We start from the raw sequence: 115,343 nt of genomic DNA on the forward strand, positions 1-115,343 counted from the left end.
GTACGCACATCTTCCTCAGCCGTCGGTTAACTTTACGGTGCCAGTTGAGCCAGCGTTAATCGCCCTTGACGGCGGCCAGCGCCACGTTCAAAAAACCGGTGTGTTGTTCCGGCGTGCGCGTCTACTCTTCGTCTCGCTGATCTCGCGGCCCAATCTTGCCAGCCGTCCGGCAAAGACTCCACCTATCGCACTGTTCAGATTTGCGGAGCCGGCTCTCAGATGAAAGTTTCAACAGCGCCTCGACCGCGTCGCGCGTGTAGTCGATCGGCTCGGCGTTGTGCGCTATTCACCATGTGGCCAGCCGGGATCAGATCGAGGTAGGGGTTGCTGCCATGCACTCTTCCGTACGTCAGCTCGTCGTCAGCTCCCTGGCTTAGGCTGCTAACAGGTCTTGAGTAGAACGATATTACAACGGTGCAACCATTTCAATTGGGGAGCGAACCGCATGTATAGCAGTATCACTGGATCAGCCAGCCAATCTACAAGCGCGAGCCAAGCCGATGAATCGGGGCAGGCAGCAGATGACCAGACGTTTACGGAAACGCTCGCAGAGGCGGCGTCTGGTTCGTCGTCGGCGTCGCGGCTGTATTCCCTCACCTCCGAACCTCCTATCTACGAGTTGGACAGAAAGACGTTCGAAAAAGAACTGAAGAATTTCTATAGTGATGATGTCAAGCACATTGCCGATAATCCATTAGAATACTCGGATTTCGTGTCCAAGAAAGCCGAGCGCACCGCAATGGTCGCTAGAGTTGGTGCGAGCGTAGCTGACAAGCCTGGTGCGCAGTACTTCAGTTACCAGTTGGGCGACAAGAGCGTCGGGCTGCTAAGAGTGGATCCAGGATTCCGCATCAAAGGGAAAGACTGGCAGAAAGAGCACTTTCCGGAGCGAAAAAACATCTCATCGGTTGTGGCTATGCGAGTGACCCATCCGCTCGTTGAGAACGCGGGCGATGTTCTGCTCGAACATCAACTTCGGCTCGACGGCAAGAAGCCCTTAATCATGTCGCGTCCTGCTAACGATGACCCGAGGCCCCGTCTGGAGCAGATGGGCTTTGTTGACGTGGGTGGAAACGAGTTCGTGCTTGATCCTAAACGGCATGGCGATAAGTGGACGCTGAACGGCGACCGTGAATGGCAGCGGGCAGACAAGCCTCGACAGTATCTCCAAGCCGAGAGCGAGGATCCCGTTGAAGGAAGGAGCGACGAAAACGAAGGGTATGTCGAGACAGATTCGTCCAGCGATGACCCTTCTTGGTATTTGGAGCGGGCGTTGAATTTCCGCGGAGGACCGGCCGACTAAGAGGTTCAATAGGGAGCGGCATGAAGACTATCATGTCTCGTGTCCCGCGTGCCGGGAGGGAAGAGATAGCGAAACGGGAGCGCGCTCCTCGGTGCGCCTTTCCGCATATTGCGAAAGCAATCGCTTCGATGACTGTTTCGATGTTCGAGATAAGTGAACGTTGGTGCATAAATCCGTCCGGGGCGTCGCGCCCGGCTGGCGGTGACCTATAGGGGCGGTCGTCTGGCGCCGAGAGCCGTATGGCTTCGATTTCACCGCGTTCGTGGAAGAACACGGCGCGCTTGAGCTTATGTGCAGCTTCGCCCTTGTTGAGACCGGCCTGACAACGCCGGCGCAGCGCCGGACTGGAATACCATTCGATCATGAACAGCGTTCGCTCGATGCGGCCGAGTCCGCGCAGTGCTCTGGCCAGTTCGCTGTATTTCGATGAGGCGGACAACCGCTTGAGGATCGCCGAAGGCGCGACGGTAAGCGTCGTGATTTACGCTGCAAGGCGCAGGAGTTCGTCCCAATGGTCCATAATGAGCGCGGTGTTGATCGGTGCGCCGATATGATTTGCCAGTGTCGGATAGGCATCAGCCTTTTCGAAGGAACGGATTTTTCGCTCCTTGATGTTGCGAAGGCGCGGCGCGAAGCGCTTGCCGACCAGGCAGAACAGCGCAAAAACATGATCGCTCGCGCGCCCGGTATCCGTGAACAGCTCCTCGATCTCCAGAATCGTATCGTGATCAAACAGGCCATCGAGCACATAGACAGCCTCGCTCTCAGTAGGGCTGATCGGCAGGATGCTGTAATAGCTGCGCGGCGACAATCACGGTGAGGTGCGCCAGGCCAAGCTGGCGCGTTCCAGCCGGTGCGAGTCCGGTCCGGGTAAGGGGTAGCGACCGCCCGGTAGCAAGTGTTGCGGCGTGGGAGGTGACGACCACGGCGAAGCGTACGCAGCAATCATGCGGGGTGTGGGAGTGAGCCACGATAGTGATAAGATTGCAGGGGCCGAGACGTTCTCATCCGTCGAAGGCAACATGTGCGGAGCCGATAAGCGAGGCACCGTCGCCCTGCCGGGGTCTAGGGCCGCATCACGCATGAAAGGAACGCGTCGGAACCTGGGAGATCTCTTGTCTGGCCGGGTGGCGTTCGCCATGCCGGTCCGCATCGGGAAGGCGAGGAGCCGTAGCCGATGATGAACGGACAGGAGAAGTCTGACTCCGGCATAGTAGCTGTGAAGCCGACGAACAAAACCGGGCAACCGGTGGCGGAGCCGGTGGAGCCAAGGCCGGCGACCAAGGGGAACGTGGGCCAGCAAAGCACGCACCGGACACAGGACCGGGCTCGCGTGACCCAGGCGCTGGACCGCGTACGGAAAGCCGCAAGGCAAAGGAAGAAGGAACGGTTCACTGCGCTCTTCCACCATATCAATGTCGACACGCTTCGGACGGCGTTCTACGCGCTCAAGCGCAAGGCCGCTCCCGGGGTGGATGGCATGACGTGGCAGGACTACGAGGCAGACCTTGAGCCTCGGCTCAGGGACTTGCACAAACGGGTCCACAGTGGGGCGTACCGACCGCAACCGTCTCGCCGGACGTACATACCGAAGGCGGATGGAAAGCAGCGGCCGCTGGCGATTGCCGCCCTGGAAGACAAGTCGTCCAGGGTGCAACGGTCATGGTGCTCAACGCCATCTATGAAGGTGACTTCTGCGGTTTCTCCTACGGGTTTCGGCCCGGACGAGGACCGCATGATGCGTTGGATGCCCTGTGCGTGGCGATCGATAAGCGGAAGGTGAACTGGATTTTGGACGCCGACATCCAGAACTTTTTCGGGAGCGTCAGCCAGGATTGGCTCGCACGCTTCCTGGAACACAGGATCGGCGACAAGCGCATCATCCGCCTGATCCGGAAATGGCTGAAGGCGGGCATCCTCGAAGACGGGATTGTGACGGTGGATGACAGGGGAACGGGTCAAGGGTCGGTGATTTCGCCGCTTCTGGCCAATATCTACCTGCACTACGTCTTCGACCTGTGGGCGGAGCGCTGGCGACAGCGTGGGGCCACCGGCGATATGATCATCGTGCGTTATGCCGATGATGTGATCATTGGTTTCGAGCACGAGGACGACGTCCGTCGCTTCCTCGATGCGATGCGCGCGAGGCTTGAGGAGTTTGCGCTGTCGCTTCATCCGGACAAGACCCGCCTGATTGAGTTCGGCCGCTTTGCGGCGGTCGACCGCAAGCGACGCGGGCTCGGCAAACCGGAAACCTTTGCATTCCTGGGCTTTACCTTTATCTGCGGGAAATCGCGCAAAGGGCGCTTCCAGCTTAGACGGAAGACCCGAGGCGACCGCATGCGGGTGAAGCTCAAGGACATCAAGGTGGAGCTACGGCGGCGCATGCATTGGCCAATCCCAAACAGGGGAAATGGCTGGAGCAACTCGTAAAAGGACACTTCGGCTACTTTGCGGTTCCAACGAATATCCGGGCGCTCACGGCGTTCAGGTACCGCGTGATCGACCTCTGGCGACGATCGCTACGGCGGCGTAGCCAGAAGGACGATGCAACGTGGGAACGGGTCGCAGAGCTAGCCGACGACTACCTTCCCAAGCCTTGCAACCTTCATCCATGGCCGAGCGTCCGCTTCGCCGTCAGTCACCCAAGGTAGGAGCCACGTGCGGGAAAGCCGCCCGCGTGGATCTGTGCGGGGTTGCGCCTTGCAAGCGCGTTGAAGTCAGCCGTCTGAGATGACGGCCGCGGCAAAGCCTAGCGAGCAGCCGCGTACCAAGTCTTGCGTGGCGTCCGGTAACGGCCGTTGCGAAGCGTAGACAGGGAGGTTGTAGGCCGGAACAGCAGTGAACGGGAAGATAGCCCCGAAATCGATCGTGATCGGAGTAGCCGACCCCATCCCCGTTGGGGGAAGGCGGAATCGAAGGCCGCGTCTTCGCGAGTGGCCTGAGGTACTCCCGGGGTTCGTACCGCCAGCATACAACCGAAGGCATTGACGTGAACAAGGGAGATCCATCCGGCTCAAGCGTAAACTTGTAGGACCTGACAAGCCGATGAGGTGAGAAGGGACTGATGGTCGGGTGGAAGTCAGACTGACTGATAGTACTCCGAGGTCGGGAGAGCCGGCCACATGGGGAAGCGGTCAGCGGTAGTTGAAGTGTTCTTGGGCAACATGGGCTCCATCCAACGGGAGACGAGGCCTTTCATGTAATGGAAAGATAAAGCTGACCATGGAAACAGAACTTGACCGCATAGAAGCGAAAGCTCGGTGTGAGCCGAAGCTCCGCTTTACGTCGCTTGCCCATCACATCACGCGTGACCGAGTGCAGAGGAATCTTACAAGGGTTCCGAACCGTTCGGCGGTCGGGGTGGATAGGCAGACGGTGGAGGCGGCGAAGGAAAGCTTTGGAGAATGGATCGAGCCGATGCTTCAATCCATTCACCGTCAGGGGTATCGCGCGCCGGCAGTCCGGCGGGTTTATATCCCCAAGCCCGGAAAGACGGAGAAACGCCCGCTCGGGGTGCCAACCGTATCGGACCGGGCGCTTCAGCGTAGCACCGCTGAGGTGCTGTCCGCGATCTACGAGCAGGACTTTCTGCCTTGCTCGTTCGGGGGCAGGCCAGAGCGCAGCGCCCACCATGCTCTGTCGACCCTCAACGAGGTGATCTCCGGTGGTATGACGGGCTGGGTGCTGGAGGCGGACCTGAAGAATTTCTTCGGGAGTTTGTCCCATGAGTGGATGCTCCGGTTTATCGAACATCGAGTCGGGGATCCGCGCCTGATCAGCTTGATCAGACGCTGGTTGAAAGCGGGCGTCCTTGAGGACGGAGCTGTCCACCCGAGTGACGAAGGAACTACACAAGGCGGTTCGATCAGCGTCCTGCTGAGCAACGTTTACCTGCACTATGTCCTGGACCTTTGGTTCGAGCGCGTCGTGAAGACCCGGTTACGGGGCGAGGCTCGGCTGGTGCGCTACATCGACGACTTTGTGATCTGCTTCCAATATCGCTCGGACGCACTTCGCGTCGAGGAGGCCCTGCGCCACAGGCTGGGGAAATTTGGCCTCACGCTTGAGCCGACCAAGACCAAACTGGTCGAGTTTGGCCGGTTCGCACAGCGGCACGCGGGCAAGCACGGCAGAAACCGCCCGGAGACATTCTATTTTCTGGGCATGACGCTGTACTGCACGCGGAACCTGAAGGGTAACTTCAAGGTTGGCATGCGCACGGAGAAGTCGAGACTTCGACGGAGCGTCTCGTCGCTGCAGGCGCTGATGCGGGAAATGCGGCATCATACGATCAGGAAACAGGTCGGCGCGATTAACGCTGTCCTACGCGGCCACTATGCCTATTACGGTGTCGCCGGAAATTACCGGTCGCTCACCAAGGTCTATAGGGCTGGGGAGCGGTACTGGTTGAAGGTGCTGCGCAGCCGCAGCCGTGATGGTGGCCACCTCACCTGGGACGCCTTCCAGCAGATCAAGGAACGGACCCCGCTGCAGCAACCAAAGCTGCGGCTCCCATACCGGGCGCTGCGAGCACTTGCGGTGCTGTGAAACAACTGCCGAAGAGCGTGGTGCGGGAAATCTGCACGCCACGTTCTGTGGGAACCGGAGGTGGGTGACCGCCTCCGGTGACCCGGTGGCGTCCAGTAATGGGCGTCCCTACCGCGAAACGCGTATTGCCTCATCCAAGAGTGTTCCCAGAAAATAATGCCGTTGCCTCACTCGGATGTTCTCGAATGCCTCACGGGGACTCAGCGTCAATCAGGATCGCCGCGCTATAAATAGCCATATTGATCGGAAAGCCCGCTGTAGAATTTGGTACCGGGCTCGCTGCCATAATGGAGGTTGATGTCGCTGCGCCTTGCCGCCCGAGGCGGCGAATCTTCTTGTGGTTCACGACAATACCCTGCTGCCGCAGGGCCGCACCGACGCGGCGATAGCCGTAGAACTCGAACTCGTCGCAGATCGCGAACATCGCTTCGACGATCGCAGTGTCGTCGGCCGGCCTTTCTGGGTGGTCATAATAAGTGGAGCGCGCGATTCCCATCAGCCGGCATCCTTCCGCGACGGAGATGCCGCGGGGCCGGTGATGACGGACGTAGTCCCGCTTTTCGGCGGCGGTGCGTTTTTCAGAGGCCCCTTTAGAAACTCCAGTTCCAGAGCCTGCTTGCCGACTAGCCGCTCCAGCGCCGCGATCCGCGCCTCGTATTCCTGGAGGAGGTCAACGGCCTGCGCATCCTCGTCAAATGCACCTTCCTCGTACTTCTGAACCCAGATGCGGATAAGATTGCGCGACACGTCGTGGCGTTTTGCCAGACCATGCAGCGTTTCGCCGGCGAGAAATTCCTGCGCGACCTGACGTTTGAATTCGACGCTGTGACTGCGGTGCTTTGCCATGGGTCTTCTTTCCGAAAACCCGGTAGGCCGGTCAATTCCTCATCCCAATCTGTCCACCCCAAGGGGCGCACTCCAAGTGCCGAAGTAAAATTCCCCAATTGTGCCGCTCCGGATGACGAGGAGAGATGGCCATTTTTCGGTGGCCGGCCTCTTGGTTTCGGCGCCGGGGTGAAGTTTGGCGGATCCAGGAGGCGAACCGAGATCCCAGCTGGCTGAATGCCATTCAAAGACGGGTCTCGCCTTTTGGGCCCATGCCGCCGCAAGCGGGATATTGGTGCAGCCGCTCCAAGCGGCGACCGTATGTGATGAGGTGGAACGGCCCGCTCCGACAGCATCTAGTGCTAAAACGTGGTCGTTGTTCGAACGCCACAAAGGGGGGACCGTTCCATGAAGCATGTTAGCACCATCGGGCTCGATTTAGCCAAACTCGTTTTCCAGGTTCACGGCGCCGATATCGAAGGCTCGCCCCTGTTCAATCGGAAACTGCGTCGAGGCGAGGTGCTGCGCTTCTTCGAAAAGCTGCCTCGATGTCTGGTTGGCATGGAGGCATGCGGTGGCGCTCACAATTGGGCGCGTGAGATCGCGAACCTCGGCCATGATGTGCGCCTCATTCCTCCGGCCTACGTCAAACCTTTCGTCAAATAATGCTCACCTCCTCATTCCTTGACTAATCGTCAGATGGCCATAATGCGAAGGAACGCGGGACTGGCGCAGAAAATCCATACACTTCCGCTGTTCGGCGCCGTCGTTGCTCTGCATTATTTTCCAGCGAACCTCTGCGGTCATTCGACCAGCAGAGGAGTTGTGGATGTCGAAATCTGGACGAGAACTGATCCCTGAACTCAAAGCCGTACTGAGCAGTCGCCGCTACAGTCCGGTGGTGATCGGAAATTACTGCGCCTATGCACAGGAGTTTCTCGATTACTTAGGGCATCGAGGAATTATGGTCGCAGATGTGACCGAAGCCGAGGTCGCGCGATATCTGTGCGATGCAGTCGCGCTATTCCGGAAGCGCCGCGGTCGAAATCCCGGCAAGCGCTGGCACGAAATTCCGCAGTCGGGTATTCACGCTCTGCTGCGGCTTGTGCAGCATCAGTGGCCACCTGCTCCAAAAGCAACCTGCGCCGCCGACCGACTGCGGCTTGCGATCTGCAACGAATACGAAACCTGGCTTCGCGAGGAGCGTGGCCTTGCTTGGGCGAGCATCGACGCGTTCTTGTGGGGGGCCAGACATTTCCTGGCCTGGCAACTCGAACGAAGCGGAGCCGAAGACCTCATGGAGGTGAGCGTCGGCGGGCACTGTAAAGTTATCAGCGGATTGATGCAGCGATAGCTGGCGGGGACGGCTGTCAGGCTGCGGCGACACACGCGATTTTGCTCCAGATTTGCATGGCGGCGTTACGCAGGTCTTGATGTTGAGCCGATGACAGCGTATTGCGGGGAAAGTGGAACAGGTTGGCAATCGGATCATGGATGGAAACGAACCGCTGAAGCTGGCGTGCCGACTTGAAGCGTTTCATGGTCCTTTCGCGTCGTCGGGTCGGCTGGTGCGAATTTTCCGCTCGATTATTTAGGCCTTTGTGCGACCGGTGTTCGACACCGGGCATGAGGTCGCGCCTGGCGGCATCATAGGACCGGAGCTTGTCGGTGATCATGACCCGTGGTGTCCGCCCTTGAGCCTTCAGCAACTTGCGCATCAGGCGCTTTGCCGCCTTGGCATTTCGGCGGCTTTGCACCAGCACTTCGAGGACGAAGCCGTCCTGATCGACGGCACGCCAGAGCCACTGCTTCTTGCCATTGATGGCCACCACACATTCGTCGAGATGCCATTTGTCGCCCAGGCAGCCGGCTGACCGTCGCTTGATCTCCCGGGCGAAATGCCGTCCGAATTTCTCCGCCCAGCTTCGAATGGTCTGATGCGTGACGATGATGCCGCGGGACGCCAGCATGTCCTCAACCATGCGCAGGCTGAGCGGAAAGCGAAAGTAGAGCCATACCGCGTGCGCAATGATCTCAGCGGGATAGCGGTGGCGACGATAAAGCGGATCACGAGCAACTTCTGACATGGCCCATGTACGCACATCTTCCTCAGCCGTCGGTTAACTTTACGGTGCCAAGTAGGGGGTTCATCGGGCCCACGAATCTGAGAAGTTGCTTTTACGACAAAGAATTAGCAGAGGGCGCGATGCAAACACACTTATCTCCGCGCAGCTCGAATTTGAAGCCTTCGGCGCTGCTGCTTCGCCACGTCGACGGGGCCATCGGGCTGTTCGACCGGATGGCCGCCTGCTTCGTCGATGGCCGCGATCGCAAGTGCACGGTTCACAGCGTGCGCACGCTGATCGGCCAGCGCGTCGCGGCGATCGCGCTGGCCTAGCAGGATGTCGACGACCACGACACGATGCGCCATGACCCGGTGCTCGCGCCTTTGTCGGAGCGGCTGACGCCGAAGCGGCAGGACTCCGCGGTGCGTGCCGGCAAATCCACTGTGAACCGGCTGGAGCACGGCCGAACCGACCGCGATCACAAGATCGCCCACGCAGGGAACGCGCTGGAAGCGCTGTTCGTGGAACTGATCGAGGCGGGCAAGGAGGCGGGTTCGACCGATTGGGAAATTTTTCAATCGTTCTGCCGATCTCCATTCCGGGTATCATCACTGGTGCGACCATTACCTTCTCTCTCGGCTTCGGTGATTTTATTGCTGCTACATTGGTCGGCGGTGCCGAGGGCGTCATGATCGCCGGCGTGGTCATCAACTTGATGGGCGTCTCATTCGATTGGCCGCTCGGCGCTGCGATCGGCGTCGTTGTTGTGGGCATGGCCCTTGCCCTGATGTCTGTCCTCAATCATCTCGAACACAAGGCAACGGTGCGGCTATGAATCTCACCTTCGGCTCCAAATGGCTGATTCATCCACTTGCCACATTGACCTTGGTCGGCTCGCACACCGTCAAAGGCAACGAAGCCGCCGCTCCAGTGCTGTCGTAAACGATCTTGATCGACCAGGCGTGGATGAGCCCGCTCCAAGGCACGTGCCGTCCGCGTTCCTGGAAGCGGAAGCTCAGTCACTTAGCCAACCGGCCAACTGAGCTCAATGACATCTCCGGTTCGGCAAGGAGGCCCTTCTTTTTTCGCCGTGCGGAAAAACGTCTCGCGCGCCGCATTCACATGCATCTCTCCAACAAGGCATTTGCTTAACGCCTGCCAAGTGATGCGGGCGACGAGATCCTCCGCGTCGAGTCGCTTTCGCTCCACGAAGACGATCGCTTGCTCACGGAACAGATTTCCTTCACGAGAGTGCGGCCATTTTGCGCATAGACCAGGTTGTTAAAGGATCCCCGCATCATGACCTCCGCCGTCGGGTCCAAAGAACTGTAACCGGACGCCCCGGTTTTCGGAGCGACTTTCATCTGGGAGGCACATCTTGGGCCTTCAAGATGTCAGCGTCATGTCGAAGGAAAGAGGCTGGCTACTCGACCTGGACTTCGTCGGCCGGAGTTTTTGGACTTATGCGGCCGATGTGCCATTTCCGCCTTGTGGGTCTTGATGGGATTCGAACTAACGGCCATCCTTTGGATGGGCTAACGACTTGAATATACAGCAAGGCTCGATAATTTGAATGCCGAGCCGCAAGGCACTACTTCGCGAACTCACGGTACAGCTCGACCGTCGGTGCGTGCGTATCGATCGTGTCGGCGACCTTGGCGGCCATCGGCAGATTTTTCTTTTCCGCCTCCCATACCGCCCTAAAACGTTCAACCGTCTCGCGCGCCGTGTCGATCACCAGCTTTTCGGAAAGCTCCGCTTTCGCAGCCAGATGCGCCAGCTCGTCCTTCGACAGCGCCGCCATCTTTTTTGTGCGGGAGAAATTGAGCGCCGCCGTATCTTCCCCCTCGATGTAAGGGATAGTCGACAACAAGTCATACGCTGGCGAGAGCGCAGGGGTGCGGCGATCAGGATAGATGAGCGACCAGTTCTTCAGGTGCATGTCGCCATTGCCGATTAGCGTGCTGAAGACTAGACGCCGGATGAATTCCGCCACGTCGGCCGTGCTGGTTTCGATCCCCAGCACGCGGCCGATCATCCGGTAATTGCCCTTATCGTATTTGTGGTCGGGAAAGACGCCGAAGACTTGCGCAAAGTCCTCGATATGCACCGCTCCCTCCGGCGTGCGGTCAAAACGCTTGATCGCCAGCGCCTGCCCGTGCAGTTCACCCACCCCCTGCGGCAGGCCGCTTACGGCGTCGAGATCAACCAGCTGGAGCTCAGGCACGTCCATACCCATCATGCGGGCGATGGTCATCATCGCGAACTCATTCTCGGGCACGCCGCTATATTGCTGAGACGGCAGCTTCACGATCCACGAGCCACCCGTGCCCTCGGCCGGAATGGTCAAGCCGCCGCCCTTTTTGTCGTTCTTAAAGGCCGAGAACTTCAGCTGCACACCTGCCAGCGAAAAGCGCAGCGCGTTCGGCCGCGCTTCGACGATAGCCTGCTCGTCATCCGGAGGCGCGTCATCCCCTTCGGAGGGATGCACCGTCACAGCCCCAGGCAGGTCGCGGCCGAGCATCCAGAGCAGGAAGAATTCACGCGACGGCTTCACACCCGCACGATCAGCGAGGTATTTGCGCAGCGGTCCTTCCGGCAGTAGGTTCGAGAAGAAGGGAGGGACCACCATGTTGTACGGCCTGAACTTCGTGATGAGCGCCCCGAACGGGTCTTTCAGGGACAGGCTAAGCGTCCGCCGCTTTTCGTCTTCGATATAAGCCTCGTTGAACGCGAAGATGGTGCGCCCGTCCTGCAGATTCGTCAGGGTCGAAACCGGTTCCCCATACAGCCTGACATCGAGTACCGTGACCTTAGGCATTATCGTCTTCCTCATCCAGCGCATAGGCCGAGCGAGGGACCGCGTCGTCACGGTCGCGGTGCACCGCGGCGTTGCGTAGGTGTCTTACGGCATGTGCGATCCTGCTCAGTTCCTGACGGGATGGAGGATCAGCCTGCCACCGTTCGAGGCGTGCAGTCGCCTCGTTGAATGTGTCCATCTCCTCGGCCGACAGAGGAAGATGCCGTAAGAGCGCGAGGCTATCTTTGAATGTATCTGCCTCGGAAGCACTACCGAACCCGCCCCTGTGCTGCGCAAACCACCGCTCAAGGCGCCCCACCAGTTTGCGCTGGTCGGATGTCAGGACATCACTCGATGCCGATGCACTATCGAGGATATTGCGGATTGCCGGCATCAGTTTTTTCGGGGCAAGGACTATCTCGAGGTCGAGCGCGCGCGCCACATCCACTAGGCTGCCAAGTCCGGGCTCCATGGTGCCCCGTTCTATCTGAGAAATATGGCTTTGCGTCAGGCCCGATCGTGCGCTCAGCTCGCGCTGGCTCATTTTCTGCGCTTCGCGCGCAGCGCGCAGCTGCTGCGTTATATGCTCCGTTTTATATGCCATATCATTATCCTGTATCGCAGGATGCGAAACATACAGGATAATATATAGAGGATTCTCAGAGCAATGCAATGCCGATATACAAAACCGTATCAAAACGCTGACTTATATGGAATTATATATCAACTTGCAGCTTAGGACTCACAGTTACCCATCAGCTCGGCACCGTAAAGTTAACCGACGGCTGAGGAAGATGTGCGTACATGGGCCATGTCAGAAGTTGCTCGTGATCCGCTTTATCGTCGCCACCGCTATCCCGCTGAGATCATTGCGCACGCGGTATGGCTCTACTTTCGCTTTCCGCTCAGCCTGCGCATGGTTGAGGACATGCTGGCGTCCCGCGGCATCATCGTCACGCATCAGACCATTCGAAGCTGGGCGGAGAAATTCGGACGGCATTTCGCCCGGGAGATCAAGCGACGGTCAGCCGGCTGCCTGGGCGACAAATGGCATCTCGACGAATGTGTGGTGGCCATCAATGGCAAGAAGCAGTGGCTCTGGCGTGCCGTCGATCAGGACGGCTTCGTCCTCGAAGTGCTGGTGCAAAGCCGCCGAAATGCCAAGGCGGCAAAGCGCCTGATGCGCAAGTTGCTGAAGGCTCAAGGGCGGACACCACGGGTCATGATCACCGACAAGCTCCGGTCCTATGATGCCGCCAGGCGCGACCTCATGCCCGGTGTCGAACACCGGTCGCACAAAGGCCTAAATAATCGAGCGGAAAATTCGCACCAGCCGACCCGACGACGCGAAAGGACCATGAAACGCTTCAAGTCGGCACGCCAGCTTCAGCGGTTCGTTTCCATGATCCGATTGCCAACCTGTTCCACTTTCCCCGCAATACGCTGTCATCGGCTCAACATCAAGACCTGCGTAACGCCGCCATGCAAATCTGGAGCAAAATCGCGTGTGTCGCCGCAGCCTGACAGCCGTCCCCGCCAGCTATCGCTGCATCAATCCGCTGATAACTTTACAGTGCCGGAAGGGGGCACCTCCCCATTGCGCATTCAGGGATCACATCGGCCCCAAGGTTGCTGCTCCGGTCTCTTGTGCGCACCGCAGCGTAGGTCCTTGCGCACAAGTAGTCACGTTGATCTTCATCCAGCTCCCTCAAGTCTCGAAGACCCAACCGCGCAACATACACCGGATCACGAATGGACGTCGCGTAGGCCGCGGCTCACGAAAGGCAGGGGTGATGAACTGGGGACGATGAACTGGGGACGATTTCTGGCCTCGCCTGACGCGTCCTAATGGGGACCACACCGTCAGCGCCGGCCGAATGACACGTGGCACCGCGACCTGCACGGCGCCTGATCTGCAAACGAAGCGACTATCAAGTTCGCAACATCTATCCTGGCCGCCCAGCGCGGCTGTCATGAATCGTAGGACAGTCTGCAAGCCGGCTTCAGCACAGCCTGGTTCGCCGAGCACCACTTCGACGACTACAGCGGTCCGTCGCCTTTGTCGATCGTGACCCACTGCGCCGGTTTGACTACGACCATTGGCGCGTCGGACGCTTTCGACAATTGTTTGTGAAATTGTCGGCTCCGCGACACAGGCTTGCGTCTGGGTCGGCTACTTCTCCTAATCTAAGTAGCTGTAAAAGAAAGTAAACCAGCTTCTGCTGGGCTCACCCTCCTCGACTTGGCACGGGTCTTGTAGCCACTCTTGTGCAGGCGGCTTGAAGCTGCCGCTGTATTCGTGTTGCGGGCAACCGCGATGGTTTCGAACAACGAAGGAAAGCAACATGGCAGGTCTGCGTCAAATCGCGTTTTACGGCAAGGGCGGTATCGGCAAGTCCACCACCTCGCAGAACACGCTCGCCGCCCTTGTCGACCTCGGGCAGAAGATCCTCATCGTCGGCTGCGATCCCAAGGCCGACTCCACCCGGCTCATCCTCAACGCGAAGGCGCAGGACACGGTCCTGCATCTGGCGGCCAAGGAGGGATCGGTGGAAGATCTCGAGGTCGAGGACGTGCTCAAGGTCGGCTACAAGGGCATCAAATGCGTCGAGTCCGGCGGCCCCGAACCGGGCGTCGGCTGCGCCGGCCGCGGCGTCATCACCTCGATCAACTTCCTGGAGGAAAATGGCGCCTATGACGATGTCGACTACGTCTCCTACGACGTGCTGGGCGACGTGGTGTGCGGCGGCTTCGCGATGCCGATCCGCGAGAACAAGGCGCAGGAAATCTACATCGTCATGTCCGGCGAGATGATGGCGCTCTATGCCGCCAACAACATCGCCAAGGGGATCCTCAAATACGCCCATTCGGGCGGCGTGCGGCTCGGCGGGCTGATTTGCAACGAGCGCCAGACGGACCGCGAGCTCGATCTCGCCGAGGCGCTGGCGGCCAAGCTCAATTCCAGGCTCATCCACTTCGTGCCGCGCGACAACATCGTCCAGCACGCCGAGCTCAGGAAGATGACGGTGATCCAGTATGCCCCGGAGTCGCAACAGGCTGCGGAGTATCGCGCGCTGGCCGACAAGATCCATGCCAATTCCGGCCAGGGCACCGTCCCGACCCCGATCACCATGGAGGAGCTGGAGGACATGCTGCTCGATTTCGGCGTCATGAAGACCGACGAGCAGATGCTTGCCGAACTTCAGGCCAAGGAAGCGGCGGCAGCGGCCCAGTGACCGCCGCCGCAGACGCTGCCCGGGACGGTGATCCGGTGCGACATTCCACCAATGGTGCCTCTTCTTGGAGGACACGCAAAAAAGGGGGCAGGCCCAATGAGCCTCGATTACGAGAATGACAGTGCGCTCCATCAGGAGCTGATCACGCAAGTGCTGTCGCAGTACCCACACAAGGCGGCCAAGCGTCGCCAAAAGCACCTCAGTGTCGCATCGGACCGCGAGGCGGTCGGGGAGGAGGGCGAGACCCTCTCCGAATGCGACGTGAAGTCGAACATCAAGTCGATCCCCGGGGTGATGACGATCCGCGGCTGCGCCTATGCGGGCTCGAAGGGCGTGGTCTGGGGCCCGGTCAAGGATATGGTCCACATCTCGCACGGCCCGGTTGGCTGCGGTCAGTATTCCTGGTCGCAGCGCCGCAACTATTATGTCGGCACCACCGGCGTCGACACCTTCGTGACGATGCAGTTCACCTCCGACTTTCAGGAGAAGGACATCGTCTTTGGTGGCGACAAGAAGCTGGAACAGGTCATCGACGAGATCGAGGAGCTGTTTCCCCTCAACAACGGCATCACCATCCAGTCCGAATGTCCGATCGGCCTGATTGGCGACGACATCGAAGCGGTGTCGCGCAAGAAGGCCGTCGAACACGAAACGACGATCGTGCCGGTGCGCTGCGAAGGCTTCCGCGGCGTCTCGCAGTCGCTCGGCCATCACATCGCCAACGACGCCATCCGCGACTGGGTGTTCGACAAGGCGGACGACAAGACGGACGTCGAGTTCGAAACCGGTCCCTACGATGTCAACGTCATCGGCGATTACAACATCGGCGGCGACGCCTGGGCGTCGCGCATCCTGCTCGAGGAGATCGGGCTGCGCGTCGTCGGCAACTGGTCGGGCGACGCCACGCTCGCGGAAGTGGAGCGGGCCCCCAGGGCCAAGCTCAACCTCATCCACTGCTACCGGTCGATGAACTACATCTGCCGGCACATGGAGGAAAGATACGCCATCCCCTGGATGGAATACAACTTCTTCGGCCCCTCCCAGATCGAAGCCTCTCTGCGCAAGATAGCCAGGCATTTCGGCCCGACGATCGAAGAACGGGCCGAGAGGGTCATCGCCAAGTACCGGCCGCTGGTCGACGCCGTGATCGACAAGTACTGGCCGCGCCTCCAGGGCAAGCGAGTGATGCTCTATGTCGGTGGTTTGCGCCCCCGCCACGTCATCACCGCCTATGAGGACCTCGGCATGCAGATCGTCGGCACCGGCTACGAATTCGCCCACAACGACGACTATCAGCGCACCGGCCACTACGTGAAGACGGGCACGCTGATCTATGACGACGCGACCAGTTACGAACTGGACACGTTCATCGAGCGGATCCGCCCCGATCTGGTCGGCTCCGGCATCAAGGAGAAGTATCCGGTGCAGAAGATGGGCATCCCGTTTCGCCAGATGCACTCCTGGGATTATTCCGGCCCCTATCACGGCTATGACGGCTTCGCCATCTTCGCCCGCGACATGGATCTCGCCATCAACAATCCGGTCTGGGATCTTTACGACGCGCCCTGGAAGAAAATGACCGTGCCGACGGCCGCAGTTGCAGCCGAATGATCGTCCGGTCTTGCGCGGCACGAGGACCGCGGCAAGACCGGAAACCTCTCGAACATCCCTGGCCTAAGAGGCCAGATCAAGAAGGGTCAAACACCATGCCGCAATCGGCTGAGAAGATACTCGACCATGCGCCGCTGTTTCGCGAGCCGGAATACCGGCAGATGCTCGCGGAGAAGAAGCTGAACTTCGAATGTCCGCACCCCGAACGGCTCGTCACGGACCAGCGCGAATACAGCAAGGGCTGGGAATATCGCGAGAAAAACCTCGCCCGCGAGGCGCTCGTCGTCAACCCCGCCAAGGCCTGTCAACCGTTGGGGGCGGTGTTCGCAGCCGCCGGCTTCGAGCGGACGATGTCGTTCGTCCATGGCAGTCAGGGCTGCGTGGCCTATTATCGCTCGCACTTGTCGCGCCACTTCAAGGAGCCGGCTTCGGCCGTTTCGTCCTCGATGACCGAGGATGCGGCGGTGTTCGGCGGCCTGAAGAACCTGGTCGACGGGCTCGCCAATACCTACGCGCTCTACGATCCGAAGATGATTGCCGTCTCCACCACCTGTATGGCCGAGGTCATCGGCGACGACCTGCATGGCTTCATTGAGAACGCCAAGAGCGAAGGCGCAGTCCCGCCCGAATTCGACGTGCCGTTCGCTCACACGCCCGCCTTCGTCGGCAGCCATGTCGACGGCTATGACAGCATGGTCAAGGGCATCCTGGAGCACTTCTGGAAGGGCCAGGCGCGCACGCAAGCGGCCGGCACGATCAACATCATCCCGGGCTTCGACGGCTTTTGCGTCGGCAACAACCGCGAGCTCCAGCGCCTGCTCACCCTGATGGGCGTGTCCTACACCTTCATCCAGGATGCCTCCGACCAGTTCGATACGCCGTCCGACGGCGAATACCGCATGTATGACGGGGGCACGACGATCAAGGCGCTGAGGGCGGCACTCAATGCCGAGGCGACGCTGTCGCTGCAGCACTACAACAGCCGCAAGACGCTCGAATATTGCCGGGAGGTCGGTCAGGCCACCGCCGCCTTCCATTACCCGCTCGGGATCAACGCCACCGACGCGTTCCTGATGAAGGTGTCGGCGATTTCCGGCCGGGAAATCCCCGAGACGATACGCCTGGAACGCGGCCGGCTGGTCGACGCCATGGCCGACAGCCAATCCTGGCTGCATGGCAAGACATACGCGATCTACGGCGATCCGGACTTCGTCTACGCCATGGCCCGCTTCGTCATGGAGACCGGCGGCGAGCCGCGGCATTGCCTCGCCACCAACGGCACGGCGGCCTGGCAGGCCGAGATGACCGAGCTGCTCGCCTCTTCTCCCTTCGGCAAGCAGGCAAAGGTCTGGCCGGGAAAGGATCTCTGGGCCTTGCGCTCGCTGCTCTTCACCGAGCCGGTCGACCTGCTGATCGGCAATTCCTACGGCAAGTATCTCGAGCGCGATACCGGCACGCCGCTGATCCGGCTGATGTTCCCGATCTTCGACCGCCACCACCACCACCGCTTTCCGCTCATGGGCTACCAGGGCGGCCTGCGCCTGCTGACGACGATCCTCGACACGATCTTCGACCGCCTCGATCGCGAAACGATGCAGACGGCGGTGACCGATTATTCCTATGACCTGACCCGCTAGAGCGGCGGTCGGCAAAACGCCGGCCCGGGAGCCGCACCATGGGATCGCGAGCGTTGAAATGGGCTGATCGTTTAGCTCATGCGCTATCGGAACTGCGCTCGGAAGTGCATTCGGACAGCCACCTGATCATTCTAAAGGGGCATAGCGGCATATGAATTTTGCATGGAGAGAGACAGACGGTTGTGTAGTATTGTCGGCCACTCACGGGATCGCCTCGACTAAAGAGGGCCCGTGCTTCAGGACGAGGACTAAATGATGACAGCGTTATCTGATCCCCGGTTTACTCGAGCTGTCAGTGACGATGGATCGTTGGCCACTCCTTTCATGAAATGCCTCGCGCGGTTGGTCCGCGCTCAGGATTCCTACGGATTATGGAGGGATAAATGTGACGCCGAGTTGCTGGCCAACTTCACAGTTACGGAGGAGCAGCGGCGAGCCATCCCCGTCATCGGCGACCCCGAGCCGGACGTGCTGTTGAGGCTCGACCTTTTTTACGCCGCCGTCGGCGTCGCTATCGAGGAGCGCTCGGGGCTTTTGATCTCGCGAACGCTGGAGATCAGCGATGAGGGCATCGGCCGAGTGCTCTTCACAACCAGGCGGCTGGTGGTGCTGTCGAAGACCCTACGTGACGCTCACCGTTTCGGCTTCAATACACTTGGCAAATGCGCCAAGACTGGCACGAAGTTGGTCAAGGATGCGATCAAAAGCATCGAAGCTTATCCGGACGTGGCGCGGGCATAATGTGCCTGCAAGGAATAAGACCATGACAGATCTTGAAAAACTCAAGCAGAGGGTTCAAAAACTGCAGTCACGCGCTGCGACTGCGAAGACGCAATTGCATGACCTTGCCGAGTGCCTTCCGAACTATTGGACCGAAATAGTGGGCGTCGCCGAAAAAACATTCGACGCTTTTGCTCAGTTGGACGCTGCCAAAAGAGAACTCGCCGCGTCGGAGAATTCACGATGAAAAGCTCGTTCGTGACCCGCCGCTTCAGCTGGTGCCGGAATATCTATTATGCATCGGCTGCGGCTGCTGACTCGGGGCGCGAGGTATGCACCTTCACGGGATCAATGACGCAGGTGAAATTCTCGGTCTTTTGCGATGCCGAGGACGATCATTCCAGCAACCAGATCATGTGATCATGTCCGGCGACAGCGCCGGCCGCTGTATCGGCTGCGGAGCCGGAGTGCGTGTTTGGCCAAACCGCCAGAATCATGTTGCGGCCGACGACATTGCCGCATGATCCCACAAACAAAACCAGGAAAACGGCGTTGTCTTTTGGTATCTTTCATCGAATTCTATGGCTGTTCCTATGCGCCAACACTCTTATAGTCTACCTCGTAACGGGGTCCATCAGTGACGCAGTCGTCACGACTGTGGTTGGTTCGCTGCTTCTGCAGCTAGCATATTTCGGACACGTACTCTTTCTGCTCTGGCGGGCTCACTGCGCCCGGAGAGCTCGTCAAACGACCGGGCAATTCCATGGAGAGGGACAGCCCGGGGACCCTCGTATAGCGGGCACTCACGGGCGCACTGATGGGGATCCGTGCTTCGAGGACGAGGACTCTCGATCGGCCCCTTGCTAACCGCTTCATGAAATCTCTCTCGTGCGGCTAAATCCCCGCTGAGGTTTGCTTTCGGTGTGCAAGGACAAGTGCCCACGCTGGATTTCTGGCCGACTTCACTGTCACCGAGGACCAGCGCCGTGCGACCGCGTCAGCCCTTGAAGCGCGGAACAAGAGAGTGCGTAAGCTGCAGCCTTTCTGGAAAGCGAACATGGAATCTGCGTAATGTCGCCAAGGACCTTCCAATCAATGGAGCTGATCATGGTAGTCGCCGAGAATACGTTGGCGCCTTTGCTCAGGTTAGCGCTGCCGGATTGCTGCCCGACGGCACAATCTGGGGAATGCTACCGCTTCAGATGATCCTACATTGAGTCTTACTGTTGGTTCTCTCTGCAGATGCGCCGCCTCTTAACATAATCTTGACGATAGTGAAAAGTGATGCTGGATCTGACGAATGCGAAGCGCATAGGAATTATCGGCGGCGGCATTGTCGGTTGGCTTGCAGCGATAGCGCTTCGCCGTGTTTTCGACGTTGATGTCGATGTAACGGTCATAGAGGCTCCGACGGTGTTTCCGCTTGGCCCAGGGGAGGGGGGCTCGCTCAACCTGATTGACACGTTGTGTCGCAATGAGCTCGACCTGGACGTTTTCATTGGTGAAGCCGGCGCCACCCACAAGCTTGGTGTGCTCTATGAGAATTGGAGGGGTGGAGGAATCCCGGATCGCTACTACCGCATGTTCGGCGGATCGGGCATACCGGAAATCGAATGCCGCGTCGGCGGTTTCTTCCCTCTGCTGTCGGCGAGAATTGCCGCAGGTGAGAACCTTCACACGTGCATCCCTGGCTTTGAGTTAATCATAAAGAAGGCATCGCAAGTGGAAATCGACGAGTTGCTGGCAACGGGTGAGTCTGGACTCTACCCTTCGTTTCACTTCAATCACGCCGGCTTCGAGCGATACCTAAGAGCCTGACCGAAAAAGAGTTGAGTGAAATCAGCCAGTTGTGATTCTGTTTGTTTGCTTAGGACGAACGGAGACCACAATGGGCTGGACTGATTTCACCCGTCGGCAATATGCCCGACGCGCAAGGCGGTATGCAAGCGATCTGACGGACCGGGAATGGGGATTGATCTCGCCTTGCCTGCCTGGACCGCGGCGGTTGGGCAGGCCGCGCAGCACCGATCTTCGCGAGGTCGTGAATGCGTTGCTTTACATCGCCACGACGGGGTGCCAGTGGCGGATGATGCCCAAGGATTTTCCGCCTTTTACAACTGTCCAGTCCTATTTCTACGAATGGCGAGCGACAGGGTTATGGGGTCGGATCAACCATCATCTTGTGATGGAGGCGCGCGAATTGGAAGGCCGGGAAGCCTCGCCATCTGCTGGCGTGATTGACAGTCAAAGCGTGAAAACCACGGAAAGCGGCGGAATTTCGGGCTATGACGCGGGCAAGAAGATCAAGGGACGGAAGCGTCATATCGTCGTCGACACGCTCGGGTTGATGGTCGGCCTCAGGGTTCACAGCGCCGATATCCAAGATCGCGACGGCGCACCTGCCGTCCTCAAAACCATTCTCAAGCGCTGGCCGTGGCTGAGACATATCTTCGCCGACGGTGGTTATGCCGGACCGAAGCTGAAGGGCGCACTCCAAAAGATCGCTGCCTTCACTCTCCAGATCGTCAAGCGGACCGACAAGGCCAAGGGCTTCGAAGTTCTGCCGCGGCGCTGGGTCGTGGAGCGCACCTTCGCATGGCTTGGCAGATGCCGACGATTGGCTAAGGATTGGGAGAAGTCCATCGCATCAGCCGAGGCTTGGATCACTATCGCCCACATCCGGGTCCTGACACGACGCTTGGCAAGGTACGGATATTGTTGAGACCTTTTCGAGTCAGGCTCTAAGGCGTGTCGGACTGGCACGTGGGATCACTTCTCGTAGGGCTGTGGTACACGGGATGAGACTCGACGACCGAGGGCATGTAAACGCTTTCCAGCTCGGAGGCGAAGAACTTGAAGTCGACTTCGCCGTCGATGCGTCCGGATTTGCCAGATTGGGTCTCGGCAAAGTCTTTAATACGCGCTGGTGTTCGTTCGCAAATGTGCTGCCTACTGATCGTGCGATCATCGTTGAGCTTGAGCCGCGGGCATCATCCCCCGTTACCCGTGCTACCGCCATGAAAGCCGGATGGATGTGGGAAGCCCCATTGAATCGCTCGATCAGTGCCGGTTATGCATTCAGCAGCAGATATGCGGACGCTGCGATGGCAATCGCCGAGGTTGAGAATCACTATGGATTCCGTGTGGAGGCGAAACACGAGCTTTCGCTGGATCAAGGTTACTTTTCGACCGCATGGGTTAACAATTTCGTGGCTTTGGGAACGGCGTCGGGTTTTGTTGAGCCCCTGGAGGCTGCACTTGCCGCCCACACCTTCGAAGCGTTAAGGAATTTGGAGCGCATTCTCGCCAACGGAAGCGGCATTTTGCCCGCTCGGGCCATCGAAGGCTATAACAGCGCGAACGCACGGTGCTAAACGGGTGTTCGGGACTTCCTGAGGCTGCACTACGATTCCAAGCGAATTGACACACCGTTTTGGCGAGATCTTGCCGCAGCCGAGTTGCCGGAAGGATATGCCAACCTGAGGGCTTGCTTCCAAAAACGGACACCGCGCTTTATCGATATCCAACCGTATGTCGGAAGCGGATGGCAGAGCCTCTTCCACGAAATTGATTGGATTTCAGTGGCGGTCCCTCTAGGAGTAGTGCCGCAGGCGGCCGCATGCGCCGAACTACGCAGGCTCTCGACGGAAAGTCGAAGTGAGGTCCAGGCCTATGTTGATCGGCTGAAGGGAACAATAGCCAAGATCAGCAGCACGAGGGGATGATGCACTAATCGTTGCGTATTCCGGTGAAGTCGGCCGCTGATTCCGAAACGAAGCCGGCCACCTATTCCGATTTCATTCCGGCCACCATTCCGATCTGAAGCCGGCCAGTTGATGCTCCCCTGGGCCGTTGTTTTGCATGGCGCGTGATTGTCGCGCGGTCAAGCGGCGGATGGTGTTTGACGCTGCTTTCGCAAGCTCTCGCCGTGCAGTTCGATGCGGTAGGCGTTGTGGACAAGGCGGTCGAGGATTGCATCGGCGATCGTAGGATTGCCGATCATGTCATACCAGTGATCGACGGGCACCTGGCTGGTGACGATGGTGGATCGCTTCTCGTAGCGGTCCTCGACGATCTCCAGGAGATCGCGCCGCTGCTCGTCGTTGAGCTTCTCCGGACCCCAGTCGTCGAGGATGAGCAGGTCGGTTCTGGCGAGCGCCTTGAGGACCTTGGGATATCGGCCGTCGCCGCGCGCCAGCGCAAGGGTGGCGAACAGCCTGGGCAGGCGATGATAGGCGACGGAGAAGTCCTCGCGGCATGCCTTGTGTCCGAGCGCGCAGGCCAGCCAGCTCTTGCCGACGCCGGCGGGTCCGATCAGCAAGAGGCTATGGTGTTGCCTGATCCAGTCGCAGTTGGCGAGCTTCAGGACGAGATTGCGATCGAGGCCGCGGGCGGCGCGGAAGTCGATGTTCTCGATCTGGGCATCATGGCGCAGCCTCGCGGCGCGAGCCCTTGCCTCGAAGCGCTTCTGGCGGCGCGTGGTCGCCTCGCGTTCGAGCAGCAGAGCGAGCCATTCGCCATGCTCGAGGTGTCTGGCTTCCGGCTGCGCCTCGAGCTCCTGATAGGCGCTGGCCATGCCTGTCAGGCCGAGTTCGCGCAGCATGTCGATGGTGGGATTGGTCAGCATTATCAGGTGTCTCCTCAATGGAAGTAGCCGGGGCCACGCAGATTGGCGTGTTCCATGACGGCGGCGGGTTCGGTGGAATGTCTGAGGGCCTTGTGGGTTGCGATGAGCGAGGCAATCGTCTTGCAGGTCAGGCCGCCGATCTCGACGGCCCGTGCCGAAACGACCTCGGCGCGCTCGCGGCTGAGGTCGCGATAGAGGCGCAGGATGCCGAGGCATGTTCTGAAGCCTTGCTCGGGATGTGGCCGGCTGGCGAGAATGGCGACGATCAGCCCTTCGGTCTGCGGACCGATGGACGCGCCCCAGCGCCGGAAGCGCTCCGGCGTCCATTCGGCGTATCGGCGGTGGGAGCTCGGCATGTGCGCGGGGTCTGTTCCATAGCGCGGCCCGCCATAGCGGCGCTGATGGACCGCGACGCGTTTGCCGCGATGGAAGATCTCGATCATTCGCGCGGTCGCCCGGATATCGACCTGCTGACGAATGAGCGCGTGCGGGACGGAATAGAAGAAGCTCCTGAACTCGGCATGGTAATCCGTCGAGACCCGCGCAAAGCGCCATTCGGCGAACTCGTACTCCTCGGCGGGCAAGCTTGCGAGCGCCGCGCGTTCGACCGTCTCGAAGAGATGGCGGCGGCTGACACCCAACCGGCGCATGACATGATTGTTGATGCGCTCCAGCACGTCGGCGATTGCGGCATTGGCCTCGGCGAGCGAGAAGAACGTCTGTTTGCGCAAGCGGCCGAGAAGGCAACTCTGGGCGAAGCGCATGCCGTTCTCGACCTTCGCTTTGTCCTTCGGGCGTCGCGGTCGGGCCGGCAGAACGCCGACACCATAGTGGGACGCCATCATGCCGTAACTGCGGTTGATCTCGGGATCGTAGAAGCTGGCGCGGCTGACGCCGGACTTCAGATTGTCGGGCACGACCAGGCGTGACCTTGCCCCGTTGAAATAATCCATTTTGAAGTAAGCTCTGGCCCATTGAGAGGACCAGAGAATGAAGCGCAACCGTTTCACAGACGAACAGATCATCGGGATTCTGAAGGAGCACGAGGCGGGCACGCCGGTCTCGGAGCTTTGCCGCAAGCACGGCGTCAGCGATGCGAGCATCTATAAATGGAAGGCCAAATTCGGCGGCATGGACGTGTCCGAAGCCAAGCGGCTGAAGACGCTGGAGGACGAGAACGCGAAGCTGAAGCGGCTTCTGGCGGATGCGATGCTCGACAATGCTGCTCTGAAAGACCTTTTGGGAAAGAAGTGGTGACGCCCGCAGCCAAGCGGAGTGCTGTCGCGCATCTGATGAGCCAACATGGGATGAGCGAACGGCGGGCGTGTAAAGCCATCGGCTTTTGCCGAATGACGATCCGTTATGAAACCAGGCGCAGCGACGATCATGGCCTTCGCGAGCGAATGAAGGCGCTGGCACATGAACGCCGCCGCTTCGGCTATCGACGCATTCATGTGCTGCTCAGACGTGAGGGACACCTAGTGAACCACAAAAAGCTCTTCCGGCTCTATCGGGAGGAGAAGCTGACGGTGCGCAAGCGCGGCGGCCGTAAGCGAGCGATTGGCACCCGAGCGCCGATGCTGATCCCGATGACTGCCAATGATCGTTGGTCGCTGGACTTCGTGTCGGATCAACTCACCGATGGACGCAGGTTCCGGATTCTGACGGTCGTCGACGATTGCACCAGAGAATGCTTGGGCCTCATCGCCGATACTTCGCTGTCCGGCCTGCGGGTTGCCCGTGAGCTGGACCGGATCATCCAGGCACGCGGCAAGCCCAGGATGATCGTCAGCGACAACGGCAGCGAATTCACCAGCAACGCGATCCTGCAATGGACGGACCGGGGCAAGGTGGATTGGCACTACATCGCGCCTGGCAAGCCGATCCAGAACGCCTTCATCGAAAGCTTCAATGGGCGGCTGCGAGACGAGTTCTTGAATGAAACCCTGTTCTCGTCACTTTCTCATGCTCGCTCAGCGCTTTTAAACTGGCGCAGCGATTACAACGATTGCCGACCACACTCCGGCCTCGGCTGGCTGACCCCTGCCGAGTTCGCTCAGACCATCAACCCGCGACGTGATGCGGTGCTGCGCAGCCGAAATGGCTCCGCACCGCAACCCGCCGCTACCGCCCCAAATACAGCAACCAAAAACCGCTGGAGCGAACTCAAAATCGGATAAAAGTTGGGGGCAAGGTCAGGCGGGGCACACCGCCGAAGAAGGCGAACATGCGCACATGTGAGCCGACCCAGTCCGGTAAGGTCTGGGTCCAGGTCACCTCGGCGAAGGTGTAGCTCGATGCGCCGAGCACGCCAAGGAACAGCTCCGCCTCGCGGACTTCGCCAGTCTTGCGATCGACGATCGGCACCCTCTTACCGGAATAGTCGACGAAGACCTTGTCGCCGGCCGCATGCTCCTGGCGCATCGTCGGCGAAAGGCGCTGCTCGAACCCGCGGAACAGCTCGCAGAAACGGCTATAGCCATAACCATCGGGATGGACGCTGCGATATTCCTCCCACAGGATCAGCAGTGTCACGCCGGGCTTCTTCAATTCGATAGAGAGCTGTGCCCAGTTCGGCTCGTGACGTCGCCGTTGGCCCTGCTTGACGCCGGCGCGGGCGAAAAGCCGAGACTCAAGAGCATCGTCTGTCAGCTCTCCCGGCAATGGCCAGCTCAGCCCCGCCATCGCAGCCCGCTTCAGGTTATCCTGGACGGTGCTGCGGGCAACGCCGAGGATCACCGCAATCTCTCGGCTGCTTGTCCCGCTTCCGGCAAGCCGGAGCATCTGTCGTAATTGTCGCATGGTCAGCCTTCTCTTCGCTGGCATCAAACTCTCCTCGTGTAACGGGAGGCTTGATGCCAAAGTTGCTGACCCAAGGGGTATCTTCAGAGCCGGAAACCGGCCGGTCTTTGATTGGAATCGTGGCCGGCTTCAAATCGGAACGGTGGCCGGATTTTGATCGGAATGGTGGCCGGCTTCAGGTCGGAATCCGCAAATCGTCACACAAAAGCCCACTCCGCGGCCGAAGCCGTGTACCAGGGTCTTGCTTCATGATCATGGCGGGGCGGCACATTGATCGTGAGCAGGGTGTCTCAAAGCCGGTCAAATCCGCGGCTGCGAACGACTAGGGTCGATATTCCACTGAATCACGCGGAGTTGTCATGTGCAACGCTTCCTGTAGTAGTACCTGCCGCATCCAGATGCTCGCCTGATCCCTGTTGTGTAGGCTAGGCCACTGGACAGCTTGGGCGAATGGTGGAAGTGCCAGTGGAAGTTCGGCGACCCGCAGCGGCGTTGTTTTTGCGAAATGTTCCACCAGCCGTAACGGCATGGTCGCTATGCGATCGGTTCCCGACAGCAAAGGCGGGATTAGACTAAATCCCGGCACGACGACTTCGATGCGCCTCTTGAGACCGTGCTCAAGCAACAACCAATTCTCGATGGAGGGCTTTAGCGTACGTCCGAACTTAGCCGCAATATGACCCATCGATCCGTAGTTTTCGAAAGAAAGCTGCCGTTTTAACTGCTTGTTAGTGGGGCAACCTACGCAAACCAGCGTGTCGTCGAGCAGTTTCGCCTTTGGATGATCGCTCGACGCGAACAATTCCGGAAGGATCACGAAATCGACGTCACCGTACCGGAGAAGTTCATCGGGATCCTCAGTGAGAGGCAGCAACTCGAAGCCGATGCCAGGCGCCTCTCGCGCCAGCCGCTTCACGACTCTTTCAAAAAACACCAGCATTATGACGTCGGAAAGCCTGATCCTGAAGCGTCGCTGCGACTGAACTGGGTTAAACATATCCCAAGAAATGATGGAGAACTGGATGTGCAGCAGAGCATCGCGGACTGCGGGGGCGAGCGCTATCGCACGCGGAGTTGGGATAAGTTCGCGACCTCGCATCGTGAACAAGTCGTCGCCGAAATAGGTGCGTAGGCGGGCGATGGCGGCGCTCATGGCCGGCTGACTGAGGTTGATACTGCGAGCAGCTGCGGTAACGCTTCGCTTTGTCATCAGAGCATCGAGCGCTACGAGCAGATTAAGATCAAGTCCCTTAAAACGCATTATTTAATTCAACCAAAGCGTTTCTACCCTCATAGAACAGGTAGTTTTCAGTGATGTTACAGAGTGAGCGCCGTTGCCTTGTTCCCGCTGCTCAGAAGAACATGAGGGAGTGGAGCGCACTCCGTCCCGAGTACCGTAAAGAGCGTGGGACTATCCCACCACATTCGACACACCAAATGAGTGGTGCGTTGGACAAAACTTCGGCTTGCAGAGGCCTCTCCAGCGTGCTGATGAGAAAGGTGTGCAACCCGGACCCCGGCACTTTCGAGAGCTGACGTCGGTGACCAGCTGATCCCCGATAAGGGAGTGATCCTCCGGCTTGGTTAGCCTGTTCTTCAATGCGATATTGGTTTTGCGGGCGGTCTCAATTTCGGACGTGGTTTCCAATCTGCTGGGGTGCATCAGTGGCTCCGGGCAGTCCGCCGTTTTCGAGCCGATCTGGCACGCGGCTGTGGAACTCTTCGCCCATCGCCTCAATGAACCACTCCTGCGTGCCAGCAAAGACCTTGAGTTCGACCCTCTTTAGCGACGCCGACCTCCTCAACCCGATCGACGCGTCGGGTTAATGTCTCGGCAGCAGGATCAGGAGAGGACGACCCGCCCAGGATCACATTGTCTTGTGCGGGCGTGCCGCCTGGCTGGAACTTTCCTGAGTGCATCAATGGCATCTTTCTGATAATCAGACGAAGCGATGGCGGATACTAGTGCCGCATCGACCCGGTCGCGCTATGCAAAGTTCATATCCCGCCATGCGCTTGAGATATGGTTCTAAACTCTTTCCAGGATCAGTGCTGCCAGCCGACGAGTCCTGACCCACACATGGAGTAAAACGCCCGACCTCTCACTTTCGCAGAGGACGAATAGCTCCTGATTGAACCTTCAGGAGCTTGACATCGCGGACTGCAGACGGCAGGCGACACACCCGCGAAGCCTTTTTGTATGCCAGCTTGCTCCTAGTTTCTTAGTTCGCCGCGAATCGCCTCACTTCAACCGCGTCGGAACCAAACGTTGATCCGATGTGATGAGCCATTGATGCCAGACGTGCCCCACTCCACATTGGTTTCCGAAGAGCACCATTAAATCTGCGCCCAATATCTACTGCTGCTGTTAATCAGCCTGGCTGACAGAAAGCTGACGCGGAGGGGTTAGGGCGTTGTTCATGTACAGCCACAAAACTTCTTCCAGCGAATTTAGGATTGGGTAATAGTCATTCGCGCTAGTGTGTTCTGGATGTCCATCAGTGTTCGTCTCGCGATCCTTGATCGAACCGGAGCTCGCCGTTCAGCCTGAGTGGTTCATGTAACGGCAGAGCAGTGTGCGACGACAGCTCGACCCCCGAAGTAAATGTAGCGAAATGCATTCATGATGCAGATGCCTTCGATCCGAAGAATCGATTTGCTCAATCAGTTTCTCTTAAGGCAAAGGCTGATCTAATGAAGGTGTAAGGGCATATCAATGCGCAGAGAAATCGCAGGTGTATTTTTGGCATCATGGGCTCGCCGACCGGTGTATTTCTGCTCGTCAACAGACCTTCGCCCCCGCTATCACAGGTGTTTGGGTTACATGCTCCTTCGATTAGCCCTCGCAAGGAGCGGGTACGAATACTGCGATCAGTCGCGCGGTACTGCTGTCACCCCGGTCATAGTCCGCGGTGACGTGCTCAATTGGCTGTCCTGCCTTGATAGGAGAATGAAATGCGAACGTTGCTCGTGGATACGGATCTTACCCGCGCGGTCCGAGGCGCGCTCGGTGACGGCGGCTTTGCCGTTGATGTAGTTGGCACGCTGGAACAGGCGTCGAGCGCATTTTTTTCAGCGAGCTATGAAATTCTTCTGCTGGAGTTGGTACTGCCAGATGGCGATGGACTGGATTGGCTGAGGCAGCTAAGGAGCGACGGGTATTCAGTTCCTGCCGTCATTATGAGCAGGCTCGACGATCTCGAGAAACGAATTTCGGTATTCAATAGTGGCGCGGACGATTTTCTCCGTAAACCCGTCTCTACGGATGAGCTCATCGCCAGAATGCGGGCCCTTCTGCGCCGATCGACACAGATCACTTGCCCCATCATTGAATTTGGCAACCTCCACTTCGATCCGATCGGCCGACAGGTGTCGGTTGACGGTCATCCGTTAATGATCGCACGTCGCGAACTATGCATTCTAGAGCATCTGCTTAACCGCGCGGGTCGCATCGTGCCGCGTGCGCGGTTGGAAGATCAACTCTATTCGTTCAACGACGAAGTTTCAGGCAACGCGCTTGAAGCCGGAATCTACCGCTTACGCGGGTATCTCAGTAGGTCAGGTGCCACGTTGCGGATCAGGACCGTGCGCGGCATTGGCTACGTTCTTGAATTGACTGACGCGTCATCAGCATAGTCGAATTTGAAGGAAGGACTGCCTTGAAAGCCACTCCAACTGGTCATGCTAGCGCCGATCGATGGCCGACCCCCATCGTCGGTTCAAGGCCAACTGTTCCATACTGGAGCAATCTTCTCTACGCGCTCGTTCTGTTGTCGCCTATGTCCGCCGCTGCCGAAAACAACGGGGATGAAGCGGTGCCTCGTGCCGCTCCCAACAGCATCAACGCCACGCTGAACCTTTCCTCTTCGCTGGGCAAGACAGTTCATTTGCCCGCGCCAGCCGCGACCATCTTTGTGGCCGACCCAACAATTGCTGATTATCAGGCACCCTCCAATAGAACGATCTTCGTCTTTGGCAAGAAGTTCGGTCGGACCAGCCTATTCGCTCTGGACGAAAATGGCGAGGCTCTCGCCGAGTTGCATGTTGTAGTAACGCAGCCGATCGGGGATTTGCGTGCCATGTTGCGAGACCAGGTCGGCGACTACCCGATCCACGTCAGCTATACGCCACGCGGCGCAATCCTCAGCGGTACAGCGCCCAATGCCGAAGTCGTTGACATTGCAAAAAGAGTTACTGAGCAATTTCTCGGTGACGGTGCGCCGATCGTCAACAATATCAAGGTCGCCGGCTCTTTGCAGGTTAATCTCAGTGTGCGCGTAGCGGAAGTCTCCCGCAGCAGTCTGAAGGCACTCGGCATCAACTTGTCCGCCTTCGGTCAATTCGGCAATTTCAAGGTGGGTGTGTTAAACAGAGGTGCTGGACTTGGTTCGGCAACTGGTAGCGGCGGTACAGCAGAAATCGGATTCGACAATGATGCTGTCAGCGTCGGCGCGGTTCTCGACGCGCTTGCTAAGGAGCACATAGCTTCCGTCTTGGCTGAGCCGAACCTCACTGCTATGTCGGGTGAAACTGCCAGCTTCCTCGCCGGCGGCGAATTTCCCATTCCTGTCCTGCAGGAAAATGGGCAAACCTCGGTGGAATTTCGCCGCTTCGGCGTCAGTCTTGAATTCGTACCAACTGTTCTCGACAACAACCTAATCAACATTCACGTAAAGCCGGAAGTCAGTGAACTATCGTTACAAGGTGCCGTTCAAGTCAACGGGATCGCCGTGCCGGCAGTTTCCACGCGGCGTGCCGATACAGTCGTCGAGCTCGCGAGCGGGCAGAGCTTCGTGATTGGCGGTCTCATCAGGCGTAACGTCAACAATGATATCAGTGCATTTCCCTGGCTTGGCCGAATACCCATCCTTGGCGCTCTGTTTCGTTCGTCCTCGTTTCAAAAGGAGGAGTCGGAATTGGTTATTTTGGTTACGCCTTACATCGTCAGGCCAGGCTCCAACCCCAACCAAATGAGCGCACCCACGGACCGGATGGCTCCGGCTTTGGGCACTCCGCCGCGAGCCCGCGCTGCTATCAGCACCGACGCGCCAAGCGTCAAGGGCGATCTCGGCTTCATCATCGAATAGTGTTGCCGAATGACGTTGCGGATCATAGCTCACCTGCTCGCTTTGACAGCAAGCCTAGCAGGCTGCACAAGCACTGCACCGATCTATGTCGAGCAATCGACACCGATTTTTGTCCGACAGGAGTCCACCGTCTTGAAGTTGGAGAGCCTTCACGCTTCCGAACAGCAGCGTCTTCTTGCCTTCCTATGGAAGGCCAGTCGCGGCCGGAGGGATGCCCTTCACCTCGTTATCAGCGGGTCGTCCCGGCTCAGCGCAGAGGCAGTCCATCAAGCCAGACAGATGGGCATCGGCGCTTCCAACATCCATTTGCTTGACCAAAATGACCGCGGGCAGCTGCGGGTAGAGGCCGTTGTCTATCATGCCCTCCCTCCAATCTGCCGGTCGCTTTCCAGCCAGTTACTTAATGACGAATTCTTCGACCAGCCGATCGGCTGTTCGACGAGCCATAATCTGGCAGTAATGATCAACGATCCGCGCGATTTGCTCGGCAATAGATTTGTCAAGCCCAGCGATGGTGATCGGGCGGCCATACCAGTTACCACCTACAGGACCTCGACGGGTAAAGGTGGCTTATGAGCCAGGAACGCGACTGTTCCCGATGATCGCTTCATCCGGGTTGGGTGTCCCCTCAACGCACTCGATTCGCATGAGCGGCGCGGCGCTCCCGACTTACCGCGGTTGCAGTCACTTAGAGTGTGGCGAGATCGGATGGGATGATGATGTGGACGCCCCCGCGCCGGCGGTTGCCGCTATGATGCCGGCCAGTTACCCGCAGCAAAAGAGGAGCGTTGACAATGCAGATCACGACCGTTGGATTGGATTTGGCCAAGAGCGTGTTTCAGGCGCATGGTGTCGATGAGACAGGCGCAACCGTGCTGGTGAAACGGCTGCATCGCAAGCAGATGCTGCCGTTCTTCTCGAAGCTGCCACCCTGCCTAATCGGAATGGAAGCGTGTGGCACAGCGCACCATTGGGCTCGGACGCTCGCCGCCATGGGGCACGAGGTCCGGCTCATTCCCCCATCCTACGTGAAGCCCTATGTCAAACGCGGCAAGAGCGACGCGCTGGATGCCGAGGCAATCTGCGAAGCCGTGCAGCGCCCGACGATGCGGTTCGTGCCTGTGAAGACGGTGGCGCAGCAGAGCATTCTCATGACGCATCGCGCCAGGTCGCTGCTCGTTCGCCAACGCACCATGGTCGCAAATGCGTTGCGGGCGCATCTGGCTGAACTCGGCTTAGTCGCCAATCCAGGCATTGCCAATCTGGCAAAGTTGGCGCAGCAAGCGCTGTCTGGCGAGAGCAGCTTGCCCTCCTATGCCCGGACCACGCTGGACATTCTGATCCGGCAGATCCTGGTGTTTGCCGATGAGATCGCTGCGCTGGATCAGCAACTTCTCGCTTGGCATGCCGACAGCGAGGCCAGTCGCCGGCTCTCCGCTATCCCCGGCCTCGGCATAGTCACAGCCACGGCGGTCGCCGCCACCGTCACCGATCCCGAGCAATTCCGCTCCGGCAGGCAATTTGCCGCCTGGCTCGGCCTGACGCCGCAGCAGTGTTCGACCGGAGGAAAAACCCAGCTCGGCGGCATCTCCAAGCAGGGAGACCGATACTTGCGGAGGTTGCTCGTCGTCGGCGCCACCGCCGTTATCCGTCATACGAAGGACAAGGCAACGCCCCTGGCGAACTGGATCAGAAAGCTCCTGGAGAAAAAGCCGTTCAGGCTGGTCTCCGTTGCCCTCGCCAATAAACTCGCGCGGATCGCATGGGTCGTGCTGACCCGCAAGGAAGCCTATCGGGCCCATGAAATGATCGCCTGAGTTCAATCCCAGAGAACCGGAATTGGTAACGGCAGTCGATGATGTGTAACGATCGAGCCAATGGTGAGGCCAACCCGTCTGATTCAATGCGCTTCAAACGCGCGCCAGCTTGATCAGGGTCCTCATCGGCGGATTTCCATCAGGGCCAGCGGTCAAACTTCATACCGCACAAACAGGCCGGACATATGAAAGCAACCGATCAAACCACCCGACAAAAAGCCCTTGCCATAGGGGGCGTCCACATATGATCACTTGCCGGGGTGTCAGTCGGCACGGAAATTGTTGAGCCCCTATCGGCGCTTGTGCATAAGCAAGATCGATCGACGCCCAGACAGCCAGTTAGAGGGTCGGTACGTCAGTCTCGCCGATACGAAGCTGAGTCGACGTGTATATAGGTCTGGCTGGCGTCAATATCTTGACGCTTGTAACGTATGGCGCCTGTCAGACGGGGGTGCTAAGAATTCCTGCCCCTGTCAGCTGCGGGCATACGCTGTGCGCTTCGATCGTGAACGCCTACTCTGCAGGAAAGCCCGCACCCGAGTCCGCAGATCAAATGTCAAAATCCAGCGATGGCCTGATGCGAATAACTCCCTCGCCTCGGAATTCGGCAACGTGCGGCATGCCCATCATCAAAAACGTTGTTGTCGGGACCTCTGCGGTTGGCATTAGCCCCGTGGCTCTTAGCATGCTCATCTGGTCTTCTGAGGCCATGTGAGGAGCTAAGAACCAGTGGTCCCACGCACGAACGCCGCTATCCATAACGAAATCAGAAAGTTCAGTCGGCTCGGCCCCTGCGGACGAGGACGGCCAAGCGTGCGATGGCCGGGCTTGCGACGGTCCAGAGTGTGATGGCCCCACCTGCCACGGTCCAGCTTGCGGCCCCGCGGCATCCACGCGCTGCCATATCAAATCCTGATCGTATTCGGGCACCTGCAGCGCGCGAGCATGCGGTTGCTGCTCGCTAGGCTGGGGAGACTTTCCCCTCTCAGCGGTCAGTGGCGCGGGAGAAGCTGTAGCCCGCGTATGCAGGTCATGCTGCCAATCAAGCAATGACGGATTCGCCCAATCCAAATACTGCGAGTAGGGATGCTCGGTTTCTAAGTCGGTGGCATGTGGCGGTGGGCTTGCGTTCAGTGGGGTGGCGGACGAGGATGGCCCGGCTTGCGACGGTCCAGATCGTGATGGCCCCACTTGCCATGATCCAGCTCGCGGTCCCGCGGCTTCCACGTGCTGATCCTGGTCGTGTTCGGGCGCGTCCTGTAGCACCCGAGCATGCGGTCGCTGCTCGCTAGGATGGGGAGACCTTTCCCTAGTCCTGGTATACAGGTCATGCTGCCATTCACAAGGTGATGGATAAGGATATGCCGAATCCAAATACTGCGAGTAGGGATGCCCGGTGTCCAAATATGGGGAATCGGCTTCAACCTGCGGCAATAGTGAGTCAGCGGCATGTGGAGGGCTATATTGAAATCCGCTCAGCTGATGCGCAAATGCACTCTCGTTGGCGGGTGGTGGAGAGTCGGGCTGTGGGCTTGCGTTTAGTGGGCGGGTTGAATTGATATCCATCCTGTTTCTCCTTTGAAATATGGAGGCCCCAAGCCTTTCCGATGCGGAGGCGGCATCACCGTCTAATTCGCCCTGCAATTGTAAGAGAGATACCTTTCGAGAAGCTGACAATCAGATGGACCGAATGAAGACCGGACTTATGTTCGCTCGAACGTCGCGTCGCTGGCGAAGCCCGTCGACAGATCCAGGATGATAGAGACAACAGCTGTCAACATGGCACGCGCCAAGAGACAATGTTTCAACACGATATTTCTTCTTTACCGACGTGATTGGCGCGCCTTCAGCCACAGGCCGAGCGCCACGAGAAAAGACAGGCCGTAGAGGCCCGTGACGAGCGGGAAAGCTGCCTTGAGCCCAAACCGTTGCGTGGCGGCGACTCCTGCAATGATCCCGACGACCGAAGCGCCCTGCTGGCAGGTCTGCGCAAGCCCCAGGACCGATCCCTGCCTTTCGCTTCGCGTCGCGGCCGAGACGAGCGACAGGAGAACCGGTGTCGTTCCTCCAAGCAGCGCGCCCCAGGCAAAATAGAGCGCTGCGTACAGCCCTATCGCACGGGTCGAGCCAGCGAGCCCGGTGGCGACGAAGCATCCGCCAGCGATCAGCACGTTACATCCGAGCACAAAAGACGGCTCTCGCCCTTCGAAGGTCCGGGCCCACACCGGCGCTGCGACCACAAAGCCGAGCGCAAGAAGGCCATAGCTCAATCCCGTGATCCAATGCTGAGAGCCGTAGACCTCCGACATATAGAGGGAAAAGGGCACCTGCAGCACCATCCTGCTCGCAAGCAGCAATCCCATCAGAGCAAGTAGTCCGAACACGGACACCCCCGTGGAAGGCGCGCAAGAGACTGTTGTTGCTTTCGCGGTTTTCGTGAGTCCCGCTCCTCCTGGTGGAACCGGCAGGCTTGTCCAGGCGACTGCGGCACAGAATGCGCAGATCACCCCGGCGGTGAGGTTGACGGCCGCAAAAGGCAAGGCGTCGAGGATGAGCCCGCCGAGGAAAGCGCCGCCCAGCGAGCCGACATTCGTCGCCACCTGCAGCCAGGCGAAGAGGCGGGCGCGATCGCGCCCGCCGGTGACCTCAACGCCGTAGGCCTGGGCCGGAGCGATATAGCCAGCGCAGGCCCCCTGCAGAAAGCGCAACGCCAGAATGGTCCAGACATCCTGGGCGAAGGCGACGAGCAGTTGCGTGATCGCCAGGCCCAGCAAGGCCCGGACCATCATCAGGCGATTGCCGTACCGGTCGCCCATACGTCCCCAAAAGGCACTCGTCAGCGATACGCCGAGCATCGGGCAGACGTAGACGCCGATACCCGCGAGGCCAAAGACGCTGTCCGAGGGGCTCAATGCCTTGATCTGAATCGGCCAGAAGGGACCGTTCATCTCCATGGCGCCCATGGAGATGAATTGAAGTCCGAACAGCAGCGCGAAGTCGGGTCCGAAACCGCGCAGGACCGCGACTGTCCTGGTCATTCCGCACTCGCCAACGGATTGGGCAATTGGTGCTCGATGCGGTAGTCGCGATAGCGCTCGAGATGCATCCGCAGGACCGAGCGTGCCGGCCAGGGCCGTTCGAGGAAGGCCTGGCGTTCCTCGAGCCAGAACGCATCCGAGAGCATGCGCGGCCGCAACGTCTCGAACGCCTCTTCCGTTTCTTCCCTGAGGACGCGCCAAAGGCTGTCACCCGCAACCGAATATTGCTCGGTCAGGCAAAGGGCGATCTCGTGAAGATGGCAGACAAAGCACGCATTGATGAGGAACGAGCGCACGAGGCTGATATCGTCGTCGAAGGTGGTTGGCAGGATGCCCCCTCGACTGAACGGCTGCAGCTCATAACCGCGTTCGGTGAAGAGCGGTGCAAAACTGCGGCCGTCACCGAAATCGCGGATCAAGAGCTTCCGTGGCAGGCCGCGATCATCGAAAAGGACCGTGCTGTTTTGTTGATGCGCCTCGAATGCAATGCCGTAGAGGAGATACATGGCCAGAGTCGGTCGGACAACGGTGCGAGCATAGAGCCGGAAGAACACAGCGATCGCCGCTTCGCTCTCGTCGCCGCTTTTTCCGATGAGTTCGCAGATCAGTGGCCGGCCGTCGACAGGGCCAGCGGTCAGAAGCGCGGCGACGGTTACCGGCAGCAGGCCATCTCGACGGGCAAGAGCATCGGCCTTGCGATAGACCACCCAAAGAAAGCGGCCGAGATGCTCGTCGCCGGTTTCGGGATGACGCAGAATCGCCCCAAGCTCTTCAGTAAGGATCTCCAGCCTGCACCTGAGGTCATCCTCCTCCGACACAATGTCGGAAATCAGCGTGCTGAGGCGCGGTCCCATATGGATCGACTTCGCCTGCAGCGTGCGCTGCTCACTCGTCATCCAGATCGCAACCGGCAGTTTGATGAAGGGTCTTGGCGCCTCGGTCTTCGGCAGCATCGTGCGAAACGACATGGACGGCAACGTCACGATCTCCGGGCCGTCAGGATCGAAAATGCCGGCTTCGATCTCTGCCGCGAATTCGCGGCGCACGAAGTGCTCCAGATGCCAGGCGTGGACCGGCAGAGGCAGCCAGTCCTCGGGTGACTGGCCCCGCGCTTTCAGGCCCTCCGCCCAATCGCGCGAGAGATCCGGGAAGTTCTCAGCGAACCATTCCGAATAGCTTCCGACATGCGGCATCTTCTCGACGTAGGCCCAGCTGCTGCGGAGCGCCGCAATGCGCAGGGGCACGCGCGCGCCGAACTCGGGGGACAGTGCGGCGACCTCCTCCGCCGCCAGGCCGGGCTTGGCCTTCCAGGTCGGATAGAACGGGTGGCCTTCGAGCGCGCCCCATTGGTCGAGGGTCATCGCGGCCAAATGCGTCGGCAAGCTTCTTTCGAGATAGGCAAGGAAGCCGGGCGCACCGGCTTCGGCGATTTCCTGGCGCAGCCTGGCGCTCCAGCGCCCGCGCTCGCGGCGCGCCAGCATGTCGTTGCGCATGCTGTTGTCCACGTCGCGCAGCAAATGCTCCAGTCCGTCAGAAGCGGGCGTGATCGCGAGAGAGGGGGCAACCTCCCGCATCAGGGCGGCCGGATCATCGATCCGCTGCCGTGCCCCGGTGCCGTCCAGCACTTCGATCTGTCCACGGTTCCGCAAGGTTCCGGCGGGCGCGAGGCTGAGATCGGTGAAGTGCAGCATGCGCTGCGAGGGCCAGAGGGGGAACCAGGCCTGGCGGCCTTCGCGTGCCCACAGCAAGGCGTTCGGCGCGAGCAGGCGCTCGGCGAACAGGCAGCGCACCAGCCGGTTGATCGCGTTGCGCGATGCCTGCGTCAAAAGCGCAAGATCCTCGTTCTCGACGGGATTCGTCACGGAAGGCGTCTTCTCGTCCATCAGGCGGCCTCCGGCCAGTCGGCTGGGACATAGTCTGGTGTACCCGCAGCCAATTTGCCGTGGTAGTCGCACGCCCAGCGATAGGTCTTGGCGATCGCCGGTACCGTCGCCTCGAGCCGTTCTGCCATCGTGACGAGCAGCGCCTGTCCGAAAGCGATATCCTCATGGAAGGCGCGGCTTCCGCGATCGATGACGAGCCCCGGGCCATGTGGATTGGGAACGAGGGGGGCAGGAATGCCCGCATAGGCGCGATTTGTGCGTAGAAGCGTGTACATGGTTCGGTCATCCCCAATCTGGTCGCCATAGGCCTCGATCAGTTCCTGCTGAAGCGGCTTCACTGAGCTGAGATCAATGCCGAGACGTGCCTCGCTCGCCCGGCGGATCGCTTGGTTTTCCGCATCGCAAGCTTCCAGGAGCTCGGCGCCTGCTTGTGGGCAGTCGCTCCACCAGCACAGGGCTTCGTCGAACGGTCTTTTTTCCCACGGTGCGCCGGGGCCGATGAGCGCGTAGAGCACGGCCGGGTGCATCAGCGCGTTGCCCGGCGTCAGCGTGATTTCGAGATAGTCCTTGAGCAGGTTGACGGGCGCCTCGTAGATGCGATTCAACATCGCCATCAGTGCGGCGGCGCTCGCAGCGCTTTCCCGGCGATCCAGGGCAACGAAGAGTTCTGCCTTGGCGCCGCCCATCCGCACGCGCTGGCCTGCAATCAGATCATAGGCGATATGGGGCACGTCCTTCATGCCCCAGATCACCACATTGTCACGCCCCGAAAGCACCTTTGCCGCGAGCCAGTCGAAGCCGCAAAAGCCAGGAATCGCGCCGATATAGACGCTCTTATCCGTCGGCAAATACGGCGCTATACGATGCAAGAGCGCGGATCTTGCCTGGGCGGGTTGCGTTATGAGGACCATGTCAGCGTTGTCGAGCGCCGCGCTCGGGTCGGTTCCGCTGTAGTCGGGCCTAGCACTCAGGGTGCGACCGTCTCGCGTCACCGCTTGCCAGAGATCGCCCCCGCTCGCCCATCGCGCGGCCACGGTGGCGGACGTGGTCAGGACCGAAACATCGATGCCCGGGTTCTGCTTGAACAGCACCGCGTTCAAATGTCCGGTGCGGCCAGCGCCGCAAATGGTCACCTTCATGCTGCCCGCGCCTTTCCGAATAGCCAGCCATCCAACTGGGCAGCGATTGCCGGGTCGAGCAGGCGGCGCTTCGCCATCCATTCCTCATCGAAAATCGTGCCAAGATATTTCTCGCCGCCATCGGCAACCGTCGTGACGACCGTGCCGGTGAGCTTGCCGGCGCCAATGAACTCCAGCGCCTTGTAGATGGCGCCGCCGGTCGAGCCGCCAACGAGCAGTCCCTTGCGCCGGGCGATGTACCGCGCCGTCTCGAAGGCTTGCGTATCGGTCACCTGCACGCCTTCGTCGATGCAGCCATAGTCCAGCACCTTGCCGACCTCATCGCCGGCGGGCGTGCCCGTTCCTGACTGGTAATAGGGGTGCCCCGGCTTGCCGAAAACGATCGAGCCGGCCGGCTCCACGGCAATAGTGCGTACGGCCGGATTGTTACGCTTCACACGCTGGGAGATTCCGGTCATCGAGCCGCCGGTCCCCACGCAGCCGACAAAGGCGTCGATGCCGTCGGGAAGCTGGGCAACCAGTTCGTCCACGAGGCCGGTATAGCCTGCCGGATTTGCCGGGTTGTCGGACTGGTTCATGAACAGCGCGCCCGGAAGCTGCGCGCCGAGTTGCGCTGCGAGGCGTTGGCGCTCGACGACTGCGACCTCGTCTTCGCGAAAGTCGCCTTCGACATAGCGGATCTCAGCCCCTAGCGCCCGCATCATGCGGATCTTGTCGGGCGCTGCATGGTGGTCCACCACGGCAATGAAGCGCAGCCCGAATTCCAGCGCTGCGAGCGCCAGCCCCGTGCCAGTATTTCCCGACGATGATTCAACGATCGTGCCGCCCGGAGCGAGGCGCCCATCCTCAAGGGCCGCAATCACCATGCTGCGAGCCATACGATCCTTCATCGAGCCGCCGGGATTGTTCTTCTCGATCTTCAGAACCAAGGTGGCGTTGCGGCCCGGCACGTCGATCGACATGACCGGCGTCTGGCCGATCAATTGTGTTACGGTCGTGTGCAGCATCTAAACCTCTCCAATTGTGTCGGGAACGAGATTGGGCCGCCCTTCGGCGTCTTCGATGACGCAGAAGCGAGCGGGCATGGGATGGCGATGGAACTCGTTTTCGAGGAGGTCCATCTGGTAGCCGCCGGTGTTGGCGTATACGAGCAGGTCGCCAGCGCGCGGCGCGGTCGGGAACGTCAGCCACCGGTTGCTGATGACGTCCTCGTCGAGGCAGCTATGGCCGGCCAGATAGGCGCGGACCGGCGGCGATTGAACGGTCGCCTTGGTGGCAGGCACGAGAATAGGGTCGATCAGGAATTCGGAGGCGAACCAAGTTTCGCAGGCGCTGAAGCTGCAAAGATGACGTGCGAATCCGGACCGAGCGCCTTCACCCGCGAGATTCGAAAGACAGTGATCGCCGCCTGGTCGGCCAGAGCGCGGCCGGGCTCCATCGCCAGCGTGAGACCCTCACGCGCCAGGTAACCGGCTACGCTTCGGCCCTGGTTCATCTCCGCCTCCAAGAGCCGGTGCAGCCAGTCGGCTGCTGAAAGAGTGCTGCCATAGGGATAGAAAGAGTCCGGTATTTTCCCGGTGCGGTAGTCCTCGGGCGCCTGCGCCGCGAGATGCGCGTCGTACCTGGCTCGGTCGACATATTGGATAGGCAGGCCACCGCCAATATCGATCATGCCCGGAAAAAATCCCATCCGTCTGGCTTCGGCAATGAGGTCGGCGGCCTCACTGAGCGCTGCCACACGGGTCTCCCGGCGATAGCCGCTAAGGTGGAAATGCAGCCCGTCGAAACGGAGCCTGCCTTCGCCGGCAAGCCGAACGAGGCAATGAACAATCGCGTCGGGCGGCATGCCGAAGCGGCTCTTGCTTTGGTCCCTCGGTCGCAAACGCAAGAGGATCGGCTGTTGGCCAGCATCTGCCGGCAGACCGTGGATGAGATCCTCCAGTTCTTCCGGCGAGTCCACCGATATCAGCGCGTTGCAATTGATCAGCGCTTGATGAAATGCGCTCGTCTTCGCCGGTCCCGTCGCCACAAGCCTGGCACCATCGGCCCCAAGCCGCCTTGCGTCGCGAAGCTCGTAGAGGCTGGAGACGTCGAGCCCGGCGCCTGCGCTGAGCGCTGCCTGCATGAGCCCGGGCGATTTGTTGGCCTTCGCCCCGTAATAGATCGCATGCTCGACGCGGCGCTCCGTCAGTACGCCCTTCAAGGCGGCAAGATTCTCCCGCAACGCATCCGGCCAGACCAGATTGAGCGGGGAGCCGTGGCGGGCGGCCCAATCGAAAAGAAGAGGACCGTATTTGGTGAGAAGGTCCGCAGTCGCCGATCGCAGAATCGGTGGCAGCCCATGGCCGATCTTCGTCATCACAGCGCCCCCGCGGAAAAGACCGGCGCCATGTCCATCGGAGTGGGACTGCTCAAAAGCTCAAGCGGCACATCGCATGTCGGCAAGCCGTGGGCAAAAACGTGCCGGGTCGTCTTGTAGGGAAACTTGCGGCCGCTGCGCGCCATCGCGAAGATTTCAGCCGGAGTAATGTTCCCACCTGGGCGCCAACTCTCTACCCGCACCGAATCGTTGTCGAGAAGAAGCACCGGCATCCTGGTGAGCCGGAGGCGATGCGCAGCCGTCAACCGGTGATAGTCGTCAATCACGAATAAGGCATCCTTCTCGGCTGTTATTGGCACGGTCCATGAGCCTGTTTGCAGGATTTGGGCCTGCAGTGCATCGACCCTGTCAGGGTTCACCTCTTCTGTTGGGATCAATTGTGCTGCGGAGAGAGGGCAATGTTCCATGCGGTCCGGCCTCACGCTCGCTCTTTCGCATCGCACATATCTTGATTATCCGCGTTCACGTCTAGTCTCCTGCGCGTTCGCTGCCTCGTCGCTCGCAAATGTGCAAGCGACAGCGGCCGGCGAGGCGCGGTGAGGATACCCACATGGGAAAATGGGTCATGAACTAGCCGGGAAGGCCGACGGCCTAGGCCGGATGGTCGGCCGTAAGGCGTGCCTTCAGGTCGTTCAGATAGCCTTCTGCATAGTGCTGCGCCATTGAAAGCGGCAGATTAATCCCGGCCGTCGCGGCCTCTTCAATCGCCTTCCTTGCGAGCCCGTTGCGAATAGCCAGCTTGACCCCGGGTCCCGAGACAAGGCCGACTGCTTGTGCTGCGACCCCTATGCCAGCCTCTATCAGCGCCTGCTTCATATTGCCTCCGGTAATCGCTGTACGGAGGAGATTTGCGGCTTGCGCCTCGCATGCAAGCGTCATGGATACGAGATCGGCCACCTGTCCGATTCCCGGGATGAAGCTGAGCACTCCCACGGCCGTTGCAGCCCAGTCAAGCACTTTAGACCCTACCCGCAGCACGGAGTCGACGACATGCATGAGGGCTCCGCCGTTCTTTTTCGGTGACTTGATGTCAGGCTGGTCCGCCAGGCCCATCTTCATGTCTGCGACAGCGTTCTGCGCAGCCTCAGTTTCCGGCACATGGAACTTTGGCTGCTGAACGGTGCGGTTTGCCGTAGTCATGTTTGTGTAGAAACGGCCAAAGTCTTCTTTGCTGACGTTGCCAGAATCGACCGTATGTCCGCCGCCGAAGTCGAAAAATCCATGATGAGTCTTATAGCCCGTAATCGCATTGTTTAGCAGACCGAACAGAAGAGGATCTGAAAGGAGCTGCGAGGCAGCTTCACGTACTTTCGGATCCAAGCTCTTGTCGTCTGCCATACTCGCCAGCTTGTCGCGTGTGAGATCACCGCTCCCGAAAAATAACTCCTGATGGCTGTTAATTGTCTTGAGCGTGTCCAACTCGGCTTGTGTGAGGCTCATCGACGAGGAGGCCACTTGCAGGAAGTCCTCTTTGTGGACCTTATCTATATTACCACCGTACAACCTCTTCCATTCTTCCGGATGACTGACGAAGTATTGAGCCGCCGCAATGACCTGGGGTGGACATTTGCCTGTTTTCGCTTCGCCGTCGACGATCTGCTTGAAGTCGGCCAGACTCAGGTTCTTGGGAAGATATTCCGAGTACCGATAAAGCTCCCGTAGAGCATCGTTCTCGGTCATGACCGATGGCTGGGCATTCTCGGCGCTGTCGGATGGGATGTAGTTCTGCGCGTAGCTTTGCGCTTGGCTTTCCTGAAATGCGGCAACTTGTGGGTGATGTTTGGAAAATTCAGACAAGTCCTTCGCAGTGATCTTGCCTCCACAGCGACCATCGCCCTGCGAGCCGATTGCATAAAAAAGTTCGGGATCCTGTAGCAATGCCTCGATTGCCGCTTTCAGATCCGGCGGTGTAGAGGGATCATTGACTTTAGCCTCCAGCGACTCCCAACTGAGTGGGCACAGATCCTTGTGACGGTTCAGCACTGCGACAATCTGCAACTCAGGCTTAGTCAGCGATCCACCGTTCCATGTAATTCTCGAGCTTTGTATGGGAGCTGGCGCGACATAATGGTCGTCGATCGCAACAGCCGACTGCGGGGTCTGATCCATTGATTCGATCGCCGCCCTCATGTGGGGGGGCAGCAGGGCCAATGGGTCCTTCTGCAAATCCTCCAAGGTCGACTCGGCATCCGGCGGCAGCAGGTCCTCCCGACTGGCTAAAGGACCAATCCTGTCTAGCATGTTAGTGGACAGCATCGCTTCGAAGGACAATACGCTTTGCTGCCCCTGGGCTACCCGAGGCGCGAAAGCTTTGGCGAGCGACGCCTGGGCGAACTGTGCAGGATTAGAGCTGATCATTGGTAAAAGGTTGCTGGCCGACATTGTGCATCCTCAGACGTGATGTTGTCCCTCCACAAGGACCTTCTATAAGGCGCTTGCGCTCACGAAGTGACAATCTTAAAGCCTCCGCTGGAGTAACTATGCTTTTTGATTGCTTCGCTCCATGCTAGCTACAAAGGTCAATTCCGGCACAATGGTCGGCGACATCGTTGGAGCTACCGATTCACATCATGAGCGGTTTAGCTTTCGAGAAACTGACGAGGCTTAGACGAATAACAATCAAGAGGTGACCGCAGTGAGGTGCTAATCCTAAAGTCTGAATTTCATTTCTTGCTCAGCTCAGCCTTCCCGCCATCGTCGTTCTCTGGCAGCATCTCAGAAGTATAAAAGACTTCCGGTCTCCCGCCGCGGACGACCGTGGTGGAGGAGCCCCGAAACAGTACCATCACAGATTCCCTGGCGGGCGTATCGGTTGCGCGAGGCTGCGCCTGCGCCACTGCCAGTAGACCGTTCAACGTCTGCTCGATGAGCGCGATGAAGCGCGGCGGGCCGGACACTAAGACCAGGCCATTTCCCGGCGCGGGTCTCACCGGATAGCGCTCATCAGAGATGTCAAGCTTATCGAGGGCGAGCTTGAAAGCACTAAAGTGAACTGAACTCAACACAAGCATCCGAGTTTGTGCTTCTTTTGCAGCAGACACATAGAGCACAACCCCGTCATAATACCATTGGAGATCGTAGAGATCGGTCAATCGGTCGAGGAACTCGCGCGGTGACAACTCCGGTATACGCCCGCGAATCCGCCCCTTCACCTCTGCGCTGATGTTAACACTGATTTTCAGGTTGTTGCCGAACTCCTGCAACGCGGCAGAGAGATCCTGATCTAGAACCGTATACTTATAGGAGGTCGAGGGGAGCGGCAGGGTGGCCCCGAGGGTTGTGTGGATTCCGGCAAATAGAAAAAGCCCGACACAGAGCAGTCTCCTAAACATATGAAGCGGTGTGAATGGGATCGGCGTTGTCGGCATCTCGTCTTGATAAACCAAATCTGAAAATCTCCCATGCGGTTCAACTCGACTAACATCACTCTTCAATGGGCAAGCGACGCTGCCGGTAGTCAGCGTGTCGTCAGCTCGCCTCGCTAGAGTTCCACGTCAAAGAGTTAAGTAATCGAGTCCTTCTCATGATGCTGCCTGTCACGTCAATCTCTAACAGTCTCCCCAGGGTCGCGTCATCGTCATTCGGCGAGCAAGCTCAGTTTGAGCGTGCTCTGGCACAGGCGGCTGATTCGATGAAAAACGATACTGCTTCAACGCCAGTGAGGACGGCGCCTATTTCTCCGCCGATGGACGTTCACCGCGCGGCGCCAACGAGCCCGCTGAAGGACCGCGTGCTGCAGACGATTTCTGCGATTTGCCCGGATAGTATAGTTGCTGCTGCCGCGCCCAACCATAAGGCGGCCCTTATAAGCGGCGCTCCGCCCGGGCCGTCGCAGAAGCTCCCTGTCGAAGATGGGGCGGGCACCGAAAGGTTGGGAATCCCGCAAGGGGGGCATGATTTTGACGTGATGGTTGCCGGTCTGCGGGATCTTTATAATGGCGTGACCCAAGTTGCTCTTGTTTCGAAGGGTATCAGCGGCATCACCTCATCCGTAAACAAACTATTAAAGGAAGGGTGAGTAGCGCGCATGTTCGGCTCAGCCCATGGCGACACAACGAGCAGCGACACGTCTGGCCGGCGACCGCTTCGCCTCGTCGTGCTGCCACTTCTCCTGGCTCTGAGCAGTTGCAAGGTCGATCTCTATACCCAGTTGCAAGAGCGCGAGGCGAATGAGATGCTCGCGCTTCTGATGGACAACGGGGTTGATGCGGTCCGGGTGGCCGGTAAGGATGGCACCAGCACAATCCAGGTCGACGAAAAGTTGCTCGCCTTCTCAATCAAGCTCCTGAATGGCAAGGGGCTGCCGCGCCAATCTTTCAAGAACCTTGGCGAAATATTCCAAGGTTCGGGCCTTATTGCATCACCGACCGAGGAGCGTGCACGTTACGTTTATGCCCTTAGCGAAGAGTTGTCGCATACAATCAGCGATATCGATGGCGTGTTCTCGGCGCGTGTTCATGTGGTACTGCCGCATAACGACCTGCTGCGAGCAGGCGACACACCGTCATCGGCCTCGGTTTTTATCCGCCACGACGCCAAAACGAATCTCCCAGCTCTGCTGCCTAAGATAAAGATGCTCGTCGCCGAAAGCATCGAAGGCTTGGCCTACGACAAGGTAGAAGTGGTTTTGGTGCCGGTGGAAAGGTCCGCACAAGAGCAACGGTCTTTACTGGAGCCTGACTTGGCTCAAGCATCTAGGCCTATCCCAGTGCCGCTCCTGGCTGTCGCGGTGGGTGTTGGCGCTGCAGTGTTCGCTGTGACGTGTTACCTCTTGTTCATCGTTCTTGGGCATCGGCGCAGGCAATTAACTGGCGAACTATCTAGAGTCCAGGAGCGCCCCGGTGTTTCCGCTCTCGCGGCTATTCGTAAAAAGATACCGGCGCTAGGGCGTAGGTGAAATTACCAATGCCGATAGCGATACAAAATACCCAACCTGATGTTTCGTTCCAATCGCACTCCGTTCCCAGGAGCGAGCTTGCTGCGTCGACCCATCCGACGCGTCTTGCCGCCCGTCTCGATCCGGAGTTGTCGGCTGCGACAGTGGTGCAGTTGCAGAAGTGTGCGAGGCTTCAGCCACGACTGGCAGAATTGCTGCTTGGCAATGACATGGATTGGAACCGAATCGGATGGGGGCCCGATCTCCTGCGCGGCCATGATCCTCGTCGCGCTGCTCTTCTTGCCGGAAGTATTTGGCATGCCCGTTCGCTTCTGAAAGTCGTTTCTCAGCGTGACCTCGCCCGTCTCGTTGAACGTATTGGCGCTGATGCGCACGCATTTGGCATCCGACATCTGGCGCATGCTATCGCAGACAAATTGATCTCTGATCCGGAAAAACTCGCGTTGCAAATAGAACACGATGGACATGCTTGTCTTGGTGCTTGGCTCAACATAAGACCAGCGCTTGAGCGGAACCGCGTGCTTCTACGCTTGCCGCTCGGTACAGCCGCGGAGAACCCGGCGCCTGAGCACGATGGTGCCTCAAGCGGGTTGTTTTCGCTCGTGATAGCCCATTTCGAGATGGAGAGCCCGTGATATGACAGCCGACATTTCAGCAGCACCCGTCGCGCCGCAGATGCGCCCATTGGGGCCACTGATACCCGCGAGTGAGCTTAATATCTGGCACAGCGCTGGAGATGCGCTTGCCGCAGCAAAACGGCATCAGCAGCGGGTCCGTACCTGGGCACGCGCCGCTTATCAGAGGGAGCGGGCCCGCGGCTACGCCGAGGGGTTGAATACAGGCGCCGAGGAAATGTCAGGGCTGATTGCACGAGCAGTCACCGAAGTAGCGCAACGAAAGGCAGTTCTGGAAAAGGAATTGCCACAGCTTGTCATAGAGATACTGAGCGATCTTTTAGGTGCTTTCAATCCGGGTGAGCTGTTGGTGAGGGCTGTTCGTCACGCGATTGAGCGCAGATACAACGGCGCGGAAGAAGTTTGCCTTCATGTGTGTGCCACGCAAGTCGATATGCTCGCGCGCGAGTTCGCCGGTTGCGACGGACGGGAGAAGCGGCCGAAGGTTCGAATTGAAACGGATCCTACGTTGTCGCCGCAAGAGTGTGTGCTGTGGAGCGAGTATGGCAACGTCGCTCTTGGACTTGATGCGCAGATGCGCGCGCTGCGCCTTGGCTTCGAGTACCTTTCTGAAGAAGGAGAACTGTGATCACTCCGGTACCACAGCATAATAGCCTTGAGGGGACTCCTCTCGAGCCAGCGATCTCGTCTTTGTGGTCCACGGCAAAGAGAATCGATACGCGCGTCGTGCGAGGACGGATCACGAGGGCTGTTGGTACCCTGATCCATGCCGTCTTGCCAGAGGCTCGGATTGGGGAACTTTGTCTGCTGCAGGATACGCGAACCGGTCTGTCGCTCGAAGCAGAGGTAATCGGCTTGTTGGACAATGGCGTGCTGCTCACGCCGATCGGAGGCTTGGCGGGTCTGTCCAGCCGCGCGGAAGTCGTCTCCACTGGACGAATGCGTGAAGTGCCGATCGGCCCCGATTTGCTTGGCCGTGTGATCGACAGCCGCTGCCGTCCACTCGACGGCAAAGGCGAAGTTAAAACCACCGAAGTTCGTCCGCTGCACGGCAGGGCGCCCAATCCAATGACGAGGCGCATGGTTGAGCGGCCATTCCCGCTTGGGGTGCGCGCGCTCGATGGTCTCCTCACATGCGGTGAGGGGCAGCGGATCGGGATTTATGGCGAGCCTGGCGGGGGCAAGTCGACGCTAATATCACAAATCGTAAAAGGTGCTGCCGCCGATGTCGTCATAGTCGCGCTGATAGGCGAGCGTGGCCGCGAAGTACGTGAATTCGTAGAGCGGCATCTTGGGGAGGAAGGCCTCCGCCGTGCGATAGTTGTGGTTGAGACCTCCGATCGCTCGGCAACGGAGCGGGCGCAATGTGCTCCTATGGCGACCGCCCTGGCGGAGTACTTTCGCGAACAAGGGCTGCGTGTCGCTCTCCTGTTGGACTCGCTGACGCGCTTCTGCCGTGCGATGCGCGAGATAGGTCTTGCTGCGGGAGAGCCGCCGACCCGGCGGGGCTTTCCTCCTTCTGTTTTTGCCGCACTGCCAGGCCTGCTGGAGCGCGCCGGCATGGGTGAGCGCGGTTCAATCACAGCCTTCTATACTGTGCTTGTCGAAGGTGATGGCACAGGCGATCCGATCGCCGAGGAATCGCGCGGCATTGTCGACGGACATATCGTCCTCTCACGCGCTCTTGCGGCGCGATCCCATTTCCCAGCTATCGACGTGCTGCAGAGTCGCAGCCGAGTTATGGATGCGGTCGTTTCTGAGACGCATCGCAAGGCAGCATCCTTCTTTCGTGATCTCCTCGCGCGCTATGCAGAGTGCGAGTTTCTGATCAACGTCGGCGAATACAAGCAAGGCGGCGACCCCTTACTGACCGCGCCGTCGCGTCAATTGGTGAGTTGAAAGAGTTTTTGCGCCAGAGCGAAGACGAGGTATCAGATTTTGAGGAGACGGTCGGATGGATGTCGCGTTTGACCTCGTGAATTATGCTTACGCTTCAAGGCTACGGCTTTTAAAGGAAATGCGCGAGCGCGACGCCCGTAGGAAACTGTCGAAGAAGGAAGCTCAGCACCACATGGCCATTGTAGCCGCACAGAATGCCTCTCGGGAGCTTGAAATCGCACAGCAACAGCGTGCTGGAAAGGAAGCTCAACTCTACCAAGAACTAACGTCGCTGAACACCTTGTCCAGCGCCGCACTCGACCATCACCACCTTCATATAGAGCGGCTTGCGGCTGAGATCACTATCAGAGGCCAGGTACTTGACGACGCGCGCATCGCTCAAGAGCAGGCCGAGACAGCGGCGTCTGAGGCAAAGGCCCTGTTGGTGAAGCGTTCGGAAGCACGGCACAAATGGCAACAGATCCAGGATGACCTCCGGCGCGCCGTCGATATTCTTTCTGAAGCCGCAGGTGAGATAGAGGCCGACGACGAGATATTACTGCGGTATGGGAGGGGTTCGCTCGCCCAGAGATCACGCAACGAGTTCCGGTAACTGCAAGTTTCGGATTGACCGCATCGTGCACCTAAGATCCGCTTTGATGACTGGCGTGGCCAGACGCACCATATTCGAACCAGCGCTGACACTGTCCCCCGAGGTCGTCGCGTGGATCAACGACATAGCGGCTTCACGCGGGCCGTTTCAGAGCCGTGTCGGCGACAAACCACTTTCGGTGTCGATGGAAGGACTTGTTTGGCAACACGAGTCTTCTGCCATTCCGATGTTTGACTGCATTTGGGATTTGGGAGGTGAAACGGTCGTCTTGTCGCTCTCTCGACCGCTTGTAGAGGCGCTCGTCTCGACAGTGCAGAGCGGGCTTGCTTTTCCTACCGAGCCAACTGCATCGCTCATTCTCGAACTTGCGCTCGAGCCGCTTATCGCTCGACTGGAGGATAAGACGAACCGGACCTTGCATCTCCTTCGCGTGGGTAAAGCCATAACATTGGCTCCTTATGTGGAACTGGAGATCGTCTTCGGCTCGGTCAGTGGCAAGGGTCGCCTGTCCCTCTTCTCGCCTCTTGATGGCTTGGTGCCGTTTGCGTTCCGCGCGCTGGCCGAACTGCTTGGCCAATTGCCGCGGCAACCGCGCGAGCTTTCCCCAGACCTTCCGGTCATAATTGCAGGTGAGATCGGCACGCTTCGAGCTTCGGCGGCGCTCCTTCGAAAAGCATCCGTCGGTGATGCTCTGTTGCCAGACATATCGCCGTTCGGCCGTGGCCAAATCGCTCTGTCTGTGGGTCAGTTATGGACCAGGGCAGACCTTGAGGGCGACCACCTAGTCCTGCGGGGACCTTTCCGCCCGCAATCACGCCCCTTGGAGTATGCGCATATGACAGAAACCGAATCGCAACTAAGGCCGTCGGATGCCGATCTCGATGACATAGAGATCGTGCTTGTCTTTGAATGCGGCCGCTGGCCCATCTCTTTGGGCGATTTGAGGAGTGCCGGCGATGGGCATGTTTTTGAACTTGGGCGGCCAATCGATGGCCTTGTAGACATAGTTGCCAATGGTCGGTGTATCGGACGTGGCGACATCGTGCGCATCGGAGATGAGTTGGGCATCAGACTCCGTGGAAGGTTGGCATGCAATGACTGAAATGCAGCCGGCAATTCTGGCCCTTCTTGCGATAACCGCGGCACTCGGCTTGCTGGTGTTAGCGGTCGTCACAACCACGGCGTTTGTAAAAGTATCAGTTGTTCTGTTCCTCGTCCGCAACGCACTCGGGACCCAGACGATACCACCTAACATAGTGCTGTACGCAGCCGCACTTATCCTCACCATGTTCGTCAGCGCACCCATTGCTGAGCAGACCTATGATCGGATAACAGATCCGAGACTCCGTTATCAATCGCTCGACGACTGGGCTGAAGCCGCCAAAGCAGGAAGTCAGCCCTTGCTTGAACATCTCAAGAAGTTCACAAACGAAGAGCAGCGGCGATTTTTCCTCTCCTCGACGGAAAAGGTCTGGCCTGAGGAAATGCGCGCTAGAGTCACAGCAGATGATTTCGCCATTCTTGTTCCATCTTTTCTGATATCAGAACTAAAGCGCGCGTTCGAAATCGGCTTCCTCCTTTATCTACCCTTTATCGTCATTGATCTTATCGTCACGACGATATTGATGGCCATGGGGATGTCGATGGTATCCCCGACGATTATAGCTGTCCCGTTCAAACTATTCTTGTTCGTCGCTATTGATGGCTGGTCAAGATTGATGCACGGACTTGTGCTCAGTTATACGATGCCGGGAGCTTTATGATTACCGGATCCAGTATTGTTAGTCTAATGAGCCAATCACTGGTGGTTTTCATGATCTGGATTCTGCCACCGCTCATTGCATCGGTGATTGTTGGCCTAACCATTGGCATCATCCAGGCAGCAACGCAGATCCAGGATGAAAGCCTGCCACTCACTGTGAAGCTCCTGGTCGTTGTCGCGGTGATTGGCCTGTTTGCGCCTGTGCTGAGCGCTCCGCTCATCGAGCTCGCGGACCAGATCTTTACCGAGTTTCCAGCAATGACACTCGGCTATTAGTCTGCGCTATGTATTTGTCACCTGCCGAGATTCAGATCTTGCTCCATGCGGCTATCGAACTCGTTGCGGCAGCCGGTCTTGGAGCGGCCCGCGCGCTGGGCATAATGCTGATCCTTCCTGTATTTACACGATCTCAAATTGGCGGGCTGATCCGCGGCTGCCTGGCTATCGCCTTCGGACTACCCTGCTTGGCACACGTCAGCGACGGATTGCAGGCGCTGGATCCGGAAACAAGTCTGATCCAGATACCCCTGCTCGGACTAAAGGAGGTGTTTGTCGGCGTGCTACTTGGCACTTTTCTCGGAATTCCTTTATGGGGCCTTCAGGCTGCGGGTGAGTTTATCGACAACCAGCGCGGCATCACCAGCCCGTCTACTCAGGCCGACCCAGCAACGAGCAGTCAGGCTTCCGCTATGGGAGTATTTCTCGGAATCACTGCAATTACGATCTTCGTCGCAGCGGGGGGCGTGGAAGCTGTGCTCAGCGCCCTCTATGGTAGCTACTCAATCTGGCCCGTATATCGGTTTCAGCCATCATTGAGTACCCAAGGCGCAGTGGAGTTATTCGGGCTCCTCGACCACATCATGCGCACGACATTATTAGTCTCGGGGCCTGTAGTCTTCTTTTTGGGACTGATTGATATATCAATGATGATGCTACGTCGCTTTGCGCCACAATTCAAATCTGGCCAGCTCTCCCCGCCGATCAAGAATATCGTCTTTCCGATCATCATGGTTACCTACGCTACCTATTTGCTCGAGGGCATTAAACTTGAGATCACGCAAGCGGACGGCACGCTTGGGTGGCTCGACAAGTTGCTGAAATGAGCGATACGAGCGAAGAGAAATCACACGGCGCTACCCCTAAGAAGCTGAGCGACGCGCGCAAAAGAGGTCAAATACCGCGTAGCTCGGATTTTGTCCGCGCGGCCGCCACTTGCGCTGGGCTTGCCTACTTATGGCTAAGAGGTAGCGTTATCGAAGATAAATGCAGGGAAGCGCTACTATTAACCGACAAGCTGCAAAACCTGCCTTTCAATCTCGCGGTCCGGCAGGCGCTGGTTCTGCTAGTCGAACTCACCCTGGCAACCGTTGGCCCGCTGCTCTCAGCTCTTTTTGGCGCGGTAATCTTGGCTGCATTACTGGCCAATAGAGGATTTGTATTCTCTCTCGAGCCAATGAAGCCCAACTTCGAAAAAATCAATCCTTTTCAATGGCTGAAGCGCTTGGGGTCGGCGCGTTCGGCAGTCGAGGTTGGCAAAACGCTGTTCAAGGTGTTGGTTCTCGGCGGGACCTTTTCCCTCTTCTTTCTCGGTTTATGGAAGACGATGGTGTATCTGCCGGTCTGCGGAATGGGCTGTTTCGGCGTCGTCTTTACCGGAGCGAAACAGCTGATCGGAATTGGCGCCGGCGCACTTCTGATCGGCGGACTGATCGATCTGCTGTTGCAGCGTGCGCTATTTCTGCGTGAAATGCGCATGACGAAGACGGAAATAAAGCGCGAGTTGAAGGAACAGCAAGGAACGCCAGAATTGAAGGGTGAACGGCGTCGCATTCGCAACGAGATGGCTAGCGAGCCTCCGCTTGGTGTGCATCGCGCCACGTTAGTCTACAGAGGAACTGCGGTGCTGATCGGTCTGCGTTACGTTCGTGGTGAGACCGGAGTTCCGATCTTAGTTTGCCGCGCCGAGGGCGAGGCCGCTTCAGATATGTTTCGCGAGGCGCAGAATCTGCGTCTCAAGATTGTCGATGATCATGTCCTAGCGCACCAACTCATGAGCACAACGAAACTGGGCACCGCCATCCCCATGCAATATTTCGAGCCCATCGCGAGAGCACTCTTGGCCGCAGGTTTGGCCTGAGCATCCCTGAATTCGGAAAAGAACTTTGAAGACATTGACTTCCGGGCGTGATTCCTTTGGCTTTAAGTCGGGACGCAATGGATGGCCCAGGAAGAAACAGTGCTGCCGCAAGCACATCGCACGGCGGGATCATCTGGCAATCGGTTCTGCGAATGGCGGCAAACGTGGCTCGCGCTTGTCGTTCAGGTTTGGCATGTCCGTCGGTGGCGACACGTTGTTTCAAATGGTAGTTGTGGCTGAGAATCGATAGAGGTGCCGCACGTGTTGGGGTCGGACGTAACGGCGGCCGCAGGGACGCTGGTCCGGCGCCCCCGCCATATCCGTGCGTGCAGAGTTCCCGCGTCATGACGCGTGCCCGGGTTAAAGCAACAGGGTCGTAGACTTCGAATGGCAACACGTCTGTGGCGGACATTGCTCGTCGCCACGAGATCGATCGTTCATTTTTTTCTACAGATGGCGTCAAATGCTGCGAACCTCAGCGATAACGTCGACGCTTCAGCAAATTGGAAACGCGGCGGCGCAAACAGTAGGCTTAAGCCCAAACTTCCACGACACGTCCGTTCCAGCCAGATCTGCCACCCAAGCCGATAATGGTTCAATGGTTCCGAGCTCCGGCCGTCCGCGCAAGCAGCAACAGAGCCAGTGAACCCGAGTATTGGCAAATAGCGGTAGAAAGCTTTTTGTCCGCGCTGAAAGTCCCACTAGTCAGCTGAACGTCAGTTGTGCGGGTCTATCTTGACCCGTTTCCCCTAGCCAGCCGCTCTCAATGCGAAAAAATAGGAGTACAAGATCGCCATGTACGGTCGAATTGATAGCTCGTCCGATTTCCACTACACGCAGAGTGCCAGCAAGCAAACGGATGCAGAAACCCAAGAGTTCGCGGACACGTTTGCCCGAATGCACTTAGACAGATCGGATTCCAACGGCGGTTCATCCAGATATACCCTCGATCACGAACCTCCGGTCGTGCCGATTGATCTGAAGACGTTCAGGAGGGAGATCAGGAAATTTCATGGCAAAGAAATCACTGACATCGCCGACAATCCACAGGAATATTCAGACTTCGTGTCCGCAAAAGCCAGACGCACTGCGGACGTTGCTCAGCAATACGGCATTCGTCGGGATTCTGAGAACGCTCGATATTTCAGTTACCAGTTGGGAAACCAGTGTGTTGGACTGATGAGAACGGAAGGTGGGTTCAGCATGGAAGAAGAGTTCGAATCCAAAAGTTGGAGAGACCAATTTCCTGGTCACCAAGAGATTACCTCCACCGTGGATCTTCAAGTCGCCCATCCTCTCGTTGAGAATGCAGGCGATATTCTGCTCGAGCACCAACTTCGGAGGGACGGCGAACGACCGTTGCTGAACTGGCGCGCGGAAAACCCAGAGGCGAAAGCCCGTGCAGCGATGATGGGGTTTGTTGAAGTGGATGATTGCGACATGGTCCTTGACCCCAAACAGCATCCCGACAAATGGACGCAGACCAGTGCCGCTGAATGGCGGCGTAAAGACAAACCGCCGCTCTATCTCCGCAAATTTGAGGATGCTGAAACCGCACAGTGTTCAACCAGCTGCTCTTACGAGACTTACGAAGATGACTTCATGTGACCGGATTCTCGCCAGATTTGGTCGCGACGGCCGGGCCCCATCTGCCAAGACCGGCCCTCATGTCATGGACAGGGAACGAAAGAGCGTTACAAACTGCCACGCGCTAACGAGCGATACCCATTCGGTGTTTAGGCGCAAAGGAGCTTGAACGCAGGGTTTCTTTGAGACCATCGTAGTAGTTCGTTCGGGGTTTTGCTCCCGAGTCCCGTAAAACACCTCGAGGCCGTTCTTTACATTGAGGCCGGAGCGTCTTTGATGCCCGGCCTCTTTTGCCATCGGGTGGCTCCGACACCGCAATGGCGATACGCAAAGCAGTTGGTCTCGCCGGCCCGAAGTTTCGTGTAAAGCAAGCCTTTGCGCATTCGAGGCTTCATCGAACCTGAGAGAGCTTCACGCTCGCGCAAAATGCCGAATTTCTCGCCCTGCTGGTCCAACTGCACACGTTAGCGTTTTTTTGTCCTGGAGCCGACCGGCTCTTCGAACAGGTTGTCGCTTGCTGTCGGCATGCCCGTTGTATGCTGATGTCACTCAAGTGCATCGGACTGAGCGCCGCCTCGGCCTGCCGGAGTTCCAGGGAGTCCAGATCGTGCAGCACGTTTATATGCAATAGCGCTTCTTTTTTGACAATTGTCAGCTTTTCGAAAGCTGGAGCTCATAAGTAGATGTTATCTACAATTCGCCGCTAAGGCAGGAGTAGCTGATGGTCGGAGTGATTGGAAGTGGAGTTGGCTCCATCGGCGTTTCCCTGGCCCGCAAAGGGGGGCATGGACATTCGACTGGACAGCCGCCGCGCGATTCAGGCGGGCCCTCTGGTCACAACAGGCCGGATCGCGGGAGCGGCGTTACGGATGGCCCGACCATTTCTGGGGATCGCTCGCAGGCTGCAATTCAAAGCGAAGCCTTCGAACTAGCTCTTCGATCGGTTGCGCTGCAACTTATGAACGATGCCATGGCTGATGCCGACGAAGCTATGGCAGAAACTGAAGAGGATGCCTGACGCTGGGTGGCCCCCGTCAGGAGGTGCGTGCCGTTAGTGACGGCACAATTGTAACAGAAAGGGAAATGACATGTCTAAAATAGGTACTGTCACGAGTGCAGTTGGAGCTGGCGCCGCGGCTGGCCAGAACGTAGCGGCCAAAGGTGCTGGGGCTGCGGCCTTCCAGGCCCAAATCGCAGAACTGGCAGCGGTGAGCGCAGAGGCTACGGCTAGGAGTATGCTACTGCGCACTGTTACGACCGAGCTCCAGACAACCAAGAAGGCGGCGGATGAACGCGTACAGTGATGCGGATGGGGCTCTAGGCACTGCGTAGCACAATTGGCACGAAGTGGAGCCGAGATGAGCCGCATGCCACTCGCCGTGCGGCTTCTCTTTTGTCTGGATATCGTCAGTGAACGACGCCATTTCGCTTCAATTCAAAGTTATCTCAGGGCTCTATTGTGAACTGACTGGTACGACGGCTCTAGAAACCAGCTTGATCGGTAGCGGCCTCGACGCCGACATAGTCTTCGTCGAGCAGGGCCTCGCGCCGCATCATTTTCGCGTCACTCTTCTGGGCAAAACACTTGAGGTCGAGGCGCTTGCTGCCGGTCTCAGCATAGAGGGAAACGGGAATATTGCCGCAGGCGAGCGGGTTGTCGCGCCCCTTCCTGTCGTCATTCATGCAGGCGCGATGTCCATTCTCTGGTCAGTGCAGGATGCAGCGTCATCTGGTTCGATCGGTAAACCACGCCTCTCGATATCTGTGCTCGCCTTGGTGTTGCTCGGTTCTCTCGGGATCGGCGTGCTCTCGGCCATTTTCTCTTACTACGACAACGCTGTTGTATCGAACGCCGATTTATCTGGTGATGCCCGGGAACCCAAGCTGCCTGATAATCGCACTGATGATGAGACTGCATTCACAGCCGCTAAAGCCCTCCAACAGGAAGTCGACAGAGCCGGTCTGTCCAACATTAAGATCAGCGCCGCTGAGGGTGTTGTGACAGTCGAGGGCACGGTCACGTCTGCTTCGGCCATCAGTTGGCATAAAGTGCAGCAGTGGTTCGATCATCGCACGAGGGGCGCTCTAGCGCTGTTGAATGGAGTGATTATCGACGATGAGAAGGCGCCATCCGCAATCGCAGTCGAAGCTGTCTGGCGTGGGTCGCTTCCGTATCTTGTCATCAAAGGAGAGAAATATTTCGTCGGCGCTCTTTTGGACGATGGTTGGATGGTCGAACGGATCGAGGACGGTCGCGTAATGCTAAGCCGAAATGGCCGCCTTGCTGCTCTCCCGTATTAAAGTATTCCAGCGCAGGGCTGACGATCTTGGACAGACTTGATGACCGGTCAACTTCGCACTTGCCTTTGAATCTTATGCGCAGCCATCCGCTGCAGGGGTCGGCCTCACGGACGACGCGCCTGCGGTCTTGGAGCTACGTTGCACCTGTGTAGCAGCAGAGTGTTCAGAAACGATCGTGAAGGGACCTCATGGCCAACGCCCTGCGTAAATTCACCGAGTATGCGCCGGCCAACCCGGACTTGATGGTCGCGTTGATGCTGCTTCTGGCCGTCAGTATGATGGTCATGCCAATACCGGTCGTGGCGGTCGATGCGCTGATAGGCTTCAACATGGGTTTGGCTGTACTGCTGCTGATGGCGGCCCTGTATGTCAGCACGCCACTTGATTTTTCCTCTTTGCCCGGCGTCATTTTGATTTCCACGGTATTCCGTCTGGCGCTCACCGTCGCGACGACGCGACTAATCCTGGCCGAGGGCGAGGCAGGCAGCATCATCCACACGTTCGGCAGTTTTGTGATCTCAGGCAATATTGTCGTGGGTTTCGTTATATTTCTGGTAGTGACCATGGTGCAGTTCATGGTTCTCGCGAAAGGCGCCGAACGCGTGGCAGAAGTGGCGGCGCGCTTCACCCTCGATGCTTTGCCAGGCAAGCAAATGGCGATCGACGCAGAGTTGCGGAACGGTCACATCGATGCCGACGAATCCCGCAGGCGGCGCGCCGCATTAGAAAAAGAAAGCAAACTTTATGGGGCGATGGACGGCGCGATGAAGTTTGTGAAGGGTGATTCCATCGCCGGGCTAGTGGTTATCTGCATCAACATGCTGGGCGGAATTTCCATCGGCCTGCTCTCGAAGGGCATGTCGTTCGCCCAGGTGCTGCATCACTACACTCTGCTGACGATAGGTGATGCGTTAATCTCGCAGATTCCCGCCCTGCTGCTCTCAATTACAGCGGCAACCATGGTTACTCGTGTAACTGGGGCTTCGAAACTCAACCTCGGTGAGGACATAGCCAATCAACTCACCGCCAGTACACGAGCATTGCGGTTGACGGCCTGCGTCCTGGTGGCCATGGGCTTCGTTCCTGGTTTCCCTCTGCCTGTCTTTTTTATGTTGGCCGCAGTCTTCGCGGCGGCAAGCTTCGTCAAAGGTGACGTCCTAGATGCCGACAAAGTCGATGCTACAACTGTAACTCCGGCGGAGTCTCAAACGCGAAACGTGGCTGCGCAGCCAAATCCCATTGGCGTCTTCCTCGCGCCGAGCCTTACGAATGCGATCGACCAGGTCGAATTGCGGCAGCACATTGCGCGTATTTCCCAACTAGTCTCGGCCGATCTCGGCATTATCGTTCCTCCGATCCCAGTCGATGTCGACCAGCAGCTGCCCGAGTCGCAATTCAGGATAGATGTCGAAGGCGTGCCCGTCGAACAGGATTTGATTAATCCGGCGCAGCTTTCCCTCGCAGACGATCTGAAGAAGATTGAGTCAAGCGGCATCCCTTTTCGGCATGATCCTGAAACCCACAGAATTTGGGTTGAACAAAGCCACGAGCCGGCGCTCAAAGCCGCCGGTATCCGGCATCATAGTCCCAGCGAACTCCTTGCGATGCGTGTCCATGCGACGTTGACTTGCCATGCGCCGCGCTTGGTGGGTATCCAAGAGACCCGCCAACTACTGGGCCGGATGGAGCAGGAATACTCTGATCTGGTGAAGGAGGTGCTGCGTACCACGCCGATCCCCCGGATTGCAGATGTGCTGCGCCGCCTCTTGGGCGAAGGTATACCAATCCGAAATACCCGGCTCGTCTTGGAGGCATTGGCCGAATGGAGCGAACGTGAGCAAAACGTCGCCCTGCTCACGGAACACGTTCGTTCTGGAATGAAGCGGCAGATCTGTCACCGCTATGGCAGACACGGTGTCCTACCTGCCTTCGTCATGGAACGTGAGACTGAGGATGTGGTGCGCTGCGCGGTTCGGGAAACGGCTGCAGGCCCCTACCTCGCACTAGAGGATCGGCAAAGCGAGGCGCTGCTGTCACAAATGCGGCAGGTCTTTTCGAGCACGGCACCGGGCCAGACGCGCCCGATCGTCTTAACTTCAATGGATGTCCGACGCTTCGTCCGCGGTTTTCTTACCCGAAACGGTATCGAGCTTGCCGTACTGTCTTATCAGGACCTCGCCTCCGATTTTAAAATTCAACCCGCCGGATCCATCAGGCTCCCGCCCAGTAATGGAACGTCAGGGGAACCTCGCAGTTTCCGCCCTTCTGCCACTACTGGATGATAGGTGAGAACCAAACATGAATTCACATGAGAATAGAGTCGCCGCGCCGTTGCTTTCATTTCGTTTGAACTTAGTTCTCTTCGCAGTACTCTCCGTTCTGCCTCTCGGCGGTTGTGCTAGGTGGGATAACCCCGTTCTTTCAGTGAAGGAGACGTCAGCCCCACAATTGCTCGGCGCCAACCAAATCAATGCGGCTACGCGCCAACGCATTTTGCGCGCCGTCGGTGAGGATGCTCAAGAGCGGGCTTTGCGGGATGATCTGAAGCAGCATCCAGGCAATGTCGATGCGGCAATCCGTCTTACAAAAGCATTGGTGGCGCAGAAACGCCCGCATGAGGCGCTTCAGGTTTTAGACAACGTCTTGGTCGTGACCCCAGACAATTTGCGTGCATTGAATGCGAAGGCAGTCATCTTGGACATTGAGGGGCGGCATGACGCGGCACAAGAGCTGTACCGGCAAGCTCTCGAAACGAACCCAGAGAATCAGATGTTGCACCATAACCTCAATCTGTCTCTTGCGTTTGAAGGGAAGTCCGAACAGAGTACTTTGCCACAATCGCGATAACGTTGCTGTGATGACCATTCACCTTTGAGAAGCAGACGCAGGCACGTCGTGCGTGCCTGGGGACGAGGCAGGCCCTATAGCAATTGAGCGCTGAACACGACACTAAAGGGACGGAACTGAGCGGCTAATCCTATTTTCTGACAGCGGCTCTGGTTTGAATTGGCGCTGTGTCCGTGGCGCTCGACACCGAGGGCGCGGCCGGCGCGCGGCGTACAGCGTTTTGTCGGTCCGGTTATTGACCTTGCCCCCATCCGCCTATCTCAGGGTCGCGTTACCGCTGAACTGCCGTTGTCCTGACGATCATCATCGGTTCGCTGCGCTCCAGGATAAATCCCAGCCGAGCTCACGGGTGCAACACGCAGGCCAGGGTCTTTATAATAGTAGTGCGTAAATGGGGGCTCATCAAATGGAGCCAATTTGGTTCCCTAGGCGATTAAGCAGCATTCTGCATCAAAAGTGTCACCCTACAGAATAATGATAGCATTAATATTGCAGCATAGTGTAGCTTCTGACTCTTCGTCCGGTAGTTTCGTTCAGACGATGGTGCTGACCGATATCGCTACGGGCTGGACCGAGTGCGTGCCAGTCCGCACGCGCGAAAGCGGTCTCGTTATCGCTGCCCTCAATCAGGCCCGCTCGCTGTTTCCATTCCCGCTGCAGGGCGTGGACTTCGACAACGATAGCGCCTTCATGAACGAACGTGTGGTCTGCTGGTGCCGAAGTCAGGGATTGGAGGTGACCCGTTCGCGAGCGTATCGAAAGAACGATCAGGCTTGGGTCGAGCAGAAGAACGGCGCGATCGTGCGACGGCTGGTCGGTTACGGAAGGCTCGTCGGCGCGGAGGCGACGGTTGTCCTTGGGCGTCTCTACGACGTGGTGCGTCTGTACGGCAATCTGTTCCAGCCTTCGTTCAGCTGCGAGAGAAGACACGGATCGGCGCCCGCGTCGTCAAACGCTACCATCCGCCCGTGCCGCCTATCGCGCGGGTGGTTGCCCATTCCGGTGTGGCCGAGGCCGATAAGGAGCGGCTGCAGGCGATGTTGGAAAGGGAAGATCCGGTGATGCTGTTTGCCGGAATTCGTGCCGCACAGGAGGAGCTCGGAAAGCGGGTCGATCGCCGTGGCTTGAATGCCGGGACCGAAGAACCGCTCGCCATCGATCTGCAGCGATTCACCGTGAGCTTGAAGACAGCCTGGCAGGCTGGAGAGAAACGGCCGACACATCGGCGGCCCTATCGGCGGACCAAGCCTTACCCGAAAAGGCCGAGCATGCTGGAGCCATTCGAGCCCCAGATTCGAGCGTGGCTTGAGGCAGATCCGGCGCTCTCGGCAGCCGCGGTGCTCCAGCGCCTTGTGAGCGCCGATCCGTCACGCTTCACCAAGAAAGCGCTGCGGACGGTGCAAATGGCCGTCAAGGCTTGGCGCATGGAAATAGCCGGGCAGATCATACTCGATGGCGACTGGATGAAGCGCGCGCCCGTATCTCCTCCCGCCGCGGCGGGAGGAGATACGGGCCATCTCAATGCCCCCAATTCAGTAACATTCCTGGGTGAGGCAATAGGAGGGGTCAGTTCTTCGATTCGCTTGACATTCCGGCTCTATCTCCCCCGATGCTCTCTCAGAGGTATATTCACGCAAATCGCCATCGCACCGTCATTCTCGCATTGACCTGTGGAACGACCATGAAAGGGGCGCACGACGATATCGCGTCCTGCATCAGGGTTCTGGACCAAGTCGGGATCGATCCGCACCGACGCTTTGTCCACGTCGAGGGCGCGCTGAATGCAATGGTACTTCCCTTTGTCGATGGCTTACAGAGAGGCATCCGCCCTTCTTTCCGGCAGTCGAGGGTCTTCCGCCGTCAGCTACCTGCGCTCAGATGATGCGACCCCGATGGGATCGCGAAACGGCCACGCCGTTCTCGCGATTTGGAACCGGCCGATGCGCCTTGACATCGCTGGTTTCCGCAACAATCCCCGTGCCTGCATCGAACGCGCGGAGGGCTTCGCAGCAGCACTTCGCTCGGTGGGCGTCTTGGTGTTGCTCAATCCGTGGTCATTGACGGTTGTGTTTCCAAAACAATCGGGGATGGCTCGTCAACGAATACCAACTCGCATGCAATGGAGGTTCTGCCCACGCGATCGTCATGCCAAGCGTCAAAGCAGATCTCATCTATGATCATGGCCTTCCTTGGAGGCAGCTTCCTGATTGCTGGTGACGGCCTGACGACCGGAAGCATTGTCGCGTCAGCCTCGCTCTTGTCGCCGACCTAGTGGTATCCGCCTAACATAAGAGTCCGTATGGGATTCCCGTGCGTATGCGAGTGTGGCGCATGCGCACAGGAATAGCCTTCACCGTTTCGCCGACCGATCGCCAACGCCTGAGAGCCCTCATCAGTGATCGCAATGCGCCGCAGAAGCACGTCTGGCGCGCCGAGATCATCCTGCTGAGTGCCGATGGCGTCGGCACCGTCGAGATCATGCGACAGACCGGCAAGTCGAAGACCTGCGTGTGGCGCTGGCAGGAGCGCTTCGCCACGGAAGGCTTCGAGGGTCTCTTGCGCGACAAGACGCGCCCCTCGCGCATTGCGCCGCTCGGGCCGGAGATCGGCGAGCAGGTGGTGGCGCTTTCGCTTGCCGACCCGCCGGGCGAGACGACGCACTGGACTGCCGACATGATGGCGGCCGAGGTGGGCGTCAGCGCCAGCGCGGTGCGCCGCATCTGGAAGGCGCACGGTCTCCAGCCCCACCGCTGGCGGGCCTTCAAGCTCTCCAACGACCCGCAGTTCGTCGCCAAGCTCAAAGACGTTGTCGGCCTCTACGTCGACCCGCCGGCCCATGCCATCGTGCTGTCGGTCGACGAGAAGAGCCAGATCCAGGCGCTCGACCGCACCCAGCCCGGCCTGCCCCTGAAGAAGGGCCGGCTCGGCACCATGACCCACGACTACAAGCGGCATGGCACGACCACGTTGTTTGCCGCCCTCAACGTGCTCGACGGCACCGTCATCGGCAGGAACATGCAGCGTCACAGGCATCAGGAGTTCATCCGTTTTCTCAACGCCATCAACGCCCAAGTGCCGGCCGACAAGGCGATCCACGTCATCCTCGACAACTATGCCGCCCACAAGCATCCCAAGGTGCGCGCCTGGCTCGACCGCCATCAGCGCTTTACCTTCCACTTCACGCCGACGTCCTGCTCGTGGCTCAACGCCGTCGAGGGCTTCTTCGCCAAACTGTCGAAGCGTCGCCTCAAGCGCGGCGTCTTTCATTCGGTCGTTGACCTCCAGGCCGCCATCAACCGCTTCCTTACAGAGCACAACCAACAACCCAAGCCCTTCACCTGGACCGCCGATCCCGACAAAATCATCGCTGCCGTCAAACGGGGGCACCAAGTGTTAGATTCCATCCACTAGGTTACGCCAGCTTTATCTTCGCATGGAAGCTTTTCCGCGCTCTTCGCAGCCGTGTTCTTCGGGGAACGGCTAACAGGTCCAGGGATGTCTGCGGCACTGGCTATCGTCGTTGGTGCGTTGATCACTTCCATGCCTGAGCGCCGTGTCGTCTCCATGCAAATAGGCCCAATTGGCGAAGGGGAGTAGGGCACCGGTCGATCCTTCTCCCGACGAACTGCTCAAGCACGTCTCGCTGCTCAGTTCGGAGCACATCAGTCGCGATCGTCGCAAGCAGCGGATGGTGCCGCCGGCGCGAGTGGACTTGAATGCCTGAAGAAAGACTCCAGCGAACTTACGGACGTATGCATGTTGCTCGGTCGCCATCACCGATAAGTTCCCTTTCTCCACAATCGCCTCGAGACTGGGCTTGATCTGCAGCAGCCGAATCCAGCCGACTTTCGATCGCATCTTCATCGGCATCATTGGCAGCCTGGAGCGCCAAAATCGTGTGGCGGAACAGTCGCAGCGCCTTGGATGTTTCTATGCGGGCGTTTATATGGCGCTGCTTTTTGTGGTGGTTGACCTGCGAGAGCATCGGCCCGTGCCGCCGCACTACAATAGAAAACCTGTCGCCGGGGGATAGTGAATGTGCGCGGCGGACTACGGTAGGTCAGCCGCCGTTGCACCGTGCCTGGTGCGTGCGGGCCGTCGGCCCTCAGCAGGCGCTCGGCCCGTAATCCGGCCTCGCCACCGCCGGCATGCCGTGGCTCGGGTCCTCCTTGCGCTTAACCGGACCCCTGGGCACGAATATCAGGAGCAGGGCTTCCGGCCCGGGGCAGGGGAGGAGGAAATCGCATTTGACTATTTTGGTTGCATTTGGAGGGCCGGGGGATTCTTGAGATAGGCAGTTCGTGGAGCAGAAACCGCCATTCCTTATCTTGAAAGCTGTTTCGGGGCGCTCCCCGATCCCCGCTCAGGGTTTCAACATCATCCTCGGTCAGGAGCGCGGCACCAGGAGATCGCCAAGAATTGAGCTTCTACAGCGGGTCGGCTATCGCCAAGCGTGGGCCATTTTTGAGGCAGCCAACACCGTTGCCGGCATAGCTGAAGCTTAAAGAAACCGATGCACCTCGCGAGGTGAGTAACGGACCGTAAGTTCGCCGTCAGCTTAACGAAGCATCGTGCGAAGCGCGGTCTAAGCGGCCCCATATTGGCAATAACCGTGCGAAGGGAAACGAACGCCATGCACAGTCCCATCAGTGGTTCATTCACAAGCTCTACGCAAGTTGACGATCCGATTCATCCAGCGAACAGCGATGGTTTCAGGGAGACGCTTGCGAATGTTGAACTCCGGACGAAATCACCAAGTGCGGAGTGCCCCGATAAGATGGGGTGCTGCGTGATCCGAACAATCCCAGTACCTCCTCTCCTGCGAGACCGAGCACCTCCCTATTCCGATACAGAACGGCCGAATTGGCCCAGGCGAACGCAGATGGAATCTGCGTGGGTTTGACTGCTGAGTGGCTGCGTAACCTCAACAGTCATCCGTCAATCCGAATGGAGGCCCTAGTACCCGGATCGCAAAGGCACGCCTCAGCCGCTGTTCGGCAGAAGGAGTACGAGAATCTGAAGGTTCACCTACGAAGACAAGGAGCAGGACCTTCTGAGGCCGACTTCGCGGCGCAAAACACTATGTTGCAGAAAGCAGGCCTTGCTCCATCCGGAAAGGAGAAAGTATACAAAGTCGGCGAGCCTAACTTCTCGCGCATGCTGACCAAGATTACAGCCGACGGATCCAACCATTTGCTCAGCTTGTATTTCGCTGAGGGCGGCGCACACACCGTTGCGACCTCGGCAATGGATGGAAACACCACGCTCTTCGATCCTAATTTCGGCGAATTTACTGTGCAATCAGATCAGATTGATGATTTGTTCCGAAGCCTAGCCAATCGCTACAGCAATCCAAACCGGCAGCATTTTACAACGGTGACCACCCAAAAGGTGACATGAGTCGGGCGTCCTGCGCGGCGTAGTGTTCACTGAAGTCCACGTAAATCCTCGTCGATGCTTGTGCTGAAGAGGTGGGATCTTTGGTACGCTGAGCAGCAACAGCTGCTGCGTGCGAGGCAGGAATCGGACGACGCGCCGGTGGACCAGGTGGGTTTGAGCAGCAGTTGGCCATCTGCAGCTCAGCTTATCGGAGGAGAACTCCGCCGAGCCGATTTCGCCCGACACTGGATCGGTAGAGGTACATGGAGGTATCCAGCGCATTGGCCTCGGCGGTTCGATGCTGATGCCGCCGCAATCCAACTGGCAGGACAATCGGTTCCGACATTCCTCGCGCCCACATTCGCGGTCATGCAAGGTTCTCCATCTGACTTGCGCAACAGGACTTTTCGACATTCCAGCCGATGAAGACAGCTTGATCCGCCATTATTCCCTGTCGCCGGCTGATCGGCTGGAAATCAAGCTTCGCAGGCGCAACCAGCTTGGTTTTGCGGTGCAACTGTGCCTGGTGGGCTATCCCGGCCGGGCACTCCTTCCGAACATATATCGACGCAGATCACAGGCTATTGCCTTTTACCCTCGCCGTGAGGAAACTCGCCGCGATCACATCGCACACCTGCTGCGCTATTTGAAAGTCGAAGCCCAACCGACATGGACAGCGCGCTACGCTGCGGGCAGCCATCGAGACAGCTTCAACGACAGACCAGGGTCAACGATCGCAAAAACAATCAGTGCTACGTACCGGGTACGCCGGGCCCTGCTGCCAATGGCGACCGTGATCGAACGCATGGGTCGGCGCGGCCCGCGCCATTGCCCGGCGTCGTGGTAGGCAGCTCTGATCGGAGCTGACGCTTACGCGCTCGAGATCGATCCTCGCTTGCAGGCCCCGCATCCGGTCTGGGGGGCGGGACATCCGCGAGGGTGACGCCACTCAGCCTGGCTCGCTGGTGACTTCAACGCCAGCCGTCGGTACGCGACAATCATAACGCAGGCATCAAACTCCGCCAGAAGCTCACTGATGACGCGGTGACGATGCTCATCAAGCCAATCGGCCGCCTGCTCTCGCAGGTCAGCAACCGCAAAATGCAGCGCCATATGAACGCTCGCATAGAAACATCTAAGGCGCTGTGACTGTTCCTCGCCGCGATTTTTTGGCCCCTGCAGGCTGCCAATGACGCCGATGAAGATGCGATCGGGACTATAGACCGGAAAGTCGCTGACACCGGCTGCTGCAGATCAAGCCCGGTCTTGAGGGAATGGTGGAGAAGGGGAGGTATCGCCTTTGGTGATAGCGACCAGCAACAAGCACACGTTCGTAAGCTCGCGGGAGGCTTCCTTCCAGGCGTTCACGTTCGACTCGCGACGGGGGCTATAGACGAACACCTTATGCCCAAGCCCGACTGATTGAGCATGTTACATGTTCATCCACGGTATGGATGATAGCTATGCAAAAGCTCGATTTTTCCATTCTCGCGAAATTCGATTAAGAAACTCGTACAGGTTGGAGGCAGAGTGGACAGTCAGACACCGGCCACGCAGATATGATTGGCAATCCGTCCGCGGATGCATTGAGGCAGGCTCATGAGCGAATTCAAGTGGGGTCACATTCGCGGCGATCTGAATTCTCGGCTTGTGCAACGGCACCCCAGCTATAGCCGCAGGCAGCGCAATCTCGGGTGCTCACCCGCACGTGCGTGCTCTCCAGTACATCACAAGCCCTCGCTTGGTTTAGCTCGGTGCGACGGAAATCGACAGGCGCCGCCGCCGAGGGTGCTGAATTGGCGCAACTGGCAGATTCATGAGGCACTTTTTTGAAAGCAAAGCTCGGTCGATCCATTGGCCGCTTCGGCGACGAGCGGGGCAACATAGCTGTTCTTTGCTTTACAACGGCAGCGCAACGCCGAACCCGCCAAGCGTTTTTTGAGGAGACCTGCTCCGGCTTGAGTTCGGAAGACACTTCTCGAGACACTGCATCGTCAGGTAAGGCATCTCATCGGCTCCGTTGAAGCTCAGTTTATCGCGGGCGCCATCTTGTGGCCCACAAACACCACTTACGAGGAGAATACATCCATGGATCAGCCCGCTTGGAAGAATCCGCGTACGGCCCTGATCGTCGATGGCAGTGACGCTGCACGTCAACGGCGTATACCGAATCTGGCGTCGGTCGACCTAAACCTGCTAGTGGAGCTCGAGGCCTTGTTGCAGTATCGAAACATCACGCATGCTGCTCAACATGTCGGTAGGAGCCAACCGGCAATGAGTAGAGCCCTATCAAGGCTGCGTGACATGTTCAATGACGATCTCTTGGTACGCGGCTCGAGTGGCCTAGTCCCAACACCGCAGGCCGAACACTTGGCGCAAATGCTGCCGTCGGTATTGAATGCTATCCGCGAACTGGTGAGCTGCAGTTCCGGCTTAAGGGATTTGCGGTCGAAGGTAACTATGGCAATGCCCGATCACCAATCGCTAGTTCTGCTGCCATATCTATTGCCGCGTTTAGGTGAGCGTGTGCCTCATGTTGACATCGCCACCGAGCCACTTTTGGACGGCGCTCTACGGCGTCTCGAGCAAGGTGAGATTGACTTTGCGATCGGGCAGATCGGTGCCGCTCCTCCAGGCTACTTGCGGCGCGGTCTCTATGCGGACCGCTTCACTTGCCTGCTTCGCCACGACCACCCTGCATTAGAGCAGGAGTGGAGCGTCGGAACCTTCGCGGCGCTGCGTCACGCCTCTATTGCCTCGGATTCCAACGAGGGCCTGGGTCAAGTCTATGATGGGCTGGTCAGGTTCGGACTACCCGGTCCGATAGTGGTCTCCAACGTGCTGACTGCGGCAGTTGTAGTGGCGATGACTGACCTAGTGCTGATGATACCGAACCGAGTTGCAACTCGGGTGGCGACTATGCTGCCGCTCGCTATTGTAGATCCACCCGTGGAGCTGAAGCCATACGAAGTCGCGTTGATCTGGCACCAGCGCTGCCATCATGACTTGGAGCATCGCGTGCTGCGTCGCGAAATCGCCGCCGCAGCGCGGATGGGCCGGCTAGACGTGTCACAAGACCAAATGGCGAGGCGGCAGAACGATAGTTGAACTCACCGCTGAACGGAAGGGTGCAGCGAAGGACAGCCCGACACCGCGTGCGATTGATCCCATCAAGCGCCGGGTGTTTGACGCTTTAGCTTCCTCAAGGCATCAGTTCATCTCGGGGTTCTCGCTGCCATGTCATCGCACTCGCCGTGGACGCTGGCGCCACTCTGCTAAGTGCCACTTTGCATCGTCAACATTTGACCTATATTGCACTGCAACAATGGTAGGCTTGCCTGATCCACCATTATGGTCACAGGTTCCCTTCAAGCGGGAACGCGCGCTCGCTGCGCACGATAGAAGGAGTCCATCTCATGAAAAATTTAATCCACAACGTGGGCCCAAACGACGCCCGTAGGGACCACGTCGATATAGGTGATGCGGTTCGGCGATCTCGCGAAGCGGTCGGATATAGCGTCGACGACCTCGCATTAACATGCGGTCTGACATGCGCCGAGATTTCAAGGATCGAATTAGGTGCTGATGTCGACCCTGAACGGCTCAGGCGTGTAGTCGCTGCCCTTCGAGTGCCAGCCACCACCTTCGCATTGAAGCATTCATGAACAACATTTAGTGGAAACAAGCTCTGCAAGCTCGAGTATAGTCCCCGACGCGATTGCCACCTATGCCGACACCCTCATTTCAATAGCTGGTGTGCAGTCGAACCACACGCGGAGGGTCGCTGCGGTTGCAGCGAAGACCGGCATGAAATGCCTCCTGGTTCAGGAGAGTTGGGTGCCATCGGCCGTGATACACGACCCGGCGCTTCTGCATTCCTATGCACATCAATCCAGCCGAGAACATCTGGGTATCTGTGCGAGAACGACTTCACCATCTGCGTCGGCGGCGAAATCATCGATAAATCAGTCAGGCCTGGAACTTCTTCGTCAACAACAAAGAGCTTCGTCACCTCCATAAAGTCAGGCAAATGGGCGCAGGTGAAAACTTTAATGCAATCGAGTCGACATTCACCCTCACGAGTTCTCCCAACGGCCAAACTCTTCTCATCAAACGTTCGTGCTCCTCAAGTTCCGGTACCGTGCTAATGCCCAGAGCGGAAAGAACTTGGAGTAGCCGTGATATCGCAAATAAAACACGCGCGGAAAACCCGTGGCGGTGTAGCGCTGCTCATCCCACAGACCGTTCTCGGTTTGTGCGTTTTTTAGGTAGTTCACCCCGCGTGCGACGGCCGGATGCTCCACCTCGCCGGCCGCCATCAGTCCAAGCAAGGCCCACGCCGTTTGGGAGGACGTGGAAGGCGCCTGCTCATATCCGCTATAGTCGAGTCGGTAGCTGATTGCATCCTCGCCCCAACCGCCGTCCCAACTCTGGATGGATACTAGCCATTCCACCGCCTTCCTTATCATGGGGTCCTGGTGATCGATCCCTGCGGCATTCAGCGCGCACAACACCGACCAGGTACCGTAGATGTAGTTCAGGCCCCAGCGGCCGTACCATGATCCTTCCGCGTGTTGGGTGCGGCGCAAATATGCAATCCCCTCGGCGACTGCCTTGCTGCTTTGGGTGAATTCGCCGACCTGGGCCAACATCGAGACGCACCGCGCGGTAACGTCTTCGGTCGGCGGGTCGAGCAGCGCGCCATGGTCCGCGAATGGGAGGTTATTCAGGTAGTATTCGAGATTGTTGACGTCGAAGGCGGCCCAGCCGCCATCCCGGCTTTGCATGCCTTCGATCCATTCCCGGCCACGTGCGATCGCGGTGGCGTATTCCTTGCTGCCGGCGTGCCGCTGCGCGCGGTCCATGGCCATGACCACCACTGCAGTGTCATCGAGATCGGGATAGTGCGCGTTATTGTATTGAAACGGCCAGCCGCCGGGCCTGATGTTGGGCGCCTTCACTGCCCAGTCGCCCTTCACGTCCAGTACCTGCCGCGGCTTCAGCCAGTCTAGGCCCTGCTTCGCTTTCGCTAGGGCGTTAGCGCCGCCCACCTCCTGAAGTGCGTGGCACGTCAGCGCGGTGTCCCAGACCGGCGACAGGCAGGGCTGGCAATAGGCCTCTTCCTCGCCGATCACCAAGAGCTTGTCAATAGCGCGACGTGCTATCGCGCGCGGCGGAAAATGATCGTCTTTACCGAGCGCGTCATACATCATCACGATATTGGCCATCGACGGATAGATCGCGCCCATGCCATCTTCACCGTTGAGCCGCTCTTCAGTGAAGGCGAGCGCACTCGCGATCGCGCGCTCACGAAGTTTCTTCGGAAGATGCGGCTCAATAACCCGCAGGATGCCGTCGATGCCGCGGAACAGCAAGAACCAGCCCCAGCTCTGGTGCGGCGCCTTCGGGTTCATGCCTACGCTCTTGGTATCCTGAAGGAACAGTTCTTCGATGCCGACGCCCTTAGGATTCTTCGCACGCGGCTTCAGCACTGCAAGAACCATCAGCGGCACAATAGTGGTGCGCGCCCAGTAGGAGATCTTGTAGAGGTGGAACGGCGACCAGATTGGCAGTAGCACGATCTCGATTGGCAGAACCGGCACCGCGCGCCAGCTAACTACGCCATAGAGCGCGAGCAGGAAGCGCGTGAGTACATTGCTGTTGGCGGCGCCGCCGCGCGCGCGGATCGCCTCGCGCGCCTTCACCATATGAGCCGCGTCGACGGAATCCCCGATCATCTTGAGCGCGAAGTAAGACTTCACGCTTGCGCTCATATCGAAGGGCCCGTCATGCACCAGCGGCCAGCCGCCGTGCGCGCCTTGAGTGCGGCGCAGATAATTTCCGATTTTGGCTTCGAGCACGACGTCAATGGGCTCGGCCAGGTAATGACGTAGCAGGATGTATTCGGAAGGGATGGTGGAATCCGCTTCCAGCTCGAACACCCAGTGGCCGTCGGCATGACGATAAGCGAGCAGCGCCTCAGTGGCTGAGGCGATGCTCATTTCCAGCGCGGCGGGATCGATGGCAGTGCGATTTCCGGAATGCTTATTCACTGACTTCCTGCGTGTTCGGCAGCGTGCAAAACCGTGTGGATTTACCAATCGAGTGTTTGTCTGAAAGAGCCAGATCGGCGGCACGGTTACCCGACCGCACCGATCCCTCGATGGTTGCCGGCAAACCGGTAGCGGTCCAGTCGCCAGCAAGGAACAGGTTTTTGCAACCGGTCACGGGCCCTGGACGTAGCGCGTTCTGCTCCGGGGTGGCCTCGAATGTGGCCCGGCGCTCACACACGATCTGCCACGGCGGCAGCTCGCCTGAGATCCCACCGGCCTCGCACACGTCGCGCCAGATCGCTCGCACGAGCTCCTCACGCGGAATGTCAAGCAGGCGGTCGCCATTGCTAATGGTGACTGAAAACCGCTGCGGATAGGCGAACAGCCACTCCACGAGCCCGCCGACCACACCCAGGATCGGATCCGCACCGGCTGGCGGATCGAAGCGAAAATGGGCATTAACGACGGCGCGGAATTCGGTCGGGGTTTTCAGGCCGGGCAGGAGCGTCGCGGCCGCCCGTGGCGGCACGGCGAGGATCACGGCGTCGTCGGGGCCGACCGCTATCTTGTCGTCACCGAAATCAAGTTCGCTGATGATCTCGCCCGATTTGGCAAGCTTGCGCAGTTTATGGCTGAGGCGGACGGTGGCGCCCCGCCTCTCCAGGAGCTTGACCGCCGGCTCGACCAGAACGGCGCTCAGTCCGTCGCGCGCGACTAGCGGACGGCAAGCCTCGCCGCCCGCGAGCAGCGTTTCCCGTACGATGGCACCGGCAAGCCCTGCCGAGCCCTCCGGCGGATCGCAATTCAGGGCGGCGAGCAGCAGCGGCCGCACCAGACGCCGGTACAGCGTACCATTGCAGGGTATAGTGTTTCCGACCAGTTCATCCGCGCCGGCCCATAGGATTGGCGCGAGCTTCAGGTAGTCCCACAGCCTGGTGTCGGGGACGCGACGCGCCTTGTCGAACACCCAGGTCGGAAGCCTGCCGCCGCCGAGATCGACCTGCCAGCGCTGTACGGTGGAGATGTCGACGAAGGGAAACTTGGCACTCGTCGGACCGACAAGACCGGATTCCGTTCCGATCGCACGGGCGTAGTTGCGCACATATTGGTTGCCCGATAGAACCAGATGGTTGCCGTTGTCGATGGTGAGATTGGTTGCGGAATCGAAAAAGGAGCGGCATCGACCGCCGGCCTGTTGCGTCGCTTCATAGACATGCACCGGCAAACCTGCATTGCTCAACTGCACGGCCGCGGAAAGGCCGGAGATCCCGGCGCCGATAATGTGAACATTTTTTGGCATCACATCAAGGCGTAACGGAAGAGAATGGCGAGCTTTGTGAGATTGGTTACACGCACCGGTTCCCGGGGAGCCGCAAAACCCCTTATCAGCAGCAGGTCCAAGATCGCGCGGTAACATTTGGACATGATGGTGGGGGCGCGTACTATTCTGCGCGGGTTGCAATTCATGATCTCGTCGGATTCGGCAAAATGCATCATCGCGCGTTGGGCCAGCGGTGCGCACGCCTTGGGCAGCGCCTTGTCGGCGATGACTTTATGTGGGTCGCTGCTGGTGATACCGGCGTGATCGAGGCTTTCGCGTGGTATATAGAGCCGACCCAGCCCAGCATCCTCGTCGATGTCGCGCAGGATGTTGGTGAGTTGCAGCGCACGACCGAGGTGATGCGCAAGTGCAATGCCATCCTCCTCGCTCAAGCCGAACACACGCACCGACATCCTTCCCACGGCGCTGGCGACACGGTCGCAATAGAGATCCAGGGTTGCCATTTTGGGCGCGCGGATGTCTTGTAGCACGTCCATTTCCATGCCGTCGACAACGGCTAGGAAATCCTCTCGCTTCAGCCCGAAGGTCGTTACCGAGGCGAGATAGTCCTTTAGCCGCGGCGGCGGTACACCTTGGTAGAGCGCGTCAATGTGATCGCGCCATTGCTGAAGCGCAGCAAGGCGGTGCTCGCGCGGTTCGTCGGAGTCGGTGATGTCGTCGACCTGGCGGCAGAAGCTGTAGATCTGGAATATCGCCTCGCGCTGCACCGGCGGGAGGGTACGCATTCCCAGATAGAACGAGCTGCCAAGGGCCGTAGAGCGGTGGTTCGCGTGGGCCGCCGCCTCCGCCCTCATACGTCGACAGTCGTCTTGAATCGCGTACCGCGGCCGAACGCACGGCGCGCGGCTTCGTTTGCCATTGCGCCGGCGCCATGGAGCAGCAGCTCAAGCGGCGACAGATGCACGCGCTCCCTTAGAGGATCGCGCATCTTCAGCATCGACACGATCTTATCGGCAAAAGACAGTATGACGGAGACCTCGAACCCGAGGCGAAAGTCCTTCACCTGCGACACCAGCGCTCCGCCCCCGTTGAGCAGCACCTCGGCCTTCGCTGCGAGAGAGCGCAGGCATTGTAGCATCTGCAACGAGGATTTTGCGGCGCCCAGCTCTTCGATGGAGGCGCCGCTGGCTAAAAGCGCATCGCGCGGAATATAGACGCGATTGAGATTGCGGAAATCCTTGCCGCAATCCTGCAGGTGGTTACAGACCTGCAGTCCCGCGCACAACACATCCGATGCCGGCCAAGTCGCGGCACTTTCGCCGTGGACGTCGAGCACAAATCGGCCGACCGGCATCGCCGAGTATTGGCAGTAATCGATCACCTCGTCCCAGTTCTCGTAACGCTGCTTAGTCACGTCCGTTCGGAAGGCGGTGAGCAGATCGAGTGCATGACGCGGCGGCATGCCGCGCCGGTCAAGCGCAGTGCGTAGGTGTACAGCTTCTGCTCGCGTTTCGCCCTTGCCGAGCAGCTCGGCCTCCAGGATGTCGAGGTACAGAAGCTTCTCGTCTGCCGCGAGCGTGGCGTGATCGGCAATGTCATCGGCCATGCGGACGAATCGGTAGAAGGCAAGAATCAGCGCTCGGTGCCGCGGATGGATAATCCACGACGCAACGGGGAAATTTTTCTCGCGGTGCATTGCGTCCGACCCGGGGCCGCTGCCGCTCGTCATTTAGCACCATCGTCGGTTTTGCGGGCGTTGGATGCTGCTGAAATGCAGTCGGGCCCCCGAATAAAACGTACAATCCACGAAGGTACGGCGGCGGCCAAAGACGTTATCGACCGGCGCGCGTTTTTATCCCCGAGAATTATCCGATGCGAATCTGTTTTTCGAGTATACTGATTCGTCCTGCCGAATTCTTTGCTGAAAGCGTCGGATGAGACTATATCCCAGTAGCTAAAGGCGATTCGACTACCGCGCATTATGAATACACCACATCCCTGCCATGCAAACCTATCCCACCACTCAATTATTACGCGGTCATCTTCTTCGTAGATGAACTCCGGAGCGCATATCCTCTCCGCAATAGCGCGATTTGGTCGAAAAATCTTTTGGATTGCCGCGCGTCCTATCACGGGGCGCTGCATCGGCCAGAGGCACATTGCATTTTCGTGGTACAGCTCAGCCAAAGCGATCGCATCACCCTTATTGAATCGTCGAATCCACTCTTCGACCGTCCTGCGCGCGCTCATTGAAATGCTCCTTTCTCAAGACCTTTGCTACCATCGGTCCGTCAGGATCCGGTATTTTCCAGCTGTTGATTCGAGGTAAGCCTGAGGTGATATCGCCCGACTCGACCCCCAAACATAGTGAGGCACAAGGCGGCACACAGCGATTGCTGTGCGAGCATAAGCGCCGCGTTTCGTTCGTTCAGTCATTGCAGGTGATGTCCACGGTGATCACTCGATGCCGCTTCTAAAAGCGATCGGTGCACCTTCAACGAAAGTCGCGGAGCCCCACGCAGCGTGGAGAAACTCGCGTATGGGTCACTGGACGGGTCGTGGCCGTGTTTTTTGTAAGAAACCGCGACTATTGGCAAAGCTCGAACTCGCCCTCTCAGTTGCGCGCGCGACGCCCTTTTCAGGGACGGCACCGGCCCACGCAAGTGTTGCTGCTGGATACAAATACAACCGTGATCCGAGCGGAAAAGCGGTCCACCGGAAGAGCTAAATCAGATGTATTTTCACCAGAGTTTCACATAGTCTCGCTTTATTGAAATCCATTTTTTCAATGACATAAATCTATACGGTCGATTCACAGCCGAGTATGATTCAGCCACAGGCGGTTCTGCAGTCAGAACGTCGCGGTTCTCAATTTGAGGAGTTATCAGTGATGTTTAAGACAGAACGAGGCTGCGATCGTGAAGGAATGGATGAGCGTTTTTTCGAGTGCGGTATCGCGCGAGACCGGTGCGCCACTGGCAGACAGTGTAGGTCATCGCTGCTCCGGTCAATTTCACGGCGAAGACCGGCACTTGTCCTGGGGCCGGCGGCGCCTATCCACTGGGAACACCGGCGGTCGAGCAGGCCCTGTTTCTACCTGCCAATGCGAGCCTGATCACCCGTACCGGCGCTGTAGTCGGCTCCGAGTGCATCGGTGCAGGCGTTCAGGCAGGCGGAATATTTTCACGGCCGCCCGTCCGCCGTCGATTACGATGCTGCATCTTCAGGCGGCACAAATCTTGCGCCGACGAACCGCGAACTCGTCGACGCCGTTGATGAGCGGGTAGGGGTGATCGCGGAAGAGACCGGGCGGCCAGACGTTTGCGGAACGCACAAGCGACTCGCCCGTGACCCGCAGGCCGGTGGTGTGGGAGGGAGCGGCGCCGTGGGGCGTCTTTGCAAACCAGTGTCAATGCCAGAGTCGCGACCCGCCTTAATTATCAGCCACATTGCTGACAAACCATTCATAGGATTTGGCCAGTCCCAACTCGAGCGAGGTCTTCGGGCGCCAACCCATCGACACGAGTCTTTCGCTAGATAAAAGCTTTCGGGGCGTTCCGTCCGGCTTGGATGTGTCGAAGACTATATCGCCTTTAAAACCAACAACACGGCAGACGATGTGGGCTAGTTCAATGATAGTTATTTCCCCCCCGGAGCCTATGTTAATGTGTTCCGTTTCGGAATAATGCTTAAGTAGGAAGACCAGGGCGTCGGCACAGTCTTCACTGTACAAAAAGTCTCGAGTAGGTGTGCCGCTTCCCCATATAGACAAGCACCCAAGGTCTCTAATCTTTGCCTCATGTGCTTTGCGTATTAAGGCAGGGACGACGTGGCTGGAGGTAAGATCGAACTTATCGCGTGGGCCATAGAGATTTGTCGGCATGACTGATATGAAGTTTGCGCCGTATTGCTTACGATACGCTTGACACAACTTAATGCCGGCGATTTTGGCGATCGCATACCACTCGTTGGTCGGCTCAAGTGGTCCGGTCAATAGAGCCTCTTCCCTTATGGGCTGCGCCGCATACTTCGGATATATGCAACTCGATCCAAGGAAAAGAAGCTTTTCAACGCCACTGCGGAAGGAGGCCTCAATGACATTAGCCTCCATGATAAGGTTTTGATAGATGAAGTCAGCGGGCATAGTATCATTTGCCAGGATCCCACCCACCTTCGCTGCCGCCATTATGACCGCATGCGGCTTTTCCTTTGATAGAAATTTCTCAACTTCCTCTTGCCGCGTCAGATCCAGCTTTTGCCTATCTGCAACGATGACTTCGCAATCCTCGGAGGCAAGCGATCGAATTATGGCGCTGCCGACCATACCTTTGTGTCCTGCGACCCAAATACGCTTTCCGTCTAGCAAATACATCGGCATCTCGCCTCTTACTGTCGGGTGCCCCTCAAATAAGAGAGATCTTCCCTTACCATTTCGCAAGCAAGATCTCTCACACTTGTCTCGTGCCTCCAGCCCAAAACCTGGCGGGCCTTGGTGGCATCGCCTAAAAGTAAATCTACTTCGGTGGGCCTGAAATAGCGCGGATCCACCGCAACGACGCATTTGCCTGTCGCGGCGTCTATGCCCCTTTCTTCAATGCCTTCTCCCACCCATTCAATCGTCATTCCGGTTTCCTCGAAGGCCCATTCGACGAACGTGCGAACCGATGTTGTCACCCCGGTAGCCAGGACATAGTCGCCTGGTCTATCCTGCTGACACATCATCCACATGCCCCGCACATACTCACGGGCATGTCCCCAGTCACGTTGAGCATCTAGATTTCCAAGATAAAGGACCTCTTGTTTACCTAGACTGATTGCCGCCGCAGCCCGGGTGATCTTCCGAGTCACGAACGTCTCCCCACGAAGCGGACTTTCGTGGTTGAAAAGAATACCGTTGGAGGCATGCATGCCGTAAGCCTCTCTATAATTTACGACAATCCAGTACGCGTACAGCTTTGCGGCCGCGTAGGGTGAACGCGGGTAGAATGGCGTCTTTTCGTTTTGGGGGATCTCTTGAGCCAGCCCATATAGCTCTGAAGTCGATGCCTGATAAAAGCGAGTCCGATGGATCAGCCCAAGAATCCGAATAGCTTCCAGCATGCGCAATGTACCAATTGCATCGGCGTTTGCAGTGTACTCGGGGGTTTCGAAGCTTACCTGAACATGGCTTTGCGCTGCAAGGTTGTAGATCTCATGCGGCTGGGTTTGCTGAACAATGCGCAGCAAATTGGTCGAATCCGTCATATCCCCATAGTGGAGAAAAAATCTCGCTTCAGGATCGTGACGTTCTTGATAAATGTGCTCTATCCGTTGAGTGTTGAATGATGACGAACGACGCTTTATGCCGTGAACAATATAGCCTTCGTCCAACAGCAGTTCAGCAAGATAAGCCCCATCCTGACCCGTTACACCAGATATTAAAGCTACTTTCCGGTCTGTCACTTTGTCGAATCTCCAGTGATATTCCTGCGGGAGAGGGCGTGCGCTAGGGCGGCTGGTGTGAAGGAAATCGTCGTGCTTCGGCGACAGAGCGGGCCCATGGAGGCATTGCGGTTTTCAAAGCAGTATTGCCGGAGACGTGCGGGCCGGGACAACTGGGCATGAGGCGCTCGTGTCCCTTGGAGCGCGCCCAAGTTTCTCCATGACTGCTCTTCTCCACGCCTAGAATTGAGGTGACGATTTTCATTCAAGAGGCGGTATTTGTTGAAGATCTTTCGATCACGACCAGGCGACTAGGATCGTTCAGATCAAACTCAATAACCCTTGGGACAGAAAGGCGTGCGTAACGTGTAAAGGCGCTTGTCGGAGGAAACCGAATGACGGTGTCGCAAAGCCCAAGAAGATACATCTCGACGAGGGCGGAAATTCCGCCCTCAACCCCGAGATCTGGGCTGTGTAATGGGCCAGACTGATCCGCTCGGAAACTTTTCGGGATCGTGAGAAGATCGGGGAACCTACTCGACACCTGGTCCAATACCCGCGCGCTATCGGTGCACAAAATCACCCGCACAGGCTTCGGGTGGGGCAACGCTTTGGCAGCATTAATGGCAGTGCACACTTGATGCACGGCAAGGTCCGGATCGGCCCAGTAGGGTGCATGGTCCATAACGTCTTCGCCGTTACCATGCCGAACATGAACCCCGATCGCACTGTACCCATAGAAGTGCTCCTGATAGATAGCGTCTATGCGAGCCTGAATTTCAGCCCGAGGCTTGACACTGCAGAAAATCTGCCGCTCTGCCTCCTCGTCGCAGCGCCACATCAAACACGCATCACACACTACCGTGTTGGCCTCGACATCATCTTGGGCCTGGAAAAGTTCATCGAGTTCGTCTCGCTCTCGAAAAACCTGAGCATCTGGGCGGTAAACACATTCAATCGCAGGTTTATTCCACCAATTTGGGAAGAATGGTCCTGGGAAGGAAAACTCGTTGATCTGGTTATCGCAAATAAAAGGGACACCTGCGATATCCTTGATTGGTTCAAAAAACACCGGAAAGGCGTTTGTGAAGGGCTGATCAAGGTAGCAGGACCCGCGCCAGTCAACGGCTAACGTTCGCGCCGTCCGTTGGGCGTAGCGCCAAGCGGCCGCCAGCGACCACAGACAGTCACCGAAACCAGTACGTCTCCGAGAGAGGACATATCGATTGTACAATGCTGCCCGTCCTTAGTGCCGCCGCTCTGACTTAGTGTCTTCTACGGATTTCCGATCAATTCAGAGCTTCCTAATGGAGTTCGGCAACATCAGTAAAATTCATATTTTGAATGGCAACCATCCACATATTGGATATAAAGGGGACGTGTCTTTCAGGGCTTATCTTCACGTTAGGTGGCGAACCATCGGTTCACACCAGGAAGAGAAGAGCTGATGCCAATTCCTGGACTGCCGACACAGCATAGAACAGCTCGCTCATCGGCGACGCTAGCGGTAACAGATCTGCATATCAGCAAAGCCTAACTTACACCCATTCAACTGTTAAGGACCGCCAGTCCCTGAGCCAGCAAGTGTTCGGCAGCATCTGGGTCGTCTGCCTCGACGTAGCAACGCAGTTCAGGCGCGTTTCCTGAAGGGCGGATGTGCAGGATACGGCCGCCTTCAAATGTCAGGCGCAGGCCATCCACGTCGTCCGTGCCCGTCACGCGACCGATCCGGCTGAATAAATGGGAAACATTAGCTTTTGACGCTTTCAAGAATGCCACTAGGGCGTCGCTCCTATCGAATGGATAGTTCTCGATCCGGCCGGACAAAGCGACTGGCAAACGATGCATCGCGACGATCCCCGAGAGGGGAGTTTTGGCCTCTACTGCCATGTGGAGCGCTGCAATGATGGGAAGGACGCAGTCCCGGGTCGGCAAGGCGGGAAGCGACGCGCCTCCGAACGAGAAGTTCGAACCTAGCATGACGCCACCGTTGGCCTCGAAGCCCATCACCCGCTGCTTGCCACGCGCAACCGCCTCAGTCATGGCTGCAATGACGTAAGGTGAGCCAACGCGGGTACGCACCACCTCGACGCCACTCGCCGCCTCGATCCCGGAGTTGCTGGTTATTGGCGTAGCAATAAGCTTGGCCTCCAGCAGCCTTGCGCAAATTAGACCGAGCAGATCACCGCGCAATGGAGTTCCCGTTTCATCCGTTAGCAGGGGCCGATCGGCATCTGCGTCCGACGATACAATGGCGTCAAAGGCGAACTCCTTCGCCCAGGCAGCGAGCATCTTACATGTCGCCGCCGAAATAGCTTCCGTGTCAACAGGGATGAAGACCTCAGATCGGCCTACCGGTACGACATTTGCGCCATGACCTTCCAAGATGGTGGTCAAAATATCGCGGGCAACGCTGCTGTGCTGATATAAGCCGATCTTTAGCCCCTGAAGGCCCGATTTGGGAAGCAGCGTTTCGTAACGTTGGATATAGAAGTCAGTTGCTTCGCTGGAGTGGTCGGCGCCGCGGCCACACTCAACCCTGGTTGCATCTGCATCGGCTGAAAGCTGCTCCGCCAACGCCGTAATCGCCTGCTCGTCGGCCTTGTTGATCTCACCGTCAGGCAGATAGAACTTAATGCCGTTTCGGTCGGCCGGAATATGCGAGCCTGTGATCATGAGTGATGCTGCACCGAGTTTTCGGCCGTACAATGCAAGCGCTGGTGTCGGCAGCCCTCCGCAGTCGACCGGCACCATTCCCGCCCGGGCGAGCGCTGCCATGCAGATAGCGGCGATTTCCGAACTTGAATCGCGGAAGTCGCGACCGACCAATACGGTCGCCCCTCGCGCGACCCGTCCTCTGTCGAAGAGCATCCTCGAAAAGGCTGTAGCATAGAGCGCCGACACACTACCCACGAGTTCTGTTGCCAACCCGCGGAGACCACTTGTGCCGAATTTGGGACCCATTAACTAGCCTTTTTTTGCCGGGCAGCGTTCAGCAGGTAGTCGACGCCACCGGGGCAAGCCGAATGAATTCGCATCCACTAATGAGATTGCTTCGCTCTCGCCACACTGTTATGAAGCTTCCATCAAACGCAATCAAAAATGACACCATGCTTCCAAAGATTATCCCAGCTATCATGGCAGGGGGTAGGGGCACAAGGCTCTGGCCTCTGTCACGCGCAACTGCCGCAAAACAGTTTCTAAAGCTAATCGGCGAGGAAACGCTCTTTCAAGACACGCTTAAGCGCGTTTCCGATGCCAAAGTTTATGGAGCACCACTCGTCATCACCAATGATGAATTTCGCTTCCTGGTTGCCGAACAGGCGCGCGAGCTTGGGGTCACGCTTTCCAGCATAGTACTTGAGCCGGTGCCGCGCAACACGGCAGCCGCAGTAGCCGTCGCCGCCCGGATCGTGGCTGATCGGTTTGGTGAGGACGCGCTATTGCTTGTGCTGCCGTCGGACCACGCGATTACGGTAGACGATACTTACAAGAAATGCGTGCGCTCCGCCTGCATCGCCGCAGCGGAGGGCAAGCTCGTGACGTTCGGTATTCAACCCACTTGGCCAGCAACGGGATACGGATACATCGAACGTGGCACTTACCTTGGCAAGGACGTCCATGCGGTTCAATGTTTTGTCGAGAAACCAAGTCTCGAAAAGGCGGCGGCTCTTTTGGAGACCGGCAATTACTATTGGAACTCTGGGATGTTCCTTTTCCAGGCGGCCAGCATTATCGCCGAACTTGAGGAGCATGCACCCGACGTGTTGTCGGCGGTGCACGCCGCGGTCAGGGGCTCAACGGTCGACGCCGATTTTATACGACTTGCCCCGGAGAGTTTCAGCCAAGCGCCATCCATCTCGATCGACTATGCACTGATGGAGAAAAACCGCAAAACGCCGCCGTGGTCTGCTCGGATTTTGCTTGGTCGGATCTCGGTAGTTGGGATGCTGTGTGGAAGAATGAGGAGCAGAATGCTGATGGTAACGTGCTCAAGGGCAATGTTACGGCCTGCAACACGAAGAATTCGCTTGTGTTGTCGCATACCGCGCATCTCGCTGTACAGGGGATGGATGGAGTTGCAGTCATCGCTAGCGAGGACGCAGTCTTCGTCGGGCGACTGGAGGAGGCCCATGAGATCGGAAACTTGGTGAAGCGCCTCGCCGCGGACGAAAATACGGCACGTCTTACGGAATTGCACCCAACTTTGATACGGCCATGGGGCGGCTACACCACTATGCTTAACGGCGATCGCTTCCAAGTAAGGCGGTTGTTCGTACGCCCTGGGAAGATGCTTTCTCTCCACAAGCATTTTCATCGATCAGAGCACTGGATCTGCGTGAAGGGCACCGCAGAAGTGACAATCGAGGATCGAGTAACGATCCTGCACGAGAACCAGTCAATCTACATCCCCGAGGGGGCGATACATCGCTTGGGGAACCCTGGCAAGATCATGCTGGAGTTGGTCGAGATTCAAACTGGTGCCTACCTGGGCGAGGACGATATCATCCGCGTCGCAGACGAATCGAGAAATGAAATGCCAGATTCGAGGCGTACGGGCCTATAGGGATAGCGTGTCCTTTGCGCAGTCCGGCACCTTCGCACGCATTACGGTATCTGGAGAGAGGACGTGGTGGCACCATCGGCAAGCGTTGCACCGGCGGCCGCGGACGAGTCTGACGACATGCGATGGATACCGCCCTCTGCGTCGACCCAATCGTAGATGCGTGTTCTCCTCCGTGGGCCCGGCACGATCGTTCTCCTGCGCAACGCATACCTCGCGACGAGGTAGGCCGAAAAATCCGCCTTTCTTCGCGCGCGCATTTCGAGACGACCTTTCTCGACGGGCAGCTCGCCCGGCGTCTGCGACCCGTCCGGCTTCTTTTTCTTTGAGCGGTTTCTCGCAGCCCCAGCCGCTTGCACGCGGCTCCATTCCGGCTTTTTTTACCGACAGATCAGCTTTGCGCTTGAAGCGCTGCTTGCCGTCCCGTCTGGCGGCGGGCCCGCGAGGAACGGCGAAAAGGCGGCGCCGAAGCCCCTGCATTGTTAGTGGCAAGGCTGTTGCGGTGGGCGTTGACGGTTTCGCTCCGGCTCGACCCTACGGTCGAAAAGACGAAATGGCAGGAGCGGTCGGCCGTCTTGCCACAAAGCCTGATCTTCAGGAGGCGCATGTAAGAGGGCGGGCGACGGCATGAGCCGTGAATGCACTTGACTTCAGATTAATTAAGCGCTTTCTAACGATTTGCATAATTGATCGTTCGGATGACAACCATCCGCACTGTGGATTCGCCAGAACATGCGTTTTAAGGGCCTTGATCTCAATCTCCTCGTTGCGCTCGACGCACTGATGACCGAACGCAAACTCACGGCCGCTGCACGCAGCATCAACCTGAGCCAGCCGGCGATGAGCGCAGCCATCACCCGGCTTCGGACCTATTTCCGCGACGAGCTATTTACCATGAATGGTCGCGAACTTGTACCAACTCCGCGAGCAGAAGCGCTCGCACCCGCAGTCCGCGAAGCCCTGCTGCACATCCATCTCTCCATCATTTCATGGGATCCGTTCAACCCAGCGCAGTCAGATCGCAGTTTCAGGATCATTCTTTCCGACTTCATGACGCTAATGTTTTTCGAAAGGGTTGTGGTGAGAGTGGCGCGGGAAGCGCCCGCCGTCAGTTTCGAGTTGCTGCCGTTTTCCGATGAGCCAGATGAGCTTCTCCGGCGTGGTGATGTCGATTTCCTGATCCTACCAGAAATGTTCATGTCGCACACGCATCCCAGAGCGAAGCTGTTCGATGAGAGATTCGTGTGCGTGAGTTGCCCAACGAACCAGAAGCTACCGCCGCAGCTCTCCATCGACAACTATGTATCAATGGGGCATGTTGCGGCCCAATTCGGGAAGCAGCGGCCTTCCGTGGAGGAATGGCTATTGCGCGAGCACGGACTGCGAAGACGGGTCGAAGTCGCCGTGCCGGGTTTTACCATGATCCCGCCTTTTTTGTCGGGCACTGACCGCATAGCGACCCTCCCGTTACGACTGGCGATGCACTTCGCAAAAGCCATTCCCCTGCGGATCACCGAACTTCCGCAACCCATTTTTCCCGCGTTCACCGAGGCTGTCCAGTGGCCCGCGCCTCACAGCAGTGATCCGGCCAGTCTCTGGATGCGCGAGATATTTCTACAGGAGGCGTCTCGCGTTGAATTTCAATCCGAAACTTCGGCGCATGCTCTATCATCATCTCAATTGCCTACATGCCTCTAAAGCCGACGGCGCAACTCGCCACCCTTGAGCCCGCAACTGCACGGTCGGCTCAGGGTCGAGCAGTTTGGCTGCGGGTTGCGGCCGACCAGAAGGGCTCGCACGGCCCGAGCGTACGCCCCGCATGCCACGCTCCAACCATTTTCGGCCTATGCGCAGCATTAGCTCTTCAGCTTTAGCAGCCGGGAGACCATCTCATTCAGCGTGATATCCTTCGATACCTCGATCAAACCGCGCATGGGCATTAAGGCGAGGTTCTACTGTCCGCCATGCTACAAGTCACTCGCAAGTTGCCCTTCCGGACGCTCCCAATCCAGCCAATTGCGGTCGGAACGCCAATCCAACCGCCTCGCAGCAGCCTCCGCCGACAGCCCGTTCCCAGCCGTCTTCGATACTCGGCTCTGAAGATCGTGACTCAGTGCTCTTCCATTGCCTCCTGATTCTAAGAAAAGAACCCGAGACTGCGGACACGGAGATGCCTCAATTGAGTTGCTCACTTTGGAGTTGAGCTGTATCAAACGGGTGCCCTCGACAAAGGCCATATTCGATATAGCAGATCCCAGTAAATCATTAGGTGAAACGATCCTTCACCAGGAGTAAGTGTGTTGAGTATTGCCCCTGAGAAGAAAAGAGCCAAAGCGAACGCTGTGGATATTTACGTCGGCCGTCGAATTCGCCAGAGGCGACGATGGCAGAATATGCCCCAAGCGGCCCTCGGAGAAGCTATCGGGGTGACGTTTCAGCAGGTGCAAAAATATGAAAAGGGCTCGAACCGCGTGGGTGCGGGCCGACTTCAGCAGATATCTGATGCACTGGAAGTGCACCCTTCTTATTTTTTTGTAGGACATGCCTGACGACACTCAGTCGATAGGGCAGGGCGCCCCTAATCAGGCCTATATCCCGCCCGAAGTGATTGAGTTCGCTGCAAGCGACGAAGGGGTCGAGCTCATCCGGGCGTTCTCCCGTGTCGGCAATCCCAATGTGCGCTGTCGAATCGTGAAGCTGCTCAAGTCTCTCGGCGAACACGACTGGTAAGCATGAATTCGCCCATTTCTGAGTCGAACGCGGCTACGCTCTCGGAATGAAATCAACCGTAAGTGACATCGCCATGGGACGCTTGCATTGACTCTGTAGCTCGTTAAGTTCAAATCATACAAGTGAGCTAGGGGAGGAAATCACAGTGGCTGACGAGAGTAACACAGGACCAGTGGCCGCGGCTGAGGCGGTTGCCGAAACGAAAGCACCAGCTGGCAAAAGGAAGAGTTCGTCGCGGCGTCAAAGAACGGCTGCCGGACAAGTTGCGGAATCAAAGACGACTGCTAAGCCTAAGAGATATAGCGAGACAGAAAGAGCTGACAAGCTCAATCTGATCGAGGCCGAAGTGGCTCAAGGCAATAGCACCCTAAAGGACGCGATCAAGAGCGCCGGCATATCGGAGCAGACCTACTACGTGTGGAAGAAATCTGCTAAGCCTGCCGATCGAAAACCTGAGGCGTCTGTGGTGGCCGGCGATGACCTTGCCGATCTCATTCAACTCGAAAAGGAAAACTTGAGGCTTCGCAACCTTTTGTCGGACAAACTGCGTGCGGAAAACGCCGAACTGCGCAAGAGACTTGGGCTGGATTAGCTCAAGAGTAGCCTCTCAAGGCTGTGGTAAGGCGCCCTGCCGGCTTCCGAAAGGGACGGCGTGCCTAGCCTTACGGCCACTTGCGTCGAGTCCGAAATGGCGGTATTTGGCCGAATGGTAAAGGAATGTCGTGGCGCGTTTTGGCGCTGATGAGTCGTGGATTGCTTGCGAGATACATATGAAAACACCACCACGGAGGTTTATTGTCGAATTCAAGCAAGTACGGCGGCGATCAAAGGAACGAACGAATTCAGTCTGGGGAAACACGGACCTTAAGGCTTTGACCCGCGAAGTGGAAGAGATGGCTCCGCATTTGTTCAACTTAACGGAAGAGCCAGTATCCCCTAACGTAGCCTACGGTCCGCCGGCCAGCCCGAATGCAGAGTTTCTCATTGCAGACAAAGAGAATATCGGGCTTGGGCCAGAAGCCGTGACACCGGCCCAAGGTTCGGAAAACGCGTTCTCGGGGCTGCATAATTCAAGTCATTCCGCAGTCGACGCTACTGACAAGTTGCAGGAGACGCCACCGGTCTCCCACACCCGAACAAACTCCAAACAGCGCATTTCGCGAAAGCTACCCGAGCGGTTGTCATTGGACGGGCGTGAGAATGTAGAACGCCCGATTTCTCGCGATGAATTGGCCACTCTCGAAGCAGAAAACAAGCGCCTCAAAAGGCTGCTCGCTGAACGGATCCTTACCCAAAACTTGCAACTCAAGAAGATGCTTGATCGGTTTAACCTCAATTGACGATGTCGCATCCGCGCGAAAGTCTTAGGAATCTCTTGGGGGCCGAACGGAGTCTCGCGTTTCAGCAATCGCTGATAGCTCTTCAATCCCACCTCAATGACACAGTTCAGGACCTTCCTCCATGTATCTAGCCATAGCACGCCGACCGATTCAAACAAACCTGAGCCTACGGCAGAATTAATGGTTTTTTAATAGACTTGGTAGCTGCGGATTAAAATTATGTTTTGACATATCCTCGATCGGTGTTAATTCACTAAATGAAAAGTGTCGTCGCAGATAAATACTTTGACGAAATTCCAGCTTGGGTTGTGATTCTTCCCTGTTGCTTTGAGCCGTCAGCCAGCTCGGCGCCTTGGCGGCGACTTCCCATCACGACTTGAGCCTTGATGTTGCGGCGGAGCCTGGCTCCTGTGCAATGACCGTCCAGTTTCAAGAGGCAAGTGAGTTCAGCGGCATTTTCTCGCATGTTTCCTCCTGAAACGTCGTTTTGGGATATGTTGCTAAGATCCGATAGGAGAAGAAGATGACAGAAACCACGCTCGGTGCGAGCAACGAACTCTTGGCAGAACTGACGGCAGAAATCGTAGCCGCCTATGTCAGCACCCACGTGGTTCCGGGTGCCGAGCTTCCGACGCTTATCGCTGACGTTCATTCAGCGCTCAACAATGCCACTGCTCCCGCGCCGGTGATTGCTCCCATTGAGAAGCCGAAGCCAGCGGTCTCGATCCGCAAGTCTGTGCAAAACGATCAGATCACCTGCCTCGAATGCGGCGGCGCCTTCAAGTCGCTGAAGCGCCACTTGATGACCCACCACAATCTGTCGCCGGAAGATTATCGCGAAAAGTGGGACCTACCCGCGGACCTACCCGATGGTCGCGCCCGCTTATGCGGAAGCCCGCTCGCGTTTGGCCAAGGAGATAGGCCTCGGCGAGCGCCGCAAGCGTCGTGGTAAGTAGAACGTTATCGCCGGCGGCGATCGCTGCCAGCTACGCGCCACGCCTTTAATTTGCGCGAAATGCTATGCAGAATGCGGTGTTTCGGCCGCATCTTCCAGATGCACGGCGTGATTGACGAATGTTGAGCCCGAACGAAAGCTTGGACATATGTAGATTTCACAGCTTACGCTTAAATCCAGCGATGACGAGACGGTGCGCCGCTTCAAGGTTTTCATTAATCTTGTCGTTGGCGAATCCGCCAAGTTCAACCGTCTCGATCCGGAGGTCCATCTTCGAGATATCCTCACGCGCATCGCCGGCCATCCGATCAACAGGCTTGACGAATGGTTACCGCGGAGCATGCGGCATCAGGGTCGACCATGGCCGGGCCTGCCAACACGACACTCATGCGCAGCGCGCCTGCGGCCTTCCTCGGTGGCGGCGTCATCGGCCCGCCTCCGAAGAGCTGGTCAGCTTGACGACATCGACGAACTTGCGTCGCGCGTGAGCAAGGCAGAACGCAAGCCGCATGGGGGCGACATTGCTCTCGTCCATCACGCGCGCCGACGCGGGCGCTTGCACAATGACGCTTTCGCAGGCCCGGCATGCATAGCGCGGCCGGATCGTCTGCTTTACCCGGACAACCGCCGGCACGATGTCGAGTGCCTCACTGACGTCCGTGCCGACGCAATGAAGCTCGAACGAGCAGCACGGGCAAATCTTGCTCTCCGGCTCGATAAGCTCTTCATACCGTGGGAGGTGCCTGGGTAAACGGCCGATGTTGCGCGACGGTGACCGTCGCTCCTGTTTTGGCCCTTCAGCCACGGGTGCAACATCGTCATTGGCCGCCTCGGGAATGTCGCTGAGATCGCCAAGGTCAAGCGTCGCCTGCGTCGGGTCGATCGCCGTCATCTTCTTCGATTTCGGCCCAAAGAGCTGCTGCTCCAGGAAGGCAACGCGCGCCTTGAGGTCGGCATTCTCTGCATCGAGCGAGAGAATGATCCGGCTCAATTGCGCGGCATCCTGAGGTAAAGAGTCGGGTCGAAGCGGCATAGCAGACCCTAGCACATGATCCTGAATCTTCAAGCAAATCCAATAGGATCAGCCCGCTTTCGTTGGCCGCTTTACGACGTTTCGCTTGACCCGAGTCCAGTCGATACCGGCCAGCAAAAAATTTGTTCGGCCTTGAAATGTACGTTCGTCTAACGTACATTTGGCTTAAACGACATGAAGGAGCCGGTCATGCGAGCAATCAAGGACGTCACGATTGACATCGATGAGCCGAACACCGTTCGAATGAACTTCCGTACGAAGGAGCGCGTGAAGAGGACGATCCAGCGTGCCGCGGCACTTTCCGGCCTCGACGATTCTGCGTTCACGATCAACGCTGCCTACCAGTCTGCCATTGCCACGATCGCGGCGCATGAGGCGACCTTGTTGCAGACAACGGACTACCAGGCGTTTTTCGACGCTTTGGATAATCCGTCCAAACCGACCGATCGGCTGAGAGACGCGTTCAAGCGTTATAGCGAGACCGTAGTCTCTAAGTAATGGCAAATACCGGCGCCGCAAAACGCATAGTCGAGCCGCTCGATCCCAACCGGTATGATCGGGCGGCTTTTTTTTGTGGAATCATCCAGGTCGACAACTTCTTCAAGAAGACGGCGAACAAGCTATCGAAAGCAGACAACCTTCGTGTCTATGTGATGACCGAAGACGATGGCACAACGGTTATAGGGTTCTACGCCATCAACAGCCACTCGATCAGCTATGCTGATCTGCCGGAACGCTTTTCCCGCACCCGGCCGGGACACGGCTCGATACCGGCCGCCTATATCTCCATGATCGGTCGCGATCTGCGATATAGGGGTGGCGGTTACGGCGGCGATCTGCTTACCGATTGCCTGCAAAGGATCGCCGGAATTGCTGACCAGATTGGGATCGCCGTCGTTCTTCTCGATGTCCTTGTTTGCGGTGACGAAGAAAAGACGAGCCGGCGTGTCGCGCTTTACAGCGAATATGGCTTTCAACCTTTGCCGTCAATGCCGCTTCGGATGTTCCTGCCGATCGCGACGATCAGGAGCCTAATGGGCTAACGCGCATTCGGTGCGCGATGCACGCATTTAAACGAAATGTGCCACACCTGCATGACGGCGGTTTAAGTGCAAAAAGCAACAGGAACAAAACCGCTCTGCTGTTCCATAAGATAGATTATGCGATCTTGATATGTAGCGGCATTTTAGAGATGCGACATATGAGCCAGTTAGAGATGCGACAGTCGTCGCCTCTTGGGAGGCTGGTCAAACGTCAACGTTTGGAAGGAAGACTGGCGACGTGAAGCGTGGTTGAGACCATGAGCGTTCGGAGTCGTCATGTCTTGTTTGATCACCATGTCGCAGAAGGAATTGCATCGTCTTGAACTCATCCAGCGGATTCGCGGCCGCAGCCTGAGCGTCGTCCAGGCGGCCGAACTGCTCGGCCTCAGCCGCAGTCAGGTCCACCGGCTGCTGCAAGCCTATGACCTGGCCGGCGCCGACGGTCTTGTCTCGAAGAAGCGCGGCCGGCCGAGCAACCGGCGTCACAGCGAGGATTTCCGCAACCTGGTGCTCGACCTGGTGCGTGAGCATTATGCGGATTTCGGACCAACCCTGGCGGCCGAGAAGCTGCTCGAACGCCACCGGATTGCCGTCAGCAAGGAGACGCTGCGTCAGTGGATGATGGAAGCCGGCCTCTGGGTGTCGCGACGCGAGCGCAAGAAGCGGGTCTTCCAGCCGCGCGGCCGGCGCGATTGTTTCGGCGAACTCGTTCAGATCGACGGCTCGCTTCATTGGTGGTTCGAGAACCGCGGCCCCAAATGCGCCCTGCTCGTCTATATCGACGATGCCACCGGCAAGCTCTTGCATCTGCGGTTCGCCGGATCGGAGAACACCTTCGACTATCTGCACGCAACGAAGGCCTACTTGCAGCAATGGGGCAAGCCGATTGCCTTCTACAGCGACAAGCATGGCATTTTCCGCACCACCCATGCTTCCAAGAAGGACCGGACCAGCGGCCTGACGCAGTTCGGGCGGGCCCTTTATGAGCTCAACATCGACATCATCTGCGCCAATACCCCGCAGGCCAAGGGGCGGGTCGAGCGCGCCAACCAGACGCTGCAGGATCGTCTCGTCAAGGAACTGCGGCTGCGCGGCATCGACACGATCGCGGCGGCCAATGCCTATGCGCCGGAGTTCATGGCCGACTTCAATCGTCGCTTTGGCAAGGCGCCGCGCAATCCGAAGGACATGCATCGGCCGTTTGCCGCGCATGAGAACCTCGATGGCGCGATGTGCCGCAAGGAGATCCGCAAGCTGTCGCAGTCGCTGACGCTGCGCTATGACAAGGTGATGTTCATTCTCGATCCGACAGATCGTGCAGCGGCGCTGGCCGGTAAGAAGGTCATCGTTTGCGACTATCCCGACGGACGCCTCGAGATCACAGACGGGGAAGCCACCCTGCCCTACAGGACGTTCGACACGCTGCGCTCGGTGCACCGCTGCGAGGTGGTTGAGAACAAGCGCCTTGACGACATGCTTTCGATCGTGGCCGAGATGCAGGCCGGACGACAGCAACAGCGCAGCAACGGCGGGCCGCGCCGCACCGGCCAGACGGACCATATGTTCGGCATTCGCGACGGCAGCCAGAGCAACGGCTACCAAAAGCGCGGCACGAAGCCTGGCCGCAAGACGGATTTTACCAAGGATCCGGTGGTCATCGCCCGACGCCAGCAAGCCCTTGCGCAGCTGAAAGCGGCGGAGTGATCGGGATGTCCAAGCTAAAGTTTATCTTGCAGCTGGAGCCATCCGCCGCCGACCGGGCTATGCAACCCTGACCAGCTCCACCCGGTCGGCGGCTTGCGCCTTCGTACTTGGTAAATATAGCAACTTGCAAACGCAGTACTAAGGAATAAGATGGTGTCGCATTTCTAAGTTGACTACTTTGTCTCATCTTTAAATAGCTGTGACATGATATGTAGCGGGGGTGGGTTCAAGGATGAAGTGCGACTTGCGATAGATACCAATGGGTTATCACTCGCAAGGAATGCTCATGAGACGCACCTACTCCCAGATCGATATGGATGAACGTCGCAGGATCGCTCGCTGGCGAGCGGCCGGCCTCAGCGCCACGGTCATCGCCGAGAAGCTCGGACGGCATCGTTCGACGATTTTCCGCGAGCTCAAGCGCAATGCGTTTGAGGATGCGCAGATGCCGGATCTCAGCGGCTACTATTGCGTGACCGCCAACGAGATGGCACGTGAACGCAGAGCCAAGCTGCGCAAGCTCGCCCGCTTCGTCCATGTGCGCCAATCGGTGGTCGAGCGCATCATGCATGGCTGGTCGCCACAGCAGATCGCCGGCCGCATGCGGCTGGAGCGCCATCCGATTTGCGTCAGTTATGAGACGATCTACAAGTTCGCCTATTCCGCAGACGGCCAGGCCATCAAGCTGTGGCGGCACCTGCCGGAGCGTCGTGCGAGACGCAGACCGCGGCATGCCCGACGGCGTCACGGTCGCCGCTTCAGCCCGGAACTCAACATTCTTCACCGTCCTGATACTGTCGCCGAACGCAAACAGTTCGGGCATTGGGAGTGCGATCTCATTCAGTTTCGCAAGAAGTTCGGCAAGGCCAACGTGACGTCACTGGTGGAGCGGGTCAGCCGCTTTGCTGTCTTCCTGCGCAACAACGACCGGCAATCCAAGCCGATCATGGACGGGCTGATTGAGGTGCTCCAACCCCTGCCCCACGCTGCTCGACGCTCGATCACCTTCGACCGTGGCACTGAGTTCAGCGAATGGCCCTATCTGCAGGCTGGCATCGGAACGCAGACATGGTTCTGTGACCCGCAGTCGCCCTGGCAGAAAGGCACGGTCGAGAACACCAATGGCCGGGTTCGCAAATGGCTTTCGAGAGAGGTCGATCCCCTGTCGATCAGCGACGGCGAGCTCAGGGACATCTGCGACCGGCTCAACTCGACACCGCGGAAATGCTTAGGCTACCGAACGCCCGCGGAAGTCTTCCGCAAGAAACTGCTCGCGCAAATACGACGTGTCGGGTAGCGTCACACGCGCAAGTCGCAGTTCGGCATGAATTCACACGGCAGTTTAGAGATGCGACATATAGGCCAGTTAGAGATGCGACAGTCGTCGCCTCTTGGGATGCTGGTCAAACGTCAGCGTTTGGAAGGAAGACTGGCGACGTGAAGTGTGGCTGAGCCCAACAGCGTTCGGAGTCGTCATGTCTTGTTTGATCGTCATGTCGCAGAAAGAATTGCATCGCCTTGAACTCATTCAGCGGATTCGCGGTGGCAGCCTGAGTGTCGTCGAGGCGGCCGAGTTGCTTCGTCTTAGCCGCAGTCAGGTCCACCGGCTATTGCAGGCCTATGACCTGGCCGGCGCCGACGGACTGGTCTCGAAGAAGCGCGGCCGTCCGAGCAACCGACGTCACAGCGAGGATTTCCGCAACCTGGTGCTCGACCTAGTGCGTGAGCATTATGTCGATTTCGGTCCGACCTTGGCGGCCGAGAAGTTGATCGAACGCCACCGGATAGCCGTCAGCAAGGAGACGCTGCGCCAATGGATGATGGAAGCCGGCATCTGGGTGTCGCGCCGCGAACGCAAGAAGCGGGTTTTCCAACCGCGCGGCCGACGCGATTGTTTCGGCGAACTGGTCCAGATCGATGGCTCGCATCATTGGTGGTTCGAGAGCCGCGGTCCCAAATGCGCCCTACTCGTCTACATTGACGATGCCACCGGCAAGCTGTTGCATTTGCGCTTTGCGACTTCAGAGAACACCTTCGACTATCTGCATGCGACGAAGGCCTATTTGCAGCAATGGGGCAAGCCGATTGCGTTTTACAGCGACAAGCATGGCGTTTTCCGCAGCACGGCGCTTTATGAGCTGAACATGACATCATCTGCGCCAACACCCCGCAGGCCAAGGGGCGCGTCGAGCGCGCCAACCAGACGCTGCAGGATCGGCTCGTCAAGGAACTGCGGCAGAGTCCGAAGGGGAAGTCGTGACCCATCCAGTCATTCGTTCGACCAGTCACTCAGCCTCTGGAATCCGCCTGCAAATATGTTCCCGTTACGAACTCGTGCGGTCAGCGCCGAGCTTTCAATCCAGGCCTGGATTTCGGTTGTCAGCGGGCCGAGAAAGATGACTTCCGCCAATGTCGCCGCCGCATGCAACGCGGTCATTTCGGGCCAGCTCATGGCGATGTCGTGGTGCCCGATCCAAGCGTCAGGATTTTTGTAGTCGATGACGCCGCGCGCTGTCCTCTCCGATGCGTTCACGAAGAACCTGTAGGACAGGACTCCCGGATGACCTTCGGCTTCGACCCGCCTTGCCAGCGCGCCTACCGCAATCTCGAAGTCTTCCGGCGTCTTCTTCAGCTCGTATAGATTCAGGACGGTGAGGCGGTTGTCGATCATGATTGAACCTCGGTCCGAAACAGCATCTCTTTGCATAACCCGCCCCAGCACTCCCCAGGTCGGCACGGGACCAATGTAGCAGGCACCCCATACCATCGACAGGCCGTTTCCTCGCAGTCATCGAAGTCAGCATAGTACGCTGGTTGCTCGTTCTAATGGCGAACGCGAACGGAAAATCCTACCCAGAGCGGTCTTCCACGACGGGTATCAACCGTCAGGTTTTCACCACTAGGTCCGTGACGCAGAATGCAATAGCTTGCAGCAACGGGGCGAAGTCTTCATCGAAAGGACAGTTGATGAAGACAGACCGCTCAAACGAAGGCGGCTCACTCATCCTTTGGGCGGAATCGGATCGTTGCCATACGAGTTGCGCTCGCGAATACGCCCATCTCGACCATGAATATAGAGTTCAGTCTTCTGCGCAATCTTAGTGGCGGCGGCAATCGCTTCAGCCTGGGTTTGGTGAGTGCTTGTAGCTCGCGCAGAACCCGCCTTCTTAACGCTCCAACCATCCGCGCTTGGAACGACGTGCTGCCCCTTCTTCGACATGCTCAAGGTACCTCCTGAACGAGATATAATCGCTTTTCGGGTATTCCGCTAGCTTGCAAACGCTGGCTTGGTGCGGACACTGAGATCCAAAGGTCGGCTGCAGACAGAAGCGCTGTTGCGACGCATTTAAACCGATGCTCGCGTCCATCTAATGCATGTGAGTCACAGAGCTCTTTTGCAACGTTGAGATGTGTTTCGGCATGCAAATTTGGCTCTGACTCACTTTTGATGAAATCAAGTGCTGGCTGATGTTGGTTTCACATAAGGAATCAGCACCATGGGTTATTCGCTGCGACCGTCGACGCTCCTCGCGGCTTTGTAGTCGACAATACAGCCGTTGATGACGAGGTTATGTTGATCGCGGTTCGGCCGGCGAGTAGAACAAGCCTTTGCCCGATCTGCGGAACAAGGTCGGAGCGAATCCACAGTCGATATCAACGACGCTTGGCTGACCTGCCCTTGGTGGGAAAGCCCGTTCGGCTTGTCATTGAAGCGCGACGGTTCCACTGCGACGCAGTGTTGTGCGGCCGGCGAATCTTCGCCGAGCGCTTCGACGGGGACGTTCTCGCGCCTTCAGCGCGGCGAACTGCGAGGCTCGACCACATCGTCCATCATCTCGGGCTTGCACTGGGTGGCAGGCCAGCGGCCGCCTTTGCCAAGCGGCTGATGTTGCCGGTAAGCAATGATACGCTGCTGCGCGTCGTGCGGCGGCGCGGCAGTCCGCGCTTTGTCCCGCCGATCGTGATCGGGATCGATGATTGGGCGTGGCGACGTAACCAACGCTATGGGACCATCATTTGCGATCTGGAACGGCGCAAAACCATTGCTCTCCTGCCAGATCGGGAGCCGTCGACGGCCCAGGCTTGGCTCTCGGACCAACCTCAGATCAGCATCGTCGCCCGCGACCGCGGCGGTGGTTACGCGACGGCTGCAGCCAAGGCATTGCCACAGGCGACCCAGGTCGCTGACCGCTGGCACTTGATGGAGAATGCCAGCCGGGCATTCGTCGATGCGGTGCGCAAATCCATGCGCCAGATCCGAACCGCGATCGGAGCCGCCACGATCAATCCCGAGCTGCTGACTGCCGCCGAGCGCATCCAGTACGAGGGATATCTTCGCCGCGAAGACACCAACGCCGCCATTCTCGACCTGGCCAAGTCGGGAGCCGCAATCAAGGAGATTATGCGCCGGACCGGATACAGTCGCGGCCTGGTCCGACGCGTGCTGCGTGGTCAACGTTCGGATGTCTTCCGCGTCCGCGAGAACTCGCTCGAACTCTATCTGCCATGGCTTGACGCTCAGTGGTCGGCCGGACACCGGAATGGAACGGAGCTATGGCGGCAACTCAAGAGCCAAGGGTTCCGTGGCTGCCTTCGAGTTGTCACCGAGTGGGCCACACGCCGTCGAAAAGCAGAAAAGGTCGATGACGGTGCCTTGAGCCGAGCGCCCTCGGCCAGGACCATTGCGCGTCTTATGACCATCGGTCGCGACGACCTCTCCAAATCTGAGACCGTGACGGTCGCGGCGATAGAGAGCGGTGTACCGTTGCTCGTCGAGGCGCGGGAAGCCATCGCCGCCTTCCAGGCGATGATCCGCAAGAAATCCCTCGCTGATCTCGATCCATGGTTGGAGAAAACCCGAACGGGTTTAGTAGCCTCCTTCGCCAACGGCATCGTCAAAGACCGTGCAGCCGTCAGCGCCGCGCTAACTTCGCCGTGGTCGAACGGCCAGACGGAGGGGCAAATCACCAAGCTCAAGCTCGTGAAGCGTCAGATGTATGGTCGCGGAAAGATTGACCTCCTCCAAGCCCGCGTCATTGGCGCGGGATAAAATCCGTCACCACCAAAACTGCGTCAGAGCCAATTTTGCACGCCGATTGACAAGCGCTCGACGCCAACTGTGCTAAGAACCGTCTTCCGCCACTTCCTGCTTTTGGACGGGTTCGGCAAGTGGGTAGCTTCCGTTAGTTCGACATTTTGTTCGGCCAGAGCCTTGCGAAAGGCTTTGGCCATGAATTTCGAGCGTGCGAAAACACTAATGGTTCTTTCCCTTTCTGGGGCGTAATGGAGGTCAGTGCTCGCGTTTCTGACGAGCCGCCCACAAGGGTCAAGCCATGAATTTGTGCATTCACCATTCCGGAGCGAGCGGCGGGCTTGATGGGCCGACTCGGATGGTAGCCAATTGCCGTTGAGGTCAACGAGGCACAGTCCGCTGTCGCGCCCAAAAAGAAGCGAAACTGTGATAGAAGTGTTCGTCAGGCCGGAGCAAAGGCCAACGAAGGGCAGCGCAGCAATGCTGAAAACCGATACCCGCCAAGCGAATTGGCGCCGTGCCAATCCAGGGAAGTATGATGCTCATCTCGCTGTGCAGCGCGCAGTGAATGCAGGCGAACTGGAGAAGCAAACGTGCGAAGTCTGCGGGATCGAAGCAGTCGATGCCCATCACGACCAATATGACGAGCCTTTGAAGGTACGGTGGTTATGCCGGCGGCATCACACACGACTTCACCACTACGGCGAAGACATGTTTCCGATCAGGGATGCATTTTAGTTGCCCTTTGGACTTGCCAGGCGGCAGACCTCGGGCTCCGTGGCTATCTCTGGGAGGTTTCGGTGTGACGGAGCATATGCTGCTTTCCAGGCAGCCCCGGTCGTCTATCGCGGGGCGACGCAGATGCTCGAGTGCCGCGGTATGAGGCGACACAAAAAAATTTGGTGGGCCCGGCAGGACTCGAACCTGCAACCAATCGGTTATGAGCCGACGGCTCTAACCATTGAGCTACAGGCCCCTCCTCCAGACGGCTTACGGCAGCAGTGAGAGATTTGCAATATTTCAATCTACTCCCGACCGACGTTTGCGCTTGGGCGCTGCGGTCTGCAGCGCGACATATGTGGAACGACCCGCTTGGCAAGGGCATTTTTCAGCGATTCATCCCGCGGGAACGGTGCGGTCATATGTCCGGCCTATCAGCGCGGTTCTGTGGACCGCTGGCCTCGATGAAGTCCGCGAAACGAGTGACTGATCAACCAAACGCGCTCGAAGCGCAATGGCGCGCTGGCCTCTCTCGCCTCGGGATTTCGTCCCGTTGTGGAATCATCGCTTGTTTGTGCACCTTGCCACTGGCGGCTACCGTGCCGCGCAGTTCGTGATGTTCGTTGTCAGCTTATGAGCTGGCCGCACTGCTCTCGAGACCGCGATATGTTCCGCCCTTGGTCAGGAGCGCCCAGATGATCCGCGCCATTTTGTTGGCGAGCGCGATCGCAACGACCTTGAAAGGCCGTCGCGCTAACAGTGCGACTAGCCACATTCAAGAACTCGTCTCGCAGCCGCCCATTGAAGCTTTCGATGAAGGCGTTCTGGATCGGCTTGCCAGGCGCGATGTAGTGCCAATCCACCTTGCCCCGGTCCGTCCATTGCAGGATCGCGTTGCTGGTGAATTCGCTGCCGTTGTCGCTGACGATCATCCTGGGCTTGCCGCGTGCCTGGATGATCCGGTCCAGCTCACGGGCAACCCGCAGGCCGGACAGCGAAGTATCGGCGATGAGGCCCAAGCATTCTCTGGTGCAATCGTCGACGACCGTCAGAATCCGGAACCTGCGTCCATCGGTGAGTTGATCCGACACGAAGTCCAGCGACCCAACGATCATTGGCAGTCATCGGGATCAGCATCGGCGCTCGGGTGCCAATCGCTCGCTTACGGCCGCCGCGCTTGCGCACCGTCAGCTTCTCCTCCCGATAGAGCCGGAAGAGCTTTTTGTGGTTCACTAGGTGTCCCTCACGTCTGAGCAGCACATGAATGCGTCGATAGCCGAAGCGGCGGCGTTCATGTGCCAGCGCCTTCATTCGCTCGCGAAGGCCATGATCGTCGCTGCGCCTGGTTTCATAACGGATCGTCATTCGGCAAAAGCCGATGGCTTTACACGCCCGCCGTTCGCTCATCCCATGTTGGCTCATCAGATGCGCGACAGCACTCCGCTTGGCTGCGGGCGTCACCACTTCTTTCCCAAAAGGTCTTTCAGAGCAGCATTGTCGAGCATCGCATCCGCCAGAAGCCGCTTCAGCTTCGCGTTCTCGTCCTCCAGCGTCTTCAGCCGCTTGGCTTCGGACACGTCCATGCCGCCGAATTTGGCCTTCCATTTTATAGATTGCTCGCATCGCTGACGCCGTGCTTGCGGCAAAGCTCCGAGACCGGCGTGCCCGCCTCGTGCTCCTTCAGAATCCCGATGATCTGTTCGTCTGTGAAACGGTTGCGCTTCATTCTCTGGTCCTCTCAATGGGCCAGAGCTTACTTCAAAATGGATTATTTCAACGGGGCAAGGTCAACCACGTTAGCACGTTGATGCTGTGGTAGCGGGTCGTTCCACCTCATCAACCAAGATGAGACAGTCAGGCACCATGACGCTATGTCATCAATGCGGCTGGTGGCAAAGGCCGTGGCGGCTGCAGCGCGACGCGCTGTTCATTGACAGATCCGCATAGCGCACGATTGGGATGCGGCGCAGGAGACTTCCCGCTCGATCAGATTCCGAGCGAAGTTGGTATTACGGTAGCAAGCGCCATGCCTAACTATCGGCAGGTGGTCAGGCGGGCTTCACGCCGAAGCTTGCCGCCACTCTCAGTCCCCACACCGGGCATATCCGCCGTTTGGGAAAATATGCACTCGACATGGACGACCAGCCAGCGCCGCTCGTGCCAAAATGATTGCCGTTCGAATTGCCCGCGTGAATTTTACCCAAATGGGCGATATCCATTACTGCCAGGCCTTGCTAGTGGATGGAATCTAACACTTGGTGCCCCCGTTTGACGGCAGCGATGATTTTGTCGGGATCGGCGGTCCAGGTGAAGGGCTTGGGTTGTTGGTTGTGCTCTGTAAGGAAGCGGTTGATGGCGGCCTGGAGGTCAACGACCGAATGAAAGACGCCGCGCTTGAGGCGACGCTTCGACAGTTTGGCGAAGAAGCCCTCGACGGCGTTGAGCCACGAGCAGGACGTCGGCGTGAAGTGGAAGGTAAAGCGCTGATGGCGGTCGAGCCAGGCGCGCACCTTGGGATGCTTGTGGGCGGCATAGTTGTCGAGGATGACGTGGATCGCCTTGTCGGCCGGCACTTGGGCGTTGATGGCGTTGAGAAAACGGATGAACTCCTGATGCCTGTGACGCTGCATGTTCCTGCCGATGACGGTGCCGTCGAGCACGTTGAGGGCGGCAAACAACGTGGTCGTGCCATGCCGCTTGTAGTCGTGGGTCATGGTGCCGAGCCGGCCCTTCTTCAGGGGCAGGCCGGGCTGGGTGCGGTCGAGCGCCTGGATCTGGCTCTTCTCGTCGACCGACAGCACGATGGCATGGGCCGGCGGGTCGACGTAGAGGCCGACAACGTCTTTGAGCTTGGCGACGAACTGCGGGTCGTTGGAGAGCTTGAAGGCCCGCCAGCGGTGGGGCTGGAGACCGTGCGCCTTCCAGATGCGGCGCACCGCGCTGGCGCTGACGCCCACCTCGGCCGCCATCATGTCGGCAGTCCAGTGCGTCGTCTCGCCCGGCGGGTCGGCAAGCGAAAGCGCCACCACCTGCTCGCCGATCTCCGGCCCGAGCGGCGCAATGCGCGAGGGGCGCGTCTTGTCGCGCAAGAGACCCTCGAAGCCTTCCGTGGCGAAGCGCTCCTGCCAGCGCCACACGCAGGTCTTCGACTTGCCGGTCTGTCGCATGATCTCGACGGTGCCGACGCCATCGGCACTCAGCAGGATGATCTCGGCGCGCCAGACGTGCTTCTGCGGCGCATTGCGATCACTGATGAGGGCTCTCAGGCGTTGGCGATCGGTCGGCGAAACGGTGAAGGCTCTTCCTGTGCGCATGCGCCACACTCGCATACGCACTCGCCAAAGGGAATCCCATACAGACTCTTATGTTAGGCGGATACCACTAGCCATGATAGTCATAAGAGCTTTGTTACCGCTACAATCGCATTAATTCGGTCGCGAACGTAACCGCAATTGTTCGAGCAATAACGTTAATTGGTTTTCGAGTTCTCGAAGAGAACGTTCCGTTGCTATAAAGTGAACCTCGGCGCCCGCTACGGTTGAAATTGATAACATTCCCGAATTGGAGCCATCGGCGGCCAGACCAGCTCTGACGCTGAATCCGGCTGCAGCAAAGGGCTTGAACTTTCTTTCCTCCTTCCCCGTTCTCGTAGCGATTTGATGTTGGAGCTGTCCGCATGCGGCCATGAACGAAGCAGCTATTCTGCTGCCCATTTCTGGACCGAATGCTACTGTGGTTGTTTCCCCTTGATCAGCAATCAAACTGACAAATGCTAGTTGATCATCCGCGGTCGTTCCTATTCCGTTTACGTCTGTTATCAATATTGCGTCGATCTCGACCATCTTACCTCTTCCCAGAAGCCACGCTACCCGATAAAATACCTTCGAGTCAGATGTACTTAGCGCCGACCAGCCCATTGTTGGTTTTGGGGCCGAATTGGAGTTGCGCCTGATACGACAGGAAGCCGTCGCTTTTACACACGCCTGACTTCGTCAGGCACCATGGCACTCAGCCAACTCGATCCATTAGTTCCGATTGAATGGTCATTGCGGTATACAGCGAAGCATCCAAAGGCAAATCTCCAAACGCGACCTGACAAAGGAGATAGTTAGCACCTGCTTCGTCGACTTGATCAAGCAGAGCCCGTCGCACGACAGGCGCCGTTCCTACGACGCACAATTCACTTTCGATTGCTGCATCGAAGGTCAGAGGCAGATTTGGCGGAACTGGAATTGCATGGAGGTCGTACAGGAATTTGAAGTTATTCAGCCATCGTTCGAAGGCAGGAGCCGCAAGCGAGTATGCATGTTCTGCAGATTGCCCGACGACAATCATGCGGAGCAGTCCGAGAAATGACGCGTTGCAGTTCGCGCCAGAACTGAGTCCTTCCTCGGAACGGAAGGCATCAGTAATCCTGCGAACAAGCGAGGCGGGTCCCACACATGCGACATTTGCGCCGTTTGTAGCGGCCCAGCGTGCAGACTCAGGTCGGTTGGTGGCGATCCAAGTCGGCGGGTGCGGGCGTTGATGAGGCCTCAGGATCAAGGGGACATTGTTTAGTTCAAAGTGGTCGCCGCGGTAGGAAAGATTGCCGCCCCTCATCGCCTCCATCAGGATTTCGCTGGCTTCGAAATAGCGTCCAGCCACCGCGTCCGGATCGATCCCGAAGTAACCTAGCTCGATCGGAAGAGAGCCGCGCCCTATGCCCAACTCGGCCCTACCGCCGCTCAAATGGTCAAGCATGCAGATCTCCTCAAACGCACGCAGCGGATGAGAAAGGCTAAGCAGCATGACAAGCGGGCCAAGACGAAGTTGACGGGTGCGCTGCGCGACGCTCGATAGGAACAGATTCGGCGATGGGCTTCTCCCATGCGGCGAAAAATGGTGCTCCGCTAGGTGGTAAGCGTAAAAGCCGAGACGATCACATGCTTCCGTTAGCGTGAGGCGGTCTGCGTATTGCCGTGCCATGGCGTTACCGTCCTCGTCCAAATGGTCGAATATGCCGAAAGCTAGCTTTGAAGGAAGGATTTTTCTCATTTAACGTCTCACTTTACCCTGGTAGCCCCGGACTTCAATTCGAGCGAAATGAGACCTGGGGGCTTTATTTGGCCGAACATCGCTATTCACGGTGAGCCTGCCCTTGCAACGGTGGCGGAAGCCAAATCGTTAAGCCGCCGACGGCACACATCCCTGCGTGCTCGGCTATTGCTCAACAGTTTTTCAGTGCACCTACCGGCAGATGTTTCCGTCCCAGCGACCTTGTGTTGTGGAGCACGCCTTTAGACACATGCAGGCGCCAGGCTATGAACTCAGCTTCCTCACGGGCGTGGCGTAGTTAGCGCTGTGGGAGACCAGTCTTCCGGTCGTCGCTCTCTTTCCTGTCGCCACTGTCTTTTCCTACGTGCAAAAGAGCCGAGCCTGAAGCGGCTATACGTCCCATCATCGAGATTGTCTGAGCTCCCGAAATGTCCTCGACAGCCGCAAGAAACGCATCCATTTGTGGTTTCGTCCCGATGCTGACGCGAATGCAATCTTCCAGACCTTCATCGGGAAGAACGGCCACGAGTATCTTTTTCCGTTTCAAGCAGGCGTGCCACCAAACGCCGTCTCGTCCTGCAGGCACCCGCGCCAGCAAAAAGTTTGCATGGGAGGGCGTTACAGAGAACCCAAGTCGCGACAGCGCCCCCCTCACCCGCTCTCTCTCATGCCTGATATGGCGGTGGTTCTCATTATAGGTGGCGCGGTGGGCCAGGATGCTGACGCCAACCGCATGGCCGATCACATTCATATTGAACATGTTCTGGATATTGCGCAGCCTCCCTATCACCTCAGGATGACCGAAGCCGAAGCCGACGCGAATGCCGGCCGCAGCATAGCTCTTCGAAAACGTTCTTAAGAGCAGAAGATTCGAATAGCGGCTAACGAGGCGCAGAGCGCTGTCGGGAGCGAAGTCCACGTAGGCCTCATCGAGTACCACCAACTGGTCAGATAGTGCGACGAGGCTTTCAATATCAGCAATCGGGACAAATGTTCCTGTCGGGTTGTTCGGATTAGCCAGCAGGATGAACTTTGCCTGCTTTGCAGGACCGAAGAGCAATTCGTGTATCGGCAACAAGGAAGACTCGCCCCATTTTATTTCAAGTAATCGAGCACCTTGCAATTGGGCGAGCTTGCGGTTGTATGCAAAGCCGGGCGACAGCATCGCGACACTGTCACCCGGACCAAGGAATGCTTTATATATGAGCGAAAGAAGTTCGGACGAACCGTTACCGGCGATCACCTGATCCGCGGAAAGATCATAGGATGCAGCGGCGGCTTCCCGCAAACTGATGTTGTCATCCTCTGGATATAAATACTGCCGCTCGAGAGCAGCAACTGCGCTCTGCATTACCGCTTTTGGCAACGCAAATGGATTCTCGTTTGTATCGAGTTTGACATAGCCGGCGTCGGATGCCTGACTGGACGGCAGAGAATTTAGCTGTCTGTACACTTCCGTAAGAGACGAAAGTACGCGCTGCAGCTTTGCATCAGACATAGTTCTCTCCATTCAATTCGCAGAGGATAGTCGCTTTGTCCGACAGTCAACGCGAGTTGGGCTAACAGTGCCGCGCATTCACTGACTCCAACTTGATGAGCGTTCTTCTATTTCGCCCGCATCTATTCAGTAAAATCGTTTGTTTTCATCGCAGCTATTGATGATATGAATTTAACGCTTTATCGACTTTTGATTACTCATCTTCGTCAGTCCGATACCGCCGCTGGCCTCGGCCGGTCACCTCGATCCATTTCATGCCTGGTTCACCCATGCCTTCAAAAATGGCGTCTGTGATCTCCAACCCGTTCCGTTCCGCGCCTGCCGATGAAGAATACTCGCGGCCTCGGTCAGCAAAAGGCGGAGTATTCGTCGCTCTCATGACAAAACGCTAAAATCTCTCAAGGTGCGATAAAGCAGGCGGTGATTTCTTCTATTGCTTGAGCACTGGAGCCAATACTGCCACCAAGGCTGCGAATAGTCCGACGATAAAAAAGCATAAACGCATTGTGGTTGCCTCGGCGAGGAGTCCAATTGCAAAGGGCCCCAACGTCATTGCGCCATATGCGAAGATTGCAACGGACGCGATGGCTTTCCCCGCCGGCACTACAAGATCGGCTGCTGCCCGACTGAAAGCCAATGGTAGGACGGCCGCATAGCCGACCCCCATCAGCACGAAGCCCGCCACGACTAACGGCAAGGTTTCACCGAGGACGATCAACAAAATGCCAAAGACAGCCGAGAAACCGCTTATGCGTGCAACAGTGGCTGATCCCCATCGCGTAACCAGAGAATCCGCCTTAAGCCTCATCATCACCATGGCCGCAGAAAAGCCCATGTACCCCAAGGCGGCGTCCGATTCTTCGGTCCCGACTACATCATGCAAATATACAGCACTCCAGTCGAGAGCTGTACCCTCTCCTAGTCCAGAGGCGAGAGCAATGAGCCCCACAAGAAAAAGGCCACTGTTAGGTAACACCAATCCCACTGCACCACTTTCATGCGTTCGGATGGTTGATTGCCAATCGAGCAGAAGGAAGGGTCCGAGCAACCCGCCGATCGTCACGGCCGTAACAAGAAAATGGACGTACACTGGGGTCTGAAAGACTGTAGCAATGTAACCGCCTGCTGCGCCGAGAACGGCCCCCACACTCCACATGGCGTGAAACGACGACATCACTGGCCGTCCCATGTGTTTCTCCACTTCGCTCGCCCAACTATTCACCGCTACGTCCATCGAGCCATGACACATGCCAAAGAGAAATAGGGCGATCGCCAGCAGCGGTATTGTGGGCGCAAGCCCTAGAGCGGCAATCGAAACCAGGAACGGGATCGCGATCATTCGGGCGACCCGCACTGCACCCAAGCTATCGGACAGCCTTCCGGTAATGGGGAACGAAATTAATGCGCCCAACCCTAAAAGCAACAGCAAAACCCCAAAGCTCGCTTTGGCAACGTGAAAGTGACCCATCACGGCGGGAACGCGAGAAGCCCAGGTCCCGAGGAGGATCCCGTTCAACAGAAAGCCTGCAGCGACACCGCGCCAGGGAGTAAGCAACCTACGCATTTCTTCTCCAACATCCCGTAGCTTCTGACGTCGATTGATTGTCCGGTCGTATTCCGGCGCTTGCGTAGCGGACCCTGAGAACTCAGGTCAGCGCTCGCCCATTCCGCGGCAGGCTACAAATGAAAAGATCTCGATCTCCCGTTCTGAGGTCTCAGAATAGGAAATCCGGGCCGGCTGGACTCTTCTTTTCCGCCCTGACCGGTGAAACCGGTGTAGAAAGCATCGCTCGCTTCAAGTCGGATCGTGGTCGGCGACTAAAGCTGCGCTCAAGCTAGCACGAATGAACTACAGATGAATTGATTGAGATCATAGACAGGTTTGCGCAAAAAACCACGTTCAATGGCTTTTCAGTGTGGTGAGTCCCGGAGCGATTTTGCCTATAACGCTACTCGGCAATTGCAAATATCGGCCGCCACAATAGACCAACGAACGGCCGTTGCCCTTGCAAATGTCGACAAAACGGCCGAGCATATTCGCATGGGCGTGTCGTTCTATGACATCCTCAAGCTCGCAGTCGATGGTCGCCGCAGCATCCCGAAGGACGGGCGCGGCGCTCAGCCCGCCAAGATTCGGAGAATTGATCGGCGAGTATCGCCTTGGTATTTCAGGACGTTTAAAGGGTGAAGGGCCGTACGAGAGTATCGGACAGACTGGTGACTCATTTCCCAGTGCGGTGGTGCTTGTCTGACTTTATAGAGACACTCTGTCTCCACACAGAAGCGGCCCCATCCATACATCACCGCTCGTGTGCGCCCAAAGACTTGACCAGCATCACGATTCGGCGGCGCAGACGATAGTCGCCCACGCGAGAAAAGGCCCTGATGAGCTCGATCCCTTCCTTGCTTACAACGAATTCAACGACTTCGGGTGGGATGTTAATCTGATTTGAAGCGGACCGCTCCTCCGACCGGATTTTATTAAGCGTATCCTCAAAGAAGTAGGAAGGCTCCACTTTCAGAGCCTTCGAAATCTGCTGAAGCCGACCCGCACCGACGCGGTTCACGCCCTTTTCGTATTTTTGAACCTGTTGAAACGTCACCCCGATAGCTTCGCCGAGAGTCGTTTGGGACATGTTCTGCCACTCACGCCTCTGGCGGATTCGTTGACCGACATGGGCATCCACAGCGTTTGGCTTACGTCTTGTTTGTTCAGAGTTAGTACTCAGCACATTCGTCTCCTCAATTTCGGCTATCTTAGTTCTTCGGGAGATATGATATGAGCTCCACCTCCCGCACATACACTCCTTTAACATACCTCAACTGAAAGTCAGAAACTCAATTGAGACATCTGGAGTCTTCGGCGGCCACCCTAAGCACATTCAGATTATGCTTCAAGTGTGAAGCCTTAGCGGTGGTGCTGATGCGCTTTCGTGAGTAACGCGAGAACCGCTGCTGCAGGGTCAAGCAGTCTCGTTGCCAGCAGGTCACCAGCATCGCAGGAGCAGTCGTGCTAGAGAGCATTCGCCTGTTTGCGCCGAGACACCACATTCTCTCCTGCCGTCGGGCGGAGGGAGGCTGCGATGCGGGACCTCCCTTGCTGCTTCAGGAGTCGCATAGAGCCTGGAATCGAACATCTGGTGACCGCGAGAGGTGATCTTGACTACCCCCATCCCAAGGTAGGACGCTGCCAGCCTAGCTTTCCTTTGGACGGTCATCGGTTCGTTCCCTTGAGGGACGGTCCAACAGTCATTACGGTGGGGTCGGCGGAGAGCAGCCGTTTCGCGACTGCCCGTACGTCCTCCACGGTGACGGCCTGGATCAGTTGTTTGCGACGCTCGACGTAGTCGATGCCGCGATCTTCGAGTTGGATTTGGACCAATGTTTGGGCGACCGCACTAGATGAGTTCAGATTTTCGATCGCATAACCGCCGATGAGCTTTTTCTTTGCCGCAGTGAGCTCGTCCTCACTGACGCCCTCCTCTGACATTCGCCTGACCTCGGCTCGGATGAGGGAGAGCGTCTCTGCGGCCCGATCCGGGCGGGTTCCCGTGCCGATGACGAGCGCCGAAGCATGGTCGATGTTCTCCAAGGTTGAGTAAATGCCGTAAGCGAGGCCCCGCTTCTCGCGCACCTCATTCCAGAGCCTGGATGTGAACGCGCCTCCGCCAAGGATTTGGTTCATGAGATTGGCTGCAAAGAACTGCGGGTCCTTTCGGGGGATTCCCGGGTAAGCTAGGCTCAGTTGGGTCTGAGGTAAGTCATACGCGACGCGAATGGCGCGCCCCAGCTTAGGCACTGCGTCAACGACCGGCGTTAGGGAGGGGCCAGCAGGCAATCCGCCGAATATTCGATCCAGATCACGCTTGAGTGTGCCGGGATCGATCGCTCCCACCACGGCAATGGTAAGGTTGCCGCGCGCGAAAATCCGCTCATGAACCGCCTTCAGATCGGAGGTAGTGACAGCGGCAAGTGTTTGCACGGTGCCCTCCTCCCGACGCGAATACGGATGATCACCATAGATCGCCCTCATCCATGCGAACTGTGCGGCCGTCTCCGGATCCTTGGCTCTTGCCAGGATGCTGGAGACGATTTGGGCACGAAGGCGGTCCACCGGCTGTTGGTCGAAGCGCGGCTGCTCGATTGCCAGCCGGAGAAGTTGGAAAGCCTCATCCTTTCGCGCCGCAAGCACCCGCATATAGCCGTAGACTGCATCGGGCCCCGCCTCAAAGAGCATCTCGGCGCCAGCATCGTCCAGCCGCTCCTGAAAGGCATCGCTGTCAAGATTTCCGGCCCCTTCGTCCAACAGCTCTGTGATCAGATTCACAATGCCTTCCTTCCCAGATGGATCCTGCGTCCTGCCGCCCCGAAATGCGAAGCGGGTGGTGACGATCGGTAGCGAATAGTCCTGCACCAGCCACGCCTTTATCCCGCTCGATGTCTCGACCTCCTCTATGGCCATGCCCGCAAGCGCTGGACACGCGGCAAGGCCCAGCAATATGCATGCCACGACGAGTGAGGGCTTGGCCCCGATGCGCAGTCGGCTGAACGATATCATCGGCTTTTATCTCCTGAGGTAGCGCTTTCGCGGGGCAGCAGATACCCCGCTACGGACCGGTCGGGACTGAGGTATTTCCTGGCAGCCGCTTGCACCTCTGCCGCCTTTACGGCGCGGATCCTAAGTGGCCACGCCTCTACGTCGTGTGCAGTATCGCCTGTCGCAAGCGCCGCCCCATAAATGCCGGCCATTCCCGACTGGCTGTCGCGCGCGAAGATTATCGAGCGCACGAAGCGGTTTTTGGCCTTCTCGAGCTCGACATCCGTAATGCCGAACTCGATGATCTTCCGAATTTCAGCGTCTATCGCATCCTCCACCTCCTCAATCTTCGCCTCGCCGCGCGGCGAGCCAAAAACCGTGAAGCTCGACGGATCGAGCGACCTTCCGTTGAAATAGGCCCCGCCAGATGAGGCTATTGCCTGTTTGACTACCAGCTCCTGATAGATCCGGCTGCGCGTTCCCCCGCCGAGAATCTCCGACAGGATATCGAGGGCTTCCGCTTCGCCCTGCTCAGCTGTTCCGTAGGACGTCGTTACCCAGGATTTTTGGAAGCTCGGCACCGTGACGCGCGGGTCGGTGAGCGCGACGATACGTTTAGTGTTCTGCTCCGGCTCCTGCGGCCTCACCCGCGCCGGCAGATCCGGACCGCGAGGCAGGGTCCCGAAGGTCTCGTCCGCTAGCCGCCGCACCCTGCCGGCGTCCACGTCGCCTGCCACGACCAGAATGGCATTGTTGGGGGCATAGTAGCGGTCGTAGAACTTTAGTGCGTCTTCGCGATTAAGCTGTTCCATTTCATGCATCCAGCCGATCGTCGGGATGCGGTAAGGGTGGTTCTGATACAAGGTCGCCTGCATCTCCTCCTCAAGTAGCTGCTCCGGACTGTTCTCGACGCGCCAGCGTCGCTCCTCAAGAATGACATCGCGTTCGGGTACGATCACCGCATCGGTGAGAACGAGATGGCGCATCCGGTCAGCTTCGAATTCCATTATTGTTTTGAGCGACTCTGGCGTGACCGTCTGATGGTAGGCGGTGTAGTCGGAACCCGTGAAGGCGTTCTCCTCACCGCCGATCTCCGCGATCTTTGCGCTAAACTCTCCGGACGGATGCTTCTTCGTTCCCTTGAACATCAGATGCTCCAGGAAATGAGCAATGCCGGATTTGCCGGGTGGCTCGTCGGCATTGCCGACCTTATACCAGATCATCTGCGTGACGATCGGCGCCCGGTGATCAGGTATGACGACTACCTCCATGCCGTTGCCCAGCATGAAATTTGCAACCTCGGCTTCGCGAAGGGGGCTCTCGTCGGCCGCCATTGCTGAGGTCATCAGAAATTGCAGTGCGACCATACATAGGACAAATGCACAGATACGCGAACACACTCCATCATGGCTCGTCGACCGCTGTGGCAAATGCGACCGTGCAGTGCCAGCTCGACCATCGCTTGGCGAGTACCACCTCTTCCTTCTTCTCCAAGGTTCTGCAGTAGGGTGGCCGGGCGCGGGCCCCGACCCCGGCATAAAGAACGGTTCTGACATTTCGACATTCTTCGCACAATTCTCGTCGACGCTGGCACGTCAGCAGAGCAAAATACGTGCCACGGAAAAACCGTTTAGATTCAAGCACCTTTGGATCGAACTAGCTATGTCAGCATTCTAACATTGTCGTATGTCGAACAATGACAGCCTGGCGGCTAAAAGTGGACCGCCGCGTCCAAAACCGACAGGCGGCGATCCGTAGAGGCTGGCCTTCTGCCGAGTAGGCGAGCGCGCTCGGTCCCGCCCGACATGGTTCCGCGCGGTCATTGGCACTATAACGGTGTCATACTTCCCGTTCACGCCTGCCGATCGTCTTATTGCTCCGTTCCTGGGTCTATGCGGCGCCGCATATTCGTGTCCGCCAAGGCGCTCCCTGCGACATGCAGGGCTTCGTCGAAAAAGCCGATAAGAAACCCAAGCGCCGCAATGCGCTCTCTGTGCCGGCCATGATCAAGGCAATGGTAGCTGGGTCCGATTTGCAAGATGAATGGTGTTGAACCCAGTCTACCAATTTCTTCATCGGCATCGCCAACCGCCACTCGCCAAAGACATCGACGCGCTCATGCGTGGGTCCATGCACAACGGATCAGCGTCTCACAAGTAGCTGAGACTCCCCGACGTGCTCATGGCGATCTCACAACGGCAGAGCGCTTGGGCGGAAACGCCGCGTACGATCCATCGGACAATGAGATGGTTATTAGCCCTATTGCCGATGGGCCTTGATTCAAGTCAAGGCCCCGCACCACGCATTACCTCATCCTTGAGCACGGAAGATTACCTTAGAGAAATCACGGAAAGGGACTGGAGTGTATGATCGCTAGGATCAAGACGTTTGCGCCCCCCACAAACCGGTCATTAGCTCCAGCCACCGCCGATCGGCTGGCCTTATTGGCAGGTTCTCACGAGGACCAACTGGCTCTCTGTGACCGTCTCGAGGCCATTGCAAACGGCCTTCCGTACGGAGTCGACCGTAGTATATGCGCTCACGCCGGAAAGATGCTTGGCCCGCACTTACGGAATCTTCACGAGAGAGAAGAAGCTGCTGTTTTCGCGTGGACAGAGGAGAAGCTGGGGGACGATCCATCAGTGTTAAGTACTTTGGGTCTGCTCAAGTATGAGCATTGCGAAGACGAATGCTTCGCCGAGGAATTGGCGGAAGTGTTGGGTCGGCTGGCGACGGCGGATGCTACTGTCAATCCGGAGGCAGCGGGCTATATGCTCCGTGGTTTCTTCACCAATTTGCGTCGGCATGTGCGCTTCGAGCAGCAGTGCTTTCGTAACCTAACTGCTGATCGCTCAGGCTGCTGACGCATCCCGTTCCTGACCGATGCCAACGGGGCATTCGAAGATCCTCTCTGAGTGCCCGCGCCGCCAATTGCCTCCTGACTCCAAGGCAGGGATTCACCCTGAATCACGCGAGGAAATCAATGTCGTGCCAATTCTGTCTCATTCCGAGTTCGGCGGACTTGCTCTGGCTCTCAGGTGGCTGGGCAGTTCGTTGTTCTACGTCGGCTGCTAGCTGCGGGACGGGGTCGACGGTCGGCGATGTCTACGTCTTTCGTCAGCTTGCGCGACGGCAAAGGCTCTTTGGGGACTGTCGTTTCGACTACGATTGCATTTATAGCGGCCAAAGTCGTTTTCCGGAGTCCGTTCGTCAGATCAAGCAACAATTTTGTCGGCCGCTACATGGGTCTGGCAGTTCTTCGGGCAGACGCGGGCGCAGGCTCCGCAGCCGATGCAGCGGCCGGCGTGATCGACAACCATGATCGTGCGGCTGAGCTCGCCATCGAAGTCGTCGTCCTCGCCATCGCAGGCCCCGAGGATCTCACCGGATTCGTCGATGCCGTGCAGATGCATGACCTCGCGCGAGCAGACCTTGAAGCAGCGGCCGCAACCAATGCACGTCATGGCGTCAATGGCCGTCAGATATTGCGGCATCCATGTGGAGCCGTCGCGGGTAAAGAAATGACTTGTCATCGTTGGTTCTCCAATCAGGATCTGTCTCTCCGCATCCGCCACAGGCAAAAAAGTAAAATCTCTTCCGAGATCGGACGTGACCTCATCCGTCACATCCGCTGAAATTCCGGTCTTGTCGGCCGACTTTTCGGGGCGGTCTGCTAGTCAGCGGCCATTGCAAAGACTTGGCTAGGCATTTTTGAGCCTCGCCCTGTGGAAAGATCGCGGCAGCGGGACCGGTGCGCGTGGGGAGGAGTGGTCCCGCTGCCTGACGTCGGCTCTCCAGGGGAAATGAGAGCCGGCGGTTCGTCATCGCCTAGATCGACCGTCAACCGCGCCACTTGGGTGCGTGGATGGCGGTTATCGCTTCGGTCTCCGGCGAGCTTCCTATTGGAAGACTGACGGATGGTGTTCCGTCAATACGACTCTGCCCGGTCGTGAGAAGCACCCCGAAGCCCTCGTACACGGAGCGAACGGACGGTTCGAGCGCAAGCCCGGCGGTGGTGTGGAAAGCTTTGAGCCTCCACGGCACGTCCGCATCGAAATCGCGGATGATCGCGTACCACGCTGGCGCGCTGTCCCGCGGCATTGATTCCAGGATGAAGCGGCCGGAGTTACTCTTCAGGTTGCCGCCGACACTACCGACTTTCGGTCCGAGATCAAAAAAAACAGCGAGCGCATTCTGGGCGGCGGTGCACGTGTCGATGCCTCCCTCGCAGCCGAATGCGACCTGACCTAGACCTGCCACGTTGCTTGCCTCATTCGTACCCTGCCGATCCCCGGCTTTCCAGCCTCTTAGATGGCATGTCGGCAAGACTCGTGCCACTCGGGTGCTCGACTTGAAAAGAAGCTTGTTATGTTAGCATTTCAGGCATTTAGCCGGGAGGCAAGGAAGGGAACAGTCGACAAGAATGTGTCGCTTTACCGACAAGAGTGTCGAAGCGGCTGTTTGAATTACTACACATGGTTCTCATCGGCGGCTACCGAACTAGTACTCAAGCGGTACAGATAAAGTGCCCGGGGCAGACGGCGGCGCGCGTCGCTGAGGTTGATGCACGGGCTCATACCCTCCGTTTCGGAAAAATCCACTATTTACTCGCCCTCAAGCCGCCCACGGGCGTAGCCCTAATCCTTGGCCGATCGCCTTGGCGCCGGCAGCATGCCTTTTGCCGGATCGATCGTCAGGCCCGAGCCACTTCGGGATAGGTTTCAATGGCGGCGGTCGCATCATCCACCAGCTTTGCACCGGCTTCCGCGAGCTTGCGAAGTGTCGCGAAGCCGAAGCGGTGGACGTCGCGCACTGTTTTCGAAAATACGACCAGCCGTCCGGTCGTTAGAAGCACTCGTCCGAAGCCCTCATGGCTGATCATCGTGATCGGCGACGCTACCAAACCGGTACGTGCTTCGATTGAAAGCGCGACGGCGGTATAAAAGATATTGAACCGCAACATGACGTCCGGACCGGGATCGCCGATGATCGGGATTTCTCGACGCTGCTCTTCAGTGATGACGAAGTTGGCCAACAACTCCGCGTCCGATGCGCGGTCTTGCGATCCGTAGGTATCCTGCGCGCGGACCAGCCGCGCGAGGCATTTGACAAACGGCGTGACAAGGGCCGCCTCGTCCACCTTGACATCAGGCGTGCCCGTATTGATGGACGTTTTTTTCATGATTAAGTCCTCGTCCTCGAATGGTTTTTTCTCTGCGACGCCCGCTTGCGCCAGCACCTTGCGCAACCACGGCGGAGGGGCCGTCTTGAGCATTTTCTGGGTTCGTGAAAGTACGTCTTGAATGGCTTCCGGCTCTCCCACTCTAATCGGATGAATTTTCGCAGAGACGACCCTGGCTGCGGAAGGGCCGCCGATAGCCCGACAAAAGAGGAGATGACAGCCTGTCAACGCGGTCACCTTTGGGGTGATGCGGTCCTCGCCCTCGATCGGATGCTTCCCGGATTCGTCGGAGACGTCATCGAAGCTCACAGCTTCCACGAAATCCCAGCCGTCGCGCGACACGTCGTAGACTGCAAAGTGCTTGGCCGACCCGAAATGGGCGTTTAGGACTTTCATGTCCTGCGTCGCGATCGCTATGCGCAATGCGCCGGAACGCCGCGGCTGGATTTCGTCAGTGACGAGCGAGAGGCGACGAACGGAATTCATCCGGCATTTCTCCGCTTTCGCATTGCATCGATTTTCTCAAGCGACGGCGCGGGCTGGTTGGCCTGGATGATGTTGGCCGCCTCGAAGATCAGGTCGCGCGTGCCACGATAGAGAACTGTGAGTTTGTGCTGGCTGCCGAGGCGGTCGAATATCGGGAAGCCGATCCGCAGCAGAGGGATGCCGAGGCGCTCCGCTGCCTGGCGTCCGTGCGAATGGGTAACGAGAAGATCAGCGCCGCCTGCTAGCTCTTCGAGATCACCGAGATCGCCGATCTGGACCTTTTCGGCCGGGACTTTCTCGATAATTTCTGACTCACCCGTAGTCGTAACGGCCGAGATGATCTCGGCGCCAAGTCCCGTAAAAAAGGTGGCAAATTGGTACAGCTGGTCCGGCTCGGTGGCGATCGCGATCTTCTTGCCGGCGAAATGGAAGTGTCCGTCGAGAAGCGCGTCTTGCAGCTGTGAGCGGTGACGGTGGATTTTCGCCGGCGCCGGCACGCAGGAAATCTCGGAAAGAAGCGAGACAAACTGGTCGACGTTCTTCAATCCCGTTAGTGACTGGACCAATACGTAAGGCACACCCGTCAACGTCTGCAGTAGCTCAGCCGGGCGCCGCATATGTTCCCCGATGGCGATGCACTGCACCGCCCTACCCAACTCCTGTATATCCTCGATGCTTGTACCTCCATACGTTGTCGGCATCCAGCGGTCGGGCACCGTACCGTCGAGGGAGCCTGAGACGTCCGGCACGATCACCGGCCTCAGCCCGAAACCTTCCACCATCTCGCGCAGATGCTCGATATCGCCTACCGTGAGGTGCCATCCGGGCAGGATCGCAACCTTCTTTTGCTTCCACGGCTGCTCGCTAGGTTTTGTAATCCTCTCGATCAGTGTTGCCTTTCTCGAGCGAGGCGCCTGCTGACCCCGCAGTGTAATCTGTTGGATCATCGCGGCGACGGCCCTCGCCCAGCCCTCCTCCAAGGCGCCATCGAAATCCGGCGTGTTTGCCAGCACGACCTCTGTGCCTGCAAGTTTCTCCGCATGCGTCATTTTGATGTTGGCGATTTGCCTTGCGAAATCTTCAGAACGGGTTTCCACAAGTGCCGTCGTGCAGATCCCGATCAGCCGCGGATTCGCCCGCTTTTTCAAGTTCAGAATCGCCTCTTCCA

Annotated in this window: 88 protein-coding genes, 1 tRNA gene and 23 pseudogenes (1 of these 112 running past the window's edge); 63 read left to right on the top strand and 49 right to left on the bottom strand. The window is 58.1% G+C overall.

From position 1 onward, the window contains the following. Together USDA257_RS37495 and USDA257_RS31300 are read left to right on the top strand one after the other, a co-directional pair. On the top strand, window positions 1-223 hold a 223-nt coding region (locus tag USDA257_RS37495), incomplete at its 5' end, for a hypothetical protein (RefSeq protein ID WP_144051997.1). Window positions 224-445: 222 nt separating this feature from the next. Then, window positions 446-1,303: a hypothetical protein gene (locus USDA257_RS31300; protein WP_034859666.1), complete on the top strand. Its 858-nt coding sequence runs from the start codon at window positions 446-448 to the stop codon at window positions 1,301-1,303. A 247-nt stretch (window positions 1,304-1,550) separates the two neighbouring features. Here the strand turns inward: USDA257_RS31300 and USDA257_RS34840 are convergent. After that, a pseudogene (locus tag USDA257_RS34840) lies at window positions 1,551-2,099 on the bottom strand (Tn3 family transposase); the annotation flags it as partial. Window positions 2,100-2,480: 381 nt separating this feature from the next. Between USDA257_RS34840 and ltrA (USDA257_RS34845) the strand changes: the two are divergent. After that, a pseudogene (gene ltrA, locus USDA257_RS34845) lies at window positions 2,481-3,957 on the top strand (group II intron reverse transcriptase/maturase). Window positions 3,958-4,528: 571 nt separating this feature from the next. Continuing rightward, entirely contained in the window at window positions 4,529-5,854 is a 1,326-nt protein-coding gene (gene ltrA / locus USDA257_RS31320) for a group II intron reverse transcriptase/maturase (RefSeq protein ID WP_034859668.1), read from the top strand. Window positions 5,855-6,227: 373 nt separating this feature from the next. On the opposite strand, the pseudogene USDA257_RS38895 reads toward ltrA (USDA257_RS31320), so the two are convergent. Both USDA257_RS38895 and USDA257_RS31330 read right to left on the bottom strand, forming a co-directional pair. Continuing rightward, window positions 6,228-6,350: pseudogene (locus tag USDA257_RS38895) on the bottom strand (IS3 family transposase); the annotation flags it as partial. Beyond that, window positions 6,350-6,700, bottom strand: a complete 351-nt coding sequence (locus USDA257_RS31330) for a transposase (RefSeq protein ID WP_014857518.1) — start codon at window positions 6,698-6,700, stop codon at window positions 6,350-6,352. The gene USDA257_RS31330 and the pseudogene USDA257_RS38895, both read right to left, overlap by 1 nt. A 387-nt stretch (window positions 6,701-7,087) precedes the next feature. On the opposite strand from USDA257_RS31330, the pseudogene USDA257_RS38160 reads away from it, so the two are divergent. Further along, window positions 7,088-7,342, top strand: a pseudogene (locus USDA257_RS38160) (IS110 family transposase); the annotation flags it as partial. A 166-nt stretch (window positions 7,343-7,508) separates the two neighbouring features. Next, the gene (locus tag USDA257_RS31340; protein WP_014330952.1) at window positions 7,509-8,033 is read left to right on the top strand and encodes a hypothetical protein; all 525 of its coding nucleotides are present in this window, start codon (window positions 7,509-7,511) and stop codon (window positions 8,031-8,033) included. Window positions 8,034-8,049: 16 nt separating this feature from the next. Here USDA257_RS31340 and USDA257_RS31345 read toward each other — a convergent pair whose 3' ends face one another. Next, the gene (locus USDA257_RS31345; RefSeq protein ID WP_109023434.1) at window positions 8,050-8,766 is read right to left on the bottom strand and encodes an IS6 family transposase; all 717 of its coding nucleotides are present in this window, start codon (window positions 8,764-8,766) and stop codon (window positions 8,050-8,052) included. 164 nt (window positions 8,767-8,930) lie between these two features. On the opposite strand from USDA257_RS31345, the pseudogene USDA257_RS34860 reads away from it, so the two are divergent. After that, window positions 8,931-9,275, top strand: a pseudogene (locus USDA257_RS34860) (transposase); the annotation flags it as partial. Window positions 9,276-9,433: 158 nt separating this feature from the next. Then, window positions 9,434-9,580: a hypothetical protein gene (locus USDA257_RS36835; protein ID WP_158499789.1), complete on the top strand. Its 147-nt coding sequence runs from the start codon at window positions 9,434-9,436 to the stop codon at window positions 9,578-9,580. A gap of 756 nt (window positions 9,581-10,336) precedes the next feature. Here the strand turns inward: USDA257_RS36835 and USDA257_RS31360 are convergent. After that, window positions 10,337-11,566: a type II toxin-antitoxin system HipA family toxin gene (locus USDA257_RS31360; protein WP_014857525.1), complete on the bottom strand. Its 1,230-nt coding sequence runs from the start codon at window positions 11,564-11,566 to the stop codon at window positions 10,337-10,339. Next, window positions 11,559-12,149 carry a helix-turn-helix domain-containing protein gene (locus tag USDA257_RS31365; protein ID WP_014857526.1) on the bottom strand — a complete coding sequence of 197 codons (591 nt, stop codon included), beginning with the start codon at window positions 12,147-12,149 and terminating at the stop codon, window positions 11,559-11,561. Before USDA257_RS31365 ends, USDA257_RS31360 begins: the two co-directional genes overlap by 8 nt. A 207-nt stretch (window positions 12,150-12,356) precedes the next feature. Between USDA257_RS31365 and USDA257_RS34870 the strand changes: the two are divergent. The 12 genes and pseudogenes from USDA257_RS34870 to USDA257_RS36420 form a co-directional block, all read left to right on the top strand. Beyond that, a pseudogene (locus tag USDA257_RS34870) lies at window positions 12,357-13,051 on the top strand (IS6 family transposase); the annotation flags it as partial. A gap of 484 nt (window positions 13,052-13,535) precedes the next feature. Next, window positions 13,536-13,646: pseudogene (locus USDA257_RS38900) on the top strand (LLM class flavin-dependent oxidoreductase); the annotation flags it as partial. 244 nt (window positions 13,647-13,890) lie between these two features. Continuing rightward, the gene (nifH, locus tag USDA257_RS31380; protein WP_010875130.1) at window positions 13,891-14,781 is read left to right on the top strand and encodes a nitrogenase iron protein; all 891 of its coding nucleotides are present in this window, start codon (window positions 13,891-13,893) and stop codon (window positions 14,779-14,781) included. Between the two features lie 96 nt (window positions 14,782-14,877). Continuing rightward, window positions 14,878-16,392 (top strand): nitrogenase molybdenum-iron protein alpha chain, encoded by a 1,515-nt coding sequence (gene nifD / locus USDA257_RS31385; protein WP_014857528.1) that lies wholly within the window; start codon window positions 14,878-14,880, stop codon window positions 16,390-16,392. Between the two features lie 95 nt (window positions 16,393-16,487). After that, window positions 16,488-18,029 (top strand): nitrogenase molybdenum-iron protein subunit beta, encoded by a 1,542-nt coding sequence (gene nifK / locus USDA257_RS31390; RefSeq protein WP_015633414.1) that lies wholly within the window; start codon window positions 16,488-16,490, stop codon window positions 18,027-18,029. Between the two features lie 252 nt (window positions 18,030-18,281). Then, entirely contained in the window at window positions 18,282-18,770 is a 489-nt protein-coding gene (locus tag USDA257_RS31395; protein WP_014857530.1) for a NifX-associated nitrogen fixation protein, read from the top strand. A gap of 22 nt (window positions 18,771-18,792) precedes the next feature. Then, window positions 18,793-18,996: a CCE_0567 family metalloprotein gene (locus USDA257_RS31400; protein WP_014857531.1), complete on the top strand. Its 204-nt coding sequence runs from the start codon at window positions 18,793-18,795 to the stop codon at window positions 18,994-18,996. Then, window positions 18,993-19,169, top strand: coding sequence for a hypothetical protein (locus USDA257_RS37290; protein WP_010875125.1), 177 nt, complete (start codon window positions 18,993-18,995; stop codon window positions 19,167-19,169). The genes USDA257_RS31400 and USDA257_RS37290 overlap by 4 nt, the downstream gene beginning before the upstream one ends. A gap of 75 nt (window positions 19,170-19,244) precedes the next feature. Beyond that, window positions 19,245-19,616 (top strand): exopolysaccharide production repressor protein, encoded by a 372-nt coding sequence (locus tag USDA257_RS34885; RefSeq protein WP_223843491.1) that lies wholly within the window; start codon window positions 19,245-19,247, stop codon window positions 19,614-19,616. 417 nt (window positions 19,617-20,033) lie between these two features. Continuing rightward, the gene (locus USDA257_RS31410; protein ID WP_014857533.1) at window positions 20,034-20,567 is read left to right on the top strand and encodes a tryptophan 7-halogenase; all 534 of its coding nucleotides are present in this window, start codon (window positions 20,034-20,036) and stop codon (window positions 20,565-20,567) included. A 70-nt stretch (window positions 20,568-20,637) separates the two neighbouring features. Beyond that, window positions 20,638-21,471, top strand: a complete 834-nt coding sequence (locus USDA257_RS31415; RefSeq protein WP_014327878.1) for an IS5 family transposase — start codon at window positions 20,638-20,640, stop codon at window positions 21,469-21,471. Next, a pseudogene (locus tag USDA257_RS36420) lies at window positions 21,464-22,474 on the top strand (tryptophan halogenase family protein). Before USDA257_RS31415 ends, USDA257_RS36420 begins: the two are co-directional and overlap by 8 nt. Window positions 22,475-22,632: 158 nt before the next feature. Here USDA257_RS36420 and istB read toward each other — a convergent pair. Together istB and USDA257_RS31430 are read right to left on the bottom strand one after the other, a co-directional pair. Then, window positions 22,633-23,376 (bottom strand): IS21-like element helper ATPase IstB, encoded by a 744-nt coding sequence (gene istB, locus USDA257_RS31425; protein WP_014857536.1) that lies wholly within the window; start codon window positions 23,374-23,376, stop codon window positions 22,633-22,635. Window positions 23,377-23,390: 14 nt separating this feature from the next. Further along, window positions 23,391-24,314: pseudogene (locus USDA257_RS31430) on the bottom strand (Mu transposase domain-containing protein); the annotation flags it as partial. A gap of 52 nt (window positions 24,315-24,366) precedes the next feature. Here USDA257_RS31430 and USDA257_RS31440 point away from each other — a divergent pair. After that, window positions 24,367-25,556, top strand: a protein-coding gene (locus tag USDA257_RS31440) for an IS3 family transposase (protein ID WP_086018076.1) whose coding sequence is annotated in 2 segments (ribosomal slippage) — window positions 24,367-24,616 and window positions 24,616-25,556 — 1,191 coding nt in all. Because the reading frame shifts where the segments join, the coding sequence is not laid out codon by codon here. A gap of 7 nt (window positions 25,557-25,563) precedes the next feature. On the opposite strand, the pseudogene USDA257_RS31445 reads toward USDA257_RS31440, so the two are convergent. Together USDA257_RS31445 and nodD2 are read right to left on the bottom strand one after the other, a co-directional pair. Continuing rightward, window positions 25,564-26,202 (bottom strand): annotated as a pseudogene (locus tag USDA257_RS31445) (IS21 family transposase); the annotation flags it as partial. 298 nt (window positions 26,203-26,500) lie between these two features. After that, window positions 26,501-27,439: a transcriptional regulator NodD2 gene (gene nodD2 / locus USDA257_RS31450; protein WP_014857540.1), complete on the bottom strand. Its 939-nt coding sequence runs from the start codon at window positions 27,437-27,439 to the stop codon at window positions 26,501-26,503. Window positions 27,440-29,133: 1,694 nt separating this feature from the next. On the opposite strand from nodD2, the gene USDA257_RS31460 reads away from it, so the two are divergent. The 4 genes from USDA257_RS31460 to USDA257_RS31475 all read left to right on the top strand — a co-directional run bounded on the left by USDA257_RS31460 (window position 29,134) and on the right by USDA257_RS31475 (window position 33,082). Continuing rightward, window positions 29,134-29,814, top strand: coding sequence for a response regulator (locus tag USDA257_RS31460; RefSeq protein WP_014857543.1), 681 nt, complete (start codon window positions 29,134-29,136; stop codon window positions 29,812-29,814). 23 nt (window positions 29,815-29,837) lie between these two features. Beyond that, the gene (locus USDA257_RS31465) at window positions 29,838-31,265 is read left to right on the top strand and encodes a type II and III secretion system protein family protein (RefSeq protein ID WP_014857544.1); all 1,428 of its coding nucleotides are present in this window, start codon (window positions 29,838-29,840) and stop codon (window positions 31,263-31,265) included. 9 nt (window positions 31,266-31,274) lie between these two features. After that, the gene (locus USDA257_RS31470) at window positions 31,275-31,841 is read left to right on the top strand and encodes a CpaD family pilus assembly lipoprotein (RefSeq protein ID WP_014857545.1); all 567 of its coding nucleotides are present in this window, start codon (window positions 31,275-31,277) and stop codon (window positions 31,839-31,841) included. A gap of 218 nt (window positions 31,842-32,059) precedes the next feature. Continuing rightward, window positions 32,060-33,082: an IS110 family transposase gene (locus USDA257_RS31475; RefSeq protein ID WP_014328393.1), complete on the top strand. Its 1,023-nt coding sequence runs from the start codon at window positions 32,060-32,062 to the stop codon at window positions 33,080-33,082. 549 nt (window positions 33,083-33,631) lie between these two features. Here USDA257_RS31475 and nopL read toward each other — a convergent pair. From nopL to nolW, 9 genes and pseudogenes are all read right to left on the bottom strand, one after another. After that, entirely contained in the window at window positions 33,632-34,648 is a 1,017-nt protein-coding gene (nopL, locus tag USDA257_RS31480) for a type II secretion system effector nodulation protein NopL (RefSeq protein WP_014857546.1), read from the bottom strand. Between the two features lie 257 nt (window positions 34,649-34,905). Then, window positions 34,906-36,120, bottom strand: a complete 1,215-nt coding sequence (locus tag USDA257_RS31485; RefSeq protein ID WP_014857547.1) for an MFS transporter — start codon at window positions 36,118-36,120, stop codon at window positions 34,906-34,908. Further along, window positions 36,117-38,003 (bottom strand): IucA/IucC family protein, encoded by a 1,887-nt coding sequence (locus USDA257_RS31490; protein WP_014857548.1) that lies wholly within the window; start codon window positions 38,001-38,003, stop codon window positions 36,117-36,119. Before USDA257_RS31490 ends, USDA257_RS31485 begins: the two co-directional genes overlap by 4 nt. After that, complete coding sequence (locus USDA257_RS31495) at window positions 38,003-39,142, bottom strand: NAD/NADP octopine/nopaline dehydrogenase family protein (protein ID WP_014857549.1); 1,140 nt, start codon at window positions 39,140-39,142, stop codon at window positions 38,003-38,005. The genes USDA257_RS31490 and USDA257_RS31495 overlap by 1 nt, the downstream gene beginning before the upstream one ends. After that, window positions 39,139-40,149: a PLP-dependent cysteine synthase family protein gene (locus USDA257_RS31500; RefSeq protein WP_014857550.1), complete on the bottom strand. Its 1,011-nt coding sequence runs from the start codon at window positions 40,147-40,149 to the stop codon at window positions 39,139-39,141. Before USDA257_RS31500 ends, USDA257_RS31495 begins: the two co-directional genes overlap by 4 nt. Further along, a pseudogene (locus USDA257_RS31505) lies at window positions 40,150-41,501 on the bottom strand (Y4yA family PLP-dependent enzyme). It lies immediately after the preceding gene. Next, window positions 41,501-41,929, bottom strand: a complete 429-nt coding sequence (locus USDA257_RS31510) for a ParB N-terminal domain-containing protein (RefSeq protein ID WP_014857553.1) — start codon at window positions 41,927-41,929, stop codon at window positions 41,501-41,503. Before USDA257_RS31510 ends, USDA257_RS31505 begins: the two are co-directional and overlap by 1 nt. Before the next feature lie 184 nt (window positions 41,930-42,113). Further along, window positions 42,114-43,904, bottom strand: a complete 1,791-nt coding sequence (gene nopX, locus USDA257_RS31515; protein WP_014857555.1) for a type II secretion system effector nodulation protein NopX — start codon at window positions 43,902-43,904, stop codon at window positions 42,114-42,116. Between the two features lie 281 nt (window positions 43,905-44,185). Beyond that, complete coding sequence (gene nolW / locus USDA257_RS31520) at window positions 44,186-44,890, bottom strand: nodulation protein NolW (protein ID WP_032490256.1); 705 nt, start codon at window positions 44,888-44,890, stop codon at window positions 44,186-44,188. Window positions 44,891-45,045: 155 nt separating this feature from the next. On the opposite strand from nolW, the gene nolB reads away from it, so the two are divergent. From nolB to USDA257_RS31625, 18 genes and pseudogenes are all read left to right on the top strand, one after another. Beyond that, window positions 45,046-45,540 (top strand): nodulation protein NolB, encoded by a 495-nt coding sequence (gene nolB / locus USDA257_RS31525; RefSeq protein WP_014857557.1) that lies wholly within the window; start codon window positions 45,046-45,048, stop codon window positions 45,538-45,540. A 9-nt stretch (window positions 45,541-45,549) separates the two neighbouring features. Next, entirely contained in the window at window positions 45,550-46,419 is an 870-nt protein-coding gene (nolT, locus tag USDA257_RS31530; protein WP_014857558.1) for a nodulation protein NolT, read from the top strand. After that, window positions 46,416-47,054 carry a nodulation protein NolU gene (gene nolU / locus USDA257_RS34910; protein WP_015633406.1) on the top strand — a complete coding sequence of 213 codons (639 nt, stop codon included), beginning with the start codon at window positions 46,416-46,418 and terminating at the stop codon, window positions 47,052-47,054. The genes nolT and nolU overlap by 4 nt, the downstream gene beginning before the upstream one ends. A gap of 1 nt (window position 47,055) precedes the next feature. Beyond that, complete coding sequence (gene nolV, locus USDA257_RS31540; protein WP_014857560.1) at window positions 47,056-47,682, top strand: nodulation protein NolV; 627 nt, start codon at window positions 47,056-47,058, stop codon at window positions 47,680-47,682. Continuing rightward, a pseudogene (gene sctN / locus USDA257_RS31545) lies at window positions 47,679-49,033 on the top strand (type III secretion system ATPase SctN). Before nolV ends, sctN begins: the two are co-directional and overlap by 4 nt. After that, window positions 49,009-49,545, top strand: a complete 537-nt coding sequence (locus USDA257_RS31550) for a hypothetical protein (protein WP_014857562.1) — start codon at window positions 49,009-49,011, stop codon at window positions 49,543-49,545. The pseudogene sctN and the gene USDA257_RS31550 overlap by 25 nt, the downstream one beginning before the upstream one ends. Before the next feature lie 46 nt (window positions 49,546-49,591). Continuing rightward, window positions 49,592-50,647, top strand: coding sequence for a type III secretion system cytoplasmic ring protein SctQ (gene sctQ / locus USDA257_RS31555; RefSeq protein WP_034859390.1), 1,056 nt, complete (start codon window positions 49,592-49,594; stop codon window positions 50,645-50,647). Then, window positions 50,640-51,308 carry a type III secretion system export apparatus subunit SctR gene (sctR, locus tag USDA257_RS31560; RefSeq protein WP_014857564.1) on the top strand — a complete coding sequence of 223 codons (669 nt, stop codon included), beginning with the start codon at window positions 50,640-50,642 and terminating at the stop codon, window positions 51,306-51,308. Before sctQ ends, sctR begins: the two co-directional genes overlap by 8 nt. Beyond that, window positions 51,305-51,583 carry an EscS/YscS/HrcS family type III secretion system export apparatus protein gene (locus USDA257_RS31565; RefSeq protein ID WP_014857565.1) on the top strand — a complete coding sequence of 93 codons (279 nt, stop codon included), beginning with the start codon at window positions 51,305-51,307 and terminating at the stop codon, window positions 51,581-51,583. The genes sctR and USDA257_RS31565 overlap by 4 nt, the downstream gene beginning before the upstream one ends. An 8-nt stretch (window positions 51,584-51,591) precedes the next feature. After that, the gene (gene sctT / locus USDA257_RS31570; RefSeq protein ID WP_014857566.1) at window positions 51,592-52,410 is read left to right on the top strand and encodes a type III secretion system export apparatus subunit SctT; all 819 of its coding nucleotides are present in this window, start codon (window positions 51,592-51,594) and stop codon (window positions 52,408-52,410) included. Further along, the gene (locus tag USDA257_RS31575) at window positions 52,407-53,444 is read left to right on the top strand and encodes an EscU/YscU/HrcU family type III secretion system export apparatus switch protein (RefSeq protein WP_014857567.1); all 1,038 of its coding nucleotides are present in this window, start codon (window positions 52,407-52,409) and stop codon (window positions 53,442-53,444) included. The genes sctT and USDA257_RS31575 overlap by 4 nt, the downstream gene beginning before the upstream one ends. A gap of 795 nt (window positions 53,445-54,239) precedes the next feature. Beyond that, window positions 54,240-55,052, top strand: coding sequence for an effector protein NopP (nopP, locus tag USDA257_RS31580; protein ID WP_014857569.1), 813 nt, complete (start codon window positions 54,240-54,242; stop codon window positions 55,050-55,052). Between the two features lie 1,389 nt (window positions 55,053-56,441). Then, window positions 56,442-57,332, top strand: a complete 891-nt coding sequence (locus tag USDA257_RS31590; protein WP_014857572.1) for a SctD/MshK family protein — start codon at window positions 56,442-56,444, stop codon at window positions 57,330-57,332. A gap of 188 nt (window positions 57,333-57,520) precedes the next feature. Further along, entirely contained in the window at window positions 57,521-59,614 is a 2,094-nt protein-coding gene (gene sctV / locus USDA257_RS31595) for a type III secretion system export apparatus subunit SctV (RefSeq protein ID WP_014857573.1), read from the top strand. Window positions 59,615-59,630: 16 nt separating this feature from the next. Next, window positions 59,631-60,179, top strand: a complete 549-nt coding sequence (locus USDA257_RS31600) for a tetratricopeptide repeat protein (RefSeq protein WP_015633401.1) — start codon at window positions 59,631-59,633, stop codon at window positions 60,177-60,179. Window positions 60,180-61,183: 1,004 nt separating this feature from the next. Then, entirely contained in the window at window positions 61,184-61,846 is a 663-nt protein-coding gene (locus USDA257_RS31610) for a hypothetical protein (protein ID WP_223843488.1), read from the top strand. Between the two features lie 664 nt (window positions 61,847-62,510). Further along, the gene (locus USDA257_RS31620) at window positions 62,511-63,590 is read left to right on the top strand and encodes an IS630 family transposase (RefSeq protein WP_037446536.1); all 1,080 of its coding nucleotides are present in this window, start codon (window positions 62,511-62,513) and stop codon (window positions 63,588-63,590) included. 406 nt (window positions 63,591-63,996) lie between these two features. Further along, complete coding sequence (locus USDA257_RS31625; RefSeq protein WP_014857579.1) at window positions 63,997-64,212, top strand: hypothetical protein; 216 nt, start codon at window positions 63,997-63,999, stop codon at window positions 64,210-64,212. 25 nt (window positions 64,213-64,237) lie between these two features. Here USDA257_RS31625 and USDA257_RS38170 read toward each other — a convergent pair. Beyond that, a pseudogene (locus USDA257_RS38170) lies at window positions 64,238-64,413 on the bottom strand (integrase); the annotation flags it as partial. A gap of 548 nt (window positions 64,414-64,961) precedes the next feature. On the opposite strand from USDA257_RS38170, the gene USDA257_RS34935 reads away from it, so the two are divergent. The 5 genes and pseudogenes from USDA257_RS34935 to USDA257_RS36430 all read left to right on the top strand — a co-directional run. Further along, window positions 64,962-65,579 (top strand): YopT-type cysteine protease domain-containing protein, encoded by a 618-nt coding sequence (locus USDA257_RS34935; RefSeq protein WP_014857581.1) that lies wholly within the window; start codon window positions 64,962-64,964, stop codon window positions 65,577-65,579. 277 nt (window positions 65,580-65,856) lie between these two features. Continuing rightward, window positions 65,857-66,405: a DUF4158 domain-containing protein gene (locus tag USDA257_RS34940; RefSeq protein ID WP_014857582.1), complete on the top strand. Its 549-nt coding sequence runs from the start codon at window positions 65,857-65,859 to the stop codon at window positions 66,403-66,405. A 1,241-nt stretch (window positions 66,406-67,646) separates the two neighbouring features. Continuing rightward, entirely contained in the window at window positions 67,647-68,666 is a 1,020-nt protein-coding gene (locus USDA257_RS31640; RefSeq protein WP_014857586.1) for a LysR family transcriptional regulator, read from the top strand. 308 nt (window positions 68,667-68,974) lie between these two features. Continuing rightward, window positions 68,975-69,223 (top strand): helix-turn-helix domain-containing protein, encoded by a 249-nt coding sequence (locus USDA257_RS34960; protein ID WP_078070602.1) that lies wholly within the window; start codon window positions 68,975-68,977, stop codon window positions 69,221-69,223. A gap of 6 nt (window positions 69,224-69,229) precedes the next feature. Then, window positions 69,230-69,401, top strand: a pseudogene (locus USDA257_RS36430) (1-aminocyclopropane-1-carboxylate deaminase); the annotation flags it as partial. A gap of 266 nt (window positions 69,402-69,667) precedes the next feature. Here the strand turns inward: USDA257_RS36430 and shc are convergent. From shc to USDA257_RS34965, 5 genes are read right to left on the bottom strand one after another with little or no spacing between them, the layout of a single operon-like run. Next, window positions 69,668-71,560: a squalene--hopene cyclase gene (gene shc / locus USDA257_RS31645; RefSeq protein WP_048655409.1), complete on the bottom strand. Its 1,893-nt coding sequence runs from the start codon at window positions 71,558-71,560 to the stop codon at window positions 69,668-69,670. Between the two features lie 43 nt (window positions 71,561-71,603). After that, entirely contained in the window at window positions 71,604-72,911 is a 1,308-nt protein-coding gene (hpnE, locus tag USDA257_RS31650) for a hydroxysqualene dehydroxylase HpnE (protein WP_014857589.1), read from the bottom strand. Further along, on the bottom strand, window positions 72,911-73,747 hold the full coding sequence (gene hpnD / locus USDA257_RS31655; protein ID WP_014857590.1) for a presqualene diphosphate synthase HpnD: 837 nt from the start codon (window positions 73,745-73,747) through the stop codon (window positions 72,911-72,913). Before hpnD ends, hpnE begins: the two co-directional genes overlap by 1 nt. After that, entirely contained in the window at window positions 73,744-74,622 is an 879-nt protein-coding gene (gene hpnC / locus USDA257_RS31660) for a squalene synthase HpnC (protein ID WP_034859281.1), read from the bottom strand. Before hpnC ends, hpnD begins: the two co-directional genes overlap by 4 nt. Then, complete coding sequence (locus tag USDA257_RS34965) at window positions 74,619-75,143, bottom strand: nuclear transport factor 2 family protein (RefSeq protein ID WP_015633390.1); 525 nt, start codon at window positions 75,141-75,143, stop codon at window positions 74,619-74,621. Before USDA257_RS34965 ends, hpnC begins: the two co-directional genes overlap by 4 nt. Before the next feature lie 904 nt (window positions 75,144-76,047). Here USDA257_RS34965 and USDA257_RS34975 point away from each other — a divergent pair. Continuing rightward, a complete protein-coding gene (locus USDA257_RS34975) occupies window positions 76,048-76,434 on the top strand; it encodes a potassium-transporting ATPase subunit C (protein ID WP_080577843.1) in 387 nt (128 codons plus the stop codon). On the opposite strand, the gene fcl is transcribed toward USDA257_RS34975, so the two are convergent. The 4 genes from fcl to USDA257_RS31685 all read right to left on the bottom strand — a co-directional run bounded on the left by fcl (window position 76,327) and on the right by USDA257_RS31685 (window position 81,278). Further along, a complete protein-coding gene (gene fcl, locus USDA257_RS31670; RefSeq protein WP_034859283.1) occupies window positions 76,327-77,265 on the bottom strand; it encodes a GDP-L-fucose synthase in 939 nt (312 codons plus the stop codon). The genes USDA257_RS34975 and fcl overlap by 108 nt on opposite strands. Before the next feature lie 14 nt (window positions 77,266-77,279). After that, window positions 77,280-78,335, bottom strand: coding sequence for a GDP-mannose 4,6-dehydratase (gmd, locus tag USDA257_RS31675; RefSeq protein ID WP_014857595.1), 1,056 nt, complete (start codon window positions 78,333-78,335; stop codon window positions 77,280-77,282). A gap of 244 nt (window positions 78,336-78,579) precedes the next feature. Continuing rightward, on the bottom strand, window positions 78,580-79,548 hold the full coding sequence (nodZ, locus tag USDA257_RS34980) for a nodulation protein NodZ (protein WP_014857596.1): 969 nt from the start codon (window positions 79,546-79,548) through the stop codon (window positions 78,580-78,582). A 314-nt stretch (window positions 79,549-79,862) separates the two neighbouring features. Then, window positions 79,863-81,278: a phosphomannomutase gene (locus USDA257_RS31685; RefSeq protein ID WP_034859288.1), complete on the bottom strand. Its 1,416-nt coding sequence runs from the start codon at window positions 81,276-81,278 to the stop codon at window positions 79,863-79,865. Between the two features lie 146 nt (window positions 81,279-81,424). Here USDA257_RS31685 and USDA257_RS31690 point away from each other — a divergent pair. The 6 genes and pseudogenes from USDA257_RS31690 (at window position 81,425) to USDA257_RS31720 (ending at window position 87,904) form a co-directional block, all read left to right on the top strand. After that, window positions 81,425-82,881, top strand: a pseudogene (locus USDA257_RS31690) (mannose-1-phosphate guanylyltransferase/mannose-6-phosphate isomerase). Between the two features lie 729 nt (window positions 82,882-83,610). After that, entirely contained in the window at window positions 83,611-84,576 is a 966-nt protein-coding gene (gene nodD1, locus USDA257_RS31700) for a transcriptional regulator NodD1 (RefSeq protein ID WP_014857603.1), read from the top strand. A gap of 599 nt (window positions 84,577-85,175) precedes the next feature. Further along, window positions 85,176-85,608: pseudogene (locus USDA257_RS31705) on the top strand (helix-turn-helix domain-containing protein). A gap of 145 nt (window positions 85,609-85,753) precedes the next feature. Then, on the top strand, window positions 85,754-86,200 hold the full coding sequence (locus USDA257_RS31710; protein WP_014857606.1) for a transposase: 447 nt from the start codon (window positions 85,754-85,756) through the stop codon (window positions 86,198-86,200). A gap of 178 nt (window positions 86,201-86,378) precedes the next feature. Next, entirely contained in the window at window positions 86,379-86,948 is a 570-nt protein-coding gene (locus USDA257_RS31715; RefSeq protein WP_064240030.1) for a hypothetical protein, read from the top strand. A 523-nt stretch (window positions 86,949-87,471) separates the two neighbouring features. Then, window positions 87,472-87,904 (top strand): annotated as a pseudogene (locus USDA257_RS31720) (MucR family transcriptional regulator). A gap of 528 nt (window positions 87,905-88,432) precedes the next feature. Here USDA257_RS31720 and USDA257_RS31725 read toward each other — a convergent pair. Both USDA257_RS31725 and USDA257_RS36435 read right to left on the bottom strand, forming a co-directional pair. Next, window positions 88,433-88,936, bottom strand: a pseudogene (locus tag USDA257_RS31725) (IS66 family transposase zinc-finger binding domain-containing protein); the annotation flags it as partial. A 48-nt stretch (window positions 88,937-88,984) separates the two neighbouring features. Next, window positions 88,985-89,059, bottom strand: a pseudogene (locus USDA257_RS36435) (IS66 family insertion sequence element accessory protein TnpB); the annotation flags it as partial. A gap of 66 nt (window positions 89,060-89,125) precedes the next feature. Between USDA257_RS36435 and USDA257_RS31730 the strand changes: the two are divergent. From USDA257_RS31730 to USDA257_RS31750, 5 genes and pseudogenes are all read left to right on the top strand, one after another. After that, on the top strand, window positions 89,126-89,434 hold the full coding sequence (locus USDA257_RS31730) for a type II toxin-antitoxin system TacA family antitoxin (protein WP_014857612.1): 309 nt from the start codon (window positions 89,126-89,128) through the stop codon (window positions 89,432-89,434). Next, entirely contained in the window at window positions 89,434-89,979 is a 546-nt protein-coding gene (locus tag USDA257_RS31735; protein ID WP_014857613.1) for a hypothetical protein, read from the top strand. The genes USDA257_RS31730 and USDA257_RS31735 overlap by 1 nt, the downstream gene beginning before the upstream one ends. A gap of 276 nt (window positions 89,980-90,255) precedes the next feature. Further along, window positions 90,256-91,683: an ISNCY family transposase gene (locus USDA257_RS31740; protein ID WP_014761945.1), complete on the top strand. Its 1,428-nt coding sequence runs from the start codon at window positions 90,256-90,258 to the stop codon at window positions 91,681-91,683. A gap of 286 nt (window positions 91,684-91,969) precedes the next feature. Then, window positions 91,970-92,980: an IS30 family transposase gene (locus tag USDA257_RS31745; RefSeq protein WP_014857614.1), complete on the top strand. Its 1,011-nt coding sequence runs from the start codon at window positions 91,970-91,972 to the stop codon at window positions 92,978-92,980. Window positions 92,981-93,158: 178 nt separating this feature from the next. Continuing rightward, window positions 93,159-93,919, top strand: a pseudogene (locus USDA257_RS31750) (ISNCY family transposase); the annotation flags it as partial. A gap of 33 nt (window positions 93,920-93,952) precedes the next feature. Here the strand turns inward: USDA257_RS31750 and USDA257_RS36840 are convergent. Then, window positions 93,953-94,354, bottom strand: a complete 402-nt coding sequence (locus USDA257_RS36840) for a hypothetical protein (protein WP_041415760.1) — start codon at window positions 94,352-94,354, stop codon at window positions 93,953-93,955. A 330-nt stretch (window positions 94,355-94,684) separates the two neighbouring features. Further along, entirely contained in the window at window positions 94,685-94,903 is a 219-nt protein-coding gene (locus tag USDA257_RS35010; protein ID WP_080577876.1) for a DUF2188 domain-containing protein, read from the bottom strand. A gap of 261 nt (window positions 94,904-95,164) precedes the next feature. Between USDA257_RS35010 and USDA257_RS31760 the strand changes: the two genes are divergently transcribed. Then, window positions 95,165-96,733, top strand: coding sequence for an ISL3 family transposase (locus USDA257_RS31760; protein ID WP_048655403.1), 1,569 nt, complete (start codon window positions 95,165-95,167; stop codon window positions 96,731-96,733). Window positions 96,734-97,195: 462 nt separating this feature from the next. Further along, complete coding sequence (locus tag USDA257_RS35025; protein ID WP_014857619.1) at window positions 97,196-97,453, top strand: hypothetical protein; 258 nt, start codon at window positions 97,196-97,198, stop codon at window positions 97,451-97,453. A gap of 162 nt (window positions 97,454-97,615) precedes the next feature. Here USDA257_RS35025 and USDA257_RS31770 read toward each other — a convergent pair. The 11 genes and pseudogenes from USDA257_RS31770 to USDA257_RS31825 all read right to left on the bottom strand — a co-directional run bounded on the left by USDA257_RS31770 (window position 97,616) and on the right by USDA257_RS31825 (window position 109,853). Further along, window positions 97,616-97,691, bottom strand: a tRNA-Ile gene (locus USDA257_RS31770). A 375-nt stretch (window positions 97,692-98,066) separates the two neighbouring features. Then, a pseudogene (locus USDA257_RS36845) lies at window positions 98,067-98,207 on the bottom strand (IS110 family transposase); the annotation flags it as partial. Window position 98,208: 1 nt separating this feature from the next. Further along, window positions 98,209-99,161, bottom strand: a pseudogene (locus USDA257_RS35755) (IS3 family transposase); the annotation flags it as partial. A 508-nt stretch (window positions 99,162-99,669) separates the two neighbouring features. Beyond that, a complete protein-coding gene (locus USDA257_RS31785; RefSeq protein ID WP_041415762.1) occupies window positions 99,670-100,749 on the bottom strand; it encodes an IS630 family transposase in 1,080 nt (359 codons plus the stop codon). Window positions 100,750-100,860: 111 nt separating this feature from the next. Next, window positions 100,861-101,277: a hypothetical protein gene (locus USDA257_RS31790; RefSeq protein ID WP_223843489.1), complete on the bottom strand. Its 417-nt coding sequence runs from the start codon at window positions 101,275-101,277 to the stop codon at window positions 100,861-100,863. A 166-nt stretch (window positions 101,278-101,443) separates the two neighbouring features. Continuing rightward, window positions 101,444-102,472, bottom strand: coding sequence for an LLM class flavin-dependent oxidoreductase (locus USDA257_RS31795; protein WP_014857626.1), 1,029 nt, complete (start codon window positions 102,470-102,472; stop codon window positions 101,444-101,446). 298 nt (window positions 102,473-102,770) lie between these two features. After that, entirely contained in the window at window positions 102,771-103,970 is a 1,200-nt protein-coding gene (gene hisC / locus USDA257_RS31800; protein WP_014857627.1) for a histidinol-phosphate transaminase, read from the bottom strand. Between the two features lie 430 nt (window positions 103,971-104,400). Then, window positions 104,401-105,534, bottom strand: coding sequence for an MFS transporter (locus USDA257_RS31805; RefSeq protein WP_014857629.1), 1,134 nt, complete (start codon window positions 105,532-105,534; stop codon window positions 104,401-104,403). Between the two features lie 736 nt (window positions 105,535-106,270). Next, window positions 106,271-106,702, bottom strand: a complete 432-nt coding sequence (locus USDA257_RS31815) for a helix-turn-helix domain-containing protein (protein ID WP_014857631.1) — start codon at window positions 106,700-106,702, stop codon at window positions 106,271-106,273. A 482-nt stretch (window positions 106,703-107,184) separates the two neighbouring features. Then, window positions 107,185-108,528: a M16 family metallopeptidase gene (locus USDA257_RS31820; RefSeq protein WP_014857632.1), complete on the bottom strand. Its 1,344-nt coding sequence runs from the start codon at window positions 108,526-108,528 to the stop codon at window positions 107,185-107,187. Then, a complete protein-coding gene (locus USDA257_RS31825; RefSeq protein ID WP_223843492.1) occupies window positions 108,525-109,853 on the bottom strand; it encodes a M16 family metallopeptidase in 1,329 nt (442 codons plus the stop codon). Before USDA257_RS31825 ends, USDA257_RS31820 begins: the two co-directional genes overlap by 4 nt. Window positions 109,854-110,873: 1,020 nt before the next feature. Here USDA257_RS31825 and USDA257_RS31830 point away from each other — a divergent pair. Further along, window positions 110,874-111,371, top strand: coding sequence for a hemerythrin domain-containing protein (locus USDA257_RS31830; RefSeq protein ID WP_015633443.1), 498 nt, complete (start codon window positions 110,874-110,876; stop codon window positions 111,369-111,371). Window positions 111,372-111,722: 351 nt separating this feature from the next. Here USDA257_RS31830 and fdxB read toward each other — a convergent pair whose 3' ends face one another. The 5 genes and pseudogenes from fdxB to nifN all read right to left on the bottom strand — a co-directional run. Then, on the bottom strand, window positions 111,723-112,040 hold the full coding sequence (gene fdxB, locus USDA257_RS31835) for a ferredoxin III, nif-specific (RefSeq protein ID WP_015633444.1): 318 nt from the start codon (window positions 112,038-112,040) through the stop codon (window positions 111,723-111,725). 307 nt (window positions 112,041-112,347) lie between these two features. Next, the gene (locus USDA257_RS31840; RefSeq protein WP_223843490.1) at window positions 112,348-112,845 is read right to left on the bottom strand and encodes a hypothetical protein; all 498 of its coding nucleotides are present in this window, start codon (window positions 112,843-112,845) and stop codon (window positions 112,348-112,350) included. A gap of 355 nt (window positions 112,846-113,200) precedes the next feature. After that, the gene (locus tag USDA257_RS36445) at window positions 113,201-113,689 is read right to left on the bottom strand and encodes a NifX-associated nitrogen fixation protein (protein WP_034859528.1); all 489 of its coding nucleotides are present in this window, start codon (window positions 113,687-113,689) and stop codon (window positions 113,201-113,203) included. A 6-nt stretch (window positions 113,690-113,695) separates the two neighbouring features. Continuing rightward, window positions 113,696-114,175: pseudogene (gene nifX / locus USDA257_RS36450) on the bottom strand (nitrogen fixation protein NifX); the annotation flags it as partial. Beyond that, window positions 114,172-115,343, bottom strand: partial view of a nitrogenase iron-molybdenum cofactor biosynthesis protein NifN gene (nifN, locus tag USDA257_RS31855; protein ID WP_014857641.1) — the 3' portion only. Its footprint extends 238 nt past the window's final position; the window shows 1,172 of its 1,410 coding nt (coding positions 239-1,410); its start codon lies beyond the right edge, outside the window — the gene reads right to left on this strand; it ends in the stop codon at window positions 114,172-114,174. The pseudogene nifX and the gene nifN, both read right to left, overlap by 4 nt.

This window comes from Sinorhizobium fredii USDA 257, assembly GCF_000265205.3.
Classification (GTDB): Bacteria; Pseudomonadota; Alphaproteobacteria; order Rhizobiales; family Rhizobiaceae; genus Sinorhizobium; species Sinorhizobium fredii_B.

Coding starts and splice junctions, on each gene's coding strand:
- USDA257_RS31790 (WP_223843489.1), bottom strand. CDS start 101,277: ATGGTCGAGATCGACGCAATATTGATAACAGACGTAAACGGAATAGGA.
- nopL (WP_014857546.1), bottom strand. CDS start 34,648: ATGGATATCAATTCAACCCGCCCACTAAACGCAAGCCCACAGCCCGAC.
- USDA257_RS31460 (WP_014857543.1), top strand. CDS start 29,134: ATGCGAACGTTGCTCGTGGATACGGATCTTACCCGCGCGGTCCGAGGC.
- USDA257_RS35010 (WP_080577876.1), bottom strand. CDS start 94,903: ATGTCGAAGAAGGGGCAGCACGTCGTTCCAAGCGCGGATGGTTGGAGC.
- USDA257_RS31740 (WP_014761945.1), top strand. CDS start 90,256: ATGTCTTGTTTGATCACCATGTCGCAGAAGGAATTGCATCGTCTTGAA.
- USDA257_RS31510 (WP_014857553.1), bottom strand. CDS start 41,929: ATGGAACATTGCCCTCTCTCCGCAGCACAATTGATCCCAACAGAAGAG.
- USDA257_RS36835 (WP_158499789.1), top strand. CDS start 9,434: ATGATCGCCGGCGTGGTCATCAACTTGATGGGCGTCTCATTCGATTGG.
- USDA257_RS31620 (WP_037446536.1), top strand. CDS start 62,511: ATGCGCACAGGAATAGCCTTCACCGTTTCGCCGACCGATCGCCAACGC.
- hpnE (WP_014857589.1), bottom strand. CDS start 72,911: ATGCCAAAAAATGTTCACATTATCGGCGCCGGGATCTCCGGCCTTTCC.
- hpnD (WP_014857590.1), bottom strand. CDS start 73,747: ATGAGGGCGGAGGCGGCGGCCCACGCGAACCACCGCTCTACGGCCCTT.
- nolV (WP_014857560.1), top strand. CDS start 47,056: ATGACAGCCGACATTTCAGCAGCACCCGTCGCGCCGCAGATGCGCCCA.
- USDA257_RS31805 (WP_014857629.1), bottom strand. CDS start 105,534: ATGCGTAGGTTGCTTACTCCCTGGCGCGGTGTCGCTGCAGGCTTTCTG.
- USDA257_RS31410 (WP_014857533.1), top strand. CDS start 20,034: ATGCTGGATCTGACGAATGCGAAGCGCATAGGAATTATCGGCGGCGGC.
- USDA257_RS31365 (WP_014857526.1), bottom strand. CDS start 12,149: ATGGCATATAAAACGGAGCATATAACGCAGCAGCTGCGCGCTGCGCGC.
- nifD (WP_014857528.1), top strand. CDS start 14,878: ATGAGCCTCGATTACGAGAATGACAGTGCGCTCCATCAGGAGCTGATC.
- USDA257_RS31475 (WP_014328393.1), top strand. CDS start 32,060: ATGCAGATCACGACCGTTGGATTGGATTTGGCCAAGAGCGTGTTTCAG.
- USDA257_RS31345 (WP_109023434.1), bottom strand. CDS start 8,766: ATGTCAGAAGTTGCTCGTGATCCGCTTTATCGTCGCCACCGCTATCCC.
- USDA257_RS31360 (WP_014857525.1), bottom strand. CDS start 11,566: ATGCCTAAGGTCACGGTACTCGATGTCAGGCTGTATGGGGAACCGGTT.
- USDA257_RS36840 (WP_041415760.1), bottom strand. CDS start 94,354: ATGATCGACAACCGCCTCACCGTCCTGAATCTATACGAGCTGAAGAAG.
- USDA257_RS31485 (WP_014857547.1), bottom strand. CDS start 36,120: ATGACCAGGACAGTCGCGGTCCTGCGCGGTTTCGGACCCGACTTCGCG.
- USDA257_RS31830 (WP_015633443.1), top strand. CDS start 110,874: ATGATCGCTAGGATCAAGACGTTTGCGCCCCCCACAAACCGGTCATTA.
- USDA257_RS31395 (WP_014857530.1), top strand. CDS start 18,282: ATGATGACAGCGTTATCTGATCCCCGGTTTACTCGAGCTGTCAGTGAC.
- USDA257_RS31400 (WP_014857531.1), top strand. CDS start 18,793: ATGACAGATCTTGAAAAACTCAAGCAGAGGGTTCAAAAACTGCAGTCA.
- hpnC (WP_034859281.1), bottom strand. CDS start 74,622: ATGACGAGCGGCAGCGGCCCCGGGTCGGACGCAATGCACCGCGAGAAA.
- USDA257_RS31745 (WP_014857614.1), top strand. CDS start 91,970: ATGAGACGCACCTACTCCCAGATCGATATGGATGAACGTCGCAGGATC.
- sctR (WP_014857564.1), top strand. CDS start 50,640: ATGACTGAAATGCAGCCGGCAATTCTGGCCCTTCTTGCGATAACCGCG.
- shc (WP_048655409.1), bottom strand. CDS start 71,560: ATGAGCATCGCCTCAGCCACTGAGGCGCTGCTCGCTTATCGTCATGCC.
- nopP (WP_014857569.1), top strand. CDS start 54,240: ATGTACGGTCGAATTGATAGCTCGTCCGATTTCCACTACACGCAGAGT.
- nodD2 (WP_014857540.1), bottom strand. CDS start 27,439: ATGCGTTTTAAGGGACTTGATCTTAATCTGCTCGTAGCGCTCGATGCT.
- USDA257_RS34965 (WP_015633390.1), bottom strand. CDS start 75,143: ATGAGCGCGCGCAGGACGGTCGAAGAGTGGATTCGACGATTCAATAAG.
- USDA257_RS31340 (WP_014330952.1), top strand. CDS start 7,509: ATGTCGAAATCTGGACGAGAACTGATCCCTGAACTCAAAGCCGTACTG.
- USDA257_RS31575 (WP_014857567.1), top strand. CDS start 52,407: ATGAGCGATACGAGCGAAGAGAAATCACACGGCGCTACCCCTAAGAAG.
- USDA257_RS34960 (WP_078070602.1), top strand. CDS start 68,975: ATGAAAAATTTAATCCACAACGTGGGCCCAAACGACGCCCGTAGGGAC.
- USDA257_RS31735 (WP_014857613.1), top strand. CDS start 89,434: ATGGCAAATACCGGCGCCGCAAAACGCATAGTCGAGCCGCTCGATCCC.
- USDA257_RS31685 (WP_034859288.1), bottom strand. CDS start 81,278: ATGGGTCCCAAATTCGGCACAAGTGGTCTCCGCGGGTTGGCAACAGAA.
- USDA257_RS34885 (WP_223843491.1), top strand. CDS start 19,245: ATGTTGCGGCCGACGACATTGCCGCATGATCCCACAAACAAAACCAGG.
- istB (WP_014857536.1), bottom strand. CDS start 23,376: ATGCTGACCAATCCCACCATCGACATGCTGCGCGAACTCGGCCTGACA.
- USDA257_RS31640 (WP_014857586.1), top strand. CDS start 67,647: ATGGATCAGCCCGCTTGGAAGAATCCGCGTACGGCCCTGATCGTCGAT.
- USDA257_RS31415 (WP_014327878.1), top strand. CDS start 20,638: ATGGGCTGGACTGATTTCACCCGTCGGCAATATGCCCGACGCGCAAGG.
- USDA257_RS31470 (WP_014857545.1), top strand. CDS start 31,275: ATGACGTTGCGGATCATAGCTCACCTGCTCGCTTTGACAGCAAGCCTA.
- fcl (WP_034859283.1), bottom strand. CDS start 77,265: ATGTATTTGCTAGACGGAAAGCGTATTTGGGTCGCAGGACACAAAGGT.
- USDA257_RS36445 (WP_034859528.1), bottom strand. CDS start 113,689: ATGAAAAAAACGTCCATCAATACGGGCACGCCTGATGTCAAGGTGGAC.
- nolW (WP_032490256.1), bottom strand. CDS start 44,890: ATGCCGACAACGCCGATCCCATTCACACCGCTTCATATGTTTAGGAGA.
- USDA257_RS31300 (WP_034859666.1), top strand. CDS start 446: ATGTATAGCAGTATCACTGGATCAGCCAGCCAATCTACAAGCGCGAGC.
- nolT (WP_014857558.1), top strand. CDS start 45,550: ATGTTCGGCTCAGCCCATGGCGACACAACGAGCAGCGACACGTCTGGC.
- nifK (WP_015633414.1), top strand. CDS start 16,488: ATGCCGCAATCGGCTGAGAAGATACTCGACCATGCGCCGCTGTTTCGC.
- USDA257_RS31330 (WP_014857518.1), bottom strand. CDS start 6,700: ATGGCAAAGCACCGCAGTCACAGCGTCGAATTCAAACGTCAGGTCGCG.
- USDA257_RS31550 (WP_014857562.1), top strand. CDS start 49,009: ATGGATGTCGCGTTTGACCTCGTGAATTATGCTTACGCTTCAAGGCTA.
- nifH (WP_010875130.1), top strand. CDS start 13,891: ATGGCAGGTCTGCGTCAAATCGCGTTTTACGGCAAGGGCGGTATCGGC.
- ltrA (WP_034859668.1), top strand. CDS start 4,529: ATGGAAACAGAACTTGACCGCATAGAAGCGAAAGCTCGGTGTGAGCCG.
- USDA257_RS31730 (WP_014857612.1), top strand. CDS start 89,126: ATGCGAGCAATCAAGGACGTCACGATTGACATCGATGAGCCGAACACC.
- sctV (WP_014857573.1), top strand. CDS start 57,521: ATGGCCAACGCCCTGCGTAAATTCACCGAGTATGCGCCGGCCAACCCG.
- USDA257_RS31495 (WP_014857549.1), bottom strand. CDS start 39,142: ATGAAGGTGACCATTTGCGGCGCTGGCCGCACCGGACATTTGAACGCG.
- USDA257_RS31825 (WP_223843492.1), bottom strand. CDS start 109,853: ATGACCTCAGCAATGGCGGCCGACGAGAGCCCCCTTCGCGAAGCCGAG.
- USDA257_RS31600 (WP_015633401.1), top strand. CDS start 59,631: ATGAATTCACATGAGAATAGAGTCGCCGCGCCGTTGCTTTCATTTCGT.
- nolB (WP_014857557.1), top strand. CDS start 45,046: ATGATGCTGCCTGTCACGTCAATCTCTAACAGTCTCCCCAGGGTCGCG.
- USDA257_RS34940 (WP_014857582.1), top strand. CDS start 65,857: ATGCTGATGCCGCCGCAATCCAACTGGCAGGACAATCGGTTCCGACAT.
- USDA257_RS31820 (WP_014857632.1), bottom strand. CDS start 108,528: ATGATATCGTTCAGCCGACTGCGCATCGGGGCCAAGCCCTCACTCGTC.
- USDA257_RS31795 (WP_014857626.1), bottom strand. CDS start 102,472: ATGAGAAAAATCCTTCCTTCAAAGCTAGCTTTCGGCATATTCGACCAT.
- nopX (WP_014857555.1), bottom strand. CDS start 43,904: ATGTCGGCCAGCAACCTTTTACCAATGATCAGCTCTAATCCTGCACAG.
- sctT (WP_014857566.1), top strand. CDS start 51,592: ATGTATTTGTCACCTGCCGAGATTCAGATCTTGCTCCATGCGGCTATC.
- USDA257_RS31500 (WP_014857550.1), bottom strand. CDS start 40,149: ATGCTGCACACGACCGTAACACAATTGATCGGCCAGACGCCGGTCATG.
- nodD1 (WP_014857603.1), top strand. CDS start 83,611: ATGCGTTTTAAGGGCCTTGATCTCAATCTCCTCGTTGCGCTCGACGCA.
- USDA257_RS31565 (WP_014857565.1), top strand. CDS start 51,305: ATGATTACCGGATCCAGTATTGTTAGTCTAATGAGCCAATCACTGGTG.
- sctQ (WP_034859390.1), top strand. CDS start 49,592: ATGACTGGCGTGGCCAGACGCACCATATTCGAACCAGCGCTGACACTG.
- USDA257_RS37290 (WP_010875125.1), top strand. CDS start 18,993: ATGAAAAGCTCGTTCGTGACCCGCCGCTTCAGCTGGTGCCGGAATATC.
- USDA257_RS31785 (WP_041415762.1), bottom strand. CDS start 100,749: ATGCGCACAGGAAGAGCCTTCACCGTTTCGCCGACCGATCGCCAACGC.
- hisC (WP_014857627.1), bottom strand. CDS start 103,970: ATGTCTGATGCAAAGCTGCAGCGCGTACTTTCGTCTCTTACGGAAGTG.
- USDA257_RS31715 (WP_064240030.1), top strand. CDS start 86,379: ATGAAAACACCACCACGGAGGTTTATTGTCGAATTCAAGCAAGTACGG.
- fdxB (WP_015633444.1), bottom strand. CDS start 112,040: ATGACAAGTCATTTCTTTACCCGCGACGGCTCCACATGGATGCCGCAA.
- USDA257_RS31490 (WP_014857548.1), bottom strand. CDS start 38,003: ATGGACGAGAAGACGCCTTCCGTGACGAATCCCGTCGAGAACGAGGAT.
- USDA257_RS35025 (WP_014857619.1), top strand. CDS start 97,196: ATGCTGAAAACCGATACCCGCCAAGCGAATTGGCGCCGTGCCAATCCA.